This window comes from Pseudomonas sp. BIGb0176, assembly GCF_024810175.1.
GTDB classification, from domain to species: domain Bacteria; phylum Pseudomonadota; class Gammaproteobacteria; order Pseudomonadales; family Pseudomonadaceae; genus Aquipseudomonas; species Aquipseudomonas protegens.
Genome location: NZ_JANUEC010000004.1, coordinates 227,818 through 338,714, shown reverse-complemented (window position 1 = coordinate 338,714; position 110,897 = coordinate 227,818). Strand labels below are relative to the sequence as shown.

Annotated in this window: 111 protein-coding genes (2 of these 111 only partly in view); 62 read left to right on the top strand and 49 right to left on the bottom strand. The window is 64.6% G+C overall.

Features of this window, described 5'->3' with window-relative positions; translation table 11 throughout:
• Positions 1–13 carry the 5' portion of a DUF6436 domain-containing protein gene (locus M2395_RS24620; protein ID WP_019093425.1) on the bottom strand. The gene continues 575 nt to the left of window position 1, outside the view, so 13 of the gene's 588 nt are visible here — the first part of the coding sequence; it begins with the start codon at positions 11–13; the stop codon falls past the left edge of the window.
• A 110-nt stretch (positions 14–123) separates the two neighbouring features.
• Here M2395_RS24620 and M2395_RS24615 point away from each other — a divergent pair, with 110 nt between their 5' ends.
• On the top strand, positions 124–1,062 hold the full coding sequence (locus M2395_RS24615; RefSeq protein ID WP_019093426.1) for an alpha/beta hydrolase: 939 nt from the start codon (positions 124–126) through the stop codon (positions 1,060–1,062).
• A gap of 134 nt (positions 1,063–1,196) precedes the next feature.
• On the opposite strand, the gene M2395_RS24610 is transcribed toward M2395_RS24615, so the two are convergent.
• Positions 1,197–1,949 carry a DUF2059 domain-containing protein gene (locus tag M2395_RS24610; protein ID WP_011064089.1) on the bottom strand — a complete coding sequence of 251 codons (753 nt, stop codon included), beginning with the start codon at positions 1,947–1,949 and terminating at the stop codon, positions 1,197–1,199.
• A 161-nt stretch (positions 1,950–2,110) separates the two neighbouring features.
• Here M2395_RS24610 and M2395_RS24605 point away from each other — a divergent pair, with 161 nt between their 5' ends.
• Positions 2,111–2,743: a 2OG-Fe(II) oxygenase gene (locus tag M2395_RS24605; RefSeq protein ID WP_011064088.1), complete on the top strand. Its 633-nt coding sequence runs from the start codon at positions 2,111–2,113 to the stop codon at positions 2,741–2,743.
• Between the two features lie 2 nt (positions 2,744–2,745).
• Complete coding sequence (locus tag M2395_RS24600) at positions 2,746–3,234, top strand: DUF523 domain-containing protein (protein ID WP_011064087.1); 489 nt, start codon at positions 2,746–2,748, stop codon at positions 3,232–3,234.
• Between the two features lie 149 nt (positions 3,235–3,383).
• Here M2395_RS24600 and M2395_RS24595 read toward each other — a convergent pair whose 3' ends face one another.
• Positions 3,384–4,169, bottom strand: a complete 786-nt coding sequence (locus M2395_RS24595) for a transporter substrate-binding domain-containing protein (protein WP_011064086.1) — start codon at positions 4,167–4,169, stop codon at positions 3,384–3,386.
• A gap of 132 nt (positions 4,170–4,301) precedes the next feature.
• Here M2395_RS24595 and M2395_RS24590 point away from each other — a divergent pair, with 132 nt between their 5' ends.
• Complete coding sequence (locus tag M2395_RS24590) at positions 4,302–4,739, top strand: DUF4399 domain-containing protein (RefSeq protein WP_011064085.1); 438 nt, start codon at positions 4,302–4,304, stop codon at positions 4,737–4,739.
• Positions 4,740–4,799: 60 nt separating this feature from the next.
• On the opposite strand, the gene serA is transcribed toward M2395_RS24590, so the two are convergent.
• A complete protein-coding gene (serA, locus tag M2395_RS24585; protein ID WP_011064084.1) occupies positions 4,800–6,029 on the bottom strand; it encodes a phosphoglycerate dehydrogenase in 1,230 nt (409 codons plus the stop codon).
• A gap of 204 nt (positions 6,030–6,233) precedes the next feature.
• On the opposite strand from serA, the gene M2395_RS24580 reads away from it, so the two are divergent.
• The 4 genes from M2395_RS24580 to M2395_RS24565 all read left to right on the top strand — a co-directional run bounded on the left by M2395_RS24580 (position 6,234) and on the right by M2395_RS24565 (position 10,435).
• Positions 6,234–7,628, top strand: coding sequence for an FAD-binding oxidoreductase (locus M2395_RS24580; RefSeq protein ID WP_123431093.1), 1,395 nt, complete (start codon positions 6,234–6,236; stop codon positions 7,626–7,628).
• Between the two features lie 43 nt (positions 7,629–7,671).
• On the top strand, positions 7,672–8,337 hold the full coding sequence (locus M2395_RS24575) for a fumarylacetoacetate hydrolase family protein (protein WP_011064082.1): 666 nt from the start codon (positions 7,672–7,674) through the stop codon (positions 8,335–8,337).
• A 164-nt stretch (positions 8,338–8,501) separates the two neighbouring features.
• Positions 8,502–9,428 carry an SdiA-regulated domain-containing protein gene (locus M2395_RS24570; RefSeq protein ID WP_053160352.1) on the top strand — a complete coding sequence of 309 codons (927 nt, stop codon included), beginning with the start codon at positions 8,502–8,504 and terminating at the stop codon, positions 9,426–9,428.
• Positions 9,429–9,529: 101 nt separating this feature from the next.
• Entirely contained in the window at positions 9,530–10,435 is a 906-nt protein-coding gene (locus M2395_RS24565) for an SdiA-regulated domain-containing protein (RefSeq protein ID WP_015637404.1), read from the top strand.
• Positions 10,436–10,508: 73 nt separating this feature from the next.
• Here the strand turns inward: M2395_RS24565 and rpiA are convergent, their stop codons facing one another.
• Positions 10,509–11,180 (bottom strand): ribose-5-phosphate isomerase RpiA, encoded by a 672-nt coding sequence (gene rpiA, locus M2395_RS24560; RefSeq protein WP_015637403.1) that lies wholly within the window; start codon positions 11,178–11,180, stop codon positions 10,509–10,511.
• Positions 11,181–11,382: 202 nt separating this feature from the next.
• Between rpiA and ilvA the strand changes: the two genes are divergently transcribed.
• The 4 genes from ilvA to M2395_RS24540 are packed head-to-tail and all read left to right on the top strand — an operon-like array spanning position 11,383 to position 15,102.
• Complete coding sequence (gene ilvA, locus M2395_RS24555) at positions 11,383–12,897, top strand: threonine ammonia-lyase, biosynthetic (protein WP_015637402.1); 1,515 nt, start codon at positions 11,383–11,385, stop codon at positions 12,895–12,897.
• Between the two features lie 40 nt (positions 12,898–12,937).
• Positions 12,938–13,366, top strand: coding sequence for a DUF2269 family protein (locus M2395_RS24550; protein ID WP_011064077.1), 429 nt, complete (start codon positions 12,938–12,940; stop codon positions 13,364–13,366).
• A gap of 15 nt (positions 13,367–13,381) precedes the next feature.
• Complete coding sequence (locus M2395_RS24545) at positions 13,382–14,638, top strand: SDR family oxidoreductase (protein WP_123431091.1); 1,257 nt, start codon at positions 13,382–13,384, stop codon at positions 14,636–14,638.
• Entirely contained in the window at positions 14,635–15,102 is a 468-nt protein-coding gene (locus M2395_RS24540; protein ID WP_123431090.1) for a DUF2269 domain-containing protein, read from the top strand. The genes M2395_RS24545 and M2395_RS24540 overlap by 4 nt, the downstream gene beginning before the upstream one ends.
• A 51-nt stretch (positions 15,103–15,153) precedes the next feature.
• On the opposite strand, the gene M2395_RS24535 is transcribed toward M2395_RS24540, so the two are convergent.
• Positions 15,154–15,810, bottom strand: coding sequence for an HAD family phosphatase (locus M2395_RS24535; protein ID WP_123431089.1), 657 nt, complete (start codon positions 15,808–15,810; stop codon positions 15,154–15,156).
• 144 nt (positions 15,811–15,954) lie between these two features.
• On the opposite strand from M2395_RS24535, the gene M2395_RS24530 reads away from it, so the two are divergent.
• Both M2395_RS24530 and ptsP read left to right on the top strand, forming a co-directional pair.
• On the top strand, positions 15,955–16,434 hold the full coding sequence (locus M2395_RS24530) for an RNA pyrophosphohydrolase (protein WP_011064073.1): 480 nt from the start codon (positions 15,955–15,957) through the stop codon (positions 16,432–16,434).
• A 22-nt stretch (positions 16,435–16,456) separates the two neighbouring features.
• The gene (gene ptsP / locus M2395_RS24525; protein ID WP_011064072.1) at positions 16,457–18,736 is read left to right on the top strand and encodes a phosphoenolpyruvate--protein phosphotransferase; all 2,280 of its coding nucleotides are present in this window, start codon (positions 16,457–16,459) and stop codon (positions 18,734–18,736) included.
• A gap of 73 nt (positions 18,737–18,809) precedes the next feature.
• Here ptsP and M2395_RS24520 read toward each other — a convergent pair whose 3' ends face one another.
• Positions 18,810–19,556: an NRDE family protein gene (locus tag M2395_RS24520; RefSeq protein ID WP_011064071.1), complete on the bottom strand. Its 747-nt coding sequence runs from the start codon at positions 19,554–19,556 to the stop codon at positions 18,810–18,812.
• Between the two features lie 123 nt (positions 19,557–19,679).
• On the opposite strand from M2395_RS24520, the gene M2395_RS24515 reads away from it, so the two are divergent.
• The 4 genes from M2395_RS24515 to M2395_RS24500 all read left to right on the top strand — a co-directional run bounded on the left by M2395_RS24515 (position 19,680) and on the right by M2395_RS24500 (position 23,135).
• Positions 19,680–20,462, top strand: coding sequence for a sulfite exporter TauE/SafE family protein (locus M2395_RS24515; protein WP_026020005.1), 783 nt, complete (start codon positions 19,680–19,682; stop codon positions 20,460–20,462).
• 81 nt (positions 20,463–20,543) lie between these two features.
• Positions 20,544–21,353 (top strand): prolipoprotein diacylglyceryl transferase, encoded by an 810-nt coding sequence (gene lgt, locus M2395_RS24510; protein WP_011064069.1) that lies wholly within the window; start codon positions 20,544–20,546, stop codon positions 21,351–21,353.
• 46 nt (positions 21,354–21,399) lie between these two features.
• Positions 21,400–22,371 (top strand): thymidylate synthase, encoded by a 972-nt coding sequence (locus M2395_RS24505; RefSeq protein WP_015637397.1) that lies wholly within the window; start codon positions 21,400–21,402, stop codon positions 22,369–22,371.
• Positions 22,372–22,547: 176 nt separating this feature from the next.
• Entirely contained in the window at positions 22,548–23,135 is a 588-nt protein-coding gene (locus M2395_RS24500; protein ID WP_053160350.1) for an undecaprenyl-diphosphatase, read from the top strand.
• Positions 23,136–23,150: 15 nt separating this feature from the next.
• Here M2395_RS24500 and cadR read toward each other — a convergent pair whose 3' ends face one another.
• Positions 23,151–23,600: a Cd(II)/Pb(II)-responsive transcriptional regulator gene (cadR, locus tag M2395_RS24495; RefSeq protein WP_011064066.1), complete on the bottom strand. Its 450-nt coding sequence runs from the start codon at positions 23,598–23,600 to the stop codon at positions 23,151–23,153.
• Between the two features lie 88 nt (positions 23,601–23,688).
• Between cadR and M2395_RS24490 the strand changes: the two genes are divergently transcribed.
• From M2395_RS24490 to M2395_RS24460, 7 genes are all read left to right on the top strand, one after another.
• Entirely contained in the window at positions 23,689–26,028 is a 2,340-nt protein-coding gene (locus M2395_RS24490; protein WP_019093436.1) for a heavy metal translocating P-type ATPase, read from the top strand.
• Positions 26,029–26,044: 16 nt separating this feature from the next.
• Positions 26,045–26,908: a LysR family transcriptional regulator gene (locus tag M2395_RS24485; protein WP_053154394.1), complete on the top strand. Its 864-nt coding sequence runs from the start codon at positions 26,045–26,047 to the stop codon at positions 26,906–26,908.
• A gap of 157 nt (positions 26,909–27,065) precedes the next feature.
• The gene (locus M2395_RS24480; RefSeq protein WP_077934920.1) at positions 27,066–28,142 is read left to right on the top strand and encodes a putative 2-aminoethylphosphonate ABC transporter ATP-binding protein; all 1,077 of its coding nucleotides are present in this window, start codon (positions 27,066–27,068) and stop codon (positions 28,140–28,142) included.
• A 1-nt stretch (position 28,143) separates the two neighbouring features.
• Complete coding sequence (locus tag M2395_RS24475; protein WP_077934919.1) at positions 28,144–29,868, top strand: putative 2-aminoethylphosphonate ABC transporter permease subunit; 1,725 nt, start codon at positions 28,144–28,146, stop codon at positions 29,866–29,868.
• A gap of 56 nt (positions 29,869–29,924) precedes the next feature.
• Positions 29,925–30,950, top strand: a complete 1,026-nt coding sequence (locus M2395_RS24470; protein ID WP_011064061.1) for a putative 2-aminoethylphosphonate ABC transporter substrate-binding protein — start codon at positions 29,925–29,927, stop codon at positions 30,948–30,950.
• Between the two features lie 59 nt (positions 30,951–31,009).
• Positions 31,010–32,143 carry a TIGR03364 family FAD-dependent oxidoreductase gene (locus tag M2395_RS24465; RefSeq protein ID WP_077934918.1) on the top strand — a complete coding sequence of 378 codons (1,134 nt, stop codon included), beginning with the start codon at positions 31,010–31,012 and terminating at the stop codon, positions 32,141–32,143.
• Positions 32,143–32,694 (top strand): phosphonate degradation HD-domain oxygenase, encoded by a 552-nt coding sequence (locus M2395_RS24460; protein ID WP_053154382.1) that lies wholly within the window; start codon positions 32,143–32,145, stop codon positions 32,692–32,694. Before M2395_RS24465 ends, M2395_RS24460 begins: the two co-directional genes overlap by 1 nt.
• A gap of 121 nt (positions 32,695–32,815) precedes the next feature.
• Here M2395_RS24460 and M2395_RS24455 read toward each other — a convergent pair whose 3' ends face one another.
• Both M2395_RS24455 and M2395_RS24450 read right to left on the bottom strand, forming a co-directional pair.
• Positions 32,816–34,195 (bottom strand): GTPase/DUF3482 domain-containing protein, encoded by a 1,380-nt coding sequence (locus M2395_RS24455; RefSeq protein ID WP_019093440.1) that lies wholly within the window; start codon positions 34,193–34,195, stop codon positions 32,816–32,818.
• Positions 34,188–35,567 (bottom strand): DUF2868 domain-containing protein, encoded by a 1,380-nt coding sequence (locus M2395_RS24450; protein ID WP_077934917.1) that lies wholly within the window; start codon positions 35,565–35,567, stop codon positions 34,188–34,190. The genes M2395_RS24455 and M2395_RS24450 overlap by 8 nt, the downstream gene beginning before the upstream one ends.
• A gap of 96 nt (positions 35,568–35,663) precedes the next feature.
• Here M2395_RS24450 and M2395_RS24445 point away from each other — a divergent pair, with 96 nt between their 5' ends.
• Positions 35,664–36,176 (top strand): dihydrofolate reductase, encoded by a 513-nt coding sequence (locus M2395_RS24445; RefSeq protein ID WP_015637388.1) that lies wholly within the window; start codon positions 35,664–35,666, stop codon positions 36,174–36,176.
• Between the two features lie 57 nt (positions 36,177–36,233).
• Here M2395_RS24445 and M2395_RS24440 read toward each other — a convergent pair whose 3' ends face one another.
• On the bottom strand, positions 36,234–37,625 hold the full coding sequence (locus tag M2395_RS24440) for an L-cystine transporter (protein ID WP_041120276.1): 1,392 nt from the start codon (positions 37,623–37,625) through the stop codon (positions 36,234–36,236).
• 242 nt (positions 37,626–37,867) lie between these two features.
• Here M2395_RS24440 and M2395_RS24435 point away from each other — a divergent pair, with 242 nt between their 5' ends.
• The 4 genes from M2395_RS24435 (at position 37,868) to M2395_RS24420 (ending at position 43,055) form a co-directional block, all read left to right on the top strand.
• Positions 37,868–38,923 (top strand): hypothetical protein, encoded by a 1,056-nt coding sequence (locus tag M2395_RS24435; RefSeq protein WP_011064054.1) that lies wholly within the window; start codon positions 37,868–37,870, stop codon positions 38,921–38,923.
• 373 nt (positions 38,924–39,296) lie between these two features.
• Positions 39,297–40,697, top strand: coding sequence for an MBOAT family protein (locus M2395_RS24430; RefSeq protein WP_026020235.1), 1,401 nt, complete (start codon positions 39,297–39,299; stop codon positions 40,695–40,697).
• Positions 40,684–41,829 carry a DUF459 domain-containing protein gene (locus tag M2395_RS24425; protein WP_123431088.1) on the top strand — a complete coding sequence of 382 codons (1,146 nt, stop codon included), beginning with the start codon at positions 40,684–40,686 and terminating at the stop codon, positions 41,827–41,829. Before M2395_RS24430 ends, M2395_RS24425 begins: the two co-directional genes overlap by 14 nt.
• 2 nt (positions 41,830–41,831) lie before the next feature.
• Positions 41,832–43,055, top strand: a complete 1,224-nt coding sequence (locus tag M2395_RS24420) for an SGNH/GDSL hydrolase family protein (protein ID WP_011064051.1) — start codon at positions 41,832–41,834, stop codon at positions 43,053–43,055.
• 213 nt (positions 43,056–43,268) lie between these two features.
• Here M2395_RS24420 and ilvD read toward each other — a convergent pair whose 3' ends face one another.
• A complete protein-coding gene (gene ilvD, locus M2395_RS24415) occupies positions 43,269–45,110 on the bottom strand; it encodes a dihydroxy-acid dehydratase (protein WP_072443548.1) in 1,842 nt (613 codons plus the stop codon).
• A gap of 301 nt (positions 45,111–45,411) precedes the next feature.
• Here ilvD and M2395_RS24410 point away from each other — a divergent pair, with 301 nt between their 5' ends.
• Entirely contained in the window at positions 45,412–45,981 is a 570-nt protein-coding gene (locus tag M2395_RS24410; protein ID WP_011064049.1) for a hypothetical protein, read from the top strand.
• Between the two features lie 30 nt (positions 45,982–46,011).
• Here M2395_RS24410 and M2395_RS24405 read toward each other — a convergent pair whose 3' ends face one another.
• The 4 genes from M2395_RS24405 to M2395_RS24390 all read right to left on the bottom strand — a co-directional run bounded on the left by M2395_RS24405 (position 46,012) and on the right by M2395_RS24390 (position 50,886).
• Positions 46,012–47,223 carry a multidrug effflux MFS transporter gene (locus M2395_RS24405; RefSeq protein ID WP_041120272.1) on the bottom strand — a complete coding sequence of 404 codons (1,212 nt, stop codon included), beginning with the start codon at positions 47,221–47,223 and terminating at the stop codon, positions 46,012–46,014.
• On the bottom strand, positions 47,216–48,193 hold the full coding sequence (locus tag M2395_RS24400) for a diiron oxygenase (RefSeq protein WP_123431087.1): 978 nt from the start codon (positions 48,191–48,193) through the stop codon (positions 47,216–47,218). Before M2395_RS24400 ends, M2395_RS24405 begins: the two co-directional genes overlap by 8 nt.
• The gene (locus tag M2395_RS24395) at positions 48,193–49,272 is read right to left on the bottom strand and encodes a SagB family peptide dehydrogenase (protein ID WP_015637381.1); all 1,080 of its coding nucleotides are present in this window, start codon (positions 49,270–49,272) and stop codon (positions 48,193–48,195) included. Before M2395_RS24395 ends, M2395_RS24400 begins: the two co-directional genes overlap by 1 nt.
• 417 nt (positions 49,273–49,689) lie before the next feature.
• Entirely contained in the window at positions 49,690–50,886 is a 1,197-nt protein-coding gene (locus M2395_RS24390) for a class I SAM-dependent rRNA methyltransferase (protein WP_011064045.1), read from the bottom strand.
• A 227-nt stretch (positions 50,887–51,113) separates the two neighbouring features.
• Between M2395_RS24390 and M2395_RS24385 the strand changes: the two genes are divergently transcribed.
• Positions 51,114–51,926: an HDOD domain-containing protein gene (locus M2395_RS24385; RefSeq protein ID WP_162865006.1), complete on the top strand. Its 813-nt coding sequence runs from the start codon at positions 51,114–51,116 to the stop codon at positions 51,924–51,926.
• Between the two features lie 33 nt (positions 51,927–51,959).
• Positions 51,960–52,772: a bifunctional DNA-formamidopyrimidine glycosylase/DNA-(apurinic or apyrimidinic site) lyase gene (gene mutM / locus M2395_RS24380; protein WP_011064043.1), complete on the top strand. Its 813-nt coding sequence runs from the start codon at positions 51,960–51,962 to the stop codon at positions 52,770–52,772.
• Between the two features lie 63 nt (positions 52,773–52,835).
• Here the strand turns inward: mutM and M2395_RS24375 are convergent, their stop codons facing one another.
• From M2395_RS24375 to M2395_RS24355, 5 genes are all read right to left on the bottom strand, one after another.
• Positions 52,836–53,087 carry a YfhL family 4Fe-4S dicluster ferredoxin gene (locus tag M2395_RS24375; RefSeq protein WP_011064042.1) on the bottom strand — a complete coding sequence of 84 codons (252 nt, stop codon included), beginning with the start codon at positions 53,085–53,087 and terminating at the stop codon, positions 52,836–52,838.
• 134 nt (positions 53,088–53,221) lie between these two features.
• Positions 53,222–53,701, bottom strand: coding sequence for a pantetheine-phosphate adenylyltransferase (coaD, locus tag M2395_RS24370; RefSeq protein ID WP_003176711.1), 480 nt, complete (start codon positions 53,699–53,701; stop codon positions 53,222–53,224).
• Between the two features lie 115 nt (positions 53,702–53,816).
• On the bottom strand, positions 53,817–55,412 hold the full coding sequence (locus M2395_RS24365; protein WP_011064041.1) for a GMC family oxidoreductase: 1,596 nt from the start codon (positions 55,410–55,412) through the stop codon (positions 53,817–53,819).
• 173 nt (positions 55,413–55,585) lie between these two features.
• The gene (locus tag M2395_RS24360; protein WP_011064040.1) at positions 55,586–56,131 is read right to left on the bottom strand and encodes a hypothetical protein; all 546 of its coding nucleotides are present in this window, start codon (positions 56,129–56,131) and stop codon (positions 55,586–55,588) included.
• Positions 56,132–56,158: 27 nt separating this feature from the next.
• A complete protein-coding gene (locus M2395_RS24355) occupies positions 56,159–57,634 on the bottom strand; it encodes a coniferyl aldehyde dehydrogenase (protein ID WP_227454114.1) in 1,476 nt (491 codons plus the stop codon).
• 99 nt (positions 57,635–57,733) lie between these two features.
• On the opposite strand from M2395_RS24355, the gene M2395_RS24350 reads away from it, so the two are divergent.
• Both M2395_RS24350 and M2395_RS24345 read left to right on the top strand, forming a co-directional pair.
• Positions 57,734–58,405, top strand: coding sequence for a TetR/AcrR family transcriptional regulator (locus M2395_RS24350; protein ID WP_011064038.1), 672 nt, complete (start codon positions 57,734–57,736; stop codon positions 58,403–58,405).
• 33 nt (positions 58,406–58,438) lie between these two features.
• Complete coding sequence (locus M2395_RS24345; protein WP_053160329.1) at positions 58,439–59,293, top strand: sulfurtransferase; 855 nt, start codon at positions 58,439–58,441, stop codon at positions 59,291–59,293.
• Between the two features lie 101 nt (positions 59,294–59,394).
• Here M2395_RS24345 and M2395_RS24340 read toward each other — a convergent pair whose 3' ends face one another.
• The 5 genes from M2395_RS24340 to M2395_RS24320 form a co-directional block, all read right to left on the bottom strand.
• On the bottom strand, positions 59,395–60,225 hold the full coding sequence (locus M2395_RS24340) for an AraC family transcriptional regulator (RefSeq protein ID WP_011064036.1): 831 nt from the start codon (positions 60,223–60,225) through the stop codon (positions 59,395–59,397).
• Positions 60,218–61,219, bottom strand: coding sequence for a hydrolase (locus M2395_RS24335; protein ID WP_019095297.1), 1,002 nt, complete (start codon positions 61,217–61,219; stop codon positions 60,218–60,220). Before M2395_RS24335 ends, M2395_RS24340 begins: the two co-directional genes overlap by 8 nt.
• 131 nt (positions 61,220–61,350) lie before the next feature.
• Positions 61,351–61,971, bottom strand: a complete 621-nt coding sequence (gene rsmD, locus M2395_RS24330; protein WP_011064034.1) for a 16S rRNA (guanine(966)-N(2))-methyltransferase RsmD — start codon at positions 61,969–61,971, stop codon at positions 61,351–61,353.
• Positions 61,971–63,461: a pitrilysin family protein gene (locus M2395_RS24325; RefSeq protein WP_019095296.1), complete on the bottom strand. Its 1,491-nt coding sequence runs from the start codon at positions 63,459–63,461 to the stop codon at positions 61,971–61,973. The genes rsmD and M2395_RS24325 overlap by 1 nt, the downstream gene beginning before the upstream one ends.
• Complete coding sequence (locus tag M2395_RS24320) at positions 63,454–64,809, bottom strand: pitrilysin family protein (protein WP_011064032.1); 1,356 nt, start codon at positions 64,807–64,809, stop codon at positions 63,454–63,456. Before M2395_RS24320 ends, M2395_RS24325 begins: the two co-directional genes overlap by 8 nt.
• Before the next feature lie 355 nt (positions 64,810–65,164).
• On the opposite strand from M2395_RS24320, the gene ftsY reads away from it, so the two are divergent.
• The 4 genes from ftsY (at position 65,165) to rpoH (ending at position 69,337) form a co-directional block, all read left to right on the top strand.
• Complete coding sequence (gene ftsY, locus M2395_RS24315) at positions 65,165–66,682, top strand: signal recognition particle-docking protein FtsY (protein WP_053154349.1); 1,518 nt, start codon at positions 65,165–65,167, stop codon at positions 66,680–66,682.
• Positions 66,679–67,350 carry a cell division ATP-binding protein FtsE gene (ftsE, locus tag M2395_RS24310; protein WP_011064030.1) on the top strand — a complete coding sequence of 224 codons (672 nt, stop codon included), beginning with the start codon at positions 66,679–66,681 and terminating at the stop codon, positions 67,348–67,350. The genes ftsY and ftsE overlap by 4 nt, the downstream gene beginning before the upstream one ends.
• The gene (ftsX, locus tag M2395_RS24305; RefSeq protein WP_015637373.1) at positions 67,347–68,369 is read left to right on the top strand and encodes a permease-like cell division protein FtsX; all 1,023 of its coding nucleotides are present in this window, start codon (positions 67,347–67,349) and stop codon (positions 68,367–68,369) included. Before ftsE ends, ftsX begins: the two co-directional genes overlap by 4 nt.
• Positions 68,370–68,482: 113 nt before the next feature.
• Positions 68,483–69,337 (top strand): RNA polymerase sigma factor RpoH, encoded by an 855-nt coding sequence (gene rpoH / locus M2395_RS24300; protein WP_011064028.1) that lies wholly within the window; start codon positions 68,483–68,485, stop codon positions 69,335–69,337.
• A gap of 146 nt (positions 69,338–69,483) precedes the next feature.
• Here the strand turns inward: rpoH and mtgA are convergent, their stop codons facing one another.
• Entirely contained in the window at positions 69,484–70,206 is a 723-nt protein-coding gene (gene mtgA, locus M2395_RS24295) for a monofunctional biosynthetic peptidoglycan transglycosylase (RefSeq protein ID WP_011064027.1), read from the bottom strand.
• 74 nt (positions 70,207–70,280) lie between these two features.
• Between mtgA and M2395_RS24290 the strand changes: the two genes are divergently transcribed.
• The 4 genes from M2395_RS24290 (at position 70,281) to trmB (ending at position 72,625) form a co-directional block, all read left to right on the top strand.
• A complete protein-coding gene (locus M2395_RS24290; protein WP_011064026.1) occupies positions 70,281–70,661 on the top strand; it encodes a DUF423 domain-containing protein in 381 nt (126 codons plus the stop codon).
• 70 nt (positions 70,662–70,731) lie between these two features.
• Entirely contained in the window at positions 70,732–70,932 is a 201-nt protein-coding gene (thiS, locus tag M2395_RS24285) for a sulfur carrier protein ThiS (RefSeq protein ID WP_011064025.1), read from the top strand.
• 163 nt (positions 70,933–71,095) lie between these two features.
• Positions 71,096–71,890, top strand: a complete 795-nt coding sequence (locus M2395_RS24280; protein WP_011064024.1) for a thiazole synthase — start codon at positions 71,096–71,098, stop codon at positions 71,888–71,890.
• A 9-nt stretch (positions 71,891–71,899) separates the two neighbouring features.
• Positions 71,900–72,625: a tRNA (guanosine(46)-N7)-methyltransferase TrmB gene (trmB, locus tag M2395_RS24275; protein WP_011064023.1), complete on the top strand. Its 726-nt coding sequence runs from the start codon at positions 71,900–71,902 to the stop codon at positions 72,623–72,625.
• Between the two features lie 94 nt (positions 72,626–72,719).
• Here trmB and M2395_RS24270 read toward each other — a convergent pair whose 3' ends face one another.
• From M2395_RS24270 to M2395_RS24220, 11 genes are all read right to left on the bottom strand, one after another.
• Positions 72,720–73,268 carry an RNA 2'-phosphotransferase gene (locus M2395_RS24270; RefSeq protein ID WP_123431086.1) on the bottom strand — a complete coding sequence of 183 codons (549 nt, stop codon included), beginning with the start codon at positions 73,266–73,268 and terminating at the stop codon, positions 72,720–72,722.
• Between the two features lie 87 nt (positions 73,269–73,355).
• Positions 73,356–73,679 (bottom strand): DUF3392 domain-containing protein, encoded by a 324-nt coding sequence (locus M2395_RS24265; RefSeq protein ID WP_011064021.1) that lies wholly within the window; start codon positions 73,677–73,679, stop codon positions 73,356–73,358.
• Positions 73,680–73,688: 9 nt separating this feature from the next.
• Positions 73,689–74,891 (bottom strand): radical SAM family heme chaperone HemW, encoded by a 1,203-nt coding sequence (hemW, locus tag M2395_RS24260; RefSeq protein ID WP_123431085.1) that lies wholly within the window; start codon positions 74,889–74,891, stop codon positions 73,689–73,691.
• Positions 74,888–75,484, bottom strand: coding sequence for an RdgB/HAM1 family non-canonical purine NTP pyrophosphatase (rdgB, locus tag M2395_RS24255; protein ID WP_041752666.1), 597 nt, complete (start codon positions 75,482–75,484; stop codon positions 74,888–74,890). Before rdgB ends, hemW begins: the two co-directional genes overlap by 4 nt.
• Complete coding sequence (locus tag M2395_RS24250; RefSeq protein WP_123431084.1) at positions 75,481–75,915, bottom strand: DUF4426 domain-containing protein; 435 nt, start codon at positions 75,913–75,915, stop codon at positions 75,481–75,483. The genes rdgB and M2395_RS24250 overlap by 4 nt, the downstream gene beginning before the upstream one ends.
• Positions 75,916–75,941: 26 nt before the next feature.
• Positions 75,942–76,562, bottom strand: a complete 621-nt coding sequence (gene metW, locus M2395_RS24245; RefSeq protein ID WP_011064017.1) for a methionine biosynthesis protein MetW — start codon at positions 76,560–76,562, stop codon at positions 75,942–75,944.
• 7 nt (positions 76,563–76,569) lie between these two features.
• Positions 76,570–77,709, bottom strand: a complete 1,140-nt coding sequence (locus M2395_RS24240) for a homoserine O-acetyltransferase (protein WP_041752663.1) — start codon at positions 77,707–77,709, stop codon at positions 76,570–76,572.
• 163 nt (positions 77,710–77,872) lie between these two features.
• Positions 77,873–78,166 carry a DUF167 domain-containing protein gene (locus tag M2395_RS24235; protein WP_123431083.1) on the bottom strand — a complete coding sequence of 98 codons (294 nt, stop codon included), beginning with the start codon at positions 78,164–78,166 and terminating at the stop codon, positions 77,873–77,875.
• A gap of 14 nt (positions 78,167–78,180) precedes the next feature.
• Positions 78,181–78,771, bottom strand: coding sequence for a YggT family protein (locus M2395_RS24230; protein ID WP_011064014.1), 591 nt, complete (start codon positions 78,769–78,771; stop codon positions 78,181–78,183).
• A 10-nt stretch (positions 78,772–78,781) separates the two neighbouring features.
• Complete coding sequence (gene proC, locus M2395_RS24225) at positions 78,782–79,600, bottom strand: pyrroline-5-carboxylate reductase (RefSeq protein ID WP_011064013.1); 819 nt, start codon at positions 79,598–79,600, stop codon at positions 78,782–78,784.
• 34 nt (positions 79,601–79,634) lie between these two features.
• A complete protein-coding gene (locus tag M2395_RS24220) occupies positions 79,635–80,333 on the bottom strand; it encodes a YggS family pyridoxal phosphate-dependent enzyme (RefSeq protein WP_123431082.1) in 699 nt (232 codons plus the stop codon).
• 190 nt (positions 80,334–80,523) lie between these two features.
• Here M2395_RS24220 and M2395_RS24215 point away from each other — a divergent pair, with 190 nt between their 5' ends.
• Positions 80,524–81,558 (top strand): type IV pilus twitching motility protein PilT, encoded by a 1,035-nt coding sequence (locus tag M2395_RS24215; protein ID WP_015637368.1) that lies wholly within the window; start codon positions 80,524–80,526, stop codon positions 81,556–81,558.
• A 78-nt stretch (positions 81,559–81,636) separates the two neighbouring features.
• On the opposite strand, the gene M2395_RS24210 is transcribed toward M2395_RS24215, so the two are convergent.
• A complete protein-coding gene (locus M2395_RS24210) occupies positions 81,637–82,260 on the bottom strand; it encodes a C40 family peptidase (RefSeq protein ID WP_011064010.1) in 624 nt (207 codons plus the stop codon).
• A gap of 250 nt (positions 82,261–82,510) precedes the next feature.
• Between M2395_RS24210 and M2395_RS24205 the strand changes: the two genes are divergently transcribed.
• The gene (locus tag M2395_RS24205; protein ID WP_011064009.1) at positions 82,511–82,930 is read left to right on the top strand and encodes a TM2 domain-containing protein; all 420 of its coding nucleotides are present in this window, start codon (positions 82,511–82,513) and stop codon (positions 82,928–82,930) included.
• Between the two features lie 127 nt (positions 82,931–83,057).
• On the opposite strand, the gene M2395_RS24200 is transcribed toward M2395_RS24205, so the two are convergent.
• The 7 genes from M2395_RS24200 to gshB all read right to left on the bottom strand — a co-directional run bounded on the left by M2395_RS24200 (position 83,058) and on the right by gshB (position 89,022).
• Positions 83,058–84,329, bottom strand: a complete 1,272-nt coding sequence (locus M2395_RS24200) for a dihydroorotase (RefSeq protein ID WP_011064008.1) — start codon at positions 84,327–84,329, stop codon at positions 83,058–83,060.
• Complete coding sequence (locus M2395_RS24195) at positions 84,326–85,330, bottom strand: aspartate carbamoyltransferase catalytic subunit (protein WP_011064007.1); 1,005 nt, start codon at positions 85,328–85,330, stop codon at positions 84,326–84,328. The genes M2395_RS24200 and M2395_RS24195 overlap by 4 nt, the downstream gene beginning before the upstream one ends.
• Before the next feature lie 25 nt (positions 85,331–85,355).
• A complete protein-coding gene (pyrR, locus tag M2395_RS24190) occupies positions 85,356–85,862 on the bottom strand; it encodes a bifunctional pyr operon transcriptional regulator/uracil phosphoribosyltransferase PyrR (protein WP_011064006.1) in 507 nt (168 codons plus the stop codon).
• A gap of 115 nt (positions 85,863–85,977) precedes the next feature.
• A complete protein-coding gene (ruvX, locus tag M2395_RS24185; RefSeq protein WP_011064005.1) occupies positions 85,978–86,415 on the bottom strand; it encodes a Holliday junction resolvase RuvX in 438 nt (145 codons plus the stop codon).
• On the bottom strand, positions 86,415–86,984 hold the full coding sequence (locus M2395_RS24180) for a YqgE/AlgH family protein (RefSeq protein WP_011064004.1): 570 nt from the start codon (positions 86,982–86,984) through the stop codon (positions 86,415–86,417). Before M2395_RS24180 ends, ruvX begins: the two co-directional genes overlap by 1 nt.
• Positions 86,985–87,069: 85 nt before the next feature.
• Positions 87,070–87,969, bottom strand: coding sequence for an energy transducer TonB (locus tag M2395_RS24175; RefSeq protein WP_077934906.1), 900 nt, complete (start codon positions 87,967–87,969; stop codon positions 87,070–87,072).
• A 99-nt stretch (positions 87,970–88,068) separates the two neighbouring features.
• Positions 88,069–89,022: a glutathione synthase gene (gene gshB / locus M2395_RS24170; RefSeq protein ID WP_015637364.1), complete on the bottom strand. Its 954-nt coding sequence runs from the start codon at positions 89,020–89,022 to the stop codon at positions 88,069–88,071.
• 236 nt (positions 89,023–89,258) lie between these two features.
• Here gshB and pilG point away from each other — a divergent pair, with 236 nt between their 5' ends.
• From pilG to M2395_RS24140, 6 genes are all read left to right on the top strand, one after another.
• Entirely contained in the window at positions 89,259–89,663 is a 405-nt protein-coding gene (gene pilG, locus M2395_RS24165; protein ID WP_011064001.1) for a twitching motility response regulator PilG, read from the top strand.
• 57 nt (positions 89,664–89,720) lie between these two features.
• The gene (gene pilH, locus M2395_RS24160; RefSeq protein ID WP_011064000.1) at positions 89,721–90,086 is read left to right on the top strand and encodes a twitching motility response regulator PilH; all 366 of its coding nucleotides are present in this window, start codon (positions 89,721–89,723) and stop codon (positions 90,084–90,086) included.
• 10 nt (positions 90,087–90,096) lie between these two features.
• The gene (locus tag M2395_RS24155) at positions 90,097–90,636 is read left to right on the top strand and encodes a chemotaxis protein CheW (protein ID WP_011063999.1); all 540 of its coding nucleotides are present in this window, start codon (positions 90,097–90,099) and stop codon (positions 90,634–90,636) included.
• A 140-nt stretch (positions 90,637–90,776) separates the two neighbouring features.
• On the top strand, positions 90,777–92,840 hold the full coding sequence (locus M2395_RS24150) for a methyl-accepting chemotaxis protein (RefSeq protein WP_011063998.1): 2,064 nt from the start codon (positions 90,777–90,779) through the stop codon (positions 92,838–92,840).
• 24 nt (positions 92,841–92,864) lie between these two features.
• Positions 92,865–98,774, top strand: a complete 5,910-nt coding sequence (locus M2395_RS24145; RefSeq protein WP_123431081.1) for an Hpt domain-containing protein — start codon at positions 92,865–92,867, stop codon at positions 98,772–98,774.
• Positions 98,767–99,216 carry a chemotaxis protein CheW gene (locus M2395_RS24140; protein ID WP_019095284.1) on the top strand — a complete coding sequence of 150 codons (450 nt, stop codon included), beginning with the start codon at positions 98,767–98,769 and terminating at the stop codon, positions 99,214–99,216. The genes M2395_RS24145 and M2395_RS24140 overlap by 8 nt, the downstream gene beginning before the upstream one ends.
• A gap of 72 nt (positions 99,217–99,288) precedes the next feature.
• On the opposite strand, the gene M2395_RS24135 is transcribed toward M2395_RS24140, so the two are convergent.
• Positions 99,289–99,849 (bottom strand): NADAR family protein, encoded by a 561-nt coding sequence (locus M2395_RS24135; RefSeq protein WP_041120239.1) that lies wholly within the window; start codon positions 99,847–99,849, stop codon positions 99,289–99,291.
• A 193-nt stretch (positions 99,850–100,042) separates the two neighbouring features.
• On the opposite strand from M2395_RS24135, the gene mdcA reads away from it, so the two are divergent.
• The 9 genes from mdcA (at position 100,043) to madM (ending at position 107,325) form a co-directional block, all read left to right on the top strand.
• Positions 100,043–101,719, top strand: coding sequence for a malonate decarboxylase subunit alpha (mdcA, locus tag M2395_RS24130; RefSeq protein ID WP_123431080.1), 1,677 nt, complete (start codon positions 100,043–100,045; stop codon positions 101,717–101,719).
• Complete coding sequence (locus tag M2395_RS24125; protein WP_123431079.1) at positions 101,719–102,594, top strand: triphosphoribosyl-dephospho-CoA synthase; 876 nt, start codon at positions 101,719–101,721, stop codon at positions 102,592–102,594. Before mdcA ends, M2395_RS24125 begins: the two co-directional genes overlap by 1 nt.
• On the top strand, positions 102,594–102,893 hold the full coding sequence (locus tag M2395_RS24120; RefSeq protein ID WP_015637356.1) for a malonate decarboxylase subunit delta: 300 nt from the start codon (positions 102,594–102,596) through the stop codon (positions 102,891–102,893). The genes M2395_RS24125 and M2395_RS24120 overlap by 1 nt, the downstream gene beginning before the upstream one ends.
• Complete coding sequence (locus M2395_RS24115) at positions 102,886–103,737, top strand: biotin-independent malonate decarboxylase subunit beta (RefSeq protein WP_123431078.1); 852 nt, start codon at positions 102,886–102,888, stop codon at positions 103,735–103,737. The genes M2395_RS24120 and M2395_RS24115 overlap by 8 nt, the downstream gene beginning before the upstream one ends.
• A complete protein-coding gene (mdcE, locus tag M2395_RS24110) occupies positions 103,734–104,537 on the top strand; it encodes a biotin-independent malonate decarboxylase subunit gamma (RefSeq protein WP_015637354.1) in 804 nt (267 codons plus the stop codon). Before M2395_RS24115 ends, mdcE begins: the two co-directional genes overlap by 4 nt.
• Positions 104,534–105,160 (top strand): malonate decarboxylase holo-ACP synthase, encoded by a 627-nt coding sequence (locus M2395_RS24105; RefSeq protein WP_041752659.1) that lies wholly within the window; start codon positions 104,534–104,536, stop codon positions 105,158–105,160. The genes mdcE and M2395_RS24105 overlap by 4 nt, the downstream gene beginning before the upstream one ends.
• Positions 105,157–106,092, top strand: a complete 936-nt coding sequence (mdcH, locus tag M2395_RS24100; RefSeq protein ID WP_123431077.1) for a malonate decarboxylase subunit epsilon — start codon at positions 105,157–105,159, stop codon at positions 106,090–106,092. The genes M2395_RS24105 and mdcH overlap by 4 nt, the downstream gene beginning before the upstream one ends.
• Before the next feature lie 67 nt (positions 106,093–106,159).
• Positions 106,160–106,552 carry a malonate transporter subunit MadL gene (madL, locus tag M2395_RS24095; protein ID WP_060841513.1) on the top strand — a complete coding sequence of 131 codons (393 nt, stop codon included), beginning with the start codon at positions 106,160–106,162 and terminating at the stop codon, positions 106,550–106,552.
• 5 nt (positions 106,553–106,557) lie between these two features.
• Positions 106,558–107,325, top strand: coding sequence for a malonate transporter subunit MadM (gene madM, locus M2395_RS24090; RefSeq protein WP_016968745.1), 768 nt, complete (start codon positions 106,558–106,560; stop codon positions 107,323–107,325).
• A gap of 14 nt (positions 107,326–107,339) precedes the next feature.
• On the opposite strand, the gene M2395_RS24085 is transcribed toward madM, so the two are convergent.
• A complete protein-coding gene (locus tag M2395_RS24085) occupies positions 107,340–108,257 on the bottom strand; it encodes a LysR substrate-binding domain-containing protein (protein ID WP_123431076.1) in 918 nt (305 codons plus the stop codon).
• 155 nt (positions 108,258–108,412) lie between these two features.
• Between M2395_RS24085 and M2395_RS24080 the strand changes: the two genes are divergently transcribed.
• Positions 108,413–109,030, top strand: coding sequence for a hemolysin III family protein (locus M2395_RS24080; RefSeq protein WP_011063984.1), 618 nt, complete (start codon positions 108,413–108,415; stop codon positions 109,028–109,030).
• Positions 109,031–109,315: 285 nt separating this feature from the next.
• Here the strand turns inward: M2395_RS24080 and M2395_RS24075 are convergent, their stop codons facing one another.
• Positions 109,316–110,221: a LysR family transcriptional regulator gene (locus M2395_RS24075; RefSeq protein ID WP_123431075.1), complete on the bottom strand. Its 906-nt coding sequence runs from the start codon at positions 110,219–110,221 to the stop codon at positions 109,316–109,318.
• Positions 110,222–110,328: 107 nt separating this feature from the next.
• On the opposite strand from M2395_RS24075, the gene M2395_RS24070 reads away from it, so the two are divergent.
• On the top strand, positions 110,329–110,897 hold the 5' end (the start) of the coding sequence (locus M2395_RS24070) for a D-amino acid dehydrogenase (protein WP_123431074.1). The gene runs 673 nt beyond the window's last position; only the first 569 of its 1,242 coding nucleotides appear in the window; the start codon lies at positions 110,329–110,331; its stop codon lies beyond the right edge, outside the window.

The following is a 110,897-nucleotide window of genomic DNA, read 5'->3' as shown; positions in this document are numbered from 1 at the left end:
AAGACTGGCGCATTAAGATCGGTCCTCGAAGGTCGCGTAGCTTGCCATGCTTGCCGCGACAGATGAATATCGCAGGCCCAGAAAGCCCGTTTTGTCGCCGGTACCCCCGCTTTGGAATTCTCTATGCCCGCCACTTTCGACCCCGACCACCTGCGTGCCAGCCTGCAACCTCTGGTCGCCGGGCAGCCTTTGTCGGTGGAGGGGCAGGCCTACCAGCGTTTCTATGGGCTGGATTTCGCCGGGCGGGCGCTGGTGCCGCGTAGCCGCATGGGGCGTTTCCAGGTGGACGGCTACGAAGTGGTGAGCCAGGTCTGGTGGCCGGAGCAGCCACGGGCCACGCTGTTTCTGTTCCACGGCTTCTACGACCACATGGGCTTGTACCGGCATGTGATCGAGTGGGCGCTGCAACGGCGTTTCGTGGTGATTTCCTGCGACCTGCCCGGGCACGGTCTTTCCAGTGGCGAGCGGGCCAGTATCGATGATTTCGCGGTGTACCAGCGGGTGCTGCAAGGCCTGTTCGCCGAGGCCCGGTCCCTGGAGCTCCCCGAGCCCTGGCACCTGTTCGGGCAAAGCACCGGCGGCGCGATCATCATGGACCACCTGCTCAACCAGGGCGCCGAGAGCCCGGCCCAGGGGCAGGTGATGCTGCTCTCGCCGCTGGTGCGGCCGCGGGCCTGGGGCTGGTCGATGCTCAGTTATTACGCGCTGCGGCCCTTCGTCACCGGCATTGCCCGGCGCTTCAGTGAAAACTCCAACGACCCGGATTTCCTCGCGTTCCTGCAGGTCGACCCGTTGCAGCCGCAACGCTTGCCGACGGCCTGGGTGGGAGCGCTGTCGCGCTGGATCAAGCGCCTGGAGGCGGCGCCCCGCAGCTCCAGGCAGCCGTTGATCGTTCAGGGGGATGCGGACATGACCGTGGACTGGCAGCACAATCTGCAGGTGATTCGCGGCAAGTTCGCCGCGCCCGAGCTATTGATGCTGCCCGATGCGCGGCACCACCTGGCCAATGAAATCCCGTTGTATCGCGATCAGTACTTCGCCTTTCTGACCCAGCACCTCTAGAGATTGGTGCAGCCGCTGCCGCAGGCTGCGAACGGCCCTAAGGGACGCAAGAGCCCCAGGCTACTGCAGGCTCGTCAGGCGAGTGCCAGGCAAGGACCTGCGGGCTCGGCAGCGGTCACAGGCGAGTTGCCGGGTCAGGGGGCGAGGCTGGAAGTGCTCTGGCCGACCGCCAGGCCGGCGCGAATCGCTGCCAGGGCGGCCTGGTAGTAGGCCTTGCCTTCGCTGGATTCGGCGAAGGTGGCGAACTCTTCCAGCTCCGTGTCGGACAGATCCCGATAGACGTACAGCAAGGTGTTGTTCAGGTCATTGCCGATCTGCTGCATCAGCCGCTGGCGCTGGCCGTTGAGCATGCCCTGGGCCTGGCCGCCCCCCAGCAGGCCGGGAATCATCTGGCTCAGGCTATCGGCAGCGACACCGGCAATCGCCAGGCTCACCTCTGCACCCGCTTCCCGGGCCGGCAGGGCCTGGGCCAGGTGGCCGATGATCAATTGGCGGTTGTCGCTGGCCTGCATCTTCGGCAGGCCCTGGGCGTTCTTGGCCAGCTGGTCGCGGCGGGTCGCCAGCAGTTCGGCGGCGACGATCTTGCGGCCCAGGGGCGACTGGAAGAAGGCCAGGGCCGGTGCGGGGTCCGCCAGGTTCTGCCGCAGTTGGGCCTCGGCGCGACGGTCCACGGCCTGGGGTGCGAAGCGCTGGTTGCTGTTGTCCACCAGGGCTTGATAGACCGCCGGCGGCAGGCTGCTCTGGTAGCGCTGCTGGGCGGCGCTGAGGGCATCGTTGAAATGCGCGCGCTGTTGCGCCCAACCGGCGACCTGGTACAACTGGTCGTGGCTGTCTGCCCAGGCAGGCAAGGCGCAGAAGATCAACAGTGAGAAAAGCAAACGGCGCATAAGGACTCCTGTCAGCAGGCGACTATTCTCCGGGGCAAGAGGGTGGTTGTCGAGAATTCGTATCAGCATCCCTCGGCAAACCGATGATGTGTAAGCCCATTGAAAAAAATGCTTCATCCTCCGCTCTGCGGCTCTGTCAGATTTTTCTGAGGCTGGATACTATGCGCGCCATGCAAATACCCTCTGATCATCCGCTGTTGTTGAACATTGTCGACGACCTGGCCGCCTGTGGCTGGTCGCAGCAAAATGTCTTCCTGTCCGAGGCTCTGACCCTCGAACTGGCGGCTGAGTGCCGTAAACGTGCGGCTGAAGGTGAACTGGCGCCGGCGGCGGTAGGACGCGGGCCGGCCCAGGAGATCCGCGAGGGTATTCGCGGCGACCATATCCAGTGGCTCGAGCCCGGTCAGGCCCAGGCCTGCGATAGCTACCTGGAACTGATGGACAGCCTGCGCGAGGCTCTGAACCGAGGCCTGTTCCTGGGGCTTGAAGATTTCGAATGCCATTTCGCGATGTACCCGCCGGGAGCCTTCTACAAGCGCCACGTGGATCGCTTTCGCGATGACGACCGGCGCATGGTCTCGGCGGTGGTCTACCTCAATGAGGAGTGGCTGCCCGAGCAGGGCGGGCAATTGCGCATGTACCTCAATGACCGGGGGCAATACGATGTAGTCCCTGTCGGGGGGCGGCTGGTGGTGTTTCTTTCCGGCGAAGTCCCCCATGAAGTCATGCCCGCGACCCGGGAACGCCTGTCCCTGACCGGCTGGTTCCGGCGCCGTGGTAACGAGCCGTTCTGAATATGCACAAGATCCTGGTCAGCCGCTGCCTGTTGGGCCACCGCGTACGCTACGACGGCGGTGCCAGCGGCCCGTTCGATCAACTGGCCGCCTGGCAGCAAGAGGGACGAGTGGTTGCCTTGTGTCCGGAGGTTGCTGGGGGTTTGCCCACGCCACGGGCGCCGGCGGAGATCCCCGGCGGGCAGGGTGTCGATGTGCTCGAGGGGCGGGCACCGGTGATGACCTGCGAAGGTGAAGATGTCAGCGCCCAGTTCCTGGCTGGCGCCCGCCAGGCCCTGGAACTGGTGGAAAAGCACCGGATCCGCGTTGCCGTGCTCAAGGCCCACAGCCCATCCTGCGGCAACCTGCTGACCTATGACGGCAGCTTCAGCGGGGTCAAGGTTTCGGGGGAGGGCGTCACCGCCGCGTTGCTCAAGCAGCACGGGGTGCAAGTCTTCAGCGAGCTGCAACTGCCCGAGGCCGCCAGCGCCCTGGCCGCATTGTCCTCGTAGCCGCTGCCGAGTTTTAGCGAGGCTGCGAAAAGGCCCTAAGGGCCTTGCTTGACGATTTCCCGCCTACCTCTAGCAGCCATGAAGCCCCTGCGTCCCTTCGGGCCGTTCGCAGGCTGCGGCTACAGGTCAATCCAGGCAGCTTGTGTCGTTTACTGCCCGGCTTCGGCCTTCGGCGGTTTGCTCGCGTCCATGCCGAACCATTTCTCCGACAGGGCCATCAGGCGCCCGTCGGCCTTGATCCGCTGCAAGGCGCTGTCCAGGCTCGCGCGAAACGCTGGGTTACCTTTCTGGAAGGGGATCGCCAGGCTCAGGGTCGGTCCGACCTTGGCGCCTTCTTTCACCGGCAGGCGGCTGTCGCGAATGGCGTAGGGAATCAGCAGGCGATCGCTGATGGCAGCGTCGATCTGCTTGTCCGCCACGTCCTTGATCGGCTGCTGGGCATCGGCGTAGCTGCGCAGGTTGATCCCTTCCACAGTCCGCGCCTGATCGACGAACTGGCTGCCCTGGGCCACCCCCAGCGCCTGGCCGCGCAGGGCCTGCAGGGAAAACAGCGGACGCTGCTCTTCCTTGCGCACAATCAACTGCGCACTGGAATAGCTGTAGGGTTCGCTGAAATCGAAACGATCCTTGAGTTCCGGGGTCATTGCTATGTGGTTGATCGCCACGTCGAACTTGCCGCTTTCCACTCCCGGGAGCAGTTCGGCGGCCTCGGTCACCACGAAGTCCGCGCGTACGTCCAGTTCACTGGCCAGCAGTTGCCCCAACTCCACCTCGAAACCGGTGAGTTTGCCGTCGTCCTTGAAATTGAAGGGTGGCGTATCGGCTTCCAGGGCGATGCGCAGCTCGCCGCGGTCATTGATATCGTCCATCAGTTCGGCTTGAGCGCAAGTGCTCGCAAGGGGCAGCAAAAGTAACAGGCCAGGCAGGAAACGCATGGTCACTCCTTGAATTTATATGAGCGATGCGCCGTTCAGGCTCGCTTTGCTAAGGTGTTGAGTGCCTTCGACAACGAATTGCCACGAAGTTGTCATAACCGTAAAAGATTTGCGGAAAAACTGGAGAAGATAATGAAAATTTTTATGTCGCGTGCTGCTTTGGCCGGTCTGTTGCTGGGGACCTCGATGCTGGCCGGTGCAGCGGAAATTCCGCGTACCGAGGCACCTGCCGGCGCCAAGGTGACTATCGTTTCCCCGGCCGACGGGGCCACCGTGGACAAGACCTTCAAGGTCAAGTTCGGCGTTGAAGGCATCGCCCTGGCTCCGGCGGGCGATCAGACCGCCAACACCGGCCACCATCACCTGCTGATCGATGTCGATCAGTTGCCTGCCGAGAACCTGCCGATCCCGATGGACGCCAACCACCTGCACTTCGGCAAGGCCCAGACCGAAACCGAAGTGACCCTGACCCCCGGCAAGCACACCCTGCAACTGGAACTGGGGGACAAGAACCACGTGCCTTTCAACCCGGTGATCGTTTCCAAGAAAATCACAGTAACAGTGAAATAATCGTAAACACGATAAAAAAGGGAGCCCAGAGGGCTCCCTTTTTTGTGCCGCGGTCGAGGCTTAGAACAGCACGCGGCAACGGATGGTGCCGTTGATGTGCTGCAGCTTCTCTTGCGCCAGGTCCGAGTACTCGGCGTCGACGTCGATCACCACGTAGCCGACCTTCTCGTTGGTCTGCAGGAACTGACCGGAGATGTTGATGCCGTTTTCGGCGAAGACCTTGTTGATCTCGCTCATCACGCCCGGAATGTTCTCGTGGATGTGCAGCAGACGGTGCTTGCCCGGGTGGGCCGGCAGCGCCACTTCAGGGAAGTTGACCGAGGACACCGAGGTACCGTTGTCGCTGTACTTGACCAGTTTTTCTGCCACTTCCAGGCCGATGTTGGCCTGGGCTTCAGCGGTGGAACCGCCGATGTGCGGGGTCAGGATCACGTTGTCCAGGCCGCGCAGCGGGCTTTCGAACTCTTCGTCGTTGGAGCGCGGCTCCACCGGGAATACGTCGATGGCCGCGCCGATCAGGTGCTTGTCCTTGATCGCGTCCGCCAGGGCGTCCAGCTCGACCACGGTGCCGCGGGCGGCGTTGATCAGGATGCCGCCCTTCTTGATGGCGCGGATTTCCTTCTCGCCGATCATCCACTGGGTGGCCGCGGTTTCCGGCACGTGCAGGGTGACGATGTCGGACATGCCCAGCAGTTCGTGCAGGTTGCCCACCTGGGTGGCGTTGCCCAGTGGCAGCTTGGTCACGGTGTCGTAGAAGAACACCTGCATCCCTAAGCCTTCGGCCAGGACCGACAGCTGAGTACCAATGGAGCCGTAACCGACGATACCCAGCTTCTTGCCACGGATTTCGAAGGAGTTGGCCGCGCTCTTGATCCAGCCGCCACGGTGGCAGGAAGCGTTTTTCTCGGGGATGCCGCGCAGCAGCAGGATGGCCTCGGCCAGCACCAGCTCGGCAACCGAACGGGTGTTGGAGTACGGCGCGTTGAACACCGCGATGCCGCGCTCGCGAGCGGCGGACAGGTCAACCTGGTTGGTGCCGATGCAGAAGCAGCCCACTGCGACCAGTTTCTTCGCGTGGTCGAAGATCTCTTCGGTCAGTTGAGTGCGGGAGCGAATGCCGATGAAGTGTGCATCGGCGATCTTTTCCTTGAGCTGGGCTTCCGGCAGAGAACCGGTGAGGTACTCGATGCTGGTGTAGCCGGCGGCCTTGAGGACGTCGACAGCGGATTGGTGGACGCCTTCGAGGAGAAGGAACTTGATCTTGCTCTTATCGAGAGAAGTCTTGCTCATCTGCGTAAACCTGTGTCCCGGAGAAAAATGGCAGGGAAGTGGACAGCTTGAGCTGACCTGGGCGGCACTGGGCCGACACCGCAGAAAGGCCCTTGGGCACTCTCCTGCGGGGGCGGTATGCTAGCATACGCGCCCCGCTAAACACTCATTCCTGCGACGTGAAGCGTTCTCAGGATGACCATGAATTGTTCGAGAGTTCTGTCGATGACCAATCCTGCCCTGATTGATGAGCTGAAGACCCTGGTTGAGCCTGGCAAGGTGCTGACCGACGCTGACTCCCTGAATGCCTACGGCAAGGATTGGACCAAGCATTTCGCCCCGGCCCCGACAGCCATTGTGTTTCCGAAAACCATCGAGCAGGTCCAGGCCATTGTGCGCTGGGCCAATCAGCACAAGGTTGCGCTGGTGCCTTCGGGCGGTCGCACCGGGCTTTCGGCGGCAGCGGTGGCAGCCAACGGCGAGGTGGTGGTGTCCTTCGACTATATGAACCAGATCCTCGACCTGAACCTGACCGACCGCACCGCAGTGTGCCAGCCGGGCGTGGTCACCGAGCAGTTGCAGAACCTGGCGCAAGAAAACGGCCTGTACTACCCGGTGGATTTCGCTTCTGCAGGTTCCAGCCAGATTGGCGGCAATATCGGTACCAATGCCGGCGGGATCAAGGTGATTCGCTACGGCATGACCCGCAATTGGGTGGCCGGCATGAAGGTGGTCACCGGCAAGGGCGACCTGCTGGAGCTGAACAAGGACCTGATCAAGAACGCCACCGGCTATGACTTGCGCCAGCTGTTCATCGGCGCCGAGGGCACCCTGGGCTTCGTGGTCGAGGCCACCATGCGCCTGGACCGGGCCCCGAAGAACCTCACGGCGATGGTCCTGGGCACCCCTGATTTCGACTCGATCATGCCGGTGCTGCACGCCTTCCAGAGCAAGCTTGATCTGACCGCCTTCGAGTTCTTCTCCGACAAGGCCCTGGCCAAGGTCTTGGCCCGTGGCGACGTGCCGGCGCCATTCGAATCCGAATGCCCGTTCTATGCGCTGCTGGAATTCGAAGCCACCACCGAGGAAGTGGCCAACCACGCCCTGGAAACCTTCGAGCACTGTGTCGAGCAGGGCTGGGTCCTGGACGGCGTGATGAGCCAGAGCGAAACCCAGTTGCACAACCTGTGGAAGCTGCGCGAATACATCTCCGAGACCATTTCCCACTGGACGCCGTACAAGAACGACATTTCGGTCACTGTGTCGAAAGTCCCGGCCTTCCTTCAGGAAATCGACGCCATCGTCGGCAAGCATTACCCGGACTTCGAAATCGTCTGGTTCGGCCACATCGGCGACGGCAACCTGCACCTGAATATCCTCAAGCCGGATAACCTGAGCAAGGACGAGTTCTTTGCCAAGTGCGCGACGGTCAACAAGTGGGTGTTCGAGACGGTCGAGAAGTACAACGGCTCGATTTCCGCGGAGCACGGCGTGGGCATGACCAAGCGTGATTACCTGACCTACAGCCGCTCGCCGGTGGAGATCGAGTACATGAAGGCGGTCAAGGCCGCGTTCGACCCGAACGGCATCATGAATCCGGGCAAGATCTTCGCGATCTGAAGCCGGGTAGTGTCCAGATAAAGCACACAAGCAGGAGTCGGTAATGAGCTATCAGCACCAGTATGTCGACGGTACCCGGATCCATTTTCCGGTGGGCAAGGTGGTGTGCATCGGTCGCAACTACGCCGAGCACGCCAAGGAGCTGGACAACCCGGTACCTACCGAACCCCTGCTGTTTATCAAGCCGGGCAGTTGTGTGGTACCCCTGGAAGGTGGGTTCGCCATTCCCACCGAGCGTGGTTCGGTGCACTACGAAGCGGAAATCGCGGTGTTGATCGGCAAGCCGCTCTCCACCAAACCCAGCCGTGAAGAAGTGCTGGATGCCATTTCCGGCTTTGCCCCGGCACTGGACCTGACCCTGCGGGACAAGCAGGCCGAACTCAAAGCCAAGGGCCTGCCCTGGGAAATCGCCAAGTCGTTCGACGGCGCGGCGGTGATCGCGCCCTTTGTGGTGGGCAGCACCTTCGCCGACCTGACCGACATCGGCATCCGCCTGACCATCAACGGTGAAGTACGCCAGGACGGCAACAGCGCCATCATGCTCAACCCCATAGTGCCGATGATCCAGTACATGGCCGGTTGTTTCTCCCTGCAGGCCGGCGATGTGATCCTCACGGGCACGCCGGTCGGGGTTGGGCCGCTGAATGTCGGCGATGAGCTGGTGCTGGAGCTTCCCGGTGCCAGCCGTTTCACCAGCAGCGTCCGTTGATCCGAATCTTTCTGCGCTGGGCCCGGTAATCCAGGGCCCGGCGCAGAGAGATCAGCGGCTTTAACCGTTTTTTCACATTTTTCCCGGATAATTCCGAAGTTTATGGTTCGCGGATCTAAAATCCCTGTGCTATTAACTTTGGCCGCGTTTCTGGAATCTGTGTGATGGACGCCCACCCTCTACCTAAACCTCGCCTCATCCGCCGCTTGCGATTGCGCATGCGCTGGTATTCCTGGCTGCTGTTGGCGGGCGTGATCTGCTATGGCGTAGCCAGCCTCATGCATTGGGATGACCGTGGGGCTCTCTGGGTCCAGGAAGGTTTTGTCAGTACCGCCGAACGCAGCTCCAGTATCTGGCTGCCCAGCTACCGGGCGGTGATCGATGCCAAGGTCCTGCCAGGCATGGAGCGGGACGAAGCCTCCGATCTTTCCTATAACCCCCAGACCAAGACCCTGTTTTCGGTAATGGGCAAATACCCATTCCTGGTGGAGCTGTCGCTGCAAGGCGACGTCCTGCGCAAGATGCCTCTAGTGGGCTGGAGCAACCCGGAAGGGGTCGCGGTCCTGGAAAATGGCCTGCTGGCGATTGTCGATGAGCGCGAGCATTCGCTGGTGATCGTCAAGGTCGATGCCAATACCCGGTCGCTGAATGTCGCGGACTTCCCCAAATACGACCTGGGCCCTTCGGCAGACCAGAACAAGGCGTTCGAAGCCATTGCCTGGAACCCGCGCAGGCAACAGTTGCTGCTCGGGGAGGAGCGCCCGCCGGCGTTGTTTACCTGGAGCAGCGACGGTAGCCAAGTACTCAAGGGCAACAAGCAGAAGCTGGCCAGCGACGAACTCGACTTGCGCAACCTGTCGGCCCTGGGTATCGACCCGCGCACCGGCCATACCCTGGTGCTGTCGGCTGATTCCCATCTGCTGCTGGAACTGGACGAGCAGGGCGAGCAGGTCAGCTTCATGGCCCTGCTCGGTGGCTTCAATGGCCTGGAAAAAACCATTCCCCGGGCCGAAGGGGTGGCCATGGATGAGGCCGGCAACCTGTACATGGTCAGCGAGCCCAACCTGTTCTATCGCTTCGAGAAACAGTGAGCCCCGGCCTGGCACCCGAGCCGGGCCATTCAGGGCATTAAGCTTGAATTCAGGCGGCTGTGATATTTCATCAGCCTGTCCTGATTTCGAGCCTGCCCGCCATGTATCGCCTCACCCGCCTGCAACCCCTTTACCTGATCCTCTGCCTGATGGCCGTGCTGCTGGCGGTGTTTGTCCATAACCACAGGTTGTGGCAGCGCGCCTGGTTCGACTGGCAATCCTACTGGCAGGTGGCGGCCCCCCAATCCCTGGGGTTGGGCGATTATCGTGTCGTGCTGGAGGCGCAGCCCATCGAGGGTCTGGATGAGGTCTCGGCGCTGACCTACGATCCGCTGCGCAACAGCCTGTTCACCGTGACCAACAAGAATTCCGAACTGATCGAGCTATCCCTGGACGGGCAGATCCTGCGCCGCATCGCTCTGGTGGGCTTTGGCGATCCCGAAGCGGTGGAGTTCATCAGTGCCAATACCTATGTGATCAGTGACGAGCGCCAGCACCGGCTGATCAAGATCCAGCTGGACGATGAAACCACGGCGGTGGATGCGGCAGAAGCCGAGCAGATCACCCTGGGCGTGCACCTTGCCGGCAACAAAGGCTTCGAGGGGCTGGCCTACGACTCCCAGGGCAAGCGCCTGTTCGTCGCCAAGGAGCGCGACCCGATGCTGATCTATGAAGTGCAGGGCTTCCCCCATCAAGATCCGGAACAGTCCTACGGGATGCATGTGGTGAACAACCCCAAGCGCGATGCCGGCCTGTTCGTGCGTGATCTATCCAGCCTGCAATACGACGAGCGCAGTGGCCACCTGCTGGCACTGTCGGACGAGTCACGGCTGGTGGTGGAGCTGGATGTCGAGGGGCGCCCGCTGAGTACCCTGGCCCTGGGCAAGTGGCGTCAGGGTCTGAGCAAGGCGGTGCCTCAGGCGGAAGGGATGGCCATGGATGACGCCGGCACCCTGTACCTGGTGAGCGAACCGAACCTGTTCTACGTCTTCAAGAAACCGATGTAGGAGCCAGCTTGCCAGCGAAGAGGCCTTCAAAACCGCCTTCGCCCGCCAGCCGGCTCCTATCTGCAGGGCAGGCTCAGGCCTTGAGGGTCTTCACCCCTTCGGCGGTACCCAGCAGCAGCACATCAGCGGGGCGTGCAGCGAACAGGCCATTGGTGACCACGCCGACAATGGCATTGATCTGGCTTTCCAGTTCCACCGGATTGGTGATCTGCATGTTGTGCACATCGAGGATGATGTTGCCGTTGTCGGTGATCACGCCTTCGCGGTACACCGGGTCGCCGCCCAGTTTCACCAGTTCACGGGCCACGTGGCTGCGGGCCATGGGGATCACTTCCACGGGCAGCGGGAAGTTGCCCAGCACCGGCACCAGCTTGCTGGCGTCGGCGATGCAGATAAACGTCTTGGCCACGGCGGCGACGATCTTTTCCCGAGTCAGGGCGGCGCCGCCGCCCTTGATCAGGTTCAGGTGCTCGTCGCTTTCGTCGGCGCCGTCGATGTAGAACTCCAGGTCGCTCACGGTGTTGAGCTCGTAGACCGCAATCCCGTGGCCCTTGAGGCGCGCGGCGGTGGCTTCGGAGCTGGCCACGGCGCCGTCGAAGGCGCCCTTGTGCAGGGCCAGGGCGTCGATGAAACAGTTGGCGGTGGAGCCGGTGCCGACCCCGACGATGCTCTTGTCATCGAGTTTCGGGAGGATAAGGTCGACGGCGGCCTGGGCAACGGCCTGTTTGAGTTGATCCTGGGTCATGCGGGCTCCGAAGCGGGCAAGGGGGGCACAAAGGCCGGCATTATAGGCGCCGCAGCAGATCAGGTCATTGCCCGTTTGGCTAATCGGCCGGGCTTCAGAGAAGGCGAGGGGGCGGCTAAAACCTCTGTATTCGTGTGGTCGCCCGGGCAAACGCTGGGTTAGACTCCCTGGCCCTGCCCAACCCGCTCAGTGATGCTTTCCGATGCTCGAACAGTACGTCAAGAAGATCCTCACCTCGCGCGTTTATGACGTTGCCGTAGAAACCCCATTGCAGACTGCCCGCCAGCTCTCCGAGCGGCTGGGCAATCAGATCTGGCTCAAGCGTGAAGACTTGCAGCCGGTGTTCTCGTTCAAGATCCGTGGTGCCTACAACAAGCTGACCCAGCTCAGCGAAGCCGAGCGCGCCCGGGGCGTGGTCACTGCGTCGGCGGGCAACCACGCCCAGGGCCTGGCCCTGGCGGCCAAGGTGCTGGGGGTCAAGGCTACTATCGTGATGCCCAAGACCACCCCCGAGATCAAGGTCGAGGGCGTGCGCTCCCGTGGTGGCAAGGTGGTGCTGCACGGCGATACCTTCCCTGAAGCGCTGGCCTACTCCCTGAAGCTGGTGGACGAGAAGGGCTACGTCTACATCCATCCCTACGATGATCCGCACACCATTGCCGGGCAGGGCACGGTGGCCATGGAGATTCTGCGCCAGCACCCCGGCCCGCTAGATGCGATCTTCGTTCCGGTCGGTGGCGGCGGCCTGATCGCCGGCATCGCGGCCTATGTGAAGTACCTGCGCCCGGAGATCAAGGTCATCGGCGTCGAGCCGGACGACTCCAACTGCCTGCAGGCGGCCATGGCTGCCGGTGAGCGCGTGGTGCTGCCGACCGTGGGGATCTTCGCCGACGGCGTGGCGGTGGCGCAGATTGGCCAGCACACCTTCGACATCTGCAAGGATTATGTGGATGAAGTGATTACCGTCAGTACCGACGAGATCTGTGCGGCAATCAAGGATATCTACGACGATACCCGCTCGATCACCGAACCTGCCGGCGCCCTGGGCGTTGCCGGGATCAAGAAGTACGTCGAGCAGCGCGGTATCAGCGGGCAGACCCTGGTAGCCATCGACTCCGGGGCCAACGTCAACTTCGACCGCCTGCGCCACGTCGCCGAGCGCGCCGAACTGGGCGAAGGCCGCGAAGCCATCATCGCCGTGACCATTCCCGAGAAGCCCGGCAGCTTCAAGGCCTTCTGCGAGGCGGTGGGCAAGCGCCAGATCACCGAATTCAACTACCGCTACAACACCGGCAGCGAGGCGCACATCTTCGTCGGCGTGCAGACCCACCCGGAAAACGATCCGCGTAGCGCCCTGATCGCCAGTCTGACCGAGCAGGGCTTTCCGGTGATCGACCTGACCGACAACGAGCTGGCCAAGCTGCACATCCGCTACATGGTCGGTGGCCATGCCGAGAAGGTCAGCGACGAAGTGGTGCTGCGTTTCGAATTTCCGGAGCGTCCGGGGGCGCTGTTCAACTTCCTCAACAAGCTGGGCGGGCGCTGGAATATCTCGATGTTCCACTACCGCAACCATGGTGCGGCGGATGGCCGGGTAGTCGCCGGCCTGCAAGTGCCGGCCGATGAACGTCACCTGGTGCCCGCGGCGCTGGAGCAGATCGGCTATCCGTACTGGGATGAAAGCGACAACCCGGCCTACCAGCTGTTCCTCGGCTGAACGACTACGCTGAGGATCGGAGCCTTAAGGAAGCGAAAACATGGAAACACTGACCACGCTGAAGACGCTTCATGTACTGGCCACCGTGCTGCTATTGGGCAGTGCGCTGGGGCTGGCGATCTGGGTCTGGCGCCTGCGCCGCCAGGGGGATGCCACGGTTTATAGCCGGGTGCTGCACCGTCCGGGCCTGTTCGGCTGGCTGTTGCTGGCGCTGGGCATGCTGACATTGCCGTTCAGCGGTTGGTGGCTGGTGCATCTGGTGGGTTGGCCGCTGGGGCAGACCTGGGTCCTGGGTTCCAGTGTGCTCTACACCCTGGGGGCCTTGGCCTGGCTGTGGCTGATGGTGCGCCTCAACCGCCTGCGGGTGGCCAAGGTTGCCAGCGGCCTGGCGTTCACCCTGGTGCTGGCGGTGTTCAGCGCCGCATGTTTCGTGACCATTGCCGGTCTTATGGGCGCCAAGCCGGTCTAACTCTCAAGGATTGCCATGAAGGTCGTTCTGGTGGGGGCCACAGGGTTTGTCGGCCGTCATCTGCTGGCGGCATTGCACGCTGCCGGCCATCAGCTGATTGCCACCAGCCGTCGCCCGCAGCCCCAGGGGTTGCCCGGGGTGGAGTGGCGCCAGCTGGATCTCGATTGCCTGGGCCGCGAGCCCCAGCCCTTTGCCCTGCCTGCCGACACCGACCTGCTGATCAACGCCGCGGGGCTGTTGAGCACTGATGCGCGGGCGTTGAGCCTGACCCAGGACCTGGGTACCCGCGCGCTGTTCGATCTGGCGGCGGCCCGGGGCGTGCGGGTACTGCAGATTTCCGCATTGGGGGCCGGGATCCTGCCCCAGGTGCCGTTCCTTGCCAGCAAGGCGGCGGCGGATGATTACCTGCTGCAGTTGGGGGTACCGGCGGTGGTGCTGCGGCCCTCGCTGGTGCTCGGCGCTGGCGGTGCCAGCAGCGGCTGGCTGACGAGGCTGTCGCCCTGGCCGCTGATTCCTTTGCTGTCCGCCAAGGCGCAGATGCAGCCCTTGCATATAGAGGACTTGAGTGCCGCGGTGCTGGCGCTGCTCAGGCAGTGGCCGCAGGAATCCATGGTTCTGCCCCTGGTCGGCCCGGAACGCATGACCATGGCGCAACTGCTCGATCACCTGCGGTCGGCCCAGGGCTGGGGCCCGGCGCGCTACTTCAAGCTGCCAGCGGTCTTGCTGCGGCTGGTGGCTGCTGCTGGCGATCGCCTGGGCTGGCGAGCCTTGAACCGGCAGAGCCTGGCCATGGCCCGCCACGACAACCTGGCGGATCCGCAGGTGCTGGCCTCGGTCTGCGGGTATCACGCGGCGCCGCTGGCGGCCCGCTTGCAGGACTGGCCGCAGGCGGCGCAAAGCACCCAACTGGCCCTGCGCCCGCTGTTGCTGGCAGTGATGGTGCTGATCTGGCTGGGTACCGCGCTGGTGTGCATTGGCCCGGGTTACGACTGGGGCCTGCGGATCATGGCCGAGGCTGGCGTGCAGGGCGTCTGGGCGGCCCTGGCGGTGATCGGCGGTTCACTCTGTGATGCGCTGCTGGGTGTCGGCCTGCTGCTGCGGCGCTGGCGCCGGCGGGCCTTGCAGGCGCAGTTGGGGCTGATGCTCGGCTACACCCTGATCATCAGCCTGATCCTGCCGCACTTCTGGTTTGACCCTTATGCCGCCGTCGCCAAGAACCTGGTGCTGATGGTGGCGACCCTATGGCTGCTGTGGACCGAACCCCACCAATGAGCGCTTACCTGCTGTTGAAAACCCTGCATATCCTGTCCTCCACCGTGCTGTTCGGCCTCGGCGCGGGGTCGGCCTATTACGCCCTGCGGGCCTGGCGCAGTGGCCGGGTGGAAGTGATTGCCGTGACCTTCAAGCACCTGGTGTTCGCCGACTGGGCCTTTACCGCCACCACGGCGGTATTCCAGCCGTTGAGCGGGCTGGGGCTGGTGCACCTGGCAGGCTGGTCGCTGCAGCAGGCGTGGCTGATGTGGAGCCTGGGCCTGTATGTGGTGGCGGGGCTGTGCTGGCTGCCGGTGGTCTGGTTGCAGATCCGAGTGCACAAGATGGCCGAGCAGGCCCTGCAGGACGGGGCGCCGATGCCGCTGCAGGCAACCCTTTATATGCGCTGGTGGTTCGCCCTGGGCTGGCCGGCGTTCCTGGCCTTCATGGCGATTTTCTATCTGATGGTGGCCAAGCCGGCGTAGGTTTTTTTCGCTGGCAAGCCGGCGCCTACAGCCGGCTCGCCGGCGAGCTGTCTAGTCGCGCAGGCTGATGACCTGCCAGCCACGTTTCTCGGCCTCGGCCCGCAGGTTCGGGTCCGGGTCAACGGCCACGGCGGTGGTCACTTGCTCCAGCAGGGGCAGGTCGTTCATCGAATCGCTGTAGAAGTAGCTGTCTTCCAGGCTGTGGCCGGTCTCTTCCAGCCAGCGGTTGAGGCGGGTGACCTTGCCTTCACGGAAACACGGCACATCGGTACTGCGCCCGGTGTAGCGGCCATCCTGCATTTCGCATTCGGTGGCGATCAGGGTTTCCACGCCCAGGCGTTCGGCGATCGGCGCGGTCACGAAACGGTTGGTCGCGGTGATGATCACCAGCTTGTCGCCGGCAGCGCGATGCTTGTCCAGCAGGGCCTGGGCCTTGGGCAGGAGGATCGGCTCGATGCAGTCGCGCATGAAGTCGCGGTGCCACTCTTCAAGCACGGCCATGGCGGTGCGGCCGAGGATTTCCAGGCAGAAGTTCAGGTAGGCGGCATTGTCGAGCTTGCCGGCCAGGTAATCCTGATAGAACTCGTCGTTACGGGTCTTGTAGGCGACGGCGTCGAGGAAGCCCCGCTCGCACAGATAGTCGCCCCAGGCGTGGTCGCTGTCGCCGCCCAAAAGCGTGTTGTCCAAGTCGAATAAAGCCAGGCGCATTGCAGTTACTCGCTGAAAAGTCGCGGAAAAAGGTGCCCAGAATACGGTCTTTTCACAAGAGTGCACATAAGGTAAGCAGCCTCGTTGCTGCATTCCCAAGCTTTGTGGAACAATGCGGCGACATGCGTTTGCGAGGTTGTAGCCGTGATCGACCCCGATGGTTTCCGCCCCAATGTCGGGATCATTCTGACCAATGATGCCGGACAGGTGCTATGGGCTCGCCGTATCAATCAAGATGCCTGGCAGTTTCCTCAAGGGGGAATCAACCCCGATGAGACGCCGGAAGACGCCTTGTATCGCGAGCTGAACGAAGAAGTGGGGCTGGAGCGCGAAGATGTGCAAATTCTCGCCTGCACCCGGGGCTGGTTGCGCTATCGTTTGCCGCAGCGTCTGGTCCGGACCCACAGCCAACCGCTGTGCATCGGCCAGAAGCAGAAATGGTTTCTCCTGCGCCTGATCTCCAACGAGCAGCGGGTGCGGATGGATTTGACCGGTAAACCGGAATTCGATGGCTGGCGCTGGGTCAGTTATTGGTATCCGTTGGGCCAGGTGGTGACATTCAAGCGCGAAGTGTATCGCCGCGCTCTCAAAGAGCTTGCCCCGCGCCTGCTAGTGCGCGACTGACGACGGAGTTCGACCCCGAGCCATGCTCAATACGCTGCGCAAGATCGTCCAGGAAGTTAACTCCGCCAAGGATCTCAAGGCGGCGTTGGGGATTATTGTATTGCGCGTCAAAGAGGCCATGGGCAGCCAGGTCTGCTCGGTCTATCTGCTGGACCCGGAAACCAACCGTTTCGTCCTGATGGCCACCGAGGGCTTGAACAAGCGCTCCATCGGCAAGGTCAGCATGGCGCCCAACGAAGGCCTGGTAGGCCTGGTGGGCACTCGCGAAGAACCCCTCAACCTGGAAAACGCCGCCGACCACCCGCGCTATCGCTACTTCGCCGAAACCGGTGAGGAGCGTTACGCCTCGTTCCTCGGTGCGCCGATCATTCACCACCGCCGGGTGGTGGGCGTGCTGGTTATCCAGCAAAAGGAGCGGCGCCAGTTCGACGAAGGCGAAGAAGCCTTCCTGGTGACCATGAGCGCCCAACTGGCCGGGGTTATCGCCCATGCCGAGGCCACCGGTTCGATCCGTGGCCTGGGTCGCCAGGGCAAGGGCATTCAGGAAGCCAAGTTCGTTGGCGTACCGGGCTCGCCCGGCGCTGCAGTGGGCAGCGCGGTGGTGATGCTGCCGCCGGCCGACCTGGATGTGGTGCCGGACAAGCACGTCACCGACATCGACGCCGAACTGGCCCTGTTCAAGAGCGCCCTGGAAGGGGTGCGGGCCGATATGCGCGCGCTATCGGAAAAGCTCGCCACCCAATTGCGCCCTGAAGAGCGCGCGCTGTTCGACGTCTACCTGATGATGCTCGACGACGCCTCCCTGGGCAGTGAAGTGAAGGCCGTTATCAAGACCGGGCAATGGGCCCAGGGCGCGTTGCGCCAGGTGGTCACCGATCACGTCAACCGTTTCGAACTGATGGACGATGCCTACCTGCGCGAGCGGGCCTCGGACGTCAAGGACCTGGGCCGCCGGCTCCTGGCGTACCTGCAGGAAGAGCGCCAGCAGACCCTGGTCTATCCCGACAACACCATCCTGGTCAGTGAGGAACTGACCCCGGCCATGCTCGGCGAGGTGCCGGAAGGCAAGCTGGTGGGCCTGGTCTCGGTGCTGGGTTCGGGCAACTCCCACGTGGCGATCCTGGCCCGGGCCATGGGCATCCCGACGGTGATGGGCCTGGTGGACCTGCCGTACTCCAAGGTCGACGGCATCCAGATGATCGTCGACGGCTACCACGGCGAGGTCTACACCAACCCCAGCGACGTGCTGCGCAAGCAGTTCGCCGATGTGGTGGAAGAAGAACGGCAACTGGCCCAGGGGCTGGATGCCCTGCGCGACCTGCCCTGCATCACCCCCGATGGCCATCGCATGCCGCTGTGGGTCAACACCGGCCTGCTGGCCGATGTAGCCCGGGCGCAGAAGCGCGGGGCCGAAGGCGTGGGCCTGTATCGCACTGAAGTGCCGTTCATGATCAACCAGCGCTTCCCCAGCGAGAAGGAACAGCTGGCGATCTATCGCGAACAGCTGGCGGCCTTCCATCCGCAACCGGTGACCATGCGCAGTCTGGACATCGGCGGCGACAAGTCGCTGTCGTACTTCCCGATCAAGGAAGACAACCCCTTCCTTGGCTGGCGCGGGATCCGCGTGACCCTCGACCACCCGGAGATCTTCCTGGTACAGGCCCGGGCGATGCTCAAGGCCAGCGAAGGCCTGAACAATTTGCGCATCCTGCTGCCGATGATTTCCGGCATCCACGAGCTGGAAGAAGCCTTGCACCTGATCCACCGGGCCTGGGGCGAAGTGCGCGATGAAGGCACTGACGTACCGATGCCGCCAGTGGGGGTGATGATCGAAATCCCCGCCGCGGTGTACCAGACCAAGGAACTGGCGCGCCAGGTGGACTTCCTCTCGGTGGGCTCCAACGACCTGACCCAGTACCTGCTGGCGGTGGACCGCAACAACCCACGGGTGGCCGATCTCTACGACTACCTGCACCCGGCGGTGCTGCAAGCGCTGCAGAACGTGGTGCGTGATGCCCATGCCGAAGGCAAGCCAGTGAGCATCTGCGGCGAGATGGCCGGTGATCCGGCGGCGGCGGTGCTGTTGATGGCGATGGGCTTCGACAGCCTGTCGATGAACGCCACCAACCTGCCGAAGGTGAAGTGGATGCTGCGTCAGGTCAGCATGACCAAGGCCAAGGAACTGCTGGCGGAAATGATGACCATCGACAACCCGCAAGTTATCCACAGTTCGCTGCAACTGGCGCTGAAGAAACTCGGGCTGGCGCGGATGATCAATCCGGCTTCGAGCAAGACCCTGTAACCGGGTTGTTTTCTTCGCCGGCAAGCCGGCTCCTACAGAAGCGTACGTGGGAGTCGGCGTGCCGGGGAACGCTTCAGACCTTCAGTTCGACCTCTCCCAGATGCCCGCCATAGGGGCCGAAGCTGCGTTCCAGCAGATGCCGCGAGCCATCGGCGTGGACGATCAGTGCCGTGCTGGCTCGCGTGCCGTAGCTGGGGCTGGCGATGAACACGCTGGACAGCAGGCTTTCGGTGGCCAAGCCCACGCCGGTGTCCGGCAGGTCGGCGAAGGGCGCTGTCTGCGGGTCGCTCAACAGCGCCAGCAGTGCCTGGGGCTGTGGATCATGCAACACCTCCTGCAACGCCGCCCTGGCCTTGAGCAGCTTGGGCCAGGGCGTATCCAGCCCGGCATTGGAAAGGCCGTAGACCCCAGGCTCCAACCGTTGCGGCTGCGGGTCCCGAGCGTTGTAGTGCCACAGTTGCTCGGCATTGCCCAGCAGCAGGTTGAACCCGGCGTACTCCACCGAGCGCCCGACTACATCGCGCAAATAATCATCCAGGGGCACGTCGCCGGCGAGAAAGCGCGCCACCAGTTCACCCCGCGAGCGCCGCGCCGGAGGCTGGTGCGGGTTGCGGATATTGGTCAGGGCGGCAAAGCGGCCCTCGGCGCCGACCCCGAGCCAGGTGCCGCCGGCTTCCAGGTCGCGACCGGCGTGGATCTGCGGCAGTTCCGGCCACTGCCCCAGGGGCAGGCTCGGCCGCGCGTAGAATTCATCACGGTTGGCCGCGACGATCAGTGGCTGAGCATGACCCGGCCGCCAGGCGAAAACGATCAAGCACATTAAGGTGGCCCCCTGTGTGTTTTTGCCCACTTTACGCACAGATCCGGCGGGTATCCATCGCCATCCAGTGGAGTCCGGGGCGGCGCTTCCGTTACCATGCCGATCTATTTTTCGGATGCTCCCATGGAATTTCTGCTCTATCTGCTACTGGGCGCCTGTGCGGGCGTGCTGGCCGGGCTGTTCGGCGTGGGCGGCGGGATCATCATAGTCCCGGTGCTGGTGTTCAGCTTCACCCTGCAAGGCTTCGATGTCTCGGTGCTGACCCATCTGGCGGTCGGCACCTCCCTGGCCAGCATCATCTTTACCTCGGTCAATGCGGTGCGCGAGCACCATCGGCGTGGCGCTGTGCGCTGGCCGATCTTCGCCTGGATGACCGTGGGTATCCTCCTGGGCGCCGGTTTCGGCGCACTGACCGCCGAGGCGATCTCCGGCCCGCACCTGCAGAAAATCATCGGTGTGTTTGCCCTCGTGGTGGCCCTGCAGATGACCCTGGAGCTCAAGCCCAAGGCCAGCCGCCAGGTGCCCGGCAAGCTGGGCCTGACGGCCGCCGGCGGTGTGATTGGCTGGGCCTCGGCGATCTTCGGCATCGGCGGTGGCTCCCTCACCGTGCCTTTTCTCACCTGGCGCAGCGTGCCCATGCAGCAGGCGGTGGCCACCTCATCGGCCTGCGGTTTGCCCATTGCCCTGGCCAGTGCCTTAAGTTTCATGATTCTGGGCTGGCATGATCCGCTGCTCCCGGCCCATAGTCTCGGTTTCGTTTATTTGCCGGCCCTGTTGGGCATTGCCCTGACCAGCATGGTGTTTGCCCGCATCGGCGCGCGCCTGGCCCACAAACTGTCGCCACGCCTGTTGAAACGCATGTTCGCCGCGCTACTGTTCTGCGTGGGGCTCAGCTTCCTGTTCTGAGTGGTGACGCAATCCTGGCTTAATCCTGGGCTGGCAGTTTGCCCCGGGAATCTGAAGTTCTAACCCTTACGAGGAGTCGCAATGCTGCCCTACCCGCAGATTGATCCGGTGGCCCTGGCCATCGGCCCGCTGAAAATCCACTGGTACGGCCTGATGTACCTGATCGGCATTGGCGGTGCCTGGTTGCTGGCGTCGCGCCGCCTGAACCGTTTCGATCCGACCTGGAGCAAGGAGAAGCTCTCGGACATGGTGTTCTGGATGTCCATGGGGGTGATAGTCGGTGGTCGCCTGGGTTATGTGCTGTTCTACGACCTGAGCGCCTACCTGGCCAACCCGACGCTGATCTTCGAGGTGTGGAAGGGCGGCATGTCGTTCCACGGTGGTTTCATCGGGGTGATGCTGGCGGCCTGGTGGTTCGGCAAGCGCAACAACAAGACCTTCTTCGAACTGATGGATTTCGTCGCGCCGATGGTGCCGATCGGCCTGGGCGCCGGGCGCATCGGCAACTTCATCAACGCTGAACTGTGGGGCAAGCCCACCGATCTGCCCTGGGCCATGGTGTTCCCGCCGTTCAGCGATCCGGCGCAATTGCCGCGCCATCCCTCGCAGCTGTATCAGTTCGCCCTGGAAGGCGTGGCGCTGTTCCTGATCCTCTGGCTGTTCTCGCGCAAACCCCGGCCGACCATGGCGGTTTCCGGTATGTTCGCCCTGTTCTACGGGATCTTCCGTTTCATCGTCGAGTTCGTCCGGGTGCCGGACGCCCAGCTGGGCTACCTGGCCTGGAACTGGCTGACCATGGGTCAGGTCCTGTGCGTGCCGATGATTCTCGGTGGCTTGGGGTTGATCTGGCTGGCTTATCATCGCGCTCCGGCCAAGAGCGCGGCGCAATAAATTCGAACCCCGGGGCGCGCCCCGGGTTCAAGGATGCAGGTAATTCATGAAGCAATATCTTGATCTGGTGGCCCACGTCATCAACAACGGCACCAAGCAGGCCAACCGCACCGGTGTGAACACCATCAGCTTCCCCGGGGCCATGCTGCGCTACGACCTCAAGGAAGGTTTCCCGGCCATCACCACCCGCAAGATGGCCTTCAAGTCGGCCATCGGCGAGATGGTCGGCTTCCTGCGCGGGGTAAACAACGCCGCCGAGTTTCGTGCGCTGGGCTGCAAGGTCTGGGACCAGAACGCCAACGAAAACGCCCAGTGGCTGGCCAACCCGTTCCGCCAGGGCGACGACGACCTGGGCGAGATCTACGGCGTGCAGTGGCGCAAGTGGCCGGCCTACAAACAGATCAAGACCAGCAACCAGGCGGCCATCGACCTGGCGCTGAGCCAGGGCTACCGGCAGATCGCCGCAGGCGAGGAAGACGGCCAGGGCTACGTGGTGCTGTACAAGGCCATCGACCAGGTGCGCCAGTGCGTCGACACCATCATCAACGACCCGGGTAGCCGGCGGATCCTGTTCCACGGTTGGAACTGCGCCCAGCTGGATGAAATGGCCTTGCCGCCGTGCCACCTGCTGTACCAGTTCCACCCCAATGTCGAGACCCGGGAAATCTCCCTGACCCTCTACATCCGCTCCAACGACCTGGGCCTGGGCACGCCGTTCAACCTCACCGAGGGTGCTGCGCTGCTGAGCCTGATCGGCCGCCTGACCGGCTACACGCCGCGCTGGTTCACCTATTTCATCGGTGATGCCCACGTCTATGAAAACCATCTGGACATGCTCAACGAACAGCTCAAGCGCGAGCCGTTCCCGATGCCCAAGCTGGTGATTTCCGAGCGTGTGCCGGAGTTCGCCAAGACCGGCGTCTACCAGCCGGAGTGGCTGGAGCTGATCGAACCGAGCGACTTCTCCCTGGAAGGCTATGAGCACCACGCGCCCATGACGGCGCCGATGGCGGTCTGAGCATCCAGCTACTGCAGCAAGGGCCGCGCGGCCCTTGTCGATTGATCCTGTTGCCCTTATCGACCTGTGCCCGGAGCCGTTCCGGGCATGGCTGTGCCCGGCGGCCAGCTACGCTCTGAGTAGCGGCCCTGCCAGGTGCGGGGTGTGGTCCTTGTGACATTCAACGTGAGCCCCGAATGGAAGAACTCAATCACAGCCTGTTCCTGGCCATCAACGCCAGTGCCGGGGCGTCCATGCCGATGCGTGCACTGGCGGTTTTCCTCGCGCAATGGGTGGTACTCAGCGTGCCGCTGCTGCTGGTGGTGTTCTGGGTTTTCGGCGAGCGCCGCCAGCGCATGATCGTGTTGCTTGCCGGCCTGAGCATTGTCCTGGCCCTGGTCTGCAACCTGCTGGTCCGTGAGCTGTGGTTCCATCCTCGGCCGTTCATGATCGGCCTGGGTCAGAACTTCCTCGCCCACGCGCCCGGGGCATCCTTCCCCAGCGACCACGCCAGTGGCATGTTCGCCATGGCTTTCGCGCTGATCCTGGCCAGCCTGCGCAAGACCGGGCTGGTGATGCTGGGCCTGGCGCTCCTGGTGAGTTGGGCACGGGTCTACCTGGGTGTGCATTTCCCTTTCGACATTCTGGGTGGCTGCCTGGTGGGGGGGCTCAGCGCCTGGCTGGTGCGCCAGGGGCTGGCCTGGCAGCAACTGGACCAGCGGCTGCTGGCAATCCTCGAAGGGGCTTATCTGCGGCTGACGGCCAGCGTTCGGCGCGGCGCCTGAAACCGCGCCAGGGGTTCAGTGCCCGTGGCTGCGCCCGACATGGGAGGGCTCGCTCTCATTGGGGGCCACCGAGCCGCTGACTTCCAGGCGCTGGAGAATTCCGCAGTGCTCAAGGTCCGGGCCCTCGCTGCAGCGCTGGCGCAGGTCCAGCAGTTGTTCCTGCAGGGCCAGCAAGCCGTCGATGCGCGCCTTGACGTGATGGATATGCTCGTCGATCAGGGCGTTGACGCTGGCGCACTGGTCCTGGGGGCTGTCACGCAGGTTGAGCAGGCTGCGGATCTCCTCGAGGGTCATGTCCAGGCTGCGGCAATTGCGGATAAAGGTCAGGCGCTCGGTGTGGGCCTGGGTGTAGAGGCGATAGTTGCCTTCACTGCGGGCCGGTTCCGGCAGCAGCCCTTCGCGCTCGTAGTAACGGATGGTCTCGACCTGACAGTCGGTGAGTTTCGCCAGTTCGCCAATCTTCATTGCCGTCGTCTCCGAATGGGTGCTTGACCCTATAGTGGCTACAGGGTGTTCACTTGGCAACAAGCACCTTAATTCGGAAGGGACCCTAATGAGCGATTCTCTCCACAGCCCGCGCAAAACCGCGGATCAGCAGCCCCAGGCTGATCACGATCACGATCACGATCACGATCACGATCACAGCCATGGCCACAGCCATTCCCATGCGCCCGCGGGCAAGTTGCAGCCGGTCAAGGCACACGATCATGCCGCCCACGGCGCATCCTGCTGCGGTTCCGCCGACCTGGCGCCGTCCAGGGTCACCCTGAGCGAGACCCCGACCGCCGGCGCGCGCTTGAGCAGCTTTCGCATCGAAGCCATGGACTGCCCCACCGAACAGACCCTGATCCAGAACAAGCTGGGCAAGCTGGCCGGGGTCCAGGCGCTGGAGTTCAACCTGATGAACCGCGTGCTGGGGGTGACCCACGACCTGCCGAGCACCGCGCCTATCATCGAGGCGGTCAAGTCACTGGGCATGCACGCCGAACCCCTGGAACAGGAGGGTGACCAAGCCGCGCCTGCCGCAGCGCCCGTGAAGAAGCCCTGGTGGCCGCTGGCCCTGTCCGGTATCGGCGCGCTGGCTGCCGAGGTCATCCATTTCACCAATGCCGCGCCCGACTGGGTGATTGCCCTGGTGGCCCTGGTGTCGATCCTCAGTGGTGGCCTGACCACCTACAAGAAGGGCTGGATCGCCCTGAAGAACCGCAACCTCAACATCAATGCCCTGATGAGCATCGCCGTGACCGGCGCCGTGCTGATCGGCCAATGGCCGGAAGCGGCGATGGTGATGTTCCTGTTCACCGTGGCGGAATTGATCGAGGCCCGTTCCCTGGATCGGGCGCGCAACGCCATCAGCGGCCTGATGCAGATGACCCCGGAACGGGTCACGGTGCAGCAGGCAGACGGCAACTGGAGCGAACAGGAAGCGAAAAACGTCGAACTTGGCGCACTGGTGCGGGTGCGTCCCGGCGAGCGCATCGGCCTCGACGGCGAGGTCGTGTCCGGCAACTCCACCATCGACCAGGCGCCGATCACCGGTGAAAGCCTGCCGGTGGAAAAGACTGTGGGCGACAAGGTTTTCGCCGGCACCATCAACCAGGCCGGCTCCCTGGAATACCGAGTGACTGCCGCCGCCAACAACTCGACCCTGGCGCGGATCATCCACGCTGTGGAACAGGCCCAGGGCGCCCGGGCTCCGACCCAGCGCTTCGTTGACAGCTTCTCGAAAATCTACACCCCGGCGGTATTCGCCTTCGCCCTGGCGGTGGCGCTGATTCCGCCGCTATTCATGGGCGGCGTCTGGTTCGACTGGATCTACCGCGCCCTGGTGCTGCTGGTAGTGGCTTGCCCCTGCGCCCTGGTGATCTCCACCCCGGTGAGCATTGTCAGCGGCCTGGCGGCTGCCGCGCGCAAGGGCATCCTGGTCAAGGGCGGGGTCTACCTGGAAGGCGGCTACAAGCTCGACTACCTGGCCCTGGACAAGACCGGCACCATCACCCACGGCAAACCGGTGCAGACCGACTTCCTGTCCCTGGACCCGCTGGCCCAGGACACCGCCCCGGCCCTGGCCGCAAGCCTGGCAGGGCGTTCCGACCACCCGGTGTCCCTGGCCATTGCCCAGGCGGCTGTGGATAAACAGTTGGCCATGCACCCTGTGGATAACTTCGAGGCCCTGACCGGCCGAGGCGTACGCGGCGAGATCAATGGCGAGCTGTACCACCTGGGCAACCATCGTCTGGTGGAAGAGCTGGGCCTGTGCTCCCCGGCTTTGGAAGAAAAACTCTTCGCCCTGGAGAAGCAGGGCAAGACCGTGGTCCTGCTGCTGGACCGCAATGGCCCGCTGGCGCTGTTCGCCGTGGCCGATACGGTGAAGGAATCCAGCCGCGAAGCCATCCAGCAATTGCATGAGCTGGGGATCAAGACCCTGATGCTCACCGGCGACAACCCGCATACCGCCCAAGCCATCGCGGCCCAGGTGGGTATCGACCAGGCCCGGGGCGACCTGCTGCCCACCGACAAGCTGCAGGCCATCGAAGACCTGTACGCCCAGGGCCATCGGGTGGGCATGGTGGGCGACGGCATCAACGACGCCCCGGCCCTGGCCCGCGCCGAAATCGGTTTCGCCATGGCTGCGGCGGGCACCGACACCGCCATCGAGACCGCGGATGTGGCCCTGATGGACGATGATCTGCGCAAGATCCCGGCGTTTATCCGCCTGTCGCGCCAGACCTCGGTGGTGCTCAAGCAAAATATCGTCCTGGCCCTGGTCATCAAGGCGATCTTTCTTGGGGTAACCTTTGCCGGGCTGGCCACCATGTGGATGGCAGTATTCGCCGACATGGGCGTGAGCCTGTTGGTGGTGTTCAACGGTCTGCGCCTGCTGCGCAAATAAGCAACGAGAGAACCCTGTGCTGAGTGCCGAGCTGAAGGCTTTTTACATGGTCGCCCGCCTGGGCAGCATTACCCAGGCGGCGAAGAAGCTCGGCCTCAGCCAGCCCACGGTGACTACCCAGGTCCGCAACCTGGAGAGCCAGTACGCGGTGGAGCTGTTCTACCGAGGCGGTCGCCGCCTGAGCCTGAGCGATGAGGGCGCGCGCTTGCTGCCGATGGTCAAGGAGCTGCTGCAGAAAGAGTCGGACATCGAATTCTTCCTGCGCAACTGCGGGCAGGTGCAGGGCACGCTGCGCATCGCCGCCACCGCGCCGTACTACATCCTCGATCTGGTGAAGACTTTCCGCCAGCGCCTGCCCCAGGTGGAGGTCTCGGTGGAAATCGGCAACTCCCAGCAGGTCCTGGAGGCGCTGGAAGACTACCGGGTGGATGTGGCCGCTTCCTCGCAACTGCTGGAGGATTCGCGGTTGGTCCGCCGGGTGCTGGGCAGCGATCCGCTGGTGCTGGCGGTGCATCGCAATCACCCCCTGGCGGTGCTGGATCACGTGCCCCTCAACGCCCTGGCCGGGCATACGCTGTTGATGCGCGAACCCGGCTCCACCACCCGCAGCCTCACCGAAGGTCTGCTGAAGAACGCCAACGTCAGCTTTGGCCCGCTGTTGGAGATTGGCAGCCGTGAATCGATCCGCGAGGCGGTGCTGCGCAATATCGGCATCAGCATCATTGCCCGCCAGGAAGTGCCCCACGACCCGCAACTGCGGGTACTGACCATCGAAAACGCGCCGCAGATCGCCGAGTACCTGTATTGCCTCAAGGAGCGCAAGAACGCGCGCCTGCCCGCCGCCTTTCTCGGCCTGGCCCAGGAAATGGCTCCCGCCTGAAAGATCTGCATCGGCCATGCCGATGCCTTCGCGAGCACATGATTTACACGTGAACCCAAATCCCTGAATACCACTATCGGTCGTTTTTGCCTTACTGCCATATGACCGACGCATTGCAACTCTAGGATTTGCCTCATCTGCTAGATGAGGTGCGTCCATGAACAACTCCGCTGCAACTGCCCTGAGCAACCCCGGTGCACCGATGAAGGTGCGCGGTATCCACAAGCGCTTCGGTGCCTTCACCGCGCTGGATAACGTGTCCCTGGACGTCGCCGCCGGGGAGCTGGTGTGCCTGCTGGGGCCGTCCGGCTGCGGCAAGACCACCTTGCTGCGCTGCATCGCCGGCCTGGAACGCCAGGACCAAGGCGAGTTGTACCTCGGGGATCGGGACGTGTCGCTGCTGGCGCCCCAGGCCCGGGACTACGGGATCCTGTTCCAGTCCTATGCGCTGTTTCCCAATCTCACGGTGGAAGCCAACATCGCCTACGGCCTGGCCGGTAGCGGTCGTGAGGAAGCGCGCAAGCGCGTGGCGCAGATGCTGGAACTGGTGGGGCTGACCGGCAGCGAGAAGAAGTACCCCGGCCAGCTGTCCGGCGGCCAGCAGCAGCGCGTGGCCCTGGCCCGTGCCTTGGCACCGGCTCCGTCGTTGCTGCTGCTGGACGAGCCGATGTCGGCGCTGGATGCCCGGGTCCGCGAGCACCTGTGCACCGAGCTGCGCCAGCTGCAGCGGCGCCTGGGGATCACCACCCTGATGGTTACCCACAACCAGGACGAAGCCATGCTGATGGCCGACCGCATTGCCGTGATGAACAACGGCAAGGTCGAGCAGTACGCCACGCCCCAGGAAATCTACGACCGTCCGGCCACGCCGTTCGTCGCCGAATTCGTCGGCCAGGGCAACTGGCTACCCTTCAGCCGCAACAGCGACAGCCATGCCCAGGTTGGCGGCATGAATGTGCGCCTGGCCGACGGCTCGGCCAAGACCGCCTCGGGCCGGCTGTTCTGCCGTCCGGAAGCCATCAGCGTGAATCCGCTGGTGCACGAGGAAAACCTGTTCCCGGCCAAGGTCCGCGAGATCACTTTCCTCGGCAATCGCTGCCGCATGAGCTTCGAACTCAATCAACTGCCGGGGCATGCGCTGCTGGCCGAGCTGGCACCGGAAGCCATGCCGCGCCTGGGGGCCCAGGATATCTGGGTCGCCTTGCCGCCGCGCAGCCTTCAGGTGTTTGCCTAAGATGACTGCGCACATGTCCCTGCCGCTACCCGTCAAGCGGGCGCGCCCGGCTTCTCGTGCCGAGATCGGCGACCGTATTTTTGTCGTCGGCGGCAAGATCCTGCTCCTGGTCCTGCTGGGTGTCGCGGTGCTGTTGCCCCTGTTGGCGATCTTCTGGCGGGGCTTCAGCGCCGAGGCCGGGCAGGGCGGAGGCTGGCTGGCGGCTCGCGAGCTGGTGGCCAGCGAAAACTTCCACTGGTTACTGGGCAACAGTCTTAAGGTCTCCCTCAGCGTGGCCGCCATCGTCGTGCCCCTGGCCTACCTGTTCGCCTACGCCCTGCAACGCACGCTGATTCCCGGCAAGGGCATCTGGCGCGGCCTGTCGCTGTTGCCGCTGATGGCGCCGTCGATGCTCCCGGGCATTGCCCTGGTCTATCTGTTTGGCAATCAGGGGATGCTGCGTGGCCTGTTCGCCGAGAACATCTACGGCTTCTGGGGCATCGTCCTCGGCGAGGTCATCTACACCTTTCCCCATGCCCTGATGATCCTGCTCTCGGCGCTGTCCCTGGCGGACGCGCGGCTGTTCGACGCTGCGTCGAGCATGGGCGCCAGCCCCGCCAAGGCCTTTCGCAGCATCACCTGGCCGGCCACTCGGCAGGCGGTGTTCGCCGCCTTCTGCCTGGTGTTCACCCTGACCATCACCGACTTCGGCGTGCCGGTGGTAGTGGGTGGCGACTATCAGGTGCTGGCCCTGGAAGCCTACAAGGCGGTGGTGGGGCAGCAGCAGTTCGGCCGTGGCGCGTTGATCGGCATGGTCCTGCTGTTGCCGGCCCTGTTCAGCTTCGGTGTCGACGCCTGGCTGCGCCGGCGCCATGGCGACTCCATGAGCGGCCGTGCCCAGGTATTCAAGCCAGCGCCGTCGCGGCTGCGCGATGGCTGCTACCTGGCCATTGTGTTGCTGATCTGCGCGGCCCTGCTGCTGGTGTTCGGCATGGCGGTGTTTTCGTCGCTGGTGAAATTCTGGCCCTACAACCTGTCGCTGTCGCTGAACCACTACCAGTTCAACGACACCGCCGGCGGTGGCTGGCTGGCCTACCGCAACAGCTTGACCATGGCCCTGTGCACGGCGCTGATCGGCAGCGTGGTGATCTTTACCGGCGCCTACCTGATGGAGAAGACCCGCGGCCAGCGCGGCTTGAACCTGGCGCTGCGCATACTCAGTTTCGTGCCCATGGCGGTGCCCGGGCTGGTGCTGGGCCTGGGCTACGTCTTCTTCTTCAACCTCAATGGCAATCCGTTGCATGTGTTCTACGGCACCATGACCCTGCTGGTGGTGTGCACCATCGCCCACTACCTGACCACCGCGCAGATGACCGCCACCACCGCCCTGCGCCAGCTGGATGCCGAGTTCGAGGCGGCCGCGCTGTCGCTCAAGGCGCCGCTGTACCGGCATTACCTGCGGGTTACCGTGCCGATCTGCCTGCCGGCGCTGCTGGACATCGTGCGCTACCTGTTCGTCTCGGCCATGACCACGGTGTCGGCGGCCATCTTCCTCTACAGCCCGGACACCATCCTCGCCGCCGTCGCCGTGCTGAACATGGACGACGCCGGCAACGTCGGCGGCGCCGCGGCGATGTCGACTCTGATCCTGTTCACCTCCGCCGGCGTCTCGCTGCTCCTGGCCTGGGCTTCGCGCGGCCTGCTGCGCCGTTCCCAGGCCTGGCGCCAGGGCACGCCGGGCCACTGATGCGCTTCACCCACCCCCACCCCCACTCTGATCTGCACTCACTAAGGAACCGCACCATGTTCAAGCCCCTGGCTCTTGCCGCTGCCGTCCTCTCTGCTGTCAGCCTGAACGCCTTTGCTGCGAAAACCGAGCTGACGGTCTACACGGCCCTTGAAGCCGAGCAATTGAAGTCCTACAAGCAAGCCTTCGAAAAGGCCAATCCGGACGTGGAGATCAAGTGGGTACGTGATTCCACCGGGATCATCACCGCCAAACTGCTGGCGGAAAAAGCCCGCCCGCAGGCCGATGCGGTCTGGGGCCTGGCCGCGTCCAGCCTGGCGATCCTCGACCAGCAGGGCATGCTGCAAAGCTACGCGCCCAAGGATCTGGGCAAGATCGGCCCGAACTACCGCGACGCCGCCAACCCACCGGCCTGGGTCGGCATGGACGTCTGGGCCGCCACCATCTGCTTCAACACCGTGGAGGCCGAAAAGCAGGGCCTGACCAAGCCGGTGAGCTGGCAGGACCTGACCAAGCCCGAGTACAAAGGCAAGATCGTCATGCCCAACCCGGCCTCCTCGGGCACCGGCTTCCTCGACGTCAGCGCCTGGCTGCAGACCTTCGGCGAGAAGCAGGGCTGGCAGTACATGGATGAGCTGCACCAGAACATCGGCCAGTACGTCCACTCCGGTTCCAAACCCTGCAAGCTGGCCGCCGCCGGTGAATTCCCGATTGGCATCTCCTTCGAGTACCCGGCCGTGCAGCTCAAGCGCCAGGGCGCGCCGCTGGACATTGTCCTGCCGAAGGAAGGCCTGGGCTGGGAAATCGAAGCCACCGCGGTGATCAAGGGCACGCCTCATGAAGAGGCGGCGAAGAAACTCGCCGACTTCTCCGCCAGCCCCGAGGCCATGGAGCTGTACAAGGAAAACTTCGCCGTGCTGGCCCAGCCGGGCATCGCCAAGCCGCAGACCGAACTGCCGGCCGACTACGAGCAGCGCCTGATCAAGAACGACTTTGCCTGGGCCTCGAAGAACCGCGACGAGATCCTCGCCGAATGGCGCAAGCGCTATGACGGCAAGTCGGAAAAGGTTGCCAAGCAGTAGCCGATCAATCGCCTTCGCCGGCTTGCCGGCGAAGGCGCTCCCCATCCAGGAAACAACTCATGACCAATCACAGCGATCTGCTGATCGTCGGCGCCGGCATCCTGGGCCTGTCCCATGCCTATGCCGCCGCCAAACGCGGTCTGCGGGTGCACGTTTTCGAGCGCAGCGCCACGCCCCTGGGCGCTTCGGTGCGCAACTTCGGCCAGGCCCTGGTCACCGGCCAGCCGCCGGGCACCATGCTGGAGCTGGCCAGGGCCAGCCGCGAGATCTGGGCCGACTGGCAACAGTTGGCGGGCCTGCAACTCAAGCGCAACGGCTCTTTCCTGTTCGCCCGCAGTGAAGCCGAGGAGCAGTTGCTCGAAGCCTTCTGCGCCGGGCGTGCGCTGGAGCACGGCTACCGCGTCGAGCTGCTCCAGGGCGCGGCGCTGAATGATCTGTACGGCGGCCAGTTCCGCCATCACCGGGCGGCCTTGCACGGCCTGGACGACCAGCAGCTGTATTCCCGCGAAGCGATCCCGCAGTTGATCGACTACCTGCGCCGGGACCTGGGGGTGCAGTTTCACTTCTCGACCCTGGTGCGGGATATCCAGCCGGGCCAGTTGCGCAGCACCGCCGGCAACTTCCACGCGCCGCGGATCGTGCTGTGTTCGGGGCACGATTATCAGACCCTGCTGGCGGATCAGATCGCTGCCTTGCAGCCGCAGATCTGCCGCTTGCAGATGCTCCGGGCGCGGCCCGAGGCCAATCTCAACCTGCAACATGCCCTGCTGACCGGTCTGAGTTGCGTGCACTACGGGGCCTTCGCCGACCTGCCGGAAGCCGCCGCGGTGCAAGCGCAGATTCTGCGCGAGGCGCCCCATCTGCACGAGCATGGTATCCACCTGTTGATCAGTCCGACTCCCTACGGTGAAGTGATCATCGGCGATTCCCACGATTACGGTAGCGATCCTTCACCGTTCAATGCTGAACAGGTGGACAACTGGCTGCTCGAACTGGCCGAGCAGACCCTGGGTTGCAGGGTCCGGGTGGTGGAGCGCTGGCAGGGTGTCTACGGCGCTCGCGGCCCGGCGCCGTTCTCCTTCCTGGAGGCGGCCCCCGGGGTCCATGTGGCCCTGATGCACACCGGGGTCGGCATGAGCGTTGGCCCGGCCATGGCCGAGGGCAATATCGCCCGACTGCTGGAGGAAGCGTGATGGAGCGGCGACAGCAGGTGGTCGACGAGGTCTTCGGCCTGTACGAGTGTTTCGGCGACTGCGACTACATCGGCGAGCCGGTGTCGCAGATCGAGCACATGTCCCAGGCCGCGCAGTTGGCCCTGGCGGAAGGTTATGACGACGAGGTGGTGCTGGCGGCGTTCTTCCACGATATCGGGCATATCTGCCAGCAGGATGCCGAGAACATGGGCGGCTTCGGCGTGGTCAGCCATGAGCGCCTGGGGGCGGACTACCTGCGCCGGGCGGGTTTCAGCGAACGCCTGGCGCGGCTGGTGGAATACCACGTCCAGGCCAAGCGCTACCTGACCTTCAAGGACCCCGGTTATTACCAGCGTCTGAGCGAAGCCAGCCGGCGCACCCTGGAGTACCAGGGTGGGGTGATGAGCGCGGCAGAGGCGGCAGCCTTCGAACTCGACCCGTTGTGGGCGGTGAGTTTGCGCATGCGCCACTGGGACGAGCAGGCCAAGGAAATGTGGGTGCCGGTGATGGATTTGCAGGTGCTCAAGGACAAGGCGCTGGCATTGCTTTAGCGGGTACAGGCTTGGTTTGTAGCCGCTGCCGTAGGCTGCGAACGGCTCCGAAGGAGGCGCCGCTGTTGGGGTTGTTGAAGGTCCTGCGGCCCTTTGCGCAGCCTCGCGGGCTCGGCAGCGGCTACAGCAGATGTTGAGCCAGCCCCTCGATCTGCTCCTGGCGCTCGGCCTGGCTCAGGCGCTTCTGCGGGTTGAGCGATGACCACTGCGGGTGCGCCCGGGCCTTGTTCAGGGCCTCTGGCAACTTGCCTTCGCGCCAGCTCTTGTCCTCCGGCGTGGCCAGGCGAATGCTGTCCATGGCCGCATGCCCGCGCAGGTTCAGGGCCTGTACCAGCTGGCGCTGACGCAGGGCCAGCAGGCGCAGCACGCTGTCGTCCACGGTCAGCTCGCGCTGGCCCTTGAGTTTGCCCAGCAGGCGGCTGCCGTAGCTGCGGGCGGTCTGCAGGGCGCCGCCGGCAATAGCCCCGGCCAGCGCCGCGGCCCCCAGGGTTAAACCACCCACCAGCAAATCCACCCCAGCGCCGGCCGCGGCTCCGGCGGCGATGCCGCTGCCCACCCGCACCCCCAGTTGCTTGAGGGTTTCCGGGTTGAACAGGTCGTCGCCCCAGCGCCCGTCCAGTAGTGGCAGGTCGCTGGCCGACGCATCCTCGGGGCGGAAGGCGTAGAGCTTGAGCAAGGCCTCGACGCAGCGCTGCTCGCGCTGGCGGATGGCCTGGCGCAGTTCGCCTATGGCCTGTTGTTCCTGTTGGGCGTCGCTGGCTACGCTGCGGCGGCAGGCGGCGCAGTCCACCAGCAGCTCGGCAATCAGCCGCGCTGCGCTGTGCTGGCGGGCCAGGCGCTGGGCCTCTTGGTCGTCGATCAAGCGTTGCAGGGCCGGGCGTGCGTGCTCCAGCAGCAGCGCCAGGCTTTCATACAGGCGCCGTTCGCCGTCCTCCGGTGGCGCCACACTGTCGAAGCGCACCAGGGCGTGCAGCCCCAGGCGGGCCAGGGCATCGCGCCAGTCGCCTTCGCGCTGCTCGGCGCTGCTGACGAAGTTCAGCACTGGCAGCAGCGGCTTGCCGCAACCGGTGAGCACTTCAAGCTCATCGCGGTACTTGGCCAGCACCGGCTCGCGGGCGTCGATCACATACAGGCCGGCGTCCGAGGCCAGCAGCTGGCGCAGGACCTTGGCTTCCTGTTCGAAGCGCTGGCGAGCCTCGCTACCGTCGAGAAACCGCGCCATCCGCGCCGGGCCGTCCAGGCGTTCGCCCGGGCGCTCCAGGCGCTCCAGGTAATCCAGCAGGGCGATGGCATCTTCCAGGCCAGGGGTGTCGTAGAGCTCCAGCAGGGCTTGGCCATCCACCGAAAGGCGGGCGCCTTCCACGTGCCGGGTGGTGCTGGGGCGATGGGAGACCTCGCCAAAACCCACGTCCCGGGTCAGGGTGCGCAGCAGCGAGGTCTTGCCGACGTTGGTGTGGCCGACCACGGCGAGTTTCAGTGGCTTGTGGCGGGTATCAGTCATGACCGTTCTCCAGCCAGTCGAGGGGGGCGCAATCGGCGAAGGGCAGCTGCAGCTGGTGCAGTGCGCTGTGCCAGTCGCCCAGGCGATCGGCGTCCAGGGCCTGGCCGGGCGGGGCTTGCAGCAGCCAGACCCGGGTGGCGCTGGCGTTGCGCGCCAGTTCGGCGATCAGCCCCAGGCTGCCTCGGTCCGGCGAGCGCCGCGGGTCGCAGGCGATCACCAGGCGCGACGGGGGGAAACGACTCATCTGCTCCAGCAGGCGGCTGCGCGACTCGCGACTGTCGAGGATGCCGGCGTCCTTGACGCTCTCGGGCAGTTGCGGCGGCCAGGGGCGCTGGTTGTCCAGTTCGATGGCCACCAGCAGGGCGCCGCTGCTGTCCTGGGCACTGACGCCGCCTTCGACCCGGTGCAACTGCTCGGGGGCCGCATCGTTGACCCCCAGGCGCTCGCTGCTGGGCATCAGGCGCTCACGCAATTGGGCGTAGCCCGGCAGGTTGAGGTCCAGTTGCAGGCGCGCCTGCCCATGTTTCCAGCGCCAGCGGCAGAACAGCATCAGCAGCAGGCGCGGCAGCACGCCGTAGATCGTCACCAGCACCACCAGCCAGATGGCCCAGGACTGGCGGATCAGTTCGGTGTTGTAGACATCCCGGGTGCTGGCCTGGATGCTCGCCACGCTCGGCGCGCCAAAGCCCAGGCCACGGGGCAGGGCACTCAAGGTGTTGGTAATGGCCACGAAGGCATCGCTGCCCAGCAGGGTGCTTTCCCAGACAAAGCTGTAGCGGTGGGTGGTCAGCAGCAACAGCAACATGACCACGGCGCTGAACAGGGCCAGGCACCACAGGCCGTTGATCAGGCTGCCCAGGGCCCAGCGGTTGAGCTTGCGTCGTTGCAGCAACAGCAGCAGGGCCGGCGGCAACTGCGCGGCCTTGGCATCGCGGGAGAATTTTTCGCTGAGCCACAGCCACAGGCGGCCCAGGCTGGCGCCGTGCTCGCCGGCGAACAGCAGGCCTGCCAGCCAGCTCAGCAGCAGGATCAGGTTGATTCCCAGCAGGCTGCCCAGGGCCCAGAACACGTTCACCGGTTGCTGGGTGCTGCCCAGGGCGCTGAAGGCCAGGCCGGCACCGCTGATCACCGCCAGAACCGAGAGCGCCAGCAGGGCCAGGCGTGCGCCCTGCTGCCAGTGCAGCAGGGCGCTGTGCAGGCCGTCACGCTGGGCCAGCCACAGGGCGCGGTTCTGGATCCGGGTCGCCAGGTCGCCGCCCTGGTTGCGGGCCAGGCGATTGGCTTCCTGATCTTCCAGCGGGCCGGCGTGTTCCTCGCGCAGGCGCACGGTTTCGGTCAGCCACAGGCGTTGCAGGGGAGTCAGTGCAGTCACGCGTCATTCCATCGCTCAAAAGTGCGCTGAGCATAACTGCTACAGCGCGGATCGGGGTACGTTGCCAGGTCCTGGTCCTCTGGTATCCTCGCCGGCATGAAAAAATCTCTCCCTCTCAGCCTGATCGCGGCCCTCGCACAAAACCGCGTGATCGGCGTCGACAACAGCATGCCCTGGCATTTGCCGGGGGATTTCAAATTCTTCAAGGCCACCACCCTGGGCAAGCCCATCATCATGGGGCGCAAGACCTGGGATTCTCTCGGCCGGCCGTTGCCGGGGCGGTTGAATATCGTGGTCAGTCGTCAGACCGGCCTGGTGCTCGAAGGTGCCGAGGTCTACCCCTCCCTGGAGGCGGCAGTGGCCCGGGCCGAGGAGTGGGCACTGGAGCAGGGCGCCAGCGAGCTGATGCTGATCGGTGGCGCACAGCTTTACAGCCAGGGGCTGGAGCAGGCAGATCGCCTGTACCTGACGCGGGTAGCCTTGAGCCCGGAAGGCGATGCCTGGTTTCCGGAATTCGATGAGCAACAGTGGAAGCGGGTGTCAGAGGTGCCGAACCCGGCGGAAGGGGACAAGCCGGCGTACAGCTTCGAGGTGTGGGAGAAGCGCTGAGCGCTCCGCCAGCCAGCCGGGCTCCCGAAGGAACCGGCGGGCCGGCGAAGAGATCAATCAGGCCTGAGCCAGTTCTTCGTGCTCATCGGCGTCCAGCAGCGCCTTGTCGGTCTGCTGCATCACCTGGCTGGTGATCGCGCCTGCGGTCATCGAACCGCTGACGTTGAGCGCGGTGCGGCCCATGTCGATCAGCGGCTCCACGGAAATCAGCAGCGCCACCAGCGACACCGGCAGGCCCATGGCCGGCAGCACGATCAGCGCGGCGAAGGTCGCGCCGCCGCCCACGCCTGCAACGCCGGCGGAACTCAGGGTGACGATGGCCACCAGGGTGGCGATCCACAGCGGGTCCAGCGGGTTGATGCCCACGGTCGGGGCAACCATCACCGCCAGCATGGCCGGGTACAGGCCGGCGCAGCCGTTTTGGCCGATGGTGGCGCCGAACGAGGCGGCAAAGCTGGCGATGGACTGGGGAATGCCCAGGCGCCGGGTCTGGGCCTCGATGCTCAGGGGAATGCTGGCGGCGCTGGAGCGGCTGGTGAAGGCGAAGGTCAGCACTGGCCAGACCTTGCGGAAGAAGCGCAGCGGGTTGATCCCGGCCAGTGCCACCAGCAGGCCGTGGACCACGAACATCAGCCCCAGGCCGATGTAGGACACCACCACGAAACTGCCCAGCTTGATGATGTCCTGCAGGTTGGAACCGGCCACCACCTTGGTCATCAGCGCCAGCACACCGTAGGGCGTGAGCTTCATCACCAGGCGCACCAGGCGCATCACCCAGGCTTGCAGGGTGTCGATGGCGTTGAGCACTTTCTGGCCCTTGTCGGCATCGTCCTTGAGCAGCTGCAGCGCCGCGACGCCGAGGAAGGCGGCGAAGATCACCACACTGATGATCGAGGTCGGCTTGGCCCGGGCCAGGTCGGCGAAGGGGTTCTGCGGGATGAACGACAGCAGCAGCTGCGGCACGTTGAGGTCGGCCACCTTGCCTGCGTAATCGCTCTGGATCACTTGCAGGCGGGCCATTTCCTGGGTGCCGGCCACCAGCCCTTCGGCGGTCAGGCCGAACAGGTTGGTCAGGCCGATGCCCACCAGCGCGGCAATGGCAGTGGTGAACAGCAGGGTGCCGATGGTCAGGAAGCTGATCTTGCCCAGGGACGAAGCATTGTGCAGGCGGGCCACGGCGCTGAGGATCGAGGCGAACACCAGGGGGATGACGATCATCTGCAGCAATTGCACGTAGCCGTTGCCCACCAGGTCGAACCAGGCGATGGAGGCTTTGAGCACCGGGTTGCCGGCGCCGTAGATACTGTGCAGGGCGATGCCGAAGACCACGCCCAGCACCAGGGCCAGCAGGACTTTCTTGGCCAGGCTCCAGGTGGTATGGCGGGTTTGTGCCAGGCCCAGCAGCAAGGCCAGGAACACCAGCAGGTTGAGGAACAGCGGCAGATTCATTGGGGCTCCGATAAGGCTTGTGCCAATCGCGGCTCAGGGCGATTGCGAACCGGCAAGCCTAACAGCTTGAAATCTATTGAATTAATAACGATATCGCATGGCAACTGTCGTTTTTGGAATAAGCGATTGACGTTCAGGCGCATGTGGCTGGCGCTTACGGGACGCAAGCGGTCGCGTGGAGACGAGAACTGTCACAGGGATTTGTTAGCGTCGAAGGCTTTCACTCAGGGAGAAAACCGCCGATGAAACTCGCTCCGAAATTGCTCGCAGTCGCACTCTGCCTGGGCCTCGCCGGCCAGGCCCTGGCCACCGAGTTGAAGCACTGGCCCGCGGAACAGGCCAAGCAGCTGGACGCGATGATCGCGGCCAATGCCAACAAGGGTAACTACGCGGTGTTCGACATGGACAACACCAGTTACCGCTACGACCTGGAAGAATCCCTGCTGCCCTTCATGGAAAACAAGGGCCTGATTACCCGCGACACGCTTGACCCGTCGCTCAAGCTGATCCCGTTCAAGGACACCGCCGAGCACAAGGAAAGCCTGTTCAGCTACTACTACCGCCTCTGTGAAATCGACGACATGGTCTGCTACCCCTGGGTCGCCCAGGTGTTCTCCGGCTTTACCCTCAAGGAGCTCAAGGGCTATGTCGATGAGCTGATGGCTTCCGGCAAGCCGGTGCCGAGCACCTATTACGACGGTGATGTGGTCAAGACCATCGAGGTCAACCCGCCCAAGGTCTTCACCGGCCAGGCCGAGCTGTACAACAAGCTGATGGAGAACGGTATCGAGGTCTATGTGATGACCGCCGCCTCCGAAGAGCTGGTGCGCATGGTCGCCGCCGATCCCAAGTACGGCTACAACGTCAAGCCGCAGAACGTCATCGGCGTGACCACCCTGCTCAAGGATCGCAAGACTGGCGCCCTGACCACCGCGCGCAAGCAGATCAGCGAAGGCAAATATGACGAGAAGGCCAACCTCGGCCTTGAACTGACCCCCTACCTGTGGACCCCGGCCACCTGGATGGCGGGCAAGCATGCGGCGATCCTGACCTACATCGACGAGTGGAAGAAACCGGTGCTGGTGGGCGGCGACACCCCCACCAGCGACGGCTACATGCTGTTCCACGATGTTGACGTGGCCAAGGGCGGCATCCACCTGTGGATCAACCGCAAGGACAAGTACATGACCCAGCTCAACGGCATGATCGCCAAGCACGCCGCGGCCCAGGCCAAGGAAGGGTTGCCGGTGACTGCCGACAAGAACTGGGTGATCGTCAAGCCCGAAGACATCCAGTAAGCCTGCCCGCTACACCGCCCCTCTGTAGGAGCCGGCTGCCGGCGAAGAGGCCATTGGGTTTGGCGTCGCCCTCGCGGACGCCTTCGCTGGCAAGCCAGCTCCTACGGTAGGCCGGCGATCTTTTTGTAGGAGCCGGCTTGCCGGCGAAGAGGCCATTGGGCCGGGCGTCGCTCTCGCGGACGCCTTCGCTGGCAAGCCAGCTCCCGCAAGGGGTGTCTGTCGTTCGGTGCGGAGCCGGCGTCCGCTATAGGCGGAGAATGTTTCAACTTGTGACTGCCAAACCCCCTCTGCCATAATCGCGTCCGTTTCCCATCCCCCCGCCTGCTCTCCCTTGTGCCGGGTTTGTCCCCGACTGCACGTAATGGACTACGTTGTGAGCTATCTCTCGATCGAATTCGGCCTCTGCTTCATCCTGTTCTTCGTTCTGTACTGGGGCCTGGGCTTCAGCCTGCGCTTGCAGAACGTCCTGCTGCTGGTCGCCAGTTACGCGATCCTTGCCAGCTTCAGCCTGAACTTCCTCTACATCCTGCTGGGCTACACGGCCCTGGTGTACCTGCTCGGCCTGTTGAGCCAGCGTTACCCCGGGCGCGGCTGGGTCAACGGACTGATGCTGCTGCTGGTGCTCGGGGCGTTCTACCTGTTCAAGTACCAGGATTTCTTCACCAGTACGGTGCAGAACGCCTTCGCCCAGTTCGGTGTCGAGGTGTCGCTGCCGCTGCTGGAGGTGCTGCTGCCGGTGGGGCTGTCGTTCTATGCCTTCCACTCGGTCAGTTACCTGGTGTCGATCAACCGCCGTGAGCTGACCCCGGGCTCGCCCTTCGACCTGGCGCTGTACCTGGCCTTCTTCCCCAGCCTGATCGCCGGTCCGGTGAACCGGGCGATTCCCATGCTGGCGCAGATCAACCCGCCGCAGTTGCGCCAGGTGCTGGAGCCGCAGCGCGCCCTGGGCCTGATCGCGGTGGCGGTGGTCAAGCTGTTCTTCCTCAGTTCCTGGCTGGCCAACGAATGGGTCGACCCGGTATTCGACAGCCCAGTGGCCTATTCTGCCGAGCAGATCCTGCGTGCGGTCTACGGTTATTCGTTCCTGATCTACTTCAACTTCAGCGGCTACACCGACCTGGTGACGGGCATCGCCCTGCTGCTGGGCTTCCGCCTGCCGCAGAACTTCAACTACCCCTACGCGGCGCGCAACCTCAAGGAATTCTGGGGCCGCTGGCACATCAGCCTGTCGACCTTCATCCGTGACTATGTGTACATCCCCCTGGGGGGCAACCGTGGCCCGGTGTGGCGCGGCAACCTGAACATGCTGCTGGCGATGCTGATTTCCGGCCTGTGGCACGGCGCCAGCGCCAACTTCATCATCTGGGGCGCGCTGCACGGTATCGGCCTGGCCCTGTACAAGCTGTGCAGCCCGCTGCTGGCCCGGGGGCCGAGCTGGATCGGCGCCGACCTCATGGCGCGGCTGCTGACCTTCCACTATGTGGCGTTCGCCTGGATCTTCTTCCGCTGCGCGACCCTGTCCGATGCCATGGACATGCTCAAGGGCCTGGGCGAACTGTCCTTGGGCGGCCTGCTCGGCGGTGGCGCCAGCCTGCTGGGCTGCCTGCTGTTCGTGGCCTTCTACCCACGGATCGTGGCGCTGCTGCGCCGCCTGTTCGATGCCGCCACCGGTTTGCCGTGGCTGTTCTATCCAGTGCCGCTGGGGCTGTTTATCTGCGTGGTCATCTTCGCCTCTCCGTCGGGCGTGCCGGGGTTCATCTATGCCAGTTTCTAACCGTTCGCACTTGTCGATCAGCCTCGGTAGCGCGGCCAAGGTCTTCTACGCCCTGGTGGTCACCAGCCTGCTGCTGGTGTGGTTCAACCAGCAGTCGATCCGCCTCTACTGCCAGCAGAAGTACCACGACGACTGCGAGGTCCCCGGGTTGTCGCAGAACCCGCAGTGGCGCTTTGGCGCGCAACTCAACCAGGCCCTGGAAAATGCCCGGGTGGCCTTTGTCGGCAGCTTTACCGGCCAGGTGATGGTGGCCGAGGCCGCCGCGGAGCAAGAGCTGCCTCCTTTGCCGACGCTGGCCGAGGTGCCTGCGCCCGTACCTGCGCCGGTTGCGACCGCCCATGCTGCGCCGGTGCATCCGGCCCCCGTGCATCCTGCTCCGCAGGCGCCGGCTGCAGTGCACCCGCAGCCGGTGGCCGTGGCCCCGGTGGTCAGCCACCCGCCCAAGGTCGAGCCGGGGGCAACCACGCCGCTGATGGCCAGCCTGGCCACCGGGGATGAAGTGTTCTTCGTCGGTGATTCCCTGATGCAGGGCGTGGCGCCCCACATGGCCAACACCTTGCGCAAACGCTACAACGTCAAGAGCCTGAACCTCAGCAAGCAGAGCACCGGCCTTGCCTACCCGAGCTTCTTCAACTGGCCGAAGACGGTTGAAAGCACCCTGGCCAGCAACCCCAACATTCGCCTGATGGTGATTTTCCTCGGCCCCAACGACCCCTGGGACATGCCGGTGGTCAAGGGCAAGCCGTTCCTGCGCTTCAAGACCCCGGACTGGGAAGAAGCCTATCGCCAGCGCATCGATTCGATCCTCGACACCGCCCAGGCGCATAATGTGCAGGTGATCTGGGTCGGGCCGCCGAACATGGAGAAGCCCAAGCTGTCTACAGCCATGGCCTACCTGAGCCAGCTGTACAAGGGCCAGATCGAGCAGTACCACCAGCACTACGTCTCGGCCAACGAGATTCTCGGTTACCAGAGCGACGAATTCTCCTATTACCGCACCACCGGCGATGGCAAGAAGGTCAAGACCCGGGTCGACGACGGTATCCATTTCACCACCACTGGGCAGAAGCTGATCGCTGAGCGTGTGATCTCGCTGATCAACTTTCCCAGCCAACAATTGACGGAGCACTGACTATGGGGCGACTGCAAGGCATTGCGCTGTTGCTGGGCATCACCTTGCTGAGCAGTTGCAGCCCGACCACCGAGGTCCAGGCCACTCCCGCTTCGGCGCTGGCCAAGTCCGGGATGACGGCGAAAAAAGTCCTGACCACCGGGACCGACCCGAACCTGGCGCTGCTGGCACGCAAATTCAGCACTTCCAACCGCACCCCCATCACCATTGTGCAACTGGGCGACTCCCACACCGCCGCCGACCTGTTCAGCGGTGAGGTGCGGCGCCTGCTGCAGGCGCAATACGGCGATGGCGGCATCGGTTTCGTGGCAGCCACGCCGGTGCCCGGCACCCGCTATGAGCGGGTGATTCTCGGTGCCGCCAAGCGCCAGTGGTCCCTGGTATCGGCACGCAACCAGCAGAGCAACCAGTTTCCCCTGGGCGGCTACCTGTCGCTGCCCCTGACCCCAGGCGCGCGGGTGCATATCGCCGAACGCCAGCCGAGCAACCAGCAGTACCGGATTTCCGCGCTGTACCAGGCGTCCAGCAACAGCACCCTGACCGCCCGGGACAACCTCAACAAAAGCAGCCGCATGCTGGCTGCTACGGGGGGGCAATGGCGCTTCAGCCCGCCGTTCAACAACCTGACCCTGCCCCTGGACCTGAACGTGGCCAATAACCAGGGCCTGGCCCTGGGCGGCTGGAACATCCTCGGGCAGAAGAGCGCCGGGGTGATCTATTCCGCCCTGGGGATCAACGGTGCACGCCTGGATGTGCTGGACAAGTGGCAGCCCGGCTGGCTGGAAGCCCTCAAGGCCCTGCGCCCGGACATGGTGGTGCTGGCCTACGGCACCAACGAAGCCTTCGACGACGACCTGGATCTGCAGTTGTACCGCAGCCAGTTGCAGGAGAAGGTCGCGCTGTTGCGCAAGAACCTGCCCAAGACCGTGATTTTGCTGGTGGGGCCGCCGGATTCCATCAAGCGTCGCAATGCTGGCAGTTGCGCGGCCTCCCAGCCCCAGCCGTTGCGGCAGATCATCCAGATCCAGAAGGACGTGGCGAAGAACAGTCGCACCCTGTTCTGGGACTGGCAGGCGTTCATGGGGGGGGACTGCTCCATCAGCAAATGGCAGGGCAGCGACCTGGCCCGCAACGACCTGATCCACCTGACCGCCGATGGTTATCGCAAGAGCGCCGATGGCTTGTATCGCTTCCTGCGCGGGCAATTGGGCGAACGCATGCCTTGAGCTCCCGGCACCGCTTTAGCGGCGGCGCCACCACCTTGAATGCTGCTGTAGGAGCTGGCTTGCCAGCGAAGGCGCGGTCGAGGGCGATGCAAGGTTCAACGCTGCCTTCGCCGGCAAGCCGGCTCCTACGGGGCCAGGCTGCCAGCGCAAGCGCCGGCAAGGTCAAAAAAAATGCCCCGCACTTGGCGGGGCATTTTCATTGGCGGGCTACGATCACAGGCCGTCGAGCATGGCCTTGTTGCGCACCGCACCCTTGTCGGCGCTGGTGGCCAGCAGGGCGTAGGCCTTCAGCGCGGTGGTCACCTTGCGCGGGCGTGCTTCCACCGGTTTCCAGCCTTTCTTGTCCTGCTCGACACGGCGGGCCGCCAGTTCCTCGTCGCTGACCAACAGGTTGATCGAGCGGTTGGGAATGTCGATCAGTACCTTGTCGCCGTCCTGCACCAGGCCGATGGCGCCGCCGGCTGCCGCTTCGGGCGAGGCGTGGCCGATGGACAGGCCCGAGGTGCCGCCGGAGAAGCGGCCGTCGGTGAGCAGGGCGCAGGCTTTGCCCAGGCCCTTGGACTTCAGGTAGGAGGTCGGATAGAGCATTTCCTGCATGCCCGGGCCGCCTTTCGGACCTTCGTAACGGATGATCACGATGTCGCCTTCCTTCACCTCGTCGGCGAGGATGCCGCGCACCGCGCTGTCCTGGCTCTCGAAGATCTTGGCGTTGCCTTCGAAGACATGGATTGACTCGTCGACACCGGCGGTCTTCACCACGCAGCCGTCCAGGGCGATGTTGCCGTAGAGCACGGCCAGGCCGCCTTCTTTCGAGTAGGCATGCTCGACACTGCGGATGCAGCCGTTTTCACGGTCATCGTCGAGGCTGTCCCAACGGGTCGACTGGCTGAACGCGGTCTGGGTCGGGATGCCCGCCGGGCCGGCCTTGAAGAAGTGATGCACGGCTTCGTCGCTGGTCTGGGTGATGTCCCACTGGGCGATGCCTTCGGCCATGCTCTTGCTGTGCACGGTGGGCAGGTCGGTGTGCAGCAGGCCGCCACGGGCCAGTTCGCCGAGGATGCTGAAGATGCCGCCGGCGCGGTGCACGTCTTCCATGTGGTACTTCTGGATGTTCGGCGCCACTTTGCACAGCTGCGGCACGTGGCGCGACAGGCGATCGATGTCCCGCAGGTCGAAGTCGATCTCGGCTTCCTGGGCGGCGGCCAGCAGGTGCAGGATGGTGTTGGTGGAACCGCCCATGGCGATGTCCAGGGTCATGGCGTTTTCGAACGCCTTGAAGTTGGCGATGTTGCGCGGCAGGACCGACTCGTCGTTGTCGCCGTAGTAGCGCTGGCACAGCTCGACGATGGTACGCCCGGCCCGCAGGAACAGCTCTTCGCGATCGCTGTGGGTGGCCAGGGTCGAACCGTTGCCCGGCAGGGCGAGCCCCAGGGCTTCGGTCAGGCAGTTCATGGAGTTGGCGGTGAACATGCCGGAGCACGAACCGCAGGTCGGGCAGGCGCTGCGTTCGTACTCGGCAACCTTCTCGTCAGAAGCGCTGGAGTCGGCGGCGATGACCATGGCGTCCACCAGGTCCAGGCCATGGCTGGCGAGCTTGGTCTTGCCGGCTTCCATCGGGCCGCCGGAAACGAAGATCACCGGGATGTTCAGGCGCAGGGCGGCCATCAGCATGCCGGGGGTGATCTTGTCGCAGTTGGAAATGCACACGATGGCGTCGGCGCAATGGGCGTTGACCATGTATTCCACGGAGTCGGCGATGATCTCGCGGCTCGGCAGGGAATACAGCATGCCGTCGTGGCCCATGGCGATGCCGTCGTCCACGGCGATGGTGTTGAATTCCTTGGCCACGCCACCGGCGCGTTCGATCTCGCGAGCCACCAGCTGGCCCAGGTCCTTCAGGTGCACGTGCCCCGGGACGAACTGGGTGAAGGAGTTGGCAATGGCGATGATCGGCTTCTTGAAGTCGGCATCTTTCATCCCCGTGGCGCGCCACAGGGCGCGGGCGCCGGCCATGTTGCGGCCATGGGTGGATGTTTTCGAGCGGTAATCAGGCATGGAGCACTCCGGGCGGCTAATCAGGTAACAAATGGGGAGTGAGCTTCTATTGACCTCGGGAACACTCAGAAATGGCCGTGTGTCCGAAAGCTGCCGATGACGCCGCGGGATCGCCGCGCGCCTCAGCCTGAGCTCATAAACCCGCCGGGGGATGACTGGCGATGAATTCGCCGATTCTACACCGCTGGCGTCAGGAAGGAATGCCGGGGCCGCTCTGTGGCATTGATTGCCTGGATATCACCGGACGCTGCCATCCTGGTTTAGACTCGCCGCCCTTCGATTACCTTCCAATGGAGCTGGAATGTCCGCGACTCTGCAATCCTTCAAGTTCTGCCTGGGCGTCGGCCTGCTGCAGGGGCTGCTGCTGATGTGGCTGTTGTTGTACAGCGATTGGTCCGGCCTGGGCATCGTCGCAACGGGTGCTGCACTACTGGTGGGCGGCGGGGGGTTGCAAATGCTGGCCGGGCAGCAGCGCCAGTGGCGCACCTGGGGGCTCATGTTGCTGTTGGGCCTGGGGGCGGCGGGGCTGGTACGGCTGTATGACGAGCTACCCTCCAGCCCGCGGATGGAGTACTGCGTGGCGGCCGGGCTGCTGGTCGCCGTGGCCGTGGTGAGCCGGGTGCAAGGGCGGGCACGATTGGGCCGGCGCCTGCTGGGCAATGTCCTCTGGCTGGTGCTGGCCTTGCCATGGCCCTGGCTGGTGCTGAAGCTGTTCGAACTGTGGCTTGCTTACCGTCATCTCGACCCTTTCAAGAGTGGGTGGATGTCCCTGCTGTTCTTTGCCGGCCCGACCCTGGCCTTCTCCCTTGGCCTGTGCCTGACTGGCCGCGGGCTGGCCCGTTTCAGCGAGGGAGCTGCCACAACCGCCTGATGGCCACCAGGACCCGGGCCAATCCCGGCTTCAGGCCAGGCGCAGGTTCCGGGCGCGGCGGCTGATGCGCTGGTTGACCAGCAGGCCGACGCTGCTCAGGGCGATGAAACTCAGGGCCAGGGTGGTCTGCAGGTCGCTGGCGCTGAGGTTGATCACGGCGCTGATCAGCCCGCCCATGACGAAAATCAGCGTGTTGCCGGCCGAGGCCGAGGCGCCGGCATTGTCCGGGAACAGTTCCATGGCCCTGGACGTGGCGGCGGGCCGGGTGATGGTGGTGCCGGCGGTGCAGATGATCATCGGCACCAGCACCGTACTGATGGACAGGCCGAACTGGCTGGCCAACAGCAGCATGACCAGCCCGGCGAGGAAGATCAGGCACAACCCGGTAATGATCTGGGTGCCGGGCTCCAGGTATTTGTTGAGCACCCCGGCTACCACCCCGCCAATCACGTAGGCCGCGCCGTAGAGCAGCAGGGTCAGGGAAAACTCGTAGCTGCTGAGCTGCAGTTGCTCCAGGAAGATCAGCGGCGAGACCACGATGAACGAGAAGTGGCAAGCGAAGACGATGGCCGAGATCAGCCAGTAGGCGACGAAACTGAAGTTGCTGCAGACCCGTCGGTAGGCCTGGAGGATGCCGGTGCGCGGGCCGCTCCTGACGATCGGCGGGTTTTCCAGGGTGACCAGCGCCTTGAGAAACACCAGGACGGCAATCGCGCTGAACACATAGAAGCTGCCTGGCCAGCCCATCAGGCTTTGCAGCAGGGTCCCGGCCAGGGGCGAGAGGGAAATGCACAGGCCGCTGGCGGTGACCATGAGGATCCGCAGGCGGTCGCGCTCCTGGCCGACGAACAGGTCCTGGACCAGCGCCTGGGACAGCACGAAGCAGCCACAGCCCAGTGCCTGGACCACGCGAAACACCAGAAACCAGTTGTAGTCCCTGGCCCAGACGCAGCCCAGAGCGCCGCCGACCGAGACGGCCATGCCGGCCAGCAGCAGGGTCTTGCGGCCCAGGGCATCCGACAGCGGGCCGATCAGCAACTGGGACATCGAGATGCCGATGGCGAACAGGCTGACGGACAGGGCGATGTCGGCGGCGCTGGTAGCAAAGTGTTGGGACAGTGCAGGAAAAGAAGGCAAGAGCACGTCGATCGGGAACACCCCGAGCATGACCATGGCCATGAGCAAGACGATGGCGCCGACCTTCCTGGTCGTGGAGGCAGAGTCATCCCTGATTTCAGGCATCGATCAGTCCCGTCTGGGTGAAGAGTCGGCGGTTGTCATCGTGCTCGAAGAAACCTGCGCGCCTCATGGCTTGCAGGGTGGCGCCGGCGATCGAGCGGGCGCGCAGCACTTCTGCACTCGGCTGAATCAGGCTGTGGATGGCGGCATGTGCCGCGGCGAGGGGAATGCCGGCCTCGTTCAGGCTTGCGCTCAGCCACTCCTGGTCCACGGCAGCGAAGATGAAAATGATATCGATCAGTTGGCTGGCGGAAAAAACCTGCTGCTGCGGCGACAGTCGTGCCCAGACATAGTCGAACACTTCGCTGAAATAACGACTGTGCCGGGCCTCGTCTTCCAGGTGCTCCCTGAACATCTGGTAGACCGTGGACACCAGCCCGTCATCGGTGATGCTCAGCAACTCCTTGGCAATGATGGTTTCGGAGACGAAACCCAGCAGGAACCAGGCCAGGGGCCGTTGAGAATCGGCGCAGCGGGCCAGCAGGTCGTGCATCAGGCGGATGCGCCTGGGCAGTGGCTGCCAGGCTGGCATGGCGTAACCATTCGCCACCTGCTCCGCCAGCTTGAAGGAGAACAGGGCGTGATAGCCCTCGTCGGTATACAACTGCAGGGCCGCGATTTTCATCGTCTCCGGCAGCTCGATCGCCAGTTCCCCGTGGATCAGGGTTTCCACCGAGCGGTTGACGATCTTGTGCTCCAGGATCGTCGTGTAGTGCAGGAAGTACACCAGGTGGTTGGCCGCCAGGCGCTGCTGTACCGTCCTCCCGGCGTGCTGGACGGCCGGGTCGGCGAAGTAGGGGATGAAGGCCGGCGGAAACCAGTCACGGGTCTGCAGTTCCTGTTCGAGCTCGCTGTGGGGCGGTAGCTGGTAGCTGCTCTTGCGCGAGCGCACCGCGGAGCGGTTGTCCCAGTCGCCGAGGGAGTAGGGACGCCGGCCTGCCGGGGCCTCTTTGGACGATGCGGCGGGGTGCATTACTGTTCGCGCTCCCGCTGTTCGATCAGGGCCTTGAGTTCCTTGCATTGCACCTGGCCATCACCTTGGCCGCAGCCGACAAAGAACAGCGGCTGCTCCGCGGCGTCCTGCAGCCCCAGCAATTGCTCCACGCGCTCGTCGCTCAGGGCTCCCGTCAGCCAGGTGTCCAGGCCCAAGGCAGTGGCCGCGAGCTGGAAGGTTTGCGAGATATGCCCGGCCTCGACATAGGCCATGCGGTAGGCCCGGGAGTGTTCGTATTTCCACCACAGCTTGTCGAAGCGGCAGGTCAGGAACAGGCCCAGGGGCAGTTCGTTGACGAAGTGCTGGCCAGCCAGCAGCAGGCCCAGGGGTTCTTCTGGAAGCGGGTGCACGGGCCGCAAGGCGTGCAGCTCCGGGTGGTAGTAATAGAGGCCCGGCTCCAGGCCGCGGACCCTGGCGGCATAGACATAACCCTCGCAGGCGTTCAGGCCACCGCCGGAAGGGCTGCTGCGCCTTGGCCGCAGGGCTTCGGGGACGGTCTCGTCCGTGTCGGCTTCCCGTTCCTTGAGGTAGCCCAGGGACAGGTAGAGCAGGGTGCTGAGCTCTTCCAGGGCCACGGCCTGCTGGGAAAAGGAGCGTGAAGTCTTGCGCTGCAGCAGCACCTGGTTCAGGGAGCTGGCGGTTTCCAGTACCGGCGCGGGCAGGCGGATCAGACCATTGTGGGAGGTTTCGGCAAAGCGGGCTGAGGGGGCCGGGGTGTCCAGTACCTGATCGCAATGCTCGAGGTATTGGGCGGACCACTCATGAATATCCTGGGGCACTTGCTCGAAGGGCAGGTTCTTGGTGCCGATGTGGAAGATCCGCGACAGTTCATCCCAGCCCCATTCAAGTGGCTCGAAAGTCTCGTTGGACAGGAGCCCGGCGGCGGCGAATGCACTATCTATTTCATTCTTGTCGTCATACTGCGAAGGGTCTTCGACAAGTTGTATGAGGCGTGTGGAATAGATCGAGTCCAGTTCGAACTGAGTGTGATCTTTATAGTTCCAGATAACAGTGAAGGGCGGGCGGGCAAGTATGAAAAAGTTCGGGTTTATTTGCATGTTCTTTTAAAACTCTGAACTTGACCAAAGATGAAGCTGGGTAGCCGGCACTCCCCAGTTCATCAATTACTTAGCGGGATTTAGCCGCTGCGAGGCAAGCCAGGTTGGCGATCTTTTTCGATTCGAGGGAGATAGCTTTCATTGTTATTGCTCCTAAACGATTTGAATGAATGTCGCTTCCTAAGCGACTTCCGAAGAGTAGACAGCAATAGAGAGGAATCAAGTAGTTATTAGGTAAGTGATTGCCTAGAGCACTGTAGGATATTGGCTAGTTACTTTGATGGATCATAGGTATATAAGCGCGGGTTTCCCTGGGTTATCCAATGGCCCGGGCGGCGAGAGGGGAGAGGCGAGAGGGGAGCGAGGCGCTCGAGCGGTTGCCCAGGGATGCTGTGGCGTCCCTGGGCAGGCAGTGGCTCAGCTGTTGGGCAGCAGGCGGCAGGTGATGCTCTTGATGTAGCGGGTTTCCGGAATGGCCGGGTGCACCGGGTGGTCCGGGCCCTGGCCGCCGCGCTCCAGCAGCTGGATGTTGCGGTCCAGGTGGCGGGCGCTGGTCAGGAGGATGTTCTGCAGGTCGTCCTCGGGCAGGTGCATCGAGCACGAAGCGCTGACCAGGATGCCGTCCTTGTTGAGCAGGCGCATGGCTTGCTCGTTAAGGCGGCGGTAGGCGCCTTCGCCGTTCTTCAGGTCTTTCTTGCGCTTGATGAAGGCGGGCGGGTCGGCAACGATCACGTCGAAGCGCTCTTCGCTGGCCTTGAGTTCCTTCAGGGCTTCGAAGACGTCGCCTTCGATGCAGGTCATTTTCTCGGCAAAGCCGTTCAGCGCGGCGTTGCGCTCCACGCCGTCGAGGGCGAAGGCCGAGGCGTCGACGCAGAACACTTCGCTGGCGCCGAAAGCCGCGGCCTGCACGCCCCAACCGCCGATGTAGCTGTACAGGTCCAGCACGCGCTTGCCCTTGGCATAAGGCGCCAGGCGGGCACGGTTCATGCGGTGGTCGTAGAACCAGCCGGTTTTCTGGCCCTGGATCACCGGGGCTTCGAACTTCACGCCGTTCTCTTCCAGGGCGACCCACTCCGGCACCAGGCCGAACACGGTTTCGACGTAGCGTCCCAGGCCTTCGGCGTCACGGGCGGCGGAGTCGTTCTTGAACAGGATGCCGCTGGGCTTGAGCACCTGGGTCAGGGCGGCAATGATGTCGTCCTTGTGGGTTTCCATGGTCGCGGAGGCGATCTGTACCACCAGGATGTCGCCGAAACGATCGACCACCAGGCCCGGCAGCAGGTCGGAGTCGCCGTACACCAGGCGGTAGAACGGTTTGTCGAACAGGCGCTCGCGCAGGGACAGGGCCACGTTCAGGCGGTGCACCAGCAGCGACTTATCCAGGGCCAGCTTGGCATCGCGCGACAGCAGGCGGGCGCAGATCAGGTTGTTCGGGCTCATGGCGACCACGCCCAGGGGCTTGCCGCCGGCGGCTTCCAGCACTGCCTGGTCGCCTGCCTTGAAGCCGTGCAGAGGGGTGGCGGCTACATCGATTTCGTTGCTGTAGACCCACAGGTGGCCGGCGCGCAGGCGGCGATCGGCGTTGGCTTTGAGGCGCAGGCTTGGCAGGGACATGACGTCGCTCCGGAAAAAAGGGCGCGATTATACCCCGTCGCGGGGCGCAAGCGATGGCCAATGGACCTACGACGGGAGCCCTTTGCCGCAACCATTGGGTAAAGTTCCTGTCCGGTCGCCCAACATTCCCGTGTTAGAGGTTAGAATCCCCGGCTCACCCAGAGCGTGTACTTATGTCCCAAGAGCTATCAGCCGAACAGATTCAACAGGCCCTGCAAGGCATCAGCGTGCCGCCCCAACCGCAAATCATGGTGGATTTGCAGATGGAGCAGTACATGCCCGATCCCGATCTGGAGGTGATCGCCAAGCTGATCTCCCAGGACCCGGGCCTGTCCGGCGCGTTGCTGAAGATCGTCAATTCACCGTATTACGGGCTGAGCAACAAGATTGCTTCGATCCAGCGGGCGGTGAATCTCCTGGGCAGCCGTTCGATCATCAACCTGATCAATGCGCAGTCGATCAAGGGCGAGATGAGTGATGAAACCATCGTCACCCTCAACCGCTTCTGGGACACCGCCCAGGACGTGGCCATGACCTGCCTGACCCTGGCCAAGCGCACCGGCTCCCAGGCCGTGGACGAGGCCTATGCCCTGGGCCTGTTCCATGACTGCGGCGTGCCGCTGATGCTCAAGCGCTTCCCCGACTACATGACTGTGCTGGAAGAGGCCTACGGCAGCGCCGGCCCGGAGCAGCGGGTGGTGGACACGGAAAACCGTGCCTTCAATACCAACCACGCGGTGGTCGGCTACTACACGGCCAAGTCCTGGCGCCTGCCGGAGCACGTGACCAACGCCATTGCCAACCACCACAACGCCCTGGCGATCTTCAGCGACGAATCCTCGCGCAACAGCCAACTGAAGAACCTGCTGGCGATCCTCAAGATGGCCGAGCACATCTGCGCGTCCTACCGGGTGCTGGGCAACCAGGTGGAAGACCACGAGTGGAACAGCATCGGCCACCTGATTCTCGATTACGTCGGCCTGTCGGACTACGACTTCGAGAACCTCAAGGAAACCGTGCGCGAGCTGGGCGCGCACTGATCGTTCATTTCGCGATGAGTACCAGGGGCGCATATGCCTGAATTACCGGAAGTCGAAACCACCCGGCGTGGAATCGCGCCGCATCTGGAAGGCCAGAAGGTCAGCCGGGTCATCGTCCGTGACCGGCGCTTGCGCTGGCCGATCCCCGAAGATCTGGACGTGCGCCTGTCCGGGCAGCGCATTGTGCTGGTGGAGCGGCGGGCCAAATACCTTTTGATCAATGCCGAAGTCGGCACCCTGATCAGCCACCTGGGAATGTCCGGCAACCTGCGTCTGGTGGAGGTTGGGCTGCCGGCGGCCAAGCACGAACATGTGGATATCGAGTTGGAGTCCGGCCTGGCCCTGCGCTACACCGATCCGCGGCGCTTTGGCGCCATGCTCTGGAGCCACGACCCGCTGAATCACGAATTGCTGGTGCGCCTGGGGCCTGAGCCGCTGACCGACCTGTTCGACGGCGAGCGCCTGTATCAGCTGTCCCGCGGACGTTCCATGGCGGTCAAACCGTTCATCATGGACAACGCGGTGGTGGTGGGGGTGGGCAATATCTATGCGACCGAGGCGCTGTTCGCCGCGGGCATCGACCCGCGCCGCGAAGCCAAGGGGATTTCCCGGGCGCGCTACCTGAAGCTGGCGATCGAGATCAAACGCATCCTGGCGGCCGCCATCGAGCGCGGCGGCACCACCTTGCGCGACTTTATCGGTGGCGATGGCCAGCCGGGCTACTTCCAGCAGGAACTGTTCGTCTACGGGCGTGGCGGGGAGAACTGCAAGGTCTGCGGCACCGGGCTGCGGGAAATCAAGCTGGGCCAGCGGGCCAGTGTCTATTGCCCGCGTTGCCAGAGCTGAGAAGCTGCGCCGGCAAGCCGGCTCCTACAGGTGTTTGTGGGAGCCGAAAGGGCGCCATATCACTCAAGCCTTGCCGGTGATCTTCCGGTACTTGGCCATCAACTCTTCTTCGGTTTCCGGGCGGGCCTCGTCCAGCGGAATGCAATCCACCGGGCACACCTGCTGGCACTGCGGCTCGTCGTAGTGGCCGACGCACTGGGTGCACAGGTTCGGATCGATGACGTAGATCTCTTCGCCTTGGGAAATCGCCGCGTTAGGGCACTCGGGTTCGCAGACGTCGCAGTTGATGCAATCGTCGGTGATGATCAGGGACATGGGGTACTCCGGCCTGGGCGGCAGGCCCGGGCATGTAAAAACGAATGCGCGCAATTGTGCCGTATTGACGCCCACAGTGCACGCGGGCGCGATGGCTGACGTCAGGCGAGGGCCCCGGTGCGGGGCCGCGCGGCTTATTTCTTGAAGCGCAGGGTCAGCGCGTCGGCGACCGCCGGGTGCACGAACTTGGTGATATCACCGCCCAGGGCAGCGATTTCACGGACCAGGGTCGAGGAAATGAACGAGTAGCGCTCCGACGGAGTGAGAAACAGGCTTTCCACGTCCGGGGCCAACTGGCGGTTCATGTTGGCCAGCTGGAATTCGTATTCGAAGTCCGAAACCGCCCGCAGGCCGCGCAGGAAGACATTGGCGTTCTGCTCCTTGGCAAAATGCGCCAGCAGGGTGGAGAAGCCGACGACTTCAACGTTGGGCAGATGCTTGGTCACCTCGCGCGCCAGTTCCACGCGCTGCTCCAGGGGGAACAGCGGGTTTTTCTTGGGGCTGGCGGCAACGGCGATGATCACATGGTCGAACAGGCGCGAGGCGCGTTCGACCAGATCGCCATGGCCCTTGGTAATAGGGTCGAAGGTACCTGGGTACAACACTCGGTTCATCGCGTCGTCCTGGCGGGAATCCGTTGGGGAGTCGGATGGTATCGCAGCCTTCCCGGTCGGCCAAGTCGCCTTTTAGGGAAGAAAGCACTATAGACGACGAGAATATCCCGCTTTTTCACACTGATTTCAGGCGCTCCGCCAAGGCGCTGGCCAATTGCGCCGTGAGCCCATAGACCGACAGCTGCGGGTTGGCGCCGATGCTGGTGGGAAACAGCGAGCCGTCGTGGACCGACAGGTTGTGCAGTTGATGGTGGCGCCCGAGGCTGTCGGTGACCGCGGTTTTCGGATCTTCGCCCATGGCGCAACCGCCCATCACGTGGGCACTGCCCAGGCGGGTGCGGTACAGGGCCAGGTCCAGGCCGTCGATCTGCGCCCGCACTTCGTCGAGGCTCTTGGCGAAGCGTGCATCGCTGTGCAGCGGCTTGACCGCCTTGGCGCCGCCGGCGAACTGGATCTCCGCCATGCTGTGGAAGGCCCGGCGCAGTCCGTCCCAGGCGTAGGGTGAAACCTGATAGTCGAGGACCGGGGTGCCGTCACCCCGCAGTTCGACGTTGCCGCCGGTGCTGTCGGGGTGAAAGCCGTCCCGCAGCAGGGCAAGCATGGCGTGGGTGTGGGGCAGTTGCTCCATGGACAGCCCGCTCTGCGGCCCGAACCCGCCCAGCAGGGTGCTGGCCAGGGCCGGCTGCAGGGGCGGCACTTCAAGTTTGTAGGACATCTTGCCGGTGGTGCCGTCCTGCCACTGGAAGTGGTCGGAATAGATCGACTGCGGCGCGCCGTAGAACGGGTTGATCACCTCGTCGAACTGCCCGGCGGAGAAGTTGACCAGGTGCAGGAAGGTGCGTTTGCCCAGGCGCGAATGCGGGTCCGGCGCATCGGAACGCAACAGCAGGGCCGGGCTGTTGATGCCGCCACCGGCCAGCACGTAATGCTTGGCCTTGACCGTGATGGTGCGCCCGGTGGGGGCCACGCAGCGGGCGTCCATGGCCTGGCATTGCAGGCTGGTGACCTTGTCGTCCTTGATCTGCAGGCGCTCCGCCCGGGCCAGGTACAGCAGCTCGCCACCTTTCTCCAGGGTCGCCGGAATGGTGGTCACCAGCATCGACTGCTTGGCGTTGGTCGGGCAGCCCAGGCCGCAGTAGCCCAGGTTCCAGCAGCCGCGCACGTTGCGCGGAATCACGTGCCAGCTGTAGCCCAGGGCTTCGCAGCCCTTGCGGATCACGTCGTTGTTGGCGTTGGGCGGCATGACCCAGGGCGCGACGCCCAGGCGCTGTTCCATTTTCTCGAACCAGGGCGCCATTTCGGCCGAGCTGTGGCCCACCACCCCGTGCTCACGGGCCCAGTGCTCCAGGGTCGGGTCAGGCGTGCGGAAGCTCGACGTCCAGTTGATCAAGGTAGTGCCGCCCACGGCGCGGCCCTGGAGGATGGTGATGGCGCCATCCTTGCTCATGCGCCCGATGCCCTCCTGATAGAGGCTGGTGTAGGCCTGGTCTTCGAGCATCTTGAAGTCGTCGCTGGTCTTGAGCGGGCCTTCTTCGATCAGCAGCACCTTGTAGCCGGCGGCGCTGAGGATCTCGGCAGTGGTGCCGCCCCCGGCGCCGCTGCCGATGATGGCGACATCGGCTTCCAGGGTCAGGTCCTGCTCCAACTGCGAGCCGTTGTAGGTTTTCCAGCCACGATTCAGGCCTTCGCGGAACAGATCAGGTACAGGCATATCGGGTGCTCTCTTATTATTGATGGCTCGGCGCGCATCCACTGTAGCCGCTGCTGAGCCTGCGAAGCTGCGAAAAGGCCCCAGGGCCTTGCTTGACGATCTGCAGCCGAACCCCCAGTGCCCCGCGAGCGCCTCGCTCGTTCGCAGCCTGTGGCAGCGGCTACAAAGGCCGGTCAGACCTTCGGTGGCCCGGGATAACCGCAATGGGCCCAGGACTCGGGCCGGGTGTACCAAGCCATCATCACCAATTGCAGCAACGAGGCATGGCCCATGCGCAGCAAGGCCAGGAAGCTGTTTTCCCAGCGGCTGAGGAAATTGCGGATGTCATCCGCGCTGGCGTTTTCCCAACTGCCCCAGATCCCCGTCAGCGGGCCGCGGGTGACCGCCATGCCCAGTACATCGAACAGCTGCTGGGTGAGCTTGAACATCTCGGTCGACAGGTGATTGAGGGCGTTGTCCAGGTTGGCCAGGGTGCCTTCGATGGCGGCGGGCATCTTGTCCGCCGGTACGGCGCCTTCGAGCATCACCGGGATCAGCGCCCGCAGGAACGGCAGGTCATTGCTGCGCAGCATGGTGAAACCGCTGGCGGGCGTGCTGGCGGAGCAACCGCTGAGGCTGGCGCCGAGCCCGGCAGTGGCCAGGAAAGCGCTGGCGCAGAGGCCGATTTTCAGCAGGCCGCGCCGTGACAGCGCGGGTGTTTCAGACAGGCTAGGGGTCATTGTTGTTATTACCCGGCGTTGTACTGGTTAACGAATGAACAGCTTCTGGATGAGCTTCTGGATCGATTTGCCATACGGCGGGTAGATCAGGCGGGCGGCGTTGAACCGCTGCTTGATGAACACCCCCTTGGCCTTGCTGAAGGTCAGGAAGCCTTCATGCCCGTGGTAGTGGCCCATGCCGGAAGGGCCGATGCCGCCGAACGGCAGGTCGTCCTGGGCCACATGCAGCAGGGTGTCGTTGAGGCACACGCCGCCGGAGTGGGTTTCGTTGAGCACCCGTTGCTGCTCGGCCTTGTCGTAGCCGAAGTAGTACAGCGCCAGCGGGCGCGGACGCTGGGTGATATAGGCGAAGGCCTGGTCCAGGGTCCGGTAGGGCACGATGGGCAGGATCGGGCCGAAGATCTCGTCCTGCATCACGGTCATGTCATCGCTGACATTGAGCAGCAGGCTGTGGCCCAGGCGGCGTTCCTGGCTCTGCTCGAACAGGGGCACCAGCAGCGCGCCCTTGCTGGTGGCGTCGCTCAGGTAACCGTTGAGCCGCGCCAGCTGGCGCTGGTTGATGATGGCGGTGTAGTCGGGGTTGTCTGCCAGGGTCGGGAAGAAACCGCGCACCACCTGGCGATAGGCTTCGACAAAGGCGCCGACGCGCTCTTCCGGCACCAGTACGTAGTCCGGGGCGACGCAGGTCTGCCCGGCGTTGAGGGTCTTGCCGAAGGCGATGCGTTCGGCCGCGTCCTTGAGGGGCACGGTGCTGGAGACGATGGCCGGGGATTTGCCGCCCAGTTCCAGGGTCACCGGGGTCAGGTTTTCCGCGGCGGCGCGCATCACGTGCTTGCCGATGCTGGTGGCGCCGGTGAACAGCAGGTGGTCGAAGCGCAGCTTGGAAAACGCCATGCCCACCTCGGCCTCGCCCAGCACCACGCACACCAGGTCCTCGGGGAAGACCCGGGCCAGCAGTTGCTTGAGCAGTTGCCCGGTGGCGGGGGTGGACTCACTGAGCTTGAGCATCACTCGGTTGCCGGCGGCCAGCGCCCCCACCAGCGGGCCCATGCACAGGTACAGCGGGTAGTTCCACGGCACTATGATCCCGACCACCCCCAGGGGCTGGTAGACCACCTTGGCCGAGGCCGGCTGGAAGGCCAGGCCCACGGCGCGGCGGGACGGCTTCATCCATTTCTTCAGGTGTTTGCTGGCGTAGTGGATGCCGTGCAGGCTGGGCATCAGCTCGGCCAGCAGGGTTTCGTCGGCGCTGCGGTTGCTGAAGTCCTGGCTGATGGCATCGATCAGGGCCTGGCGCTCGTTGTTAAGCAGCTCCTGCAGTGCCTTCAGCCATTGCTGGCGCTGCGCTGCGGGGGGCATCGGGTTGGCGGCAAAGGCCCGGCGCTGGGCTTCGAACAGCTCAAGCAGCTCGTCCTGTTGCTGAAGGGAATCCTGCAGGTAAGCGATTTCGGCAGACATGGACGGGCTCCGTCTTTGTAAGGTGGCTAGTTTTTTAGAGCTTATGCTCTAAAATGTCAATTGCCCTCCTGCGCCGGTGGCGATTTATCCCCGGGGGGATAGAACGTAAGATGCACGCCAGCCTTCTGATTAAAGCCCACGCCCATGGCCCCACGCATAAAAACCCGCGAACGCATCGTCCAGTTCAGCCTCGAACTCTTCAACCAGCAGGGCGAGCGTAACGTCAGCACCAACCATATTGCGGCGCACATGGAGATTTCCCCGGGCAACCTGTACTACCACTTCCCCAACAAGCAGGCGATCATCGCCGTGCTGTTTGCCGAGTACGAAAGCCTGGTGGACAGCTTCCTTCGACCGCCCCCCGGGCGCGCGGTCACCGTGCAAGACAAGCGCTACTACCTGCAGGCTCTGCTGGCGGCCATGTGGCGCTATCGCTTCCTGCACCGCGACCTGGAGCACCTGCTGGACAGCGACCCCGAGCTGGCTGCGCGCTACCGACGCTTTTCCCAGCGCTGCCTGATCCAGGGCATGGCCATCTACGGGCGTTTCGTCGACGCCGGGATCGTCGCCATGGACAAGGTGCAGATCGAATCCCTGACCCTCAATGCCTGGATCATCCTCACCTCCTGGGTGCGTTTTCTGTGCACGACCCGGGAAAACTCCACGCACCTGAGCGAAGAAGCCATCAAGCGCGGGGTGTACCAGGTGCTGGTGCTGGAGGCCGGTTTCGTCACCGACCAGGCCCGGGAAGCGGTCAACGGCCTGTTCGAAGAGTTTTATGTGCCCTTGGCCCAAGCCCTGGAAGAAGTGCAGTAGGATCAACCTCCAACTTATTCACAGGAGCCCGCCATGCCCCTCGCGCAGTTGATCAGCCCGCTTGCCCTGGACCAGAAGAAACAGCAGCCCGGCCTGGTGATTCTGGATTGTCGCTTTGCTCTGGAAGACCCGGATTACGGCCAGCGCAGTTACGCCGACGGGCATATCGCCGGGGCGCATTTCGCGGACCTGAACCGGGATCTGAGCGCGCCGGTGATCAAGGGCGTGACCGGTCGGCATCCGTTGCCGGAGCCCGCGCAGTTGGTGGCGCGCCTGCAGGCCTGGGGCATCGATAACGACAGCGAGATCGTGCTCTATGACGACGGCCCCGGTGCCTACGCCGCTCGTGCCTGGTGGTTGCTGGCCTGGCTGGGCAAGCGTGATGGCGTTTTCATTCTCGATGGCGGCCTGAAAGCCTGGCACGCCGCTGGCTTGCCGCTGAGCCTGGATGCCCCGGAAAACGCGCCGGGGCAGTTCGTCGGGCACCCTGATCACAGCCTGCTGCTGGATGCCGAGCACCTGGGCAAGCGCCTGGGCCAGGCGGACCTGACCCTGCTGGATGCCCGTGGCCTGCCGCGCTTTCGTGGCGAAGTGGAACCCATCGACCCGGTGGCCGGGCATATTCCCGGGGCGCAATGCGCGGCGTTCACCGACAACCTGGGGGAGGATGGGCGCTTTCTACCGGCCGATCAGCTCAAGCAGCGTTTCGCGCAGAAACTGGCCGGGCGTGACCCGCAGCAACTGGTGGCCTATTGCGGTTCTGGCGTCACCGCCTGCCACAACCTGTTCGCCCTGAGCCTGGCCGGCTACCCCCTGGGGCGGCTGTATGCCGGTTCGTGGAGCGAGTGGATCACCGATGCGCAGCGGCCTGTCGCCACCGGTGACTGACGGCCTTTACCCGCGGCCCCTTCGCTGGCAAGCCAGCTCCTACGGCCCGCAGGCCCCCGCGAACCTGTAGGAGCGAGCTTGCTCGCGAAAGCCGCACCGCCCTACTGCAGAACGGCACTGCGATAAGCCGCCGGCGCTACCCCATACACCTGCTTGAACTGCCGACTGAGGTGACTCTGGTCGGCAAACCCCAGTTGTGTCGCCACTTCCAGGGGCAGGCAGCCATCACGCAGCAAGGCCCGGGCCTTGGCGATGCGCTGTTGCATCAACCAGGTGTGGGGCGGAATCCCTGTAGCCCGGCGAAACACCCGGGCGAAATGGAACGGTGACAGGTTCACCGCTGCTGCCAGTTCCTCCAGTGAAGGCGGCGCCGCCAACTGCGAGCGCAGCAACTCCTTGGCCTGGACGATGGCCCGGTGTTCCTGCCCGGGTTCACCTGGTGCCCGCACTCCGGCGTGCCGTTGCAACAGCAACAGCAGCATTTCTCGCCATTGGGTCTGTTGTTGCAGGGCCGTGGCCGGGCTTTCCAGCAGGTGGTGCAGGCGGGCAAAACCCTGTACCAGGTCCGGATCGCGGTACAAGGTGGCGCCGAAGGCCGGCAGGCTGCCGCTGGGCAGTTCCAGTTCATCCAGCAGGCCGAATATCTGCTGGTTCTCCGGGTAGAAGGCGCGGTACAGCCAGCCGTCTTCCACGCCCTTGGCCCCGGTGTGCAGCTCGTCCGGGTTGATCAGCACCAGGGTGCCGCTGCCCGCCAAATGCTCGGCTCCGCGATAGCGGTAGCGCTGGGCACCGGCCATGATCATGCCGATCACATAGCCCTCATGCACATGGGGCACGAAACGCTGCTCGATGTAACGCGCGGCCAGCAACTCGACCCCGGCCAGGGGCGCACTCTGCCAGAAGCGGATCGATTCCCGGGCTGGCTTATCCATGGCGATCCAGGCCAGCCAGCCACTGCGGGATCCGCCGCTCCAGGTAATAGCCGGGGTGTTTCAGGCTGCCGTCGACAAAACCCACATGGCCACCCTTGGCCTGCAGCTCGAACTGGGTGCTGGCGGATAGCTCGCTGGCTTCGGGCAGGCTGTGACGGAATACGAAGGGGTCGTCCGCGGCCTGGATGATCAGGGTCGGGGTGCGGATTTGCCCCAGGAAATAGCGGCTGGAGGCGCGGCGGTAATAGTCCTGGGCATCGGCAAAGCCGTGCAGCGGCGCGGTGACCCGGCCGTCGAAGTCCCAGAAGGTGCGCATCTTGGTCAGCGGCCCCAGTTGCGCCAGGGTGGCCAGGCCTTCGTGGCGGCCGTCGTGCTGGAACTGGCGCTGCTTGTCCTTGATGTAGGCCAGCATCTCGCGCATGAAGTGCGCCTGGTAGACCTTGGAAAAACCCTGGCCTATGCGATCGGCGCACTGGTCCAGGCGAAACGGCACCGACACCGCCGTGGCGCCTTGCAACGGGCTGTCGCTGCCGCTTTCCCCTAGGTATTTGAGCAGCACATTGCCCCCCAGGGAGTAGCCCACCGCATAGAGCGGCGCCTGGGGGCGCTTGGCCCGCAGGTGAGCGATGGCTGCAGCCAGGTCTTCGCTGGCCCCGGAGTGGTAGCTGCGGGGCAGCAGGTTGGGCTCGCCGGAACAGCCGCGCCAGTTCAGCGCCGCGCTGGCCCAGCCCCGGGTTGCCAGGGCCTGCTGCAGGCCGGCCACGTAAGGCGAGTTGGAGGAACCGGTCAAACCATGCAGCACCAGCACCAGGGGCGCGTCGGCGCTATGGGGGCCGTGCCAGTCCAGGTCGAGAAAGTCGCCGTCGTCCAGCCACAAGCGTTCGCGCTGGCGCTCAAGATGAGTGGTCGGGCGCCACAGCGGGCCCCACAGGGTCTGCAGGTGCGGGTTGCCAAGGCCGAAGGCGGGGGTGAAGCGATCAGGCGAGTCGGGCACGGGGAGGGTCTCGATGCAGCGGCGCGCAGCCCGGGCGGGCTGCGTACCTTGTTCCGGTCGGCTTGAGAGCCTGTCTACGATCTGCTGTGCGGCTCGGGCCTGAGCGTTGCTCGCGAGGTCGTGATCAGGTTCTAGGCGACGTTGTCTGCCATACGTTGCCACAACGAGTAATACACCTGCCCGGATTTTTGTTCACGGTGCAGGCGCCAGCTTCCGGGCAGCCCCAGGGTCGATGGCGCGGTTTCGCTTTCGGTGTAGATCCAGGCGTCGTCCGCCAGCCAGCCGCGCTCTTCCAGCAGGGCGCAGGCGGCGGGCAGCAGGTTCTGATTGAATGGCGGGTCGAGGAAGGCCAGGTCGAACGGCGTGGCCGGCTGGGTTTCCAGGTAGCGCAGGGCGTCGGCGGTCTGGGCCTGGCCGACGGTGCAACGCAGGGTCCCCAGGTGCTCACGCAGGCTGGAAATGGCCACGCTGCTGCTGTCCAGGGCCAGGCCCGTGGCGGCGCCACGGGACAGGGCTTCGAGAAACACCGCGCCGCTGCCGGCGAACAGGTCGATGACCTTGGCCCCGGCCACATAGGGCGCCAACCAGTTGAACAGGGTTTCGCGCACCCGGTCCGGGGTCGGCCGTAGCCCCGGCAGGTCGGGGAAGCTCAGCTTGCGGCTGCGCCATTCGCCGCCAATGATGCGCAACTGGCCCACGCCATTGTGCTGGTTGTGGACGGGTTTCTTGCTGGGACGGGCTGGACGGGCCATTAATGCTCCGGAACCCCGAGCGGCTGCTCGGCGGGTTTGTCAGTGGGGGGCGGCAACGGCTTTTGCGCGACGGTGGGGCCGGCGCTGACGATGACCATCTTGTCGACATTCAGGTGCTTGTTCATGGCGGCCTTGACCTGCTCCACCGTCAGCTCCTGGGATTGACGCATGAAGTCTTCCAGGTAGCTCAACGGCAGGTTGTAGAAACCCATGGCGCCCAGCTGGCCGACGATATCGGCGTTGCTGGCGGTGGACAGCGGGAAGCTGCCAGCCAGTTCACGCTTGGCGTCGTCCAGTTCTTTCTGGGTCGGGCCGTTCTTCAGGTACTCGGCGAACACGTCCTGCACCAGCTTCAGGGTGCCTTCGCTCATTTCCGCGCGGGTCTGCAGGTTGATCATGAACGGGCCGCGGGCCTGCATCGGGGTGAAACCCGAGTAGACGCCGTAGGTCAGGCCGCGCTTCTCGCGCACTTCGCTCATCAGCCGGGTGCCGAAGCCGCCGCCGCCGAGAATCTGGTTGCCCAGGGAGACAGCGGCGTAGTCCGGGTCGTCACGGTCGATGCCCAGTTGCGCCAGCATCAGGCTGGTCTGGCTCGACGGGAACTCGATATGGCCGATGCTGGCCTTGGGTTCGGCAGGTTGCTCGATCTTCGCCAGCGCCGGGCCTTTTGGCAGGGCGGCGGAGACCTGTGCGGCAATCGCCTCGGCATCGCTGCGGGACAGGTCGCCGACCAGGGCGATCACCACGTTGCCTGCGGCATAGGCCTTGGCGTGGAAAGCCTTGAGCTGGGCCAGGGTGATCGGCGGGATGCTCTTGGCATCGCCGTCGCTGGCATGGGCGTAAGGATGGGTGCCATACAGGCGCTTCATCAGCTCCAGGCTGGCCAGCTTGCCGGGGTTCTGCTTCTGGTATTCGAAGCCGGCGAGCATCTGGTTCTTGATCCGCGCCAGGGAGTCGGCGGGGAAGGTCGGCTTGCCCACCACTTCGGCGAACAGCTTCAGCGCCGGTTCGCGCTTATCCACAGCGCTCAGGCTGCGCAGCGAGGCCACGGCCATGTCCTTGTAGGCGCCGTTGCCGAAATCCGCACCCAGGCCTTCGAAGCCCTGGGCGATGGCGCCTACATCCTTGCCGGCCACGCCTTCGTTGAGCATGGCGTTGGTCAGCAGGGCCACGCCCGGCGCGTTGCCGTCCTGGCTGCTGCCGGCGGCGAAGATCAGGCGCAGGTCGAACATCGGCAGCTCGCGGGCTTCGACGAACAGTACCTTGGCGCCTTCGGCGGTGTTCCAGGTCTGCACGTCCAGGTTGCGATGGCTGGGGGCCTTGCCATCCAGCTCGGCCAGGGATTGGAGCTTCTGGCTGGTCTTGGCGTTGTCCAGGGCCTGGCTGGCATTGGATTCGCCGGAACGCGACAGGTACAGGCCGCCGGCGGTGAGCAGGGCCACCAGGGCCAGGCCCAGCAGGACCGGCGAGGCATTCTTGCGCTTACTCATGAGCGGACTCCTCAGGCAGTACATGGGCCACGCTCATACGTTCCCGGGTGAAATAGGTGCGGGCGGCCTTCTGGATGTCTTCCGGGGTCACGCTTTGCAGTTCCGCAAGCTCGGTGTCCATCAGCTTCCACGACAGGCCGACGGTTTCCAGCTGGCCGATGGCGGTGGCCTGGCTGGTGATGGAGTCACGTTCGTAGACCAGCCCGGCGATCACCTGGGCTCGCACCCGCTCCAGTTCCTCGGCGGATGGCGGGGTGGTCTTCAACTGGTCCAGCAGGCGCCACAGCCCGGCTTCGGCCTGGGCGATGGTTTTCTTCTTCTGGCTGTTGGGGGTGGCCGAAAGCATGAACAGGCTGTCGCCCCGGGTGTAGGCGTCGTAGCTGGTGGAGCCGCCGGACAGCAGCTCTTCGCCGCGCTCCAGCTGGGTCGGGATGCGGGCGCTGTAGCCGCCGTCCAGCAGGGCCGCGGCCAGGCGCAGGGCGTTCACCGCGCGTTTGTCTTCGGCGGTGGCGATGCTCGGCACGTTGAAGGCCAGCATCAGGCTCGGCAGTTGGGTCTTGACGTGCAAGGTGATCAGGCGCTCGCCGGGCTCGGCCAGCTCCATGGGGATCTTCGCCGGTGGCACGTCACGCTTGGGGATCGCGCCGAAGTAGCGTTGGGCCAGGGTTTTCACCTCGTCCGGGGTGACGTCGCCGACTACCACCAGGGTGGCATTGTTCGGCACGTACCAGGCCTGGTACCAGTGGCGCAGTTCCTCGACCTTCATCCGGTTCAGGTCGGCCATCCAGCCGATGGTCGGCGTGTGGTAGCCGCTGGCCGGGTAGGCCATGGCCTTGAAGCGCTCGTAGGCCTTGGACATCGGCTTGTCGTCGGTGCGCAGGCGGCGCTCTTCCTTGATGACCTCGATTTCGCGGCTGAACTCGTCGGCCGGCAGGCGCAGGCTGGCCATGCGGTCGGCTTCCAGCTCCAGGGCCACGCCCAGGCGGTCGCGGGCCAGGACCTGGTAATAGGCCGTGAAGTCGTCGCTGGTGAAGGCGTTCTCTTCGGCGCCCAGGTCCCGCAGTATCAGGGAGGCCTCGCCGGGGCCGACTTTCTCGCTGCCCTTGAACATCATGTGTTCCAGGGCGTGGGACAAACCGGTCTGGCCCGGGGTTTCGTAGCTGGAGCCGACCTTGTACCAGACCTGGGACACCACCACCGGCGCGCGATGATCTTCGCGGACCACGACCTTGAGGCCGTTGTCGAGGGTGAATTCATGGGTGGGTTGAGGGTCGGCAGCCAGGGCTGCAAGGGGCAGACAAACTGTGCTGAGCAGCAGGCCTGCGGCGCGGCGGGCTAGAGCATTCATTCGTTTTTAAACCTGTTGGGCTGCCCGCTTGGTCTTAGCCTGTGCGGGCGAGGAGGTGCTAGGATACTGATCCGTTTTACTGGCGGCCACGCCTATCAGGTCTTCGCGGATCAGCATGTACTTGAGCAGGTTGTATGAGTTACCGGCAAGAAGCCCTGATTTACCAGCTAGACTTCGACTTTTCGCCGATTTTGCCGTTCCAGTCCTTTAGTAAAATCGCTCCTTGAAGTGCTTTTGGGCATTTCGACAACATGTTGCGCGTGAACAAGCTGGATGAAACACAGTCTGTTCTGCATCGAATATTTATTTACCGAGGCGCCCAGTGGCGCATCGCTACCTTGAGATAGCCGTCTCCATGTTTGGTTCCAACGACGACAAAAAGACCCCAGCCGCGGCTGGCGAGAAGAAAGGCCTGTTCGGATGGCTGCGCAAAAAGCCGCAGGAACCCGTCGTCGAACAGCCGCAAGTGCCTGCCGAGCCGGCACCGACCCCGGTCATCGAACCTGCCGCCAGCGTAGCCCCGGCCGAGCCGGTTGTGCTGCCAATGGCCGAGCCGGTGCTGCAACCGCACATCGCGCCTGAACCGGCGGCCCCCGCGGCGCCCGACCTGCCGCTGGCGCCAAGCGCCGAGCACAAGCCCTGGTTGACCCTGCCGGTGGCGGAAGAACCCGTGGCCCTGGTGGAAGACGCCCAGGCCGAGCATGTGGCTCCGCCGATTCCGGCTGTTGCCGTGCACCCTGAGCCGGTGGTCGAAGCCCCGGTGGTTAGCCCGGCCCCCGTGGTCGAGGTGCAAGCCCCGGTTGCTCCGGTATTCGTCGCCCCTGAACCTGTTGCTCCTGCTCCTGCTCCTGCTCCTGCTCCTGCTCCTGTAGCCGAGCCGGTTGTGGCGGCGGCAGAGCCCGAGCCTGTGACCGAGCCCGCCCGTCCCGCCGAAGAGAGCAAGATCGGCTTCTTCGCTCGCCTCAAGCAGGGCCTGTCCAAGACCAGCGCCAGCATTGGCGAAGGCATGGCCAGCCTGTTCCTGGGCAAGAAGGCCATCGATGACGAATTGCTGGAAGACCTGGAAACCCGCCTGCTGACCGCAGACGTCGGGGTCGAGGCGACTTCGGTGATCATCCAGAACCTGACCCAGAAGGTGGCACGCAAGCAGCTCACCGACTCCGATGCGCTGTATGCCTCGCTGCAGGCCGAACTCACCAGCATGCTCAAGCCAGTGGAACAACCACTGCAGATCGTCGCCCAGAACAAGCCGTTCGTGATCCTGGTGGTGGGCGTCAACGGCGCCGGCAAGACCACCACCATCGGCAAGCTGGCGAAGAAGCTGCAGTTGGAAGGCAAGAAAGTCATGCTGGCCGCTGGCGACACTTTCCGCGCCGCGGCGGTGGAGCAGCTGCAAGTCTGGGGCGAGCGCAACAAGATCCCGGTCATCGCCCAGCACACCGGTGCCGATTCGGCCTCGGTGATCTTCGATGCGGTGCAAGCGGCCAAGGCCCGTGGCATTGACGTGCTGATCGCCGACACGGCGGGGCGCCTGCACACCAAAGACAACCTGATGGAAGAGCTGAAGAAAGTCCGTCGGGTCATCGGCAAGCTCGATGCCGACGCGCCCCACGAGGTGCTGCTGGTGCTGGACGCCGGTACCGGCCAGAACGCCATCAACCAGGCCAAGCAGTTCAACCAGACGGTGCAGTTGTCCGGCCTGGCCCTGACCAAGCTCGACGGTACCGCCAAGGGTGGAGTGATCTTCGCCCTGGCCAAGCAGTTCGGCCTGCCGATCCGTTATATCGGCGTCGGTGAAGGCATCGACGACTTGCGTACCTTTGAAGCCGAACCCTTTGTCCAGGCACTGTTTGCCGAGCGGGAGCGTTCATGATTCGTTTCGAACAGGTCGGTAAGCGCTACCCCAACGGTCACGTTGGCCTGCATGAGCTGAGCTTTCGCGTGCGTCGCGGCGAATTCCTGTTTGTCACCGGCCATTCCGGCGCCGGTAAGAGCACCTTGCTGCGCCTGCTGCTGGCCATGGAGCGTCCCACCACCGGCAAGCTGCTGCTGGCCGGGCAGGACCTGGGGCAGATCAGCAATGCGCAGATCCCGTTCCTGCGGCGGCAGATCGGCGTGGTGTTCCAGAACCACCAGTTGCTGTTCGACCGCACCGTATTCAACAACGTCGCCCTGCCGCTGCAGATCCTCGGCCTGTCCAAGGCGGAAATCGCCAAGCGGGTGGACTCGGCGCTGGAGCGCGTAGCGCTGTCGGACAAGACCGATCTGTACCCCGGCGACCTGTCCACCGGCCAGCAGCAGCGCGTGGGCATCGCCCGGGCCATCGTCCACCGCCCGGCTCTGCTGCTGGCGGACGAACCCACCGGTAACCTCGACCCGCGTCTTGCGGCGGAAATCATGGGCGTGTTCGAAGACATCAACCGCCTGGGCACCAGCGTGCTGATCGCCAGCCACGACCTGGCACTGATCGCCCGCATGCGCCACCGCATGCTGACCTTGCAACGCGGACGCTTGATCGGCGACGGGGAGGCCGGCGTATGAGTGCTACACGTACCCCTAAAGTGGCGGAGCGCGTAGCGCCCAAGGCTTCCGAAGCACCACCGCCGAAGAAAAAGCGTGACGAGGACGACGGCCCGGATTTCGGCACCCTGCTGCACGCCTGGATCGAAAGCCATCGCGCCAGCCTGCTGGACAGCCTGCGGCGCCTGGGCAAACAGCCCATCGGCAGCTTCTTTACCTGCCTGGTGATGGCCGTGGCCTTGAGCCTGCCCATGGGCTTGTCGCTGTTGCTCAATAATGTCGAGCGCCTGGGCGGTTCCTGGCAGCGCGCGGCGCAGATCTCGCTGTACCTGGATCTGGGGGCTTCTGCCACCGAGGGCGAGAAGCTCAGTGAAGAGATCAAGGGCCTGCCCGGTGTGGCGGATGCCGAGTTCATCAGCAAGGAAAAGGCCCTGGAGGAGTTCCAGCAGCAGTCCGGGCTGGGCGAGGCCTTGCGCGAATTGCCACATAACCCGCTGCCGGGTGTCGTGCTGGTCACACCGAACGAAGTGGATAAGGCGACCCTGGAAGCCCTGCGCCAGCGGTTGTCGGAAATGCCCAAGGTGCAACTGGCGCAACTGGACCTGGTATGGGTCGAGCGGCTGGCGGCGATCCTCAAGCTGGGGGACCGCTTTGTCTTCGGCCTGACGGTGCTGCTGGTTTCTGCATTACTTTTGGTGATAGGCAATACCATTCGTCTTCATATTGAAAACCGCCGCACCGAGATAGAAGTGATTAAACTCGTCGGCGGCACGGACAGTTATGTTCGTCGGCCCTTCCTCTATATGGGGGCGCTGTATGGTTTCGGCGCGGGGATCCTGTCCTGGGGTGTATTGGCGTTTGGCCTGAACTGGCTGAACGATGCGGTAATCGGTCTGGCTGGCTTGTATGGCAGCGATTTTGCCCTCGCGGGGGTGCCGGTTGCCGATGGTCTGTCGCTCTTGCTAGGGGCGGTGCTGTTGGGTTATATCGGTGCGTGGATTGCGGTGGCCCGTCACCTGAGGGAACTGGCACCGAAGTAATATCTTTTTGCTTGTATTGACCTTTCAGCATTTTTGGGAACTTGTTTCGCGGTTTCCGGTCAATTTTCGCAGTGCTGAACGGCACGAGTTATGTGAGTCGGAGGTTTTTTCGTATGACCACTTCTTTGCAACCTGCTTACGCATTGGTTCCAGGCGCAAACCTGGAGGCTTATGTGCACACGGTGAACAGCATTCCATTGCTGACACCCGAGCAGGAGCGTGAACTGGCCGAGAGTCTCTACTATGAGCAGGATCTTGAGGCGGCTCGGCAGATGGTGCTCGCCCACCTGCGTTTTGTCGTACATATCGCCCGTAGCTATTCCGGCTACGGGTTGGCCCAGGCTGACCTGATCCAGGAAGGCAACGTTGGCCTGATGAAAGCCGTGAAGCGCTTCAACCCTGAAATGGGTGTGCGCCTGGTGTCCTTTGCCGTGCACTGGATCAAGGCGGAAATTCACGAGTTCATCCTGCGTAACTGGCGGATTGTGAAGGTTGCTACCACCAAGGCGCAGCGCAAGCTGTTCTTCAACCTGCGCAGCCAGAAGAAGCGTCTGGCCTGGCTGAACAACGAAGAAGTTCACCGCGTGGCGGAAAGCCTGGGCGTGGAGCCTCGTGAAGTGCGGGAAATGGAAAGCCGGCTGACCGGCCAGGACATGGCGTTCGATCCGGCTGCGGAAGCGGACGACGACAGCGCCTTCCAGTCGCCAGCCAACTACCTGGAAGACCACCGCTACGACCCGGCGCTGCAACTTGAGGATGCCGACTGGAGCGACAACTCCACCAGCAACCTGCACGAAGCCCTGGAAGTGCTGGACGAACGCAGCCGTGACATCCTCTACCAGCGCTGGCTGGCCGAAGAGAAAGCCACGCTGCACGACCTGGCGCAGAAGTACAACGTTTCGGCCGAGCGGATTCGCCAGCTGGAAAAAAGCGCGATGAACAAGCTGAAACTGTCCATCGCCGCTTAAGCCTGAAGCGTCATGCAAAACGCCCCGATTACCTCGGGGCGTTTTTGTTTGTGCGGTTGGCGTAGGAGCCGGCTTGCCGGCGAATCCCCAGCCCAGCACCCATCTCGAACATGCTCAAGAAGAACCGGCGCAAAGCCAAATCCGGGTTACTCCGCCCAGGGCGCCCTGCGCGACTCGTTCAGCCGATTCAAGTAATCGGCTCCACCCAACTGGCTCATCTGCCGCCGAACCCAGCCCGCCCGCTGCATCACATAAGTGCTGGGACGTGCTGCGCTCCACACCCTTGGATTGGGCAGGACAGCGGCTAGCAGGCTGGCTTGCTGGCGTGACAGATTGGCCGCGCTGACGCCGAAGTGATGGCGCGCCGCGGCTTCTGCCCCGAACACCCCTTCATCCCATTCGACACTGTTGAGGTAGACCTCAAGAATCCGCTGCTTGGGCCAGAACACTTCGATCAGCGCGGTGAACCAGGCTTCCAGTCCCTTGCGCAGGTAGCTGCGGCCGGACCACAGGAACAGGTTTTTCGACACTTGCTGGCTCAGGGTACTGGCGCCACGGATCGAGCCGCCCCTTTCGTTGTGGATCAACGCTGCCTGGATTGCATCGATATCGAAGCCCCAGTGCTCGGGGAATTTCTGATCCTCGCCGGCGATCACCGCCACCTTGAGGTTGTCGGAGATTTCATCCCAAGGCTTCCAGGTGCGCTGCAGGTCGATGGGGTCGTTGTCGACCCAGGACTCGATCTTGCGCTCTACCATCAGGGCGGTGCCCGGTGGCGGTACGAAACGCAACAGCAGCACCAGCAGGACGCTGCCGACCATGAACCACATCAAGGCTTTTACAAGACGACGAAACAGATAACGCAGCATAGAGATGGCTTGGCCGAACCCGTTGAGCGCGCCATTATACAGACCCTTTGTGCTGAATCTGACTGGAGTTCCTCATGTTGCGTGGCTTCCTGATGCTGGCCGCCTTCTTCGGTTTCACCGGGGTTGCCCTTGGCGCTTTCGCCGCCCACGGTCTTAAAAACCGCCTGAGCACGGACTACCTGGCTATTTTTCATACAGGTGTTACCTATCAACTGGTGCATGCCCTGGCGTTGTTCGGCGTCGCCTTGCTGGCGGCTCATATTCCCGGGCGGCTGGTGACCTGGGCCGGCGCTGCCTTCACCCTGGGCATCCTGCTGTTCTCCGGTAGCCTGTACCTGCTGACCCTGACTGGCACCAGCAAGCTGGGGATCATCACCCCCTTCGGCGGTGTGGCCTTCCTGGTCGGCTGGTTCCTGCTGGGGCTTGCCGCCTGGCGCCTGCAAGTCGCCGGCTGACGCTTGTAGCTGACCTTTAGGTCATGATCGGGCTAGAATGCTGGCCCCTAAAAATGATGGCGGCCTTGGCATGCGCATTCAGTTGAACGGTGAATCCTTTGAACTGCCCGACGGCTCGACCGTTGCGGCCCTGCTGAGCCATCTGGAACTCACCGGACGGCGGATCGCGGTGGAACTCAACCTGGATATCGTTCCGCGCAGCCAGCACGCCGAAACCGCCCTCAACGAAGGTGACCAGGTTGAAGTGGTCCACGCTATCGGCGGCGGCTAGTCACTGGCTTCAACCGCGCTGCTGCTCATCTGCGCAGCGCCCTGGCCCGATTCCGGGCCCTTTCATGGACGACATGCTTTCACCGGCCCCGGATCGAGGGTCACCAGCGCCCCGGGCCTGATAAAGAATTCTGCAAGAACCTCACCCCAACAGAGGATTTCCGATGAGCAACGTTCGTAGTGACAAGCCTTTCGTCCTGGCCGGTCGGACGTACCAGTCGCGTTTGCTGGTAGGCACCGGCAAGTACCGCGACATGGAAGAAACCCGCCTGGCCATCGAGGCCTCGGGTGCCGAGATCGTGACCGTTGCCGTGCGCCGGACCAATATCGGCCAGAACCCGGGCGAACCGAACCTGCTGGATATCCTGCCGCCGGATCGCTACACCATCCTGCCCAACACCGCCGGCTGCTATGACGCGGTCGAGGCCGTGCGCACCTGCCGCCTGGCCCGTGAGCTTCTGGATGGCCACAACCTGGTGAAGCTGGAAGTCCTGGCCGACCAGAAGACCCTGTTCCCCAACGTGCTGGAAACCCTCAAGGCCGCCGAAGTGCTGGTCAAGGAAGGTTTCGACGTGATGGTCTACACCAGCGATGATCCGATCATCGCCCGCCAGCTGGCGGAAATGGGCTGCATCGCGGTCATGCCCCTGGCGGGCCTGATTGGCACCGGGCTGGGGATCTGCAACCCGTACAACCTGCAGATCATCCTTGAAGAAGCCAAGGTTCCGGTACTGGTGGATGCCGGTGTCGGTACCGCTTCCGACGCCACCATCGCCATGGAACTGGGGTGTGAGGCGGTGCTGATGAACTCGGCCATCGCCCACGCGCAGCAGCCGGTGATGATGGCCGAAGCCATGAAACACGCAATTGTCGCGGGCCGCCTGGCGTACCTCGCCGGTCGCATGCCGAAGAAACTCTATGCCAGCGCCTCTTCGCCGCTGGATGGTCTGATCAAGTAAGAGCTATTGATGACTGAATCAAACGACACGCCAATCCAGCCGGAAGCCGGCGACGAGCGCCAACACCGCCGCATCAAGAGTTTCGTGATGCGCGCCGGGCGCATGACCGAGGGCCAGCAGCGCGGCCTGGACCAGGGCGCGCCGCTGTACGTGCTGCCCCTGGCCGACGCCCCGGTGGATTACGACCAGGTGTTCGGCCGTTCGGCACCGCGCTCCCTGGAAATCGGCTTCGGCATGGGCCACTCGCTGCTGGAAATGGCCGCAGCGGCCCCGGAGCAGGATTTCATCGGCGTTGAGGTTCACCGCCCGGGTGTCGGCGCGCTGCTCAATGGCGTGCTGACCCAGGGCCTGACCAACCTGCGGGTCTACGATTGCGATGCCATCGAGGTGCTCAACCGCTGCATCGCCGACAACAGCCTGGACCGGCTGATGTTGTTCTTCCCCGATCCGTGGCACAAGAGCCGGCACCACAAGCGCCGCATCGTCCAGGCCTCCTTCGCCGAACTGGTGCGCAGCAAGCTCAAGGTTGGCGGCATTTTGCACATGGCCACCGACTGGGAGCCCTATGCCGAATACATGCTGGAAGTGATGAACGTTGCTCCGGGTTACCGCAACCTGGCCGAAGACGGCAAGTGCGTACCGCGCCCGGCCGAACGCCCGATCACCAAGTTCGAGCGTCGCGGCGAGCGCCTGGGCCACGGCGTGTGGGATTTGAAGTTCGAAAAGCTCGCCTGAGCCCCGTGGACTCGCTGCTGTAGGAGCTGGCCGGGCGGCGTTCCGCTTGCCAGCGAAGAGGCCTTCAAGGTCGCCTTCGCCAGCCAGCTGGCTCCTACAGGGCTTTGATGAAGCCGATCGGCACCTGGTCGGTCAGCCACACCCCATTCTCTGCCTGATAGAAGGTGAAACCCTGGGCCTGCATGGCCTGGGCGTCGATCTGCAGGATCACCACCTTGCCATAGCGCTGGCCCACGGCCCGGGCGGTGTCGATTTCCTGGGACAGGTGCACGTGGTGCCGTGAGCCCGGGATCAGCCCCTTTTCGTTGATCGAATCCATGAAGCGCGTGGCGGTGCCGTGGAAGAGCACGGCGGGCGGTTGCTTTGCCTCAAGCTGCAATTGCACGGCCTTGTTGGAATGCCCCTGAACGGCACGAATCCGCTGGCTGTCAGCCGAGAGGGCGAAGCGTTTCTTGTCGTTGCCTTCGACCACCTGCTCGATCAATTCCCGGCTCAGTCGCCGGCCGTTCTTGGCCGCACCGCTGATCAGCGCGTCGATATCGCCCCAGCCTTCGCTGTCCAGTTCCAGGCCGATGGCCTGGGGCTCGTGGCGCAGCACATAGCTGAGGAACTTACTGGTGTCCTCGATGACTTTCTTGCTCATGTTCTTCCTTGATAACGGGGGCAGCCATTGGACTGCGTTCGCCGGCTTGGTGTAGGAGCCGGCTTGCCGGCGAAGGGGCCCTGCGAATTAACGACGATCAGCGACCACGCCAATCAGCACCAGCACCACCAACAGCACTGGCGCCAGGCTGTAGTTGTTGAACTGGCTCAGGCCGCGGACGATCCACGGTGTGGCGTAGATCAGCGCCAGGCCGCTGCCCACCATGCACAGCAGGGCCATCAGCGGCACCCGCAGGGCGCCGGCGATGCCGCCCAGGCGCTGTTCGACCCAGCCCTTGATGTCCGCGCCGAACAGCACCAGCAGGCAGCCCACCAGTGCCAGGGCGATTTCCGAGAGGTTGCTGCGACTCCAGCGGGACACGGTGGCGAGCAGGTCGAGTACCAGATCCATGTGATTTCCTTAGATCAGAAAGTATTGCAGCAGGTCATTGAGAAAAAGTTGCCCGCGGGCCGTGGCCGCCAGGCGTGACGGTTCGACCTGCAACAAGCCGCTTTGTTCGGCCTGGCGCCGACCTTCGGCGAGGCTGACCAGGTCCAGGCCGGTGCGTTGGGCGAACAGCGCAGCGTCCACGCCATCGGTGAGGCGCAGGGCGTTCATCAGGAACTCGAACGGCAGCTCTTCGTTGCCCAGGGCCTTCTCGCCCGCCTTGAACTGCTTGGCCGGGTTCAGGTAGTCCTTGGGCAGGCGGGTCTTCCAGGTGCGCAGGATGCGCCCGTCCGGGTGGCTGAGTTTGCCGTGGGCACCGGCGCCGATCCCGATGAAGTCGCCAAAGCTCCAGTAGTTCAGGTTGTGCCGCGCCGCGCGCCCGGGCTGGGCGTAGGCCGAGACTTCGTACTGGGCATAGCCGTGCTCGGCCAGCAGGGCCTGTCCGGCTTCCTGGATGTCCCACAGGGTGTCGTCTTCCGGCAGTACCGGTGGCTGGTTCCAGAACACCGTGTTGGGCTCCAGGGTCAGCTGATACCAGGACAGGTGGGTCGGCTTCATCGCAATGGCCTGGCGCAGGTCGCCCAGGGCATCGTCCAGGGACTGGTCCGGCAGGCCGTGCATCAGGTCCAGGTTGAAGTTGTCGAACCCGGCCCGGCGCGCCATGCCAGCGGCGCGAATCGCTTCATCGCCGTTGTGGATGCGGCCCAAGGCCTTGAGCTTCTGTTCCTGGAAACTCTGGATGCCGATGGACAGGCGATTGATGCCCAGGGCGCGGTAGGCGGTGAATTTTTCCTGCTCGAAGGTCCCGGGGTTGGCTTCCAGGGTGATTTCGATGTCGGGGGCAAACCGGATGCGCTGTTCCACGCCCTTGAGCAGCCGACCCAGGGCCTGGGCGCTGAACAGGCTCGGGGTGCCGCCGCCGAAGAAGATCGAGCTCAGCTCGCGACCGTGCACGGCGTGCAGGTCCTGGTCGAGGTCGGCCAGCAGGGCGTCGACGTACTCCTCTTCCGGTAGCGTCGGGCTGGCCGCGTGGGAGTTGAAGTCGCAGTAGGGGCATTTGCGTACACACCACGGGATGTGGATGTACAGCGCCAGGGGCGGCAACTGGGGCAGCGCCGCCCGGGGCGTATGCGCGCCGCCGAGAATCAGCGGCGACGCGGAGGGCTCGTGGCTCATTTCAGGCCCAGGCGTTGCCGCAGAATGGCCATGGCGCGGGCGCGGTGGCTGAGCTGGTTTTTCTCCTCGGGGCCCAGTTCGGCGCTGGAGCAGTTGCGTTCCGGCACCCAGAACAGCGGGTCGTAGCCGAAGCCGTGCTCGCCGCTGGCGGCGGTAAGGATGCGCCCGTGCCACAGGCCTTCGCAGAGGATCGGCAGCGGATCGTCGGCGTGCCGCACCAGTGCCAGGACGCAGACGAACTGCGCACCGCGCTCGGCTTGCGGGACATCCTTGAGGGCTTCGAGCAGCTTGGCGTTGTTCGCCGAGTCGCCCTGGCCGTCGGCGTAGCGGGCCGAGTAGATGCCCGGGGCGCCACCGAGGAAGTCCACTGCCAGGCCGGAGTCGTCGGCCAGTGCCGGCAAGCCGGAAATGCGTGCGGCATTACGCGCCTTGAGGATGGCGTTTTCGACGAACGACAGGCCGGTTTCTTCCGGCTCGACGCTGCTGAACTCGCCGATCGAGCGCAATTGCACCGAAGCGCCGAGCATGGCCTGGAGTTCTTTGAGTTTGCCGGCGTTATGGCTGGCCAGTACGAGTTGCGTGAGGTTCATTATTCGCCCGGGAATAGCTCTTGGTTGAAGCTGAAGCTGTTGGTGTCACCGCCAGTCTGCACATTGATGGTGAACGTACGGTTTTCCTGCTGCTCCACCGGGAACTGGGCGATGTAGTAGATCGCGCCCTGCTCGGTGATCTGGCGGAATTTCAGCGGGATGGTCTTGCTGGTCAGGTCCTTGACCGTGCCACTGACCTGGCCGACCAGCGGCTTGCCGTCCTTGATCAGGGAAACGTTGATCACGCCCTGGTTCTTGCTGCGGACCAGCTCCGCCGCCCTGGCGATATCAGGCTGCAGGTAGGTGGAGTTGAAGGTGTTGTAGTGCACGGTGATGTCACCGAACACTTCCTGGCGTTCGCCCTTGATCGGGTCCGCCGCCAGGGCGCTGACGCTCAGGCAGGCAGCCAGTAGAAATGTAACCAGACGTCCCATGATGGTTCTCCTCGATGCAACGTGGTTTATACCGCGACCTTGTGATCTTGCAGGCCGGGACTGCTGACGCGGTAGATGCCGATCTCTCCTAAGAGATTAGGCCATAGCTTACTGGCCCACCCATGGCGGTGTTGTTGATCGACGGCAAGGCGGTTGATCACCCGGGCTTGCCGCTCGCGGCACAGTTCTTCGAAGTCCTCGAAGGTGCAGAAGTGGATGTTCGGCGTGTTGTACCAGGTGTACGGGAGGAACTCCGAGACCGGCATCCGCCCCTTGCTGGCCAGGTACCAGCGGCAGCGCCAGTGACCGAAATTGGGGAAGGTGATGATGCACTGGCGGCCGACCCGGAGCATTTCGTCGAGGATCTTGTCCGGGTAGTGCACGGCTTGCAGGGCCTGGGTCATGACCACGATGTCGAAGCTGTTGCTGGCAAAGTTGCCCAGGCCCTTGTCCAGGTCCTGCTCGATCACGTTGATGCCCTTGGCCACGCACTCGGCGATGTTGTCCGGGTCGTTTTCCAGGCCATAGCCGGTGACCTGCTTGTGCTCCTGCAGCCAGCTCAGCAGCTCGCCGTTACCGCAGCCCAGGTCGAGGACGCGGCTGCCGGCGGGGATCCATTCCTGGATGATTTCCAGATCGGCTCTCATCGTGTCCTCACAAGGTAATGCGGTTCATGTAGTGGCTGAACGCCTGCAGGTAGCGCGGGATCGGGATCAGGAAGGCGTCATGCCCCTGCGGTGCGTCGATCTCCAGGTAGCAGACGTCCTTGCGCGCGGCCATCAATGCATCCACCAGTTCCCGGGAGCGGGCCGGGGAGAAGCGCCAGTCGGTGGTGAAGGACATCACGCAGAACTTGGCGGTGGCATGGGCGAAGGTCTTGGCCAGGTCGTCGTCGCAGTTGGCCGCCGGGTCGAAGTAGTCCAGGGCCTTGGTCATCAGCAGGTAGGTGTTGGCATCGAAACGCCCGGAGAACTCCTCGCCCTGGTAGCGCAGGTAGCTTTCCACCTGGAACTCGACGCTGTGGAAGTCGTAGTTGAGCTTCTCGCTCTTGAGCCCACGGCCGAATTTCTCGCCCATGGAGTCGTCGGACAGGTAAGTGATATGGCCCACCATTCGCGCCAGCATCAGCCCGCGCTTGGGGATCACCCCCTGTTCCTGGAACGAGCCGCCGTGGAATTCCGGGTCGGTGAGGATCGCCTGGCGCGCCACTTCGTTGAAGGCGATGTTCTGCGCCGAGAGCTTGGGCGCCGAGGCGATGGCCAGGCAGTGCCGTACACGGTCCGGGTAGGTGATGGTCCATTGCAGGGCCTGCATGCCGCCGAGGCTGCCGCCGATCACCGCTGCCCACTGGTCGATGCCCAGGCGATCCGCCAGGCGCGCCTGGCTGTGTACCCAGTCTTCCACGGTAAGCACCGGGAAGTCGGCGCCGAATGGCTTGCCGGTGTCCGGGTTGAGGCTGCTGGGACCGGTGGAGCCGTTGCAACCGCCGAGGTTGTTGAGGCTGACCACGAAGAACCTATTGGTGTCGATCGGCTTGCCCGGGCCGATGCAGCTGTCCCACCAACCGGGCTTGCGGTCGTCGACGCTGTGGTAGCCGGCGGCGTGATGATGGCCGGACAGGGCGTGGCAGATCAGCACCGCGTTGCTGGCGCTGGCGTTGAGCTGACCGTAGGTTTCGTAGATCAGGTCGTAGGCCGGCAGCGCGCGCCCGCAGGCCAGGGCCAGGGGTTCGCTGAAGTGCGCTATTTGTGGCGTGACCAGACCAACAGAATCGGGGGGAAAGGCAGTTGGCATCGACCCTGCTCTCATTTAAATGAGGCGTAAGTCTAAAGACCGCTGCCCCCAGCGGCAAGCAAAGCCCGGGGCTGTGTTTCGTTGCGGGAAATGACGTGGGAGGTTCGCTGGCAAGCCAGCTCCTGCAGTGAACATGGAGCGCAGGAGCCGGCTTGCCGGCGAATCAGGCGGGACGAGCCAGCCCCGGCAGGTCCGGCAGCTTCTTCGGCGCTTGCAGGCGCACCCGCTTCTGCCGGTTCAGCTCGCCGCTGACCAGGCTGACGTTGCTCTTGGGAATGCCAAAGGCCTTTGCCAGGAACGCCATCAGGTGCACATTGGCCTTGCCTTCCACTGGTGGCGCAGTGAGGCGGATCTTCAACCGCTCGCCGTGCAGGCCAGCGAACTCGTCGCTGCTGGCCTTGGGTTGCAGGTGGCAATCGAGGATCAGATCGTCACCGTCCCAGCGGTAATAACTCATGCAGGCCGCCCGGGTCAGATCAGCAGGCGCAGGATGTCCGGCATCATGGTCATGGCCGCCAGGTTATTGATCACCAGCATGTCCAGCAGCTTGAGCACCATGAATGCCAGGATCGGCGAGATATCCAGGCCGCCCATGCTCGGCAGGATGCGACGGAACGGGGCCAGGGCGGGTTCGCAGATCTGGTTCACCAGTTCGGCGCCGGGGTTGTGGCTGCCAGGGGCGACCCAGGACAGGATCACGCTGATGATCAGGGCGAAGAAGAAGATCTTCAGGAACAGCGCGGTGACGCCGATGATCGACCAGATCAGCAGTTGCAGCGGGTTGCCGGTGGTGCCGTAGGTCAGCAGCAGGGTCAGGGCCATCAAGGCCAGTTGCACCAGGATCGCCAGGAGCAGCGAGGACATGTCCAGGCCGCCGATGCTCGGGATGACCCGGCGCATCGGCTTGAGCAGCGGCTGGGTGGCCCGCACGATGAACTGGCACAGCGGGTTGTAGAAGTTGGCGCGCACCAGTTGCAGGACGAAACGCATCAGCACGATCAGCAGGTACAGGCTGCCCAGGGTTTGCAGCACATACACCGCAGCGGTGTTCAATCCAATCATCATTGGCTCCTTATTGGCCCAGTTGTTCGGCCATTTCGGCCGAGCGGTGCGCAGCGGCACCCAATGCTTTTTCCACCAGGGCTTCAAAGCCACCGGCCTGGAACGACTTGATGGCCGCTTCCGTGGTGCCTGCCGGTGAAGTCACGCGGCGGCGCAGCTCGGCGGCGTCAACGTCACTGGAGACCGCCATGTGGGCGGCGCCCAGGGCGGTCTGCAGAGTCAGCTGGGCGGCGGTTTCCCGGGGCAGGCCGAGCTTCTCGCCGGCGGCGGTCATGGCTTCGATCAGCAGGAAGAAATACGCCGGGCCACTGCCGGAGACGGCAGTCACTGCGTCCAGTTGCTGCTCCTGGTCCAGCCACAGGGCGATACCCACGGCGGACAGCAGTTCCTCGGCCTGCTGGCGTTGCTGGGCGCTGACTTCGGCGGTGGCGTACAGGCCGCTGACACCCTGGCGCAGCAGTGCCGGGGTGTTGGGCATGCAGCGCACGATGGGCTGGGCGCCGAGCCAGCTGTTCATGCTCGAACAGGTGATGCCGGCGGCGATGGACACCACCAGCTGTTGCGGCTTCAGGCTCGGGCGCAGGGCTTGGCACACGGCTTTCATGGCCTGGGGCTTGACCGCCAGGACGATCACGTCGACGCCTTCGATGGCCTCGGCGTTATCGGCAAACACCTGGATGCCATGTTCGGCCGCTACTTTCGCTCGGGTCTGCTCGCCCGGGTCGCTGGCGCGGATCTGCGAGGCCTCCAGGCCTTTGGCCCGCAGGCCGCCGATGAGACTGGCCGCCATGTTGCCGGCACCGATAAAAGCGATACGAGTCGTGTTCATGACAGGTCCTTACAAGAGGTCGGGGTCAGTCGCATCAGGACTGACTGTAGTCGCGGGCACCAAACAGCGCGGTACCGATCCGCACCCAGGTGGCGCCTTGGGCAATGGCCGCTTCGAGGTCGTGGCTCATGCCCATGGAAAGGGTATCCAGGGGCAGGTTGAGGCTGTCCCGCAGGTCGTTGTTCAGGCGTTGTACCGCGGCGAAGGCGGCGTCCTGGGCAGCGCGGTCCTCGGTAGGCTCGGGAATCGCCATCAACCCCCGCAGTTGCAGGCGTGGCAAGGCACCGATGGCGCTGGCCAGGGCCGGCAGGTCGGCCGGGGCGCAGCCGGACTTGCTGGCTTCGCCACTGACGTTCACCTGGATGCAGATGTTCAGTGGCGGCAACTCGGCCGGGCGTTGTTCAGACAGGCGTTGGGCGATTTTCAAGCGATCCACGGAGTGCACCCAGTCAAAATGCTCGGCAATGGCACGAGTCTTGTTCGACTGAATGGGGCCGATGAAGTGCCAACTCAAGGGCAGGTCGGCCAGTTCCTGCTGTTTGCCCAGGGCTTCCTGCAGGTAGTTCTCGCCGAAATCCCGCAGGCCGGCGGCATGGGCCTCGCGCAGGGCGGCGGCGGGCTTGGTCTTGCTCACGGCCAGCAGCTGGACGCTGTGCGGGTCGCGCTGTACGGCCTGGCAGGCGTTGCGGATGCGCTCGGCTACCTGGGCAATGTTGTCTGCTATCGTGGACATTCGATTTCGTCTCAAAAGTACCGGCGGCCCTGGCCACCGGCTGCCGCGTGAATCCACCAGACCTCGATTCTCCGCCGGCCCGAGCCACGCTCAAGGGTCGCGCCGGGCATCGTCCGCGGCCTGGCCATTGAATCTGCCAGGCGCGGGCGGGTCTGAAGCTCGCGGCATTCTACTGGAATTGGGGGGCACTATGGACATCACCGAACTCTTGCGCTTGAGCGCTTCCCGGGGCGCTTCGGACCTGCATCTGTCCGCCGGGCTGGCGCCGATGTTGCGCATCGATGGCGATATTCGCCCGCTGCCGGGCCCGGCCCTGGAAGGGCCAGAGGTGCTGGCGCTGATCCATGAACTGATGAGCGAAGCTCAGCGCCAGGCATTCGCCGCCTGCAATGACCTGGATTTCGCCCATGAACTGCCAGGTGTGGCGCGGTTTCGGGTCAATGCCTTCCGGCACGCCCGGGGCGCCGGTGCGGTGCTGCGCCTGATTCCCGCGCGGGTACAGAGCCTGGAGGAGCTGGGGCTGGGGGAAGTGTTTCGGCAGATTACCGAGGCGCCCCGCGGGCTGGTGCTGGTGACCGGGCCCACCGGCAGCGGCAAGTCCACCACACTGGCGGCGATGATCGACCACCTGAACCAGCGCCGCCAGCAGCACATCCTGACCATCGAAGACCCTATCGAATTCGTGCATCCGCAGAAAAACTGCCTGGTGCACCAGCGCGAAGTGCAGCGCGATACCCAGAGCTTCGCCACGGCCTTGCGTGCGGCGCTGCGGGAAGATCCCGACGTGATCCTGCTGGGCGAACTGCGGGACCTGGAAACCATCCGCCTGGCCCTGACCGCCGCGGAAACCGGGCACTTGGTACTGGCCACCTTGCACACCTCGTCGGCGGCCAAGACCATCGACCGGCTGGTGGACGTGTTTCCAGGGGAGGAAAAAGCCCTGGTGCGCTCGATGCTGGCCGAGTCGCTGCAGGCAGTGGTCGCGCAAGTGCTGGTGAAGAAGGTGGGCGGTGGCCGGGTAGCGGCGCACGAGATCATGCTGGGCAGCCCGGCGATCCGTAACCTGATCCGCGAGGACAAGGTGGCGCAGATGTATTCGGCGATCCAGACGGGCGGCGCCCAGGGCATGCGCACCCTGGACATGAGCCTCAAGGCATTGCTCGGGCAGGGGTTGATCAGCCGCGATCAGGCGCGGGAGCAGGCGCGGATGCCGGAGAGCTTTTGACGGGGCTGGAAATGCATTCGCCGGCAAGCCGGCTCCTACAGGTGGGTGCAGGAGCCGGCTTGCCGGCGAAGCGGGGTATCAGCGTTGCACGACCCGCAGGGGCGCGTGCTCCTTGGGCAAGACCCGCTTGGCAACCACATAGTGGCTCTGCCAGTAGGGCTTCTTCAGGGTATCGATGGTCACTGCCTTGCCGCGCCGCGGGGCGTGGATGAAGCGGTCTTCGCCCAGGTAGATGGCGACGTGGTTGACCTTGCGGCTCTTGATGTTGAAGAACAGCAGGTCGCCCGGCTTCAGGTCCTTGCGCTCGACCTTCTGCCCGTGGCCGCTGGCCATGGCGTTGGAGGTGCGTGGCAGGTCCACGGCGGCGACATCGTTGAAGGCGTAGCGCACCAGGCCGCTGCAGTCGAAGCCTTTGCTTGGGCTGCTGCCGCCCCAACGATAGGGTGTACCGAGGACATTGACCGCGCGGCTGAGAACCGTGGTGCTCGGCCGGCCGGCGTTGTTGGCCACCAGCTTGCTGTCGGCCTTGCTCAGGCGGGTGGGGTGCTTGATGGTGCTCTTGTTCTTGGCGGTGACCGTCGAAACGTGAGGTTTCGGGGTGTAGCCATTAACGTTGGGAAGTCGTTGCTCACGGTTGGTGGCGTGGGCGGCCAGTGGCATTAATAGGCAAATGGTTAGCCATGTCTTGAAAAATGGACGCATTAGGCAAGGCTCTTATTGGTTAGCGCGCAACTTTATAACAGCTTTCAGGTCACTTCCGTGGCCGTTTGTCGATTCAACCTTGGGGTCAACTTCGGCAAAGAGGTGGCAACTTGACGCAGAAAACCGTCAGAAGTCAGGCAGTACAAGGCTTTGGCGGAACAGAAGGTAACATTGCCCGCACGTCGAATGCCTGTAAAAAAGTCACAAAGTTTTTAAGAATATTTATCTATCACCTGCAAAGAGGCACTTAATGAACACCTATCGTCAGGATGCATCCACCCACGACACCCACAGCAAGGTGATCGGTTACCTGTTGTGGATTTTCGGTTTTACCGGGGCCCACCGCTTCTATTACGGCAAGCCGGTGACCGGGACTATCTGGTTCTTCACCTTCGGTCTGCTGGGCATTGGCTGGCTGATCGACTTGTTCCTGATCCCGTCCATGGACCGGGAAGCGGACCTTCGCTTTACCGCAGGTCCGGTGGAATACAGCGTGGCCTGGATTCTGCTGACCTTCCTCGGGGTTTTCGGCGTGCACCGCATGTACCAGGGCAAATGGCTGAGCGGGGTGATCTACCTGTTCACCGGCGGCCTGTTCTTCCTGGGGGTGCTGTACGACTTCTGGACCCTGAACGATCAGGTATCGCTGGAGAACGCCAAGCGCCGTTGATCCCGTCATCGGCGCAGGCGGTGATGGCGCAGCCTGTAGCCACTGCCGCAGGGCGCCATCAGGAGCGGCGGCTCCTTCGGCGCCGTTCGCAGCCTGCGGCAGCGGCTACAGGGTGTTTGCCAGGCGATCAGCCCTGATAGCTGATATGCCCGTCCACCAGGGTGTAGCGCACCGCGCCCGGCAGGCTATGGCCGAGGAACGGGCAGTTTTCGCCCTTGGAGAGCCAGCGCTCGCCGGCCACGGTGGAACTGGCCGGGTCGAACAGCACCAGGTCCGCCGCACCACCGGCTGCCAGCTTGCCTGCCGGCAGGCGCAAGGCCGCGGCGGGGCCGGCACTCAGGCGTGCCAGCAGGGTCGGCAGGTCCAGCAGGCCGTCCTGCACCAGGGTCAGGGCCAGGGGGAGCAACAGCTCGACGCTGCTGATGCCCGGCTCGGTGGCGCCGAACGGCGCCAGCTTGGCGTCCCGCTCATGGGGCTGGTGATGGCTGGAAATGGCTTGCACCACCCCGGACTTCACCGCTTCGCGCAGGGCATCGCGGTCGGCCCGCGAGCGCAGCGGCGGCTGCACGTGGTACAGGCTGGAGAAGTCGATCAGCGCCTCGTCGGTCAGGATCAGCTGGTACAGCGCCACATCGGCGGTGACCGGCAGGCCGCGGGCCTGGGCCTGGGCGATCAGCTCCACGCCGCGGGCGCTGGTCAGCTGGCTGAAGTGGGCGCGCACGCCGCTCTGTTCCACCAGCAGCAGGTCTCGGGCCAGGGCCACGGTCTCCGCGCTTTCCGGGATACCCGGCAGGCCGAGGAAGCTGGCGGTGGCGCCTTCGTGGGCCAGGCCGCCTTCGGCCAGGTCGCGGTCCTGGGAGTGGAAGATCACCGTCAGGTCGAAGGTGGCGGCGTATTCCAGGGCGCGGCACAGGGTGCGGGTGCTGCGGAAACCTTCCAGGCCGTTGCCGAAGGCCACGCAACCGGCGTCACGCAATGCGATCAGCTCCGCAAGCTGCTCGCCTTCCAGGCCCTTGCTCAAGGCGCCAATGGGGAACACTTTGCTGTTGCCGGCCTCGCGGGCGCGGTCGAGGATCAGTTCGGCCACCGCCGAGGTGTCCAGTACTGGCTTGGTGCGCGGCGGGCAGCACAGGCTGGTGACACCGCCGGCGGCTGCGGCGCGGGTTTCGCTGGCAATGCTGCCCTTGCGACTGTAGCCCGGCTCGCGCAGGGCGACGCTCAGGTCCACCAGGCCGGGTGCGGCCACCAGGCCCTTGGCGTCGATGGTGGTAACGGCATTGAAGCCGCCAGGCGCGGCGCCGATGGCGACGATCTTGCCGGCTTCCAGGTGCAGATCGGTGGTTTGATCCAGGCCGCTGCTTGGATCGATGACGCGGGCGCCGAGAATGCTGAGCTTCACTGGGCGTTCTCCTGCTCGAATTGTCGCTGGGCGGTCTGCCCGCTCATGGCCATGGACAGTACCGCCATGCGCACTGCAATGCCGTAGGTCACCTGGTTGAGGATCACCGAGTGCGGGCCGTCGGCTACCGCCGATTCGATCTCCACGCCGCGGTTGATCGGGCCCGGGTGCATGACGATGGCGTCGGGCTTGGCCCCGGCCAGGCGCGCGGTGGTCAGGCCGAACAGGCGGTAGAACTCGCCTTCGCTGGGCAGCAGGCCGCCCTGCATGCGTTCACGCTGCAGGCGCAGCATGATCACCACGTCCACGTCCTTCAGGCCTTCGGTCATGTCGGTGTAGACCTTGACCCCGTACTGCTCGATGCCGATGGGCAGCAGGGTTTTCGGCGCGATCACGCGGATGTCCGGGCAGCCGAGGGTTTTCAGCGCCAGCATGTTCGAACGCGCCACTCGCGAGTGCAGGATGTCGCCGACGATGGCTACCGAGAGGTTCTCGAAGCCGCCCTTGTGCCGGCGAATGGTCAGCATGTCGAGCATGCCCTGGGTCGGGTGGGCGTGACGGCCGTCGCCGCCGTTGATGATCGCCACTTGCGGGCACACGTGTTCGGCGATGAAGTGCGCGGCGCCGGAATCGCCGTGGCGCACCACGAACATGTCGGCGGCCATGGCTTCCAGGTTGCGCAGGGTGTCCAGCAGGGTTTCACCCTTGCTCGCCGAAGAGGTCGAGACATTCAGGGTGATCACGTCCGCCGACAGCCGCTGGGCCGCCAGTTCGAAGGTGGTGCGGGTTCGGGTGGAGTTCTCGAAGAACACATTGCACACGGTCTTGCCGCGCAGCAGCGGGACTTTCTTCACCGCCCGGGCGCCGACTTCGAGGAACGAGTCGGCGGTGTCGAGGATTTCCGTCAGCAGCTCGCGGTTCAGGCCGTCGAGGGACAGGAAGTGGCGCAGCTGGCCCTGATCGTTGAGCTGCAGCGGGCGCTTGGCGTCTAGAGGCGTCATCGCAATGGACTCTTAAAAGGGCGAGTTAGAGGGCGAGGTCTTGGAGCTCGAGTTGAAGCGGCGCAGGACCGGACAATTTTACCCGCTCGTGGGCGGCCAGCGACAGGGTCGCGCCCACCACATTCGGACGGATCGGCAGTTCAGCGGCGTTCAGGTCCAGCAGGCAGACCAGGGTCACGCTGGCCGGCCGGCCGTAGTCGAACAGTTCGTTGAGGGCGGCGCGGATGGTCCGGCCGCTCATCAGCACGTCGTCGATCAGCACCAGGTGCTGGCCTTCGATCTCGAACGGCAGCTCCGAAGGACGCACCTGCGGGTGCAGGCCGTTCTGGCTGAAGTCGTCGCGGTAGAAGGACACGTCCAGGGTACCCAGGGGCGAATCGCTGCCCAGGGCCTCCAGCAGGGCCTGGGCCACCCAGACGCCACCGGTACGGATACCGATGAAGCGTGGCTCGCTGATGGCGCGCTGGGCCAGGTGGGCGTTGAGATCAGCGGCCATCTGGCTGATCAGGGCGGCGGGATTGGGCAGGCTCATGGTGGCTCCTTCGTGGGCTCGCGCCTGCTGCCGGGCAGCTGGGCGCGGGAACTTACGGCTGGTGTTGGGCCAGGAGGCGCGCAGCCCCGGGGCCGCGCATCTTCAGGATGTGGTCTCAGGTGTTCAACAGGCCGGCGTTTTCATCGAGCCAGCCTTGCAGCAGCAGGGCGGCGGCGATGGCGTCCACCGGGTTGTCGCGGTAACTGCCTTTCTGGCCGCCCCGGGCCAGGCGTTCACCCTTGGCCTCGAAGGTGGTCAGGCGTTCGTCGTGGGTATAGAAGGGCACATTGAAGCGGCCGTTCAGGCGCCGGGCGAACTTTTCGGCGCGCACGCACATGTCGCTGGGGCTGCCGTCCATGTTCAGGGGCAGGCCCACCACCACGGCGTCGGGCTTCCATTCCTTGATCAGGGCTTCCACCTGGTTCCAGTCGGGCACCCCGTTCTGCGCCTTGAGGGTGCACAGCTCCCGGGCCTGGCCGGTGATGGCCTGGCCCACGGCAACGCCGATCTGCTTGGTGCCGTAGTCGAAGCCGAGGATCAGTCGCAGGGCCATCAGGCGTGGCCCGCCTGGCTGGTGAGCAGGCTGAGGTTGACCCCCAGGTGCCGGGCGGCGGCTTCCAGGCGCAGTTCGCTGCTGGTGTTGAACAGGATGTCGGCGTCGAAGGGGCAGGTCAGCCAGGCGTTGTCCGCCAGTTCGGCTTCCAGCTGCCCGGCTTCCCAGCCGGCATAGCCCAGGGCGATCAGGCTCTTGGCCGGGCCCACGCCATCGGCGATGGCGAACAGCACGTCCTGGGACGTGGACAGGGACAGCCCCTCGAGTTCCACCGTGGCCTGGTAGACCGGGCCGTTGGGGTGCAGGACGAAGCCGCGATCGGTCTGCACCGGGCCACCGCTGAAAATGGGCACGTGCTGGCACAGCAGGGACGGCTCTTGGTCAGGGCGCAATTGTTCGAGGATATCGGCCAGGTTCAGGTCCTGGGGGCGGTTGACCACCAGGCCCATGGCGCCACTGGCGTTGTGCTCGACGATGTAGGTCAAGGTCTGCGCAAAGTTCGGGTCGGCCATATGGGGCATGGCGATCAGGAAATGATGCTTGAGATAGCTTGGGCTGACATTTTTCATGAGCGCTAGTGTGGCGGTGGCGGGCCCGGCTGACAAGCTGGCGATGTGCGGCCATGGCGCTGTCACGCGGCCGATTGCCGGCCGATCAGTTGCTGGAAAGCTTGTCGCCCCGGGCGAAGCGCCAGGTGCGGATGATTTCCAGGCGATCGATGTCCGACAGGTCGCCGGTAAAGGGGGCGAACGGCGCCGCCAGGCGCACGATGCGCTGGGCCGCCTGGTCCAGCAGCGGTTGCCCGGAGGACTCCAGCACCAGCACTTCATACAGCGAGCCGTCACGGTTGATCGAGACCATCAGCCGCAAGTTGCCGTAGATCTGCTTGCGCCGGGCTTCCTCGGGGTAGTTGAGGTTGCCGATGCGCTCGACCTTCTTGCGCCATTCGTCCTTATACCAGGCGCCCTTGTCGCGCATGGTGGAGGCGGCGCTGAGGCGGTGGATGCGCGGGCGTTTGGCATACAACTGCTGTTCGTTGGCCAGCTCGGCTTCCAGGCTGGAAATCTCGCTGGACAGTTGCGAGCTGTCGAACGTCGGAGTGGGGGCCTTGGGCGTCGGGTCTTTCTTGACCTCTTCACGCTGGGTGACGGTCTTTTTCGGCTTGGGTGCGGTGGTGGCCACGGCGGCCTTGGGCGCGGCGTCCTTGACCTCGGGCTTGACCGAGGGCGGCGGCGTGACCTTCTTCACCGAGTTGTCCTGGAACGGTGCGACTTCGGTGGTTTTCGGAATGGCCTTCTTGTCCAGGGTGCCGCTGCCCTGCTGGTTGTCCTGGGCGAGGAAGTCGGCCTTCTTCGGCTTGGTCTCGCTCTTGAAGGTGGCCAGGGTGATTTCCAGGGTCTTGCTGATGGCCTTGGGCTCGGCGAAGGAAAAGCCCAGGCCGAGAATCAGTGCCAGGTGCAGGAGCGCCGCCAGGAACAGGGTAAAACCCAGGCGATCGGCCGCACGCACGCCGCTATGGGCAAGCTCGGGGGGCAGATCGGACGGGAGGCTCATCGGCAGTTCGACATCACAGGAGGCATCACACAACCAACATCACGGTTTCACAGGCGGCGCATGATAACGCAATGTTGGTTTGTGCTTGGTTGTTCTACATCACTTGGCCTTGAGCTTCTGATCGATGGCATCCATCAGCATCGCGCCGATGTTGGTGCCGAAGGCGTTGTCGATTTCACGGATGCAGGTGGGGCTGGTGACGTTGATTTCCGTCAGGTGTTCGCCGATCACGTCGAGGCCGACGAACAGCAGGCCCTTGGCCCGCAGGGTCGGGCCGACCTGGGCGGCGATCCAGCGGTCCTTGTCGCTCAGTGGGCGGGCTTCGCCACGACCGCCGGCCGCCAGGTTGCCGCGGGTTTCACCGGCAGCCGGGATGCGCGCCAGGCAGTAATCCACCGGTTCGCCGTCGATCATCAGGATGCGCTTGTCACCGTCCTTGATCGCCGGCAGGTAGGCCTGGGCCATGATCTGCTGGCTGCCGAGCACGGTCAGGGTTTCCAGGATCACCGACAGGTTCGGATCACCCGCGCGGTGGCGGAAGATCGAGGTGCCGCCCATGCCATCCAGGGGCTTGAGGATCACATCGCCATGCTGGGCCGCGAACTCGCGCAGCACGTCGGCGCGGCGGCTGACCACGGTGGGCGGGGTGCACTGGGGGAACAGCGTGGCAAACAGCTTTTCGTTGCAGTCACGCAGGCTCTGGGGCTTGTTGACCACCAGCACGCCAGCGCTTTCGGCCTGTTCCAGCAGGTAGGTGGAGTAGACGAACTCCATGTCGAAGGGCGGGTCCTTGCGCATCAGGATCACGTCCAGATCGCTCAGCGGGCAGTCGATCTCGGCGTCCAGCTCGAACCACTTCTGCGGGTTGGCGAACACCTGCAGCGGGCGCATGCGGGCCCGGGCCACGCCGTCGCCCTGGTACAGGTCGCGCTGCTCCATATAGAAGAGGGTCCAGCCGCGCTCCTGGGCGGCCAGCAGCATGGCCAGCGAGCTGTCCTTCTTGTAGGAGATGCTGGCGATAGGGTCCATGACAATCCCGACGCGAACGCTCATGGGTGGATTCCTTTAAGAAAATGAGTGGGAGCGAGGCAAAAAAAGTGGCGTCAGAGTGGCGCTGACAGGGGCCTGGGTCAAGGAAAAACCACTGCCTGGCGTGGTCCATAGATTGCAGGGGGGAGAGTGTGCTAAAAAGGCTCGCAGGCCGGGCCCAAGCCTTGAAGTTCAAGGGTTTCACCCATTGCCCGGCGGTACCGGACCAAATCATTCGCTGGGGCGATGGCAGAGCAGATATGGAACAGCATTCCAACGCCTTGAAGGTGATGGTGATCGACGATTCGAAGACGATTCGCCGCACGGCCGAAATGCTGCTGAAGAACGTCGGTTGCGAGGTCATCACCGCAGTGGACGGCTTCGAAGCCCTGTCGAAGATCGTCGACCATCACCCCGGCATCATCTTCGTCGACATCATGATGCCGCGGCTCGACGGCTATCAGACCTGTGCGCTGGTGAAGAACAACAGCGCGTTCAAGTCCATCCCGGTGATCATGCTGTCTTCCAAGGATGGCCTGTTCGACAAGGCCAAGGGGCGCATCGTCGGCTCCGACCAGTTTTTGACCAAACCCTTCAGCAAGGAAGAACTGCTGAGCGCGATCAAGGCCCATGTCCCGGACTTTGTCGCGCTTGCGCCACAGTAGACACGCACAGCGACGCCCGGCCAGCAGGCCGCGCGCCTATACCGTATGGGGAAGACCATGGCTCGTATTCTGATCGTCGATGACTCGCCGACTGAAATGTACAAACTCACCGGCATGCTGGAAAAGCACGGCCATGAAGTGCTCAAGGCCGAGAACGGTGCCGACGGCGTGGCCCTGGCCCGGGAAGAAAAGCCCGATGCGGTGCTGATGGACATCGTCATGCCCGGCCTCAACGGTTTCCAGGCGACCCGCCAGTTGACCAAGGATGCCGAGACCAGCCATATCCCGGTGATCATCATCACCACCAAGGATCAGGAAACCGACAAGGTCTGGGGCACCCGCCAGGGCGCCAAGGACTACCTGACCAAACCGGTGGACGAAGAGACCCTGATCAAGACCCTGAACAACGTCCTGGCCGGCTGACAGCCGCGCCATGAGCCAATCCCAGACCGCCTTCGAGCTGCTGCTGGAGATCGACCAGCGCTGCCGCTTGCTGGCCGCCGACCTGCCGTCCCAGGAAACCCGCCAGCACAGCTGGAGCGGCATCGGCTTTCGCCTGGGCGAGCACTGGTACGTGGCCGCCATGGGCGAGATCAGCGAAGTCCTGCACGAGCCGCGCTACACCCTGCTGCCCGGGGTCAAGCCCTGGGTCAAGGGCGTCGCCAACCTGCGCGGGCGGCTGCTGCCGATCATGGACCTGTGCGGTTTCTTCGGCCATGAGCTGTCGCCCCTGCGCAAGCAGCGGCGGGTCCTGGTGGTGGAGTACAAGGAGCTGTTCGCCGGCCTGCTGGTGGACGAGGTGGCCGGGCTGCAGCACTTTGCCCAGGACAGCCTGGAGCCCGGCATCACCGACTTTGCCGACGCCGCGGTCAACCCCTACCTGCAGGGCCAGTTCCGCCGCGATCAGGTCTGGCAGGTCTTCAGCCCCTTCGCCCTGGCCCGTTCGCCGGGGTTCCTGGAGGTGGCAGCGTGAAGGGCGCCCCGGCGCCTGGGCAACCCGTTGGCCGTGCCACGGGAAGCGCGTGTTTCCCTGGATCAACCCATGCTGCCCCGGCGTTGCGCGCGCCCCGGGCACTCGAATGCGGGACCGCCCGCTCGCCACAGGCCTGATCGATGACCAAAGCCAAAACCGGCAAGCCCCTGGAAGGCTCCCGCAGTCGCTCGCAGATCATCGTGCTGTTCATCGCACTGATCGTGTTCATCATGCTGTTGTTCGCCAACTTCGCTTACCTCAATACCCAGGCCACCTACGACAAACAGTACATCGGCCATGCCGGCGAGCTGCGGGTGCTGTCCCAGCGCATTGCCAAGAACGCCACCGAAGCGGCGGCGGGCAAGGCTGCGGCGTTCAAGCTGCTGGGGGATGCGCGCAACGATTTCGCCCGGCGCTGGGGCTACCTGAAAAAGGGTGACCCGGACACCGGGCTGCCCGGAGCCCCGGTGGCCTTGCGCCAGGAAATGCGCGCGGTGCAGCTGGACTGGGAAAAACTGCTGAAAAACACCGACGCGATCCTCGCCAGCGAGCAGACCGTGCTGTCCCTGCACCAGGTGGCGGCAACCCTGGCGGAAACCGTGCCGCAATTGCAGGTGGAGTATGAAAAGGTCGTCGAGATCCTGCTCCAGCGTGGCGCCCCGGCGGCCCAGGTGGCCATGGCCCAGCGCCAGTCGCTGCTGGCCGAGCGGATTCTCGGCGCGGTCAACACGGTGCTGGCCGGCGACGAAAACGCGGTCCAGGCCGCCGATGCCTTCGGTCGCGATGCCGCGCGCTTCGGCCAGGTGCTCAACGGCATGTTGCAGGGCAACCCGGGGCTGAAGATCAGCCAGGTGGAAGACCCGGATGCCCGGGGGCGGCTGGCGGAGATTTCCGAGTTGTTCGAGTTCGTCTCCGGCTCCGTGGACGAGATCCTCGAAACCTCCCCCGAGCTGTTCCAGGTCCGCGAGTCGGCGAGCAACATCTTCAGCCTGTCCCAGACCCTGCTGGACGAAGCTTCGCTGCTGGCCAGCGGCTTCGAGAACCTGGCCGGCAGCCGCAAGCTGGACACCATCGGCGGCTACGTCCTGGGCCTGCTGGCCCTGGCTTCGATCATCCTCATTGGCCTGGTGATGGTGCGCGAGACCAACCGCCAGTTGCGCGAGACCGCAGAGAAGAACGAGCGCAACCAGAACGCAATCATGCGTTTGCTGGACGAGATCGAGGACCTGGCCGACGGCGACCTCACGGTCACCGCCTCGGTGACCGAGGACTTCACCGGCACCATTGCCGACTCCATCAATTATTCCGTCGACCAGCTGCGTGACCTGGTGGCCACCATCAACCTCACCGCCGGCCAGGTGGCCGGCGCAGTGCAGGAAACCCAGGCCACCGCCATGCAGCTGGCCGAAGCCTCGGAGCATCAGGCCCAGCAGATTTCCGAAGCCTCCACGGCGATCAACGAAATGGCCCAGTCCATCGACCAGGTATCGGCCAACGCCGCGGAATCCTCGGCGGTGGCCGAGCGCTCGGTGGAAATCGCCAACAAGGGCAACGAGGTGGTGCACAACACCATTCACGGCATGGACAACATTCGTGAGCAGATCCAGGACACCGCCAAGCGGATCAAGCGTCTTGGCGAGTCTTCCCAGGAGATCGGCGATATTGTCAGCCTGATCGACGACATTGCCGACCAGACCAACATCCTTGCCCTCAACGCGGCGATCCAGGCCTCCATGGCCGGTGACGCCGGGCGCGGCTTTGCCGTGGTGGCCGACGAGGTGCAGCGGCTGGCGGAGCGTTCCTCGGCGGCCACGCGGCAGATCGAGACCCTGGTGCGGGCGATCCAGACCGACACCAACGAGGCGGTGATCTCCATGGAGCAGACCACCACCGAAGTGGTGCGCGGCGCGCGCCTGGCCCAGGACGCCGGGGTGGCCCTGGAAGAGATCGAAGGGGTGTCCAAGACCCTGGCGGCGCTGATCCAGAGCATCTCCAACGCGGCCCAGCAGCAGACCTCTTCGGCCGGGCAGATTTCCCTGACCATGAACGTGATCCAGCAGATCACCTCGCAGACTTCGTCCGGTTCCACCGCCACCGCCGAGAGCATCGGCAACCTGGCGAAGATGGCCAGCCAGCTGCGCCGCTCGGTGTCCGGCTTCACCCTGCCGGCCACCCGGGGCCCGGCCCCGAATGACAACCGCTGACACAAGGCTTTGACTGGAGTGGTTATGGTTGATCGGCACGACTATGTAGCCCTGGAGTGGGTCAAGGGCGAAATTGCCGAGACCCTGAAGCAGGCGCATCAGGCGCTGGAGCATCTGGCGGACGATCCCCAGGCCCTGGAGGCCATCGACCAGTGCCTGGAAGGCATTCACCTGGTCCATGGCAGCCTGCAGATGGTGGAGTTCTACGGCGCCGCGCTGCTGGCTGAAGAAATGGAAAAGCTCGCCCTGGCCCTGCAGCAGGGGCGCGTGGCCCAGCGCGACGAAGCCCTGCGCCTGCTGCGCCAGGCCATCGGCCAGTTGCCCCAGTACCTGGACCGGGTGCAGAGCGCGCGGCGCGACCTGCCGCTGGTGGTGCTGCCGCTGCTCAACGACCTGCGCAGTGCCCGGGGCGAGAGCCTGCTCTCGGAAACCAGCCTGTTCAGCCCGCAACTGCCCAGCCTGCCGCCCCTGAGCGACAAGGCCCTGGCGGCTTTGGAACCCCTGGAATTGCCCAACCAGTTGCGCAAGCTGCGACACATGTTGCAGACCGCCCTGGTGGACCTGCTGCGCGAGCAGGATGACGAGCAGAGCCTGGGCTACATGGCCAAGGTCTTCGAACGCCTGGAAGCCTTGTGCCAGGACGCTCCGCTGGCGCCCTTGTGGCATATCGCCTCGGCCCTGGTGGAGGGCATGCGCCACGACGAGATCGCCAACAGCCCGGCGGTGCGCAGCCTGCTCAAGGATGCCGACAAGGAGCTCAAGCGTCTGCTGGAACAGGGCATGGCCGGGATCAACCGGCCGGCCCCCGATGAATTGCTCAAGAGCCTGCTGTTCTATATTGCCAAGGCGCGCCATCCCACCCCATTGATGCTGACCATGAAAGAACGTTACGGACTGGATGACGCCTTGCCCGACAGCGCGGTGGTGGACGAGGAGCGCGCCCGCCTGGCCGGCCCCGACCGGGATGCCATGCGTTCGGTGCTGACTGCGGTGTGCGATGGCTTGGTGCGGGTCAAGGAACGCCTCGACCTGTTCGTGCGCAGCGACCGCCAGCACACCGACGACCTCGAAGGGCTGCTGTCGCCCCTGCGGCAGATCGCCGACACCCTGGCGGTGCTGGGTTTCGGCCAGCCGCGCAAGGTCATCATCGATCAGTTGGCGGTGGTCCAGAGCCTGGCCCAGGGCCAGCGCGCGCCGGACGACGCGGTGCTGATGGATGTGGCGGGGGCCCTGCTGTACGTGGAAGCGACCCTGGCCGGCATGGCCGGCACCGTGGAGCCCGAAAGCCGTGAGGAAAGCCGCCTGCCCACCACCGACCTGACCCAGATCCACCAGTTGGTGATCCAGGAGGCGCGGGTTTGCCTGCACCAGGCCAAGGACCTGATCGCCGAGTGCATCGAGGCCGACTGGGACGCCGAACACCTGCAGGCGCTGCCCGAGCTGCTGACCCAGGTGCGCGGCGCCCTGGCGATGATCCCGCTGCCCCGCGCGGCGGGGCTGATGCAGGCTTGCCAGCAGTTTGTCGTCGAACACCTGCTGGCGGCCCGTTCCCGGCCCGACTGGCAGCAACTGGACCACCTGGCGGATGTGCTCACCAGCCTGGAGTACTACCTGGAACGCCTGAGCGAGGACCACGAGGCGCCGGGGGAGAAGATCCTCGATGTGGCCCAGCAGGGCCTGCTCGCCCTGGGCTATGTGCCGGTGGAGCAGGTGCCGTTGCTCGATCAGCCCCTGAGCCCCAGCGAAGCCCTGGTGATGCAGGACCTGCAAGAGCTGGACGATCCCCGGGTGGCGCAGTCCCTGGCGGATGTCCTGGCGGTGCCGGTCTCGGCCCTCAACCCGCCGGCCCTGATCACCCCGGGCAGCCTGTTGCCGCCGCCAGGGGACGAGGAGCCGGTGGACGATGAACTGCGGGAAGTCTTCCTCGAAGAAACCGAGGAAGTGCTGGAGATGCTGCGCGAGTACCTGCCGCGCTGGGCCGCGGACCCCCATGGCACATCTGCCCTGAGCGAACTGCGCCGGGCCTTCCACACCCTCAAGGGCAGCGGGCGCATGGTGCGCGCGCTGGTGCTGGGGGAGCTGGCCTGGGCGGTGGAAAACCTCCTCAACCGGGTGCTGGAGCACAGCGTGGAGCCCGGTGTCGAAGCCCGGCAACTGGTGGCCGACACCCTGCAACTGTTGCCGGAACTGATCGCCGAGTTCGCCCAGCAGGCCCAGCGCCAGCGCGACGATGTCGACCGCCTGGCCGCCCGGGCCCATGCCCTGGCCAATGGTGCGCAAGGCTCGGCGCCAGTGCCGGCCGAGGCCTTGGACCCGCAGTTGCTGGAGATCTTCCGCACCGAGGCCCAGACCCACCTGGACAGCATCAACCGCTTTCTCGAGCAGGCCGCCGAACACGTACCGCTGCAGGCCAGCGACGAACTGCAACGGGCCCTGCACACCCTCAAGGGCAGCGCCTCCATGGCCGGAGTGCTGCCGATTGCCGAGCTGGCCGGCCCTCTGGACCAATTGGCCCGGGAATACCGGGCGCACTTGATCCCCCTGGACCTGGACGAGGTGGAGCTGCTGCTGGAAGCCGAAGGCCTGCTGCGCCGGGGCCTGCGGCAGCTGGACAGTGACCCGCTGGCGCCTATCGATGGCGCCCGCTCCCTGGTGGGGCGCGCCCTGGCCCTGCTGGGGGAGCGCCTGGAAACCCTGCTCAGCGCCCCGGACAGCGCGCCCCGGGCCAAGCGCGACCCGCAGTTGATCAACAACTTCCTGGCCCAGGGCATGGACATCCTGCTGGATGCCGAAAGCCTGCTGCGCCGTTGGCAGCAGCACCCGGGCGAGCGTCAGGAACTCAGCGCCCTGCTGGATGAGTTGACCACCCTGGGCGAGGGCGCGCACCTGGCCGACCTGTACCCGGTGGACGAGCTGTGCGAAGCCTTGCTCGATCTCTATGGCGCGGTGGAAGAGAGCAGCCTGGCCGTCAGCGAGCGTTTCTTCCACGAAGCCGAAAGCGCCCATGATGCCTTGATCAACATGCTCGACGAGCTGGCCGCAGGCCAGGAAGTCAGCCCGCGCCCGGAACGGGTGCAGGCCTTGCGCGAGCTGCTGGATGAAGGTCTGGACCCTTCTGCCACGGGCCTGATCAAGAGCGATGGCAGCCGCGCCCTGAGCATCAGCGAACTGGGCGCGGCCACGGCCCGCCTGGAGCAGGCTGAAGCCCCGATGCAGGCGGACGACGAAATTGTCGAGATCTTCCTCGAAGAAGCGGTGGATATCCTCGAAAGCGCCGACCAGGCCCTGCAGCGCTGGCTGGCCGACCCGGACAATGGCGCGCCACTATCTTCCCTGCAGCGAGACCTGCACACCCTCAAGGGCGGCGCACGGATGGCCGAAGTGGCACCGGTGGCGGAACTGGCCCAGGAGCTGGAGTCGCTGTACGAGGGGCTGGTGGACCGGCGCTACAGCCACAGCCAGCACCTGGGCCTGCTGTTGCGCAGCAGCCACGAGCAACTGGCACTGCTGCTGGAACAGTTGCAGGGGCAGCATCCCCTGGACGAATCCCGGGCGCAGATCGAGGCTGTGCGGTCGTACCGGCAGCAGGCCGCCAGCACCGGCGAAGTGGCCCAGGGCACGGTCGAGGAAGACCGTGCGGCCCAGGACCCGGAGCTGCTGGAAATCTTCCTCGAAGAAGGTTTCGACATCATCGACAGCTCTGCCGCGGCCCTGGCCCGCTGGCAGGCCGAGCCCCAGGGTCGCCAGGAAGTGGAAACCCTGCTGCGCGACCTGCACACCCTCAAGGGCGGTGCGCGCATGGTGGAAATCGCCCCCATCGGCGATCTGGCCCATGAACTGGAATTTCTCTTCGAAGGCCTGTCCGCCGGCCTGCTGCAACCCAGCCCGGTGCTGTTCACCCTGTTGCAGAAGAGCCACGACCGCCTGGCCCAGATGCTCGATGCGGCCCGTGCCGGCCAGCCCATCGAGCCGGCCCAGAAGCTCATCGATGCGATCCACGACCTGAGCCATCCGCGGGTAGCGACCGGCGTTGCCGCAGAAGCAGCACTGCCCAGTACCAAGCCCGAGCCCGCTGCGCCCGCGGCGGAAGCGGCAGTGGCGGGGGACATGGTCAAGGTCTCGGCAGAGCTGCTGGACGACCTGGTGAACCTGGCCGGGGAAACCTCGATCTTCCGTGGCCGTATCGAACAACAGGTCAACGATGCGCGCACGGCACTGGGCGAGATGGAAACCACCATCGAGCGCATGCGCGACCAGTTGCGCCGCCTGGACACCGAAACCCAGGGGCGGATTCTCAGCCGCCAGCAGGTGGAGGCCGAGCGCCTGGGCTACGAAGAGTTCGACCCCCTGGAAATGGACCGCCACTCGCAGTTGCAGCAGCTGTCCCGGGCCCTGTTCGAATCAGCTTCGGACCTGCTGGACCTCAAGGAAACCCTGGACCGGCGCAACCACGACGCCGAGAACCTGTTGCAGCAGCAGGGCCGGATCAACACCGAATTGCAGGAAGGCCTGATGCGCACGCGCATGGTGCCGTTCGAGCGCATGGTGCCCAGGCTCAAGCGCATCGTCCGCCAGGTGGCCGAAGAGCTGGGCAAGGACGTGGAGTTCGTGGTCGGCAACGCCGAAGGGGAAATGGACCGCAACGTTCTCGAACGCATGGTCGCGCCCCTGGAACACATGCTGCGCAACGCCGTGGACCACGGTCTGGAATCGGCCGAGGCGCGCCTTGCGGCAGGCAAGCCGGCACAGGGGCGGATCAGCCTGGACCTGTCCCGCGAGGGCGGCGACATGATTTTCGACATGCGCGACGACGGCGCCGGGGTGCCCCTGGAAGCCGTGCGCAAAAAAGCCATCAAGCGCGGCCTGCTGGACCCCGAGGCGCAGCTCAGCGACCGCGAAGTGCTGCAATTCATCATGCAGCCGGGGTTTTCCACTGCCGAGAAGATCACCCAGATTTCCGGGCGCGGGGTGGGCATGGACGTGGTCCATGAAGAGGTGCGCCAGTTGGGCGGCAGCATGAGCATCGACTCGGTTGCCGGCCAGGGCGTGCATTTTCGCATTCGCCTGCCGTTCACCGTGTCGGTCAACCGCGCGCTGATGGTGCAGTGCGCCGACGAGCAGTACGCGATTCCGCTGAATACCGTGGAGGGCATTGTCCGGGTGCTGCCCGCAGAGCTGGACGGCTACTACCAGCTCGACCCACCGCGCTATGAGTACGCCGGCCAGTCTTATCAGCTGTGCTACCTGGGGGAGCTGCTGCACACCGTGCCCCGGCCGAAGCTGCTGGGCCAGGTGCAGCCGCTGCCGGTGCTGCTGGTGCACTGCAACGAGCAGCGCATCGCGGTGCAGGTGGATGCCACCGCCGGCACCCGGGAAATCGTGGTCAAGAGCCTGGGGCCGCAGTTCGCCGCGGTCCAGGGGCTGTCCGGGGCGACGATTCTCGGCGATGGTCGGGTGGTGCTGATTCTCGATTTGCTGGCGCATATCCGCGCCTTGCAGGCCCAGGCACCGCTGCCGCGCCTGGCGGGCGACGAGCCGGCCAGCGAGGTGCAACCGCCGCGGCCGATGCTGGTGCTGGTGGTGGACGACTCGGTCACGGTGCGCAAGGTCACAAGCCGCCTGCTGGAGCGCCACGGCATGAATGTGCTCACCGCCAAGGACGGGGTCGACGCCATGGCGCTGCTGGCCGAGCACACCCCGGACCTGATGCTGCTGGACATCGAAATGCCGCGCATGGATGGCTTCGAGGTAGCGATCCAGGTACGCAACGACCCGCGCCTGCAACACCTGCCGATCATCATGATCACCTCCCGCACCGGCCAGAAACACCGCGACCGGGCCATGGCCATCGGCGTCAACGACTACCTCGGCAAGCCCTATCAAGAGTCGGTGCTGCTGGAAAGCATCGCCCTGTGGAGCAAGACCCATGCTTGATCACCGCGCCAGCACTCTCACCGGGCTGCTGCTGCCCCTGGCCGACCGTACCCTGATCCTGCCCAACGTGGCCGTGGCCGAGCTGATCGACTATCAGCAGGGCACCTTCGACCTGGATTCACCGCCCTGGTACCTGGGCCGGGTGCTGTGGCGCGAGCGGCGGATTCCGCTGATCAGCTTCGAGTCGGCCTGCGGTGGCAGGACCGTGATTGGCGAGCGGGCGCGGATCGTCGTGCTCAATGCCCTGGGCGGGCGCCCGGAGCTGAAGTTCATGGCCCTGCTGGTGCAGGGCATTCCCCGCTCCTGCAAGCTCGACAGCCAGTTGAGCTATGTCGACGTGCCCCTGGCTGCGCTGGAAAAGGCCGCGGTGCAGGTGGCCGAGCAGGTGGCCAAGGTGCCGGACCTGCTGGCCCTGGAAGAGTTGCTGGTGGCGGGGCTCTAGGCCTCTTGGCCGGCAAGCCGGCCGCTACACAACATCGCCGGTAGGAGCTGGCTAGCCAGCGAAGGCAGCCCCTCAGCCAATGCGCAACCTGTCCCGCACCTCCATCAGCGCATAGCCCAGCAGATTCAGGCCGCGCCACTGTTCCGGCCGGCTGGCCCTTGCGTCCTCTGCCGCCAGGCCGATGCCCCAGATCCGGTCCACCGGGCTGGCTTCCACCAGTACCTGGTCGCCTGTGGACAGCAGGTATTCACCCAGCGCCTGATGTTGGCTGAACTTGGCCAGGTTGCCCTGCACCACGATATCCAGGCGTGCTTCGGTCCAGCGGGCGTCATCGAAGCCGCGCACCTCGCGACCCAGTTGCTTCACGTCGGCGGGCGTCACGGCCTTGAGGATCCGCCCGTGGGTTTCCTGGTCGCCGAACAGCAGGGCCTTGCCGGCCATCATGAAATGCTCGGCGCTGGGGTATTGAATGCCATCGAGTTCCAGACCTGCGTCGAACCACTGGCTGAAACAGCTCTGGGAGATGCGTCCGTCCCGGGTGGGCTGGTGCCCCCAGAACATCAGGTAGTCGGGCTTCAGGCCATGCTTGAGCTGCTCCAGCAGCGCCTGGTTCGAGCGAATCGGTGTGTCCATGCTGACTCTCATCTTGGTCTGCCCAGGCCGCTCATGGGCCGGTACGGCGGGCATTGTGTACCGAGAGAACATGAGAGTGCCATTGCTCCGCAAATCATTACGCTGAGCGTAACGATCCAACGCCGTGCTTGATTGATGCTCCTTGTTTTCACTCCTAAGGTGACTGCCACGACAGCGAACCCGTGGAGTGAGCATGACAACAATAATTTCCCCCGACGCGCGCTGGTCGCGGCGGCGCAGCGAAAAGCAGCGGCGCCTCGAGCAGGTGCGGGCCATCGCCGATGGCGTGGTGTTGCCGGCCGACAAGATCGTCGCGGCCCTGGAAGCGCTGATCCTGCCCGGCGACCGGGTGGTGCTGGAAGGCAACAACCAGAAACAGGCGGACTTTCTCTCCCGCTCCCTGGCCAAGGCCGACCCAGTCAGGCTGCATGACCTGCACATGATCATGCCCAGCGTCGGCCGCTCCGAGCACCTGGACCTGTTCGAGCGCGGCATCGCCCGCAAGCTGGACTTTTCCTTTGCCGGCACCCAGAGCCTGCGCATCAGCCAGTTGCTGGAAGACGGGTTGCTGGAAATCGGCGCCATCCATACCTACATCGAACTCTATGCGCGGCTGGTGGTGGACCTGATCCCCAATGTGGTGCTCTCTGCCGGGTTCATGGCCGACCGCGCCGGCAACATCTACACCGGCCCCAGTACCGAGGACACGCCCGCGCTGATCGAGCCGGCGGCCTTCAGCGACGGCATTGTCATCGTCCAGGTCAACCAGTTGGTGGACGATGTCAGCGAGCTGCCCCGGGTCGACATTCCCGCGTCCTGGGTGGATTTCGTGGTGGTGGCCGACAAGCCGTTCTATATCGAGCCGCTGTTCACCCGCGACCCGCGCCATATCAAGCCGGTGCACGTGCTGATGGCGATGATGGCGATTCGCGGCATCTACGAAAAACACAACGTGCAGTCGCTGAACCATGGCATCGGTTTCAACACCGCGGCCATCGAGCTGATCCTGCCCACCTACGGCCAATCCCTGGGGCTCAAGGGCAAGATCTGCCGCAACTGGACCCTCAATCCTCACCCAACCCTGATTCCGGCCATTGAAAGTGGCTGGGTGGACAGCGTGCATTGCTTCGGCACCGAACTGGGCATGGAAAACTACATCGCCGCGCGTCCGGACGTGTTCTTCACCGGTCGCGACGGTTCCCTGCGTTCCAACCGGATGTTCTGCCAGTTGGCCGGGCAGTACGCGGTGGACCTGTTTATCGGCGCCACCTTGCAGGTGGATGGCGACGGCCATTCCTCCACCGTGACCCGTGGCCGCCTGGCCGGTTTCGGCGGGGCGCCGAACATGGGGCACGACCCCCGCGGGCGCCGCCACGGCACCCCGGCCTGGCTCGATATGCGCCAGGATCAGAGCGATGCACCCCAGGCCATGCTCGAACGCGGCAAGAAGCTGGTGGTGCAGATGGTGGAAACCTTCCAGGAAGGCGGCAAACCGACCTTCGTCGAAACCCTCGACGCGGTGGACGTAGCGCGCAAGAGCGGCATGCCCCTGGCGCCGATCATGATCTACGGCGACGACGTCACCCACCTGCTGACCGAGGAAGGCATCGCCTACCTGTACAAGGCCCGTTCCCTGGAAGAGCGCCAGGCGATGATCGCCGCCGTGGCCGGGGTTACCGCCATCGGCTTGCGCCACAACCCCAAGGACACCGCGCGCATGCGCCGTGAAGGCCTGATTGCCCTGCCGGAAGACCTGGGCATCCGCCGCACCGACGCCAGCCGCGAGCTGCTGGCGGCGAAAAGCGTGGCCGACCTGGTGGAGTGGTCCGGTGGCCTGTACAACCCGCCCGCCAAGTTCAGGAGCTGGTAATGCACGCATTCAACCTGCAATCACCCACCCCGAGCCTGGCCGAGCGCCTGGCGGACCTGGCGGTGGACGCGCTGATCGACGAGGCCGACCTGTCGCCCAAGCCGGCCCTGGTGGACCGCCGTGGCAATGGCGCCCACACCGACCTGCACCTGGGCCTGATGCATGCCTCGGCGCTGTCGCTGTGGCCGGCCTTCAAGGAAATGGCCGACGCTGCCCTGCTGCTGGGGGAAGTGGGCCTGCCCCTGCGTGAAGCCCTGGGGCGCATTGGCCGAGAAGGCGAGCAGGCCATGCTCGCCACCACTGGTGGGGTGAATACCCATCGCGGGGCGATCTGGGCCCTGGGGCTGCTGGTGGCCGCCGCCGCGCTGGAACCTCAAGCCACGAGTGCCGGCAGTGTCGCGCTGCGGGCCGCGCGCCTGGCCTTGCTCGAAGACCGTTATGCACCACGCCCCTTGAGCCATGGCGCCCAGGTGGCGCTGCGCTTCGGCGTGCGCGGTGCCCGCGAAGAAGCCCAGCAAGGCTTTCCCGCGGTGCTGCAACTGGGGCTGCCGCAGCTCAAGCGCAGCCGCGCCCAGGGCCATGGCGAACAGAATGCCCGGCTCGATGCCTTGCTGGCGATCATGAGCCGGCTGGCGGACACCTGCGTGCTCTATCGCGCCGGTGAGCTTGGCCTGCAGGCCATGCAGCAGGGGGCCCGGGCGGTGCTCGATGCTGGTGGCAGCGCCACCCTGGCCGGGCGTCGTCGCCTGCATGAACTGGATCTGCAACTACTGACCTTGAATGCCTCGCCCGGCGGCGCTGCCGACTTGCTGGCGGCCAGCCTGCTGCTGGACCGGATCGAATCCGGCGATGCTGTTAACCAGGGAGCGAACTGATGGAAACCTTGTCCTTTGAATTCCCCGCCGGCCAGCCCGGCCGTGGCCGCGCCCTGGTGGGCTGTGTCGGCTCCGGCGACCTGGAAGTGCTGCTGGAGCCGGGGCAGCCCGGCAAATTGAGCATCCAGGTACAGACCTCGGTAAACGGCAGCGCATCGCGCTGGCAGCACCTGTTCGAGCGCATGTTCGACGGCCAGACGCCGCCGGCGCTGTTGATCGACATCCATGATTTCGGCGCCACCCCCGGGGTGGTGCGCCTGCGCCTGGAGCAGGGCTTCGAGGAGATCGGCCATGACTGACAGCGCACGCTTGTTGAACAAGCACAGCTTCGTCGAGCTGGGTGCTCGGCAGCGGGCCCGGGCACTCCTGGATGCCGGCAGCTTTCGTGAGTTGCTGGACCCGTTCCAGCGGGTCATGTCGCCCTGGCTGGAGCGCCAGGGCGTAGTGCCCCAGGCTGATGACGGGGTGGTGATCGCCAAGGGCAGCATCGCGGGTTCGCCGGTGGTGATTGCTGCCATCGAAGGCGCTTTCCAGGGCGGCAGCCTCGGTGAAGTGGGCGGGGCGAAGATTGCCGGCGCCCTGGAGCTGGCCGCCGAGGACAACCGCAACGGCATCCCGACCCGCGCCGTGTTGCTGCTGGAAACCGGCGGCGTGCGCCTGCAGGAAGCCAACCTGGGGCTGGCGGCGATTGCCGACATTCATGCGGCGATTGTCGACCTGTGCCAGTACCAGCCGGTGGTCGGCGTGGTGGCCGGCAGCGTCGGCTGCTTTGGCGGCATGTCGATTGCCGCCGGTTTGTGCAGTTATCTGCTGGTCACCCAGGAAGCGCGCCTGGGGCTCAACGGCCCGCAGGTGATCGAGCAGGAAGCGGGCCTTGAGGAATACGACTCCCGGGACCGGCCTTTCATCTGGAGCCTGACCGGCGGCGAGCAGCGTTTCGCCAGTGGCCTGGTGGACCGCTACGTGGCTGACGATGTGGCACTGATCCAGGCCCAGGTCCGTGAGCTGCTGGCCCTGGGCTTGCCGTCGCGGCAACGCAGCCGCGAGGCCGAGCTGTACCTGCAACGTCTGTCCCGCCTGAACACGACGCCGCAAATCGATGCGGCGACGGTTCGCGACCTGTATCAAGGAGACCGCCCATGACTGCTAGTTCCCTGCGGGGCCTGAACTGGTTCGACGCCTTGAGTGGCGATGCAACCCCCGTGAGCGGCCTGCCACCTTCCTTGAAGGTTGCCGACGGCCAGTTGGACGGGCAGCCGGCGCGCTTCATTGCGGTAGTGCCTGACCCCGACAACCGTTTTCCCCGCGCCCGTCAGGGCGAGGTCGGCCTGCTGGAAGGCTGGGGGCTGGCCAAGGCAGTGGATGAGGTGATCCGCGCCGATCAGGACCAGGAGCACAAGCGGGCGCTGATCGCCATTGTCGATGTGCCGAGCCAGGCCTATGGCCGGCGCGAAGAGGCGCTGGGCATTCATCAGGCCCTGGCGGGCGCCGCCGACAGCTATGCCCGGGCCCGCCTGGCCGGGCACCCGGTGATCGCCCTGCTGGTGGGCAAGGCCATGTCCGGGGCCTTTCTGGCCCATGGGTATCAGGCCAACCGCTTGATCGCCCTGCGTGACCCGGGGGTGATGGTGCACGCCATGGGCAAGGCCTCGGCGGCGCGGGTGACCCTGCGCAGCGTCGAGGAGCTGGAAGCCCTGGCCGCCAGCGTGCCGCCCATGGCCTATGACATCGACAGCTACGCGGGCCTGGGCCTGCTGTGGGAAACCCTGTCGGTGCGGCAGATTGAGCAGCCGACGGCGGAGGATCTGGCCCGGGTCAATCAATGCCTGTTGGCGGCGATTGCCGATGTGCGGGCCAAGGGCGTCGACCTCGGCAGCCGTCTGGGCGCGGTGAACCGGGCGGCGTCGAGCCGAGTCCGGCAGTTGCTGCGGGAGCAGTGGTGAGCGGGTGCGGCCCCTGGCTGCCCCACGACCTGCTGTGGGGCATGACCCCGGCGCAGTTGCCGGGCGATGCGCCGGCCTGGGCCCATGCGGTGCTGGAGGCCGGGCAGCCGGTGGTGGTGCGCCGGGCCCTGACTGCACCGGGGCAGGTTGCGGTGGGTTTGCGCGGTGTTTCCCGGGAACAGCGCTATCCGGCGCTGCTGGATCTGCAAGCCGTGCAGCGCGGGGTGCGCCCCGAGCAGCTGTGTCATGTACCGCCCCAGGGCCCATGGCCGGCGTTGCAGGCGTTGCAGCACTTGCGCGATGAACTGGATGCCCAGGAGTGGATCTGGGGCGTGAGTGGCAGTGCCGGTTTCGAGCTGGCGAGCGGCGTGGCGGCCTTGCATCAGCACAGCGACCTGGACCTGATCCTGCGTACCCCGGAGCCTCTGCCACGGGCCCGGGCCCGTGAATTGCTGGCGCTGCTGGACGGCGCCGGTTGCCCGGTGGATATGCAATTGCAGGTGCCCGGCGGCGCCCTGGCCCTGCGCGAATGGGCCGGGCCGGCTGCCCGGGTTCTGCTCAAGAGCGCCAGTGGCGCGCGCCTGGTCAGCGACCCCTGGAACCCTCAGGAGCAGGCGGCATGAGCAGCCTGCTGGTGTTTCCGGGCCAGGGCGCGCAGCAGCCGGGGATGCTCCAGCGTCTGCCGCAAAGCCCGCAAGCGCGGGCCTGCCTGCAAGAGGCCAGCGATGTGTTGGGGCAGGACGTACTGACGCTGGATTCACCCCAAGCCCTGGCCAGCACCCGGGCGGTGCAGCTGTGCCTGCTGATCGCCGGCGTGGCGGCGGCGCGCACTCTGTTGCAGCCCGATACTCGGGTGAACTACGTGGCGGGCCTGTCCATCGGCGCCTATCCGGCGGCGGTGGTGGCCGGGGCCCTGGAGTTTGCCGACGCCTTGCGCCTGGTGAGCCTGCGGGGTGAGTTGATGCAGCAGGCTTATCCACAGGGCTATGGCATGACCGCATTGATCGGCCTGGAACTGGCGGCGGTGGAAGGGCTGCTGGCCCAGGTCCACAGCCCGCAGAGGCCGGTGTACCTGGCCAATATCAACGCCGACAACCAGGTGGTGATCGCCGGCAGCGATGCCGCGATGCATGCCGTGGCCGAGTTGGCCCGGGGTTGCGGGGTCGGCGTGGCCAAGCGCCTGGCGGTCAGTGTGCCGTCCCATTGCCCACTGCTGGAACAACCGGCCCAAGCCCTGGCTGCCGCCTTTGCCGAGGTACCCCTGCAACTGCCGAAGCTGGGCTACCTCAGTGGCAGCCGGGCGCGCCTCATGCGCTCCGTGGAAGCGTTGCGTGACGACCTGGCCTTCAACATGTGCCGCGTCGTCGACTGGCGCGGCACGGTGCAAAGCGCCTACGAGCGCGGGGTGCGCCTGCAGGTCGAATTGCCTCCCGGCGCGGTACTGACCGGGCTGGCCCGCCGGGTGTTTGCCCAAGGGACGGTGATCGCCTTCGACGGCGCGCGCCTGGACACCCTGCAAGCCCTGTTGAGTGAGGAGGGACGCCGCGACCGATAGAGCACCGACTCAGGCTGACGAAGCACAAGAACAACAACTTCGACGATGCACTTTGAGGACTACGACAATGATTATCTACGGTGTGGCCTTCCTGGCCTTTTGTACCCTGGTGGGTATTTTCATCGGTGAGCTGCTGGGCAAATTGATCGGCGTACCGGCCAATGTCGGCGGCGTCGGTATTGCCATGCTGCTGTTGATCGGCCTGGGCAGCTACCTGCACAAGCGCGGGTTGTTCGCCGGCAAGTCCGAGCAGGGTGTGGAGTTCTGGGGCGCGGTGTACATCCCCATCGTGGTGGCCATGGCCGCCCAGCAGAACGTCTATGGCGCGCTCAAGGGCGGGCCGATGGCGATTCTCGCCGGTACCCTGGCGGTAGTGATCGCCTTCGCCCTGGTACCGGTGCTGGTACGCATCGGCAACAAGGCGCCGGATGCGGCCGTTGCTCAGAAAACAGTGGGGTAAGGGCCATGTACGAATCGATGATGAAGGTCATTACCGGCTACGGGCTGATCAGCGGCTTCGCGGTGATCGGGATCACCATGTGGGTGTCCTACTGGATCTCCAACACCTTTACCAAGGGCCGCCTGCACGGCTCGGCCATCGCCATTCTTTTGGGGCTGGTGCTGTCTTACGTGGGCGGCGCCTTCACCGGCGGGCAGAAGGGCGTAGTAGATATTCCGCTGCTGTCGGGCATCGGCCTGCTGGGCGGGGCCATGCTGCGGGACTTCGCGATTGTCGCCACGGCCTTCGGGGTCAGTGTCGAGGAGCTCAAGCGCGCCGGGTTCGTGGGCGTGCTGGCGCTGTTCGTCGGGGTTGGCTCGTCCTTTGTCGCCGGGGTCGGCGTGGCCATGGCCTTTGGCTACACCGATGCGGTGAGCCTGACCACCATCGGTGCCGGGGCGGTGACCTACATCGTCGGCCCGGTGACCGGTGCGGCGATTGGCGCCAGCTCCGAAGTCATGGCGCTGTCGATTGCCGCGGGGTTGATCAAGGCGATCCTGGTGATGGTGATGACGCCGTTCGTGGCGCCGTTGATCGGCCTCAACAACCCGCGCAGCGCGGTGATCTTCGGCGGCTTGATGGGCACCTCCAGCGGCGTCGCCGGGGGCCTGGCGGCCACCGATCCGAAGCTGGTGCCCTACGGTTGCCTGACGGCGGCGTTCTACACCGCCCTGGGTTGCCTGCTCGGGCCGTCGTTGCTGTTCCTGTTGATGCGCGGCCTGCTGGGCGCGTAGGCGCCGGCCGGCTTCTAGGGGTTTTGGCGGTTGGCGTACATCCGGCATTCGGCCAGCAGCGCCAGCAGGTTCGGGTCGCGTTCCTTGGCCTTGAGAAACACCACGCCGATATGCTGCTGCAGGCGGTAGCGCGCCTGCAGCGGTATCAGTTTCACGCGGTTCTCATACACCGCCGCGATCCTCCCCGGCAGCAACGCATAACCCACCCCGGAGCTGACCATGCTCAGCAGGGTGAAGATGTCGTTGACCTGCATCGCCACCTTGGGTTCGAACCCCGCCTGCTTGAACACTCGCACCCCGTCCTGATGGGTGGCAAAGCCCTGGGTCAGGGTGATGAAGGTGGCGTCGCGCACGTCGGCCAGGTCCACTTCGCTCTGCTGGGCAAAGGGCGAATCGGCGGGGGTGGCGAGAAAAATGTCATCGGAAAACAACGGCAGTTGCTCGCAGTCCGGGTCATGGGCGCTGTCGTCCAGGGAAATCAGGATGGCGTCCACTTCCATGTTCTTGAGCTTGTACAGCAGGTCGATGTTGGAGCCCAGGATCAGGTCGATGTTCAGTTCGCTGCGGCGCAGCTTGAGGCCCATGATCAGCTGCGGCACGGTTTTCACCGTCAGCGAGTAAAGTGCGCCGAGCTTGAAGCGTTCTGCTGAAAAGCCCGCCGCTTCGCGGGTCAGGCGCACGCTCTCGACCACGTCCTGCACCAGCTTCTGTGCCCGTTCCTCCAGGACGAAGGCGCTTTCCAGGGGCGTCAGGTTGCGCCCTTCATGCTTGAACAGCGGGCAGCGCAGGGCATTTTCCAGGGAGTGAATGGCCCGGTGCACGCTGACATTGCTGGTCTGCAACTCGGCGGCGGCGCGGGCCAGGTTGCCGGTGCGCATGAAGGCCAGAAACACTTCGAGCTTTTTCAGGGTCAACTCTTCGTCGATGAGCATGGTCCGGACTCTGCTGAGGAGGGGCTGATGATGCCCGATCGGTCAGGACGTGGCCGCTGGTTTTTTCTCGGCCGCGCCCCAATAGACATATTGCGCTTTCAAGCTGCAGGCCTGAGCCTTGCGTGTTTTTTCAATGTTTCAAGGGTGAGCGACTGATGTATCACGGAGAAAGATTCAACGCCTGGACCCACCTGCTGGGGGCAATCGCGGCGTTTATCGGCGGCATCTGGCTGGTGGTGCTGGCCAGCCTGGATGGCAGCCCGTGGAAGATCGTCAGCGTGGCGATCTATTCCTTCACCTTGCTGGTGCTCTACAGCGTGTCCACGGTCTACCACAGCGTGCGCGGACGGGCGAAGAACATCATGCAGAAGGTTGATCATTTTTCGATCTACCTGCTGATTGCCGGCAGTTACACGCCGTTCTGCCTGGTGACCCTGCGCGGGCCCTGGGGCTGGACCCTGTTCGGCATCGTCTGGGGGCTGGCGCTGATCGGCATCCTCCAGGAGATCAAGCCGCGCTCCGAGGCGCGGATTCTCTCCATCGTGATCTACGCGGTGATGGGCTGGATCGTCCTGGTGGCGGTCAAGCCGCTGCTGGCGGCCCTGGGGCCAGCCGGCTTCGCCTGGCTGGCCACGGGCGGGGTGCTGTACACCGTGGGCATCATCTTCTTTGCCCTCGACAGCCGCCTGCGTCATGCCCACGGCATCTGGCACCTGTTCGTGATCGCCGGCAGCCTGCTGCATTTCGTCGCGATCCTGTTCTACGTCCTGTAGCGGCCGGCTGGCCGGCGCAGCGGGTCCTCTGGATTAGCACCGTGCTGGCGGACGCCTTCGCTGGCAAGCCAGCTCCTACGGGGCGGGGTGTTGTGGATTGGTGTAGGAGCCGGCTTGCCGGCGAAGAGGCCCTCTGGATTAGCACCGGGCTGGCGGACGCTTTCGCTGGCAAGCCAGCTCCTGCGGGGCGGGGTGTTGTGGATTGGTGCAGGAGCCGGCTTGCCGGCGAAGAGGCCCTCTGGATTAGCACCGGGCTGGCGGATGCTTTCGCTGGCAAGCCAGCTCCTACAAGGGGCGGTCGAGCTGGGCCTGGGCCTGGCGGGCGAAGATTTCCAGCAGGCTGGCCAGGGTGTGGGGCGGCGGTTCTGCGGCGCGGGTCACGGCGTACAGGGTGATTGGTAGCGGCGGGCTCAAGGGGCGGATAGCGGTGTTGGCCGTTGAGGCGCCCAGGGCGGTAAAGGGGTCGATCAAGGCCAGCCCGGCGCCGGACTCGACCATGGCCCGGGCCAGGGAATAGGTCTGCACGGCAATGCTCACCCGCGGCGGCGGCTCCACCGACTTGAGGTAGCTGTCGAGCCGGGCCGACAACGGGTCGGCGCTGCTCAGGCCAATCAGTGGCGCGTCCGCCAGCTCCTGCAGCGCCAGGGGCTGGCCGCGGCTGTGCTCGGGCCAGAAGCCCTGCGGCGCCAGGGCCACCAGCACACCCTGGGCCAGGGGTTGGGCGCTCAGGCCCGGGTGATCCGGGGGTTGCAGGGTCAGCGCCAGGTCAATTTCGCGCATCAGCAGGTTCTGTACCAGCTCGCGGCTATGGGCGCTGGACAGTTCGCACAGGCTGTCCGGGTAAAGGCGGGTCCATTCACTGATGGCGGGCGGCAGCAAGGCCAGGGCCAGGGCCGGTGTGGCGCCGATGCGCAGGCTGTGGCCCGGCGCCCGGCGCAGGTTCTGGGCCAGGCGCCGTACCCCTTGCAGGCTCTCGCTGACCTTGTCCACTTCGCGCTCCAGCTCCAGGGCTTCCGGGGTTGGCTGCAACTTGCCCCGCACCCGCAGGAACAACGGGAAACCCAACTGCAGTTCGGCGTGCTGCAAAACCTTGGTCACCGCCGGCTGGGAGACATGCAGCAACTGCGCCGCGCCGCTGATGGAGCCGGTCTGGCGGATGGCCTGGAAAATCTCGATATGACGAAGGCGCATGGGGCAGTCCATAACCTTTGTTTATGGGAGGTCCATCTTTATTCATTGTCCGGCGCCTGTCACCTGCCCCTAACCTTGGGCCATCGACCAACAGGCCAGGGGCAGTCATGAGTCAGCGGGTTTGCATCATTGGAGGGGGCGTCATCGGCTTGGCCAGTGCCTACGCCCTGGTCCGCCAGGGCTTCGAGGTGACCCTGGTGGAGGCGCAGGAGTCCCTGGGCAGCCAGACCAGTTTCGCCAACGGCGGGCAGCTGTCCTATCGCTATGTGGCGCCTCTGGCTGATGCCGGGGTGCCCTGGCAGGCCCTGGGCTGGATGCTCAAGGGCGACTCTCCGCTCAAGCTGCGGCCACGCCTGGACCCGGCGCAGTGGCGCTGGCTGGCGGGGTTCCTCGGTGCTTGCCGGCACTCGGTGAACCGGCGCAATGGCGCGCACCTGCTGCGCCTGGCGCTGCTCAGCCAGAGCACCCTGCAAAGCTGGCGCGAAGAGGATGGCCTACAGGGCTTCGACTGGCGGCGCAACGGCAAGCTGGTGACTTTCCGCGAGCAAAAAAGCTTCGAGCACGCCCGGCACAACCTGGCGGACAGCGGCCAGCAACAGGTGCTTTGCGCCGCCGAATGCACGGCCCTGGAACCGGCCCTGGGGGATACGCCCTTCGTCGGCGGTATCTATACCCC

Bases quoted from the DNA above. Each gene is read 5' to 3' on its own strand.
- M2395_RS24615 (WP_019093426.1), top strand. From the start codon at position 124: ATGCCCGCCACTTTCGACCCCGACCACCTGCGTGCCAGCCTGCAACCT.
- M2395_RS24610 (WP_011064089.1), bottom strand. From the start codon at position 1,949: ATGCGCCGTTTGCTTTTCTCACTGTTGATCTTCTGCGCCTTGCCTGCC.
- M2395_RS24605 (WP_011064088.1), top strand. From the start codon at position 2,111: ATGCGCGCCATGCAAATACCCTCTGATCATCCGCTGTTGTTGAACATT.
- M2395_RS24600 (WP_011064087.1), top strand. From the start codon at position 2,746: ATGCACAAGATCCTGGTCAGCCGCTGCCTGTTGGGCCACCGCGTACGC.
- M2395_RS24595 (WP_011064086.1), bottom strand. From the start codon at position 4,169: ATGCGTTTCCTGCCTGGCCTGTTACTTTTGCTGCCCCTTGCGAGCACT.
- M2395_RS24590 (WP_011064085.1), top strand. From the start codon at position 4,302: ATGAAAATTTTTATGTCGCGTGCTGCTTTGGCCGGTCTGTTGCTGGGG.
- serA (WP_011064084.1), bottom strand. From the start codon at position 6,029: ATGAGCAAGACTTCTCTCGATAAGAGCAAGATCAAGTTCCTTCTCCTC.
- M2395_RS24580 (WP_123431093.1), top strand. From the start codon at position 6,234: ATGACCAATCCTGCCCTGATTGATGAGCTGAAGACCCTGGTTGAGCCT.
- M2395_RS24575 (WP_011064082.1), top strand. From the start codon at position 7,672: ATGAGCTATCAGCACCAGTATGTCGACGGTACCCGGATCCATTTTCCG.
- M2395_RS24570 (WP_053160352.1), top strand. From the start codon at position 8,502: ATGGACGCCCACCCTCTACCTAAACCTCGCCTCATCCGCCGCTTGCGA.
- M2395_RS24565 (WP_015637404.1), top strand. From the start codon at position 9,530: ATGTATCGCCTCACCCGCCTGCAACCCCTTTACCTGATCCTCTGCCTG.
- rpiA (WP_015637403.1), bottom strand. From the start codon at position 11,180: ATGACCCAGGATCAACTCAAACAGGCCGTTGCCCAGGCCGCCGTCGAC.
- ilvA (WP_015637402.1), top strand. From the start codon at position 11,383: ATGCTCGAACAGTACGTCAAGAAGATCCTCACCTCGCGCGTTTATGAC.
- M2395_RS24550 (WP_011064077.1), top strand. From the start codon at position 12,938: ATGGAAACACTGACCACGCTGAAGACGCTTCATGTACTGGCCACCGTG.
- M2395_RS24545 (WP_123431091.1), top strand. From the start codon at position 13,382: ATGAAGGTCGTTCTGGTGGGGGCCACAGGGTTTGTCGGCCGTCATCTG.
- M2395_RS24540 (WP_123431090.1), top strand. From the start codon at position 14,635: ATGAGCGCTTACCTGCTGTTGAAAACCCTGCATATCCTGTCCTCCACC.
- M2395_RS24535 (WP_123431089.1), bottom strand. From the start codon at position 15,810: ATGCGCCTGGCTTTATTCGACTTGGACAACACGCTTTTGGGCGGCGAC.
- ptsP (WP_011064072.1), top strand. From the start codon at position 16,457: ATGCTCAATACGCTGCGCAAGATCGTCCAGGAAGTTAACTCCGCCAAG.
- M2395_RS24520 (WP_011064071.1), bottom strand. From the start codon at position 19,556: ATGTGCTTGATCGTTTTCGCCTGGCGGCCGGGTCATGCTCAGCCACTG.
- M2395_RS24515 (WP_026020005.1), top strand. From the start codon at position 19,680: ATGGAATTTCTGCTCTATCTGCTACTGGGCGCCTGTGCGGGCGTGCTG.
- lgt (WP_011064069.1), top strand. From the start codon at position 20,544: ATGCTGCCCTACCCGCAGATTGATCCGGTGGCCCTGGCCATCGGCCCG.
- M2395_RS24505 (WP_015637397.1), top strand. From the start codon at position 21,400: ATGAAGCAATATCTTGATCTGGTGGCCCACGTCATCAACAACGGCACC.
- M2395_RS24500 (WP_053160350.1), top strand. From the start codon at position 22,548: ATGGAAGAACTCAATCACAGCCTGTTCCTGGCCATCAACGCCAGTGCC.
- cadR (WP_011064066.1), bottom strand. From the start codon at position 23,600: ATGAAGATTGGCGAACTGGCGAAACTCACCGACTGTCAGGTCGAGACC.
- M2395_RS24490 (WP_019093436.1), top strand. From the start codon at position 23,689: ATGAGCGATTCTCTCCACAGCCCGCGCAAAACCGCGGATCAGCAGCCC.
- M2395_RS24480 (WP_077934920.1), top strand. From the start codon at position 27,066: ATGAACAACTCCGCTGCAACTGCCCTGAGCAACCCCGGTGCACCGATG.
- M2395_RS24475 (WP_077934919.1), top strand. From the start codon at position 28,144: ATGACTGCGCACATGTCCCTGCCGCTACCCGTCAAGCGGGCGCGCCCG.
- M2395_RS24470 (WP_011064061.1), top strand. From the start codon at position 29,925: ATGTTCAAGCCCCTGGCTCTTGCCGCTGCCGTCCTCTCTGCTGTCAGC.
- M2395_RS24465 (WP_077934918.1), top strand. From the start codon at position 31,010: ATGACCAATCACAGCGATCTGCTGATCGTCGGCGCCGGCATCCTGGGC.
- M2395_RS24460 (WP_053154382.1), top strand. From the start codon at position 32,143: ATGGAGCGGCGACAGCAGGTGGTCGACGAGGTCTTCGGCCTGTACGAG.
- M2395_RS24455 (WP_019093440.1), bottom strand. From the start codon at position 34,195: ATGACTGATACCCGCCACAAGCCACTGAAACTCGCCGTGGTCGGCCAC.
- M2395_RS24445 (WP_015637388.1), top strand. From the start codon at position 35,664: ATGAAAAAATCTCTCCCTCTCAGCCTGATCGCGGCCCTCGCACAAAAC.
- M2395_RS24440 (WP_041120276.1), bottom strand. From the start codon at position 37,625: ATGAATCTGCCGCTGTTCCTCAACCTGCTGGTGTTCCTGGCCTTGCTG.
- M2395_RS24435 (WP_011064054.1), top strand. From the start codon at position 37,868: ATGAAACTCGCTCCGAAATTGCTCGCAGTCGCACTCTGCCTGGGCCTC.
- M2395_RS24425 (WP_123431088.1), top strand. From the start codon at position 40,684: ATGCCAGTTTCTAACCGTTCGCACTTGTCGATCAGCCTCGGTAGCGCG.
- M2395_RS24420 (WP_011064051.1), top strand. From the start codon at position 41,832: ATGGGGCGACTGCAAGGCATTGCGCTGTTGCTGGGCATCACCTTGCTG.
- ilvD (WP_072443548.1), bottom strand. From the start codon at position 45,110: ATGCCTGATTACCGCTCGAAAACATCCACCCATGGCCGCAACATGGCC.
- M2395_RS24410 (WP_011064049.1), top strand. From the start codon at position 45,412: ATGTCCGCGACTCTGCAATCCTTCAAGTTCTGCCTGGGCGTCGGCCTG.
- M2395_RS24405 (WP_041120272.1), bottom strand. From the start codon at position 47,223: ATGCCTGAAATCAGGGATGACTCTGCCTCCACGACCAGGAAGGTCGGC.
- M2395_RS24400 (WP_123431087.1), bottom strand. From the start codon at position 48,193: ATGCACCCCGCCGCATCGTCCAAAGAGGCCCCGGCAGGCCGGCGTCCC.
- M2395_RS24395 (WP_015637381.1), bottom strand. From the start codon at position 49,272: ATGCAAATAAACCCGAACTTTTTCATACTTGCCCGCCCGCCCTTCACT.
- M2395_RS24390 (WP_011064045.1), bottom strand. From the start codon at position 50,886: ATGTCCCTGCCAAGCCTGCGCCTCAAAGCCAACGCCGATCGCCGCCTG.
- mutM (WP_011064043.1), top strand. From the start codon at position 51,960: ATGCCTGAATTACCGGAAGTCGAAACCACCCGGCGTGGAATCGCGCCG.
- M2395_RS24375 (WP_011064042.1), bottom strand. From the start codon at position 53,087: ATGTCCCTGATCATCACCGACGATTGCATCAACTGCGACGTCTGCGAA.
- coaD (WP_003176711.1), bottom strand. From the start codon at position 53,701: ATGAACCGAGTGTTGTACCCAGGTACCTTCGACCCTATTACCAAGGGC.
- M2395_RS24365 (WP_011064041.1), bottom strand. From the start codon at position 55,412: ATGCCTGTACCTGATCTGTTCCGCGAAGGCCTGAATCGTGGCTGGAAA.
- M2395_RS24360 (WP_011064040.1), bottom strand. From the start codon at position 56,131: ATGACCCCTAGCCTGTCTGAAACACCCGCGCTGTCACGGCGCGGCCTG.
- M2395_RS24350 (WP_011064038.1), top strand. From the start codon at position 57,734: ATGGCCCCACGCATAAAAACCCGCGAACGCATCGTCCAGTTCAGCCTC.
- M2395_RS24345 (WP_053160329.1), top strand. From the start codon at position 58,439: ATGCCCCTCGCGCAGTTGATCAGCCCGCTTGCCCTGGACCAGAAGAAA.
- M2395_RS24340 (WP_011064036.1), bottom strand. From the start codon at position 60,225: ATGGATAAGCCAGCCCGGGAATCGATCCGCTTCTGGCAGAGTGCGCCC.
- rsmD (WP_011064034.1), bottom strand. From the start codon at position 61,971: ATGGCCCGTCCAGCCCGTCCCAGCAAGAAACCCGTCCACAACCAGCAC.
- M2395_RS24325 (WP_019095296.1), bottom strand. From the start codon at position 63,461: ATGAGTAAGCGCAAGAATGCCTCGCCGGTCCTGCTGGGCCTGGCCCTG.
- M2395_RS24320 (WP_011064032.1), bottom strand. From the start codon at position 64,809: ATGAATGCTCTAGCCCGCCGCGCCGCAGGCCTGCTGCTCAGCACAGTT.
- ftsY (WP_053154349.1), top strand. From the start codon at position 65,165: ATGTTTGGTTCCAACGACGACAAAAAGACCCCAGCCGCGGCTGGCGAG.
- ftsE (WP_011064030.1), top strand. From the start codon at position 66,679: ATGATTCGTTTCGAACAGGTCGGTAAGCGCTACCCCAACGGTCACGTT.
- ftsX (WP_015637373.1), top strand. From the start codon at position 67,347: ATGAGTGCTACACGTACCCCTAAAGTGGCGGAGCGCGTAGCGCCCAAG.
- rpoH (WP_011064028.1), top strand. From the start codon at position 68,483: ATGACCACTTCTTTGCAACCTGCTTACGCATTGGTTCCAGGCGCAAAC.
- mtgA (WP_011064027.1), bottom strand. From the start codon at position 70,206: ATGCTGCGTTATCTGTTTCGTCGTCTTGTAAAAGCCTTGATGTGGTTC.
- M2395_RS24290 (WP_011064026.1), top strand. From the start codon at position 70,281: ATGTTGCGTGGCTTCCTGATGCTGGCCGCCTTCTTCGGTTTCACCGGG.
- thiS (WP_011064025.1), top strand. From the start codon at position 70,732: ATGCGCATTCAGTTGAACGGTGAATCCTTTGAACTGCCCGACGGCTCG.
- M2395_RS24280 (WP_011064024.1), top strand. From the start codon at position 71,096: ATGAGCAACGTTCGTAGTGACAAGCCTTTCGTCCTGGCCGGTCGGACG.
- trmB (WP_011064023.1), top strand. From the start codon at position 71,900: ATGACTGAATCAAACGACACGCCAATCCAGCCGGAAGCCGGCGACGAG.
- M2395_RS24270 (WP_123431086.1), bottom strand. From the start codon at position 73,268: ATGAGCAAGAAAGTCATCGAGGACACCAGTAAGTTCCTCAGCTATGTG.
- M2395_RS24265 (WP_011064021.1), bottom strand. From the start codon at position 73,679: ATGGATCTGGTACTCGACCTGCTCGCCACCGTGTCCCGCTGGAGTCGC.
- hemW (WP_123431085.1), bottom strand. From the start codon at position 74,891: ATGAGCCACGAGCCCTCCGCGTCGCCGCTGATTCTCGGCGGCGCGCAT.
- M2395_RS24250 (WP_123431084.1), bottom strand. From the start codon at position 75,915: ATGGGACGTCTGGTTACATTTCTACTGGCTGCCTGCCTGAGCGTCAGC.
- metW (WP_011064017.1), bottom strand. From the start codon at position 76,562: ATGAGAGCCGATCTGGAAATCATCCAGGAATGGATCCCCGCCGGCAGC.
- M2395_RS24240 (WP_041752663.1), bottom strand. From the start codon at position 77,709: ATGCCAACTGCCTTTCCCCCCGATTCTGTTGGTCTGGTCACGCCACAA.
- M2395_RS24235 (WP_123431083.1), bottom strand. From the start codon at position 78,166: ATGAGTTATTACCGCTGGGACGGTGACGATCTGATCCTCGATTGCCAC.
- M2395_RS24230 (WP_011064014.1), bottom strand. From the start codon at position 78,771: ATGATTGGATTGAACACCGCTGCGGTGTATGTGCTGCAAACCCTGGGC.
- proC (WP_011064013.1), bottom strand. From the start codon at position 79,600: ATGAACACGACTCGTATCGCTTTTATCGGTGCCGGCAACATGGCGGCC.
- M2395_RS24220 (WP_123431082.1), bottom strand. From the start codon at position 80,333: ATGTCCACGATAGCAGACAACATTGCCCAGGTAGCCGAGCGCATCCGC.
- M2395_RS24215 (WP_015637368.1), top strand. From the start codon at position 80,524: ATGGACATCACCGAACTCTTGCGCTTGAGCGCTTCCCGGGGCGCTTCG.
- M2395_RS24210 (WP_011064010.1), bottom strand. From the start codon at position 82,260: ATGCGTCCATTTTTCAAGACATGGCTAACCATTTGCCTATTAATGCCA.
- M2395_RS24205 (WP_011064009.1), top strand. From the start codon at position 82,511: ATGAACACCTATCGTCAGGATGCATCCACCCACGACACCCACAGCAAG.
- M2395_RS24195 (WP_011064007.1), bottom strand. From the start codon at position 85,330: ATGACGCCTCTAGACGCCAAGCGCCCGCTGCAGCTCAACGATCAGGGC.
- pyrR (WP_011064006.1), bottom strand. From the start codon at position 85,862: ATGAGCCTGCCCAATCCCGCCGCCCTGATCAGCCAGATGGCCGCTGAT.
- ruvX (WP_011064005.1), bottom strand. From the start codon at position 86,415: ATGGCCCTGCGACTGATCCTCGGCTTCGACTACGGCACCAAGCAGATC.
- M2395_RS24180 (WP_011064004.1), bottom strand. From the start codon at position 86,984: ATGAAAAATGTCAGCCCAAGCTATCTCAAGCATCATTTCCTGATCGCC.
- M2395_RS24175 (WP_077934906.1), bottom strand. From the start codon at position 87,969: ATGAGCCTCCCGTCCGATCTGCCCCCCGAGCTTGCCCATAGCGGCGTG.
- gshB (WP_015637364.1), bottom strand. From the start codon at position 89,022: ATGAGCGTTCGCGTCGGGATTGTCATGGACCCTATCGCCAGCATCTCC.
- pilG (WP_011064001.1), top strand. From the start codon at position 89,259: ATGGAACAGCATTCCAACGCCTTGAAGGTGATGGTGATCGACGATTCG.
- pilH (WP_011064000.1), top strand. From the start codon at position 89,721: ATGGCTCGTATTCTGATCGTCGATGACTCGCCGACTGAAATGTACAAA.
- M2395_RS24155 (WP_011063999.1), top strand. From the start codon at position 90,097: ATGAGCCAATCCCAGACCGCCTTCGAGCTGCTGCTGGAGATCGACCAG.
- M2395_RS24150 (WP_011063998.1), top strand. From the start codon at position 90,777: ATGACCAAAGCCAAAACCGGCAAGCCCCTGGAAGGCTCCCGCAGTCGC.
- M2395_RS24145 (WP_123431081.1), top strand. From the start codon at position 92,865: ATGGTTGATCGGCACGACTATGTAGCCCTGGAGTGGGTCAAGGGCGAA.
- M2395_RS24140 (WP_019095284.1), top strand. From the start codon at position 98,767: ATGCTTGATCACCGCGCCAGCACTCTCACCGGGCTGCTGCTGCCCCTG.
- M2395_RS24135 (WP_041120239.1), bottom strand. From the start codon at position 99,849: ATGGACACACCGATTCGCTCGAACCAGGCGCTGCTGGAGCAGCTCAAG.
- mdcA (WP_123431080.1), top strand. From the start codon at position 100,043: ATGACAACAATAATTTCCCCCGACGCGCGCTGGTCGCGGCGGCGCAGC.
- M2395_RS24125 (WP_123431079.1), top strand. From the start codon at position 101,719: ATGCACGCATTCAACCTGCAATCACCCACCCCGAGCCTGGCCGAGCGC.
- M2395_RS24120 (WP_015637356.1), top strand. From the start codon at position 102,594: ATGGAAACCTTGTCCTTTGAATTCCCCGCCGGCCAGCCCGGCCGTGGC.
- M2395_RS24115 (WP_123431078.1), top strand. From the start codon at position 102,886: ATGACTGACAGCGCACGCTTGTTGAACAAGCACAGCTTCGTCGAGCTG.
- mdcE (WP_015637354.1), top strand. From the start codon at position 103,734: ATGACTGCTAGTTCCCTGCGGGGCCTGAACTGGTTCGACGCCTTGAGT.
- mdcH (WP_123431077.1), top strand. From the start codon at position 105,157: ATGAGCAGCCTGCTGGTGTTTCCGGGCCAGGGCGCGCAGCAGCCGGGG.
- madL (WP_060841513.1), top strand. From the start codon at position 106,160: ATGATTATCTACGGTGTGGCCTTCCTGGCCTTTTGTACCCTGGTGGGT.
- madM (WP_016968745.1), top strand. From the start codon at position 106,558: ATGTACGAATCGATGATGAAGGTCATTACCGGCTACGGGCTGATCAGC.
- M2395_RS24085 (WP_123431076.1), bottom strand. From the start codon at position 108,257: ATGCTCATCGACGAAGAGTTGACCCTGAAAAAGCTCGAAGTGTTTCTG.
- M2395_RS24080 (WP_011063984.1), top strand. From the start codon at position 108,413: ATGTATCACGGAGAAAGATTCAACGCCTGGACCCACCTGCTGGGGGCA.
- M2395_RS24075 (WP_123431075.1), bottom strand. From the start codon at position 110,221: ATGCGCCTTCGTCATATCGAGATTTTCCAGGCCATCCGCCAGACCGGC.